Source organism: Mesorhizobium sp. B1-1-6 (genome assembly GCF_006443035.1).
Lineage (GTDB): Bacteria > Pseudomonadota > Alphaproteobacteria > Rhizobiales > Rhizobiaceae > Mesorhizobium.
This window is the reverse complement of record NZ_VFWR01000007.1, coordinates 57,672-168,458: the sequence shown is the minus strand read 5'-3', so window position 1 is coordinate 168,458 and position 110,787 is coordinate 57,672. Positions and strand designations below refer to the sequence as shown.

General features: G+C 63.8%; 113 protein-coding genes, 1 tRNA gene and 3 pseudogenes (1 of these 117 cut by a window edge). 65 read left to right on the top strand and 52 right to left on the bottom strand.

All coding sequences use genetic code 11. From position 1 onward, the window contains the following. Nucleotides 1-738: the 3' portion of a DUF3137 domain-containing protein gene (locus tag FJ979_RS15950; protein ID WP_181168553.1), read on the top strand. The gene continues 213 nt to the left of window position 1, outside the view; only the last 738 of its 951 coding nucleotides appear in the window; its start codon lies off the left edge, out of view; its stop codon occupies nt 736-738. A 16-nt stretch (nt 739-754) separates the two neighbouring features. On the opposite strand, the gene FJ979_RS15945 is transcribed toward FJ979_RS15950, so the two are convergent. The 3 genes from FJ979_RS15945 to FJ979_RS15935 form a co-directional block, all read right to left on the bottom strand. Next, entirely contained in the window at nt 755-1,249 is a 495-nt protein-coding gene (locus FJ979_RS15945) for a DUF2314 domain-containing protein (protein ID WP_140495986.1), read from the bottom strand. A 151-nt stretch (nt 1,250-1,400) separates the two neighbouring features. Continuing rightward, entirely contained in the window at nt 1,401-1,916 is a 516-nt protein-coding gene (locus FJ979_RS15940; RefSeq protein WP_140495985.1) for a hypothetical protein, read from the bottom strand. Nucleotides 1,917-2,124: 208 nt separating this feature from the next. Then, entirely contained in the window at nt 2,125-3,255 is a 1,131-nt protein-coding gene (locus FJ979_RS15935; protein WP_140582113.1) for a hypothetical protein, read from the bottom strand. A 796-nt stretch (nt 3,256-4,051) separates the two neighbouring features. Between FJ979_RS15935 and FJ979_RS15930 the strand changes: the two genes are divergently transcribed. Further along, nucleotides 4,052-4,990, top strand: a complete 939-nt coding sequence (locus FJ979_RS15930) for a diacylglycerol kinase family protein (RefSeq protein WP_140582111.1) — start codon at nt 4,052-4,054, stop codon at nt 4,988-4,990. A 90-nt stretch (nt 4,991-5,080) separates the two neighbouring features. Here the strand turns inward: FJ979_RS15930 and FJ979_RS15925 are convergent, their stop codons facing one another. The 3 genes from FJ979_RS15925 to FJ979_RS15915 are packed head-to-tail and all read right to left on the bottom strand — an operon-like array spanning nt 5,081 to nt 8,822. Then, on the bottom strand, nt 5,081-5,998 hold the full coding sequence (locus tag FJ979_RS15925; protein ID WP_140582108.1) for an NAD(P)-dependent oxidoreductase: 918 nt from the start codon (nt 5,996-5,998) through the stop codon (nt 5,081-5,083). After that, nucleotides 5,995-7,209, bottom strand: coding sequence for a mandelate racemase/muconate lactonizing enzyme family protein (locus FJ979_RS15920; RefSeq protein WP_140495981.1), 1,215 nt, complete (start codon nt 7,207-7,209; stop codon nt 5,995-5,997). Before FJ979_RS15920 ends, FJ979_RS15925 begins: the two co-directional genes overlap by 4 nt. Then, nucleotides 7,206-8,822, bottom strand: coding sequence for a GMC family oxidoreductase N-terminal domain-containing protein (locus tag FJ979_RS15915; protein ID WP_140582106.1), 1,617 nt, complete (start codon nt 8,820-8,822; stop codon nt 7,206-7,208). Before FJ979_RS15915 ends, FJ979_RS15920 begins: the two co-directional genes overlap by 4 nt. 206 nt (nt 8,823-9,028) lie before the next feature. On the opposite strand from FJ979_RS15915, the gene FJ979_RS15910 reads away from it, so the two are divergent. After that, nucleotides 9,029-9,970, top strand: a complete 942-nt coding sequence (locus FJ979_RS15910) for a phosphoribosylaminoimidazolesuccinocarboxamide synthase (protein ID WP_140560631.1) — start codon at nt 9,029-9,031, stop codon at nt 9,968-9,970. A gap of 128 nt (nt 9,971-10,098) precedes the next feature. Further along, nucleotides 10,099-10,494 carry an acyl-CoA thioesterase gene (locus tag FJ979_RS15905; protein ID WP_140560632.1) on the top strand — a complete coding sequence of 132 codons (396 nt, stop codon included), beginning with the start codon at nt 10,099-10,101 and terminating at the stop codon, nt 10,492-10,494. A gap of 94 nt (nt 10,495-10,588) precedes the next feature. Here the strand turns inward: FJ979_RS15905 and FJ979_RS15900 are convergent, their stop codons facing one another. Further along, nucleotides 10,589-10,957 (bottom strand): helix-turn-helix domain-containing protein, encoded by a 369-nt coding sequence (locus tag FJ979_RS15900; protein WP_181165214.1) that lies wholly within the window; start codon nt 10,955-10,957, stop codon nt 10,589-10,591. A 104-nt stretch (nt 10,958-11,061) separates the two neighbouring features. On the opposite strand from FJ979_RS15900, the gene FJ979_RS15895 reads away from it, so the two are divergent. Next, nucleotides 11,062-11,667 carry an NADPH-dependent FMN reductase gene (locus FJ979_RS15895; protein ID WP_140495977.1) on the top strand — a complete coding sequence of 202 codons (606 nt, stop codon included), beginning with the start codon at nt 11,062-11,064 and terminating at the stop codon, nt 11,665-11,667. A 53-nt stretch (nt 11,668-11,720) separates the two neighbouring features. Here the strand turns inward: FJ979_RS15895 and FJ979_RS15890 are convergent, their stop codons facing one another. Continuing rightward, nucleotides 11,721-12,122: a helix-turn-helix domain-containing protein gene (locus tag FJ979_RS15890; RefSeq protein ID WP_140516836.1), complete on the bottom strand. Its 402-nt coding sequence runs from the start codon at nt 12,120-12,122 to the stop codon at nt 11,721-11,723. Between the two features lie 97 nt (nt 12,123-12,219). On the opposite strand from FJ979_RS15890, the gene FJ979_RS15885 reads away from it, so the two are divergent. Continuing rightward, complete coding sequence (locus FJ979_RS15885; protein ID WP_140582104.1) at nt 12,220-13,197, top strand: zinc-binding dehydrogenase; 978 nt, start codon at nt 12,220-12,222, stop codon at nt 13,195-13,197. A gap of 61 nt (nt 13,198-13,258) precedes the next feature. Here the strand turns inward: FJ979_RS15885 and FJ979_RS15880 are convergent, their stop codons facing one another. After that, a complete protein-coding gene (locus FJ979_RS15880; protein ID WP_181169647.1) occupies nt 13,259-13,780 on the bottom strand; it encodes a hypothetical protein in 522 nt (173 codons plus the stop codon). Nucleotides 13,781-13,935: 155 nt separating this feature from the next. After that, on the bottom strand, nt 13,936-14,328 hold the full coding sequence (locus FJ979_RS15875) for a gamma-glutamylcyclotransferase family protein (RefSeq protein WP_246674162.1): 393 nt from the start codon (nt 14,326-14,328) through the stop codon (nt 13,936-13,938). A 295-nt stretch (nt 14,329-14,623) separates the two neighbouring features. On the opposite strand from FJ979_RS15875, the gene FJ979_RS15870 reads away from it, so the two are divergent. The 4 genes from FJ979_RS15870 to FJ979_RS15855 all read left to right on the top strand — a co-directional run bounded on the left by FJ979_RS15870 (nt 14,624) and on the right by FJ979_RS15855 (nt 20,442). After that, the gene (locus FJ979_RS15870; protein WP_140516990.1) at nt 14,624-15,502 is read left to right on the top strand and encodes a DMT family transporter; all 879 of its coding nucleotides are present in this window, start codon (nt 14,624-14,626) and stop codon (nt 15,500-15,502) included. Between the two features lie 407 nt (nt 15,503-15,909). Next, the gene (locus FJ979_RS15865; RefSeq protein WP_140582101.1) at nt 15,910-17,334 is read left to right on the top strand and encodes a family 16 glycosylhydrolase; all 1,425 of its coding nucleotides are present in this window, start codon (nt 15,910-15,912) and stop codon (nt 17,332-17,334) included. A gap of 45 nt (nt 17,335-17,379) precedes the next feature. Then, entirely contained in the window at nt 17,380-19,122 is a 1,743-nt protein-coding gene (locus FJ979_RS15860) for a type I secretion system permease/ATPase (RefSeq protein ID WP_140582099.1), read from the top strand. Between the two features lie 3 nt (nt 19,123-19,125). Continuing rightward, a complete protein-coding gene (locus FJ979_RS15855; protein WP_140582096.1) occupies nt 19,126-20,442 on the top strand; it encodes an HlyD family type I secretion periplasmic adaptor subunit in 1,317 nt (438 codons plus the stop codon). 50 nt (nt 20,443-20,492) lie between these two features. Here FJ979_RS15855 and FJ979_RS15850 read toward each other — a convergent pair whose 3' ends face one another. Together FJ979_RS15850 and FJ979_RS15845 are read right to left on the bottom strand one after the other, a co-directional pair. Next, on the bottom strand, nt 20,493-21,803 hold the full coding sequence (locus tag FJ979_RS15850) for a hemolysin family protein (protein ID WP_140582093.1): 1,311 nt from the start codon (nt 21,801-21,803) through the stop codon (nt 20,493-20,495). An 81-nt stretch (nt 21,804-21,884) separates the two neighbouring features. After that, nucleotides 21,885-22,799, bottom strand: coding sequence for a LysR family transcriptional regulator (locus FJ979_RS15845; protein ID WP_140524884.1), 915 nt, complete (start codon nt 22,797-22,799; stop codon nt 21,885-21,887). Between the two features lie 124 nt (nt 22,800-22,923). Between FJ979_RS15845 and FJ979_RS15840 the strand changes: the two genes are divergently transcribed. Continuing rightward, nucleotides 22,924-24,006, top strand: coding sequence for an NAD(P)-dependent alcohol dehydrogenase (locus tag FJ979_RS15840; RefSeq protein ID WP_246679317.1), 1,083 nt, complete (start codon nt 22,924-22,926; stop codon nt 24,004-24,006). Here the strand turns inward: FJ979_RS15840 and FJ979_RS15835 are convergent. The 4 genes from FJ979_RS15835 to FJ979_RS15820 form a co-directional block, all read right to left on the bottom strand. Continuing rightward, nucleotides 23,955-24,662, bottom strand: a complete 708-nt coding sequence (locus FJ979_RS15835) for an LssY C-terminal domain-containing protein (RefSeq protein ID WP_140582091.1) — start codon at nt 24,660-24,662, stop codon at nt 23,955-23,957. The two genes, FJ979_RS15840 and FJ979_RS15835, sit on opposite strands and share 52 nt — an antisense overlap. Nucleotides 24,663-24,723: 61 nt before the next feature. Beyond that, nucleotides 24,724-25,539 carry an extensin family protein gene (locus FJ979_RS15830; protein ID WP_140495967.1) on the bottom strand — a complete coding sequence of 272 codons (816 nt, stop codon included), beginning with the start codon at nt 25,537-25,539 and terminating at the stop codon, nt 24,724-24,726. Nucleotides 25,540-25,648: 109 nt separating this feature from the next. Continuing rightward, on the bottom strand, nt 25,649-26,629 hold the full coding sequence (locus FJ979_RS15825; protein WP_246672633.1) for an extensin family protein: 981 nt from the start codon (nt 26,627-26,629) through the stop codon (nt 25,649-25,651). A 199-nt stretch (nt 26,630-26,828) separates the two neighbouring features. Continuing rightward, a complete protein-coding gene (locus FJ979_RS15820; protein ID WP_140524880.1) occupies nt 26,829-27,254 on the bottom strand; it encodes a DUF3775 domain-containing protein in 426 nt (141 codons plus the stop codon). 150 nt (nt 27,255-27,404) lie between these two features. Between FJ979_RS15820 and FJ979_RS15815 the strand changes: the two genes are divergently transcribed. Together FJ979_RS15815 and greA are read left to right on the top strand one after the other, a co-directional pair. Then, nucleotides 27,405-27,938 (top strand): tetratricopeptide repeat protein, encoded by a 534-nt coding sequence (locus tag FJ979_RS15815; protein WP_140495965.1) that lies wholly within the window; start codon nt 27,405-27,407, stop codon nt 27,936-27,938. A 267-nt stretch (nt 27,939-28,205) separates the two neighbouring features. Beyond that, nucleotides 28,206-28,679 carry a transcription elongation factor GreA gene (gene greA, locus FJ979_RS15810; protein ID WP_008877613.1) on the top strand — a complete coding sequence of 158 codons (474 nt, stop codon included), beginning with the start codon at nt 28,206-28,208 and terminating at the stop codon, nt 28,677-28,679. Between the two features lie 221 nt (nt 28,680-28,900). Here the strand turns inward: greA and waaC are convergent, their stop codons facing one another. From waaC to rfaD, 3 genes are read right to left on the bottom strand one after another with little or no spacing between them, the layout of a single operon-like run. Continuing rightward, a complete protein-coding gene (gene waaC, locus FJ979_RS15805) occupies nt 28,901-29,890 on the bottom strand; it encodes a lipopolysaccharide heptosyltransferase I (protein ID WP_140582088.1) in 990 nt (329 codons plus the stop codon). Further along, nucleotides 29,887-30,894: a lipopolysaccharide heptosyltransferase II gene (waaF, locus tag FJ979_RS15800; RefSeq protein ID WP_140582085.1), complete on the bottom strand. Its 1,008-nt coding sequence runs from the start codon at nt 30,892-30,894 to the stop codon at nt 29,887-29,889. The genes waaC and waaF overlap by 4 nt, the downstream gene beginning before the upstream one ends. Then, on the bottom strand, nt 30,867-31,817 hold the full coding sequence (rfaD, locus tag FJ979_RS15795) for an ADP-glyceromanno-heptose 6-epimerase (protein ID WP_140582083.1): 951 nt from the start codon (nt 31,815-31,817) through the stop codon (nt 30,867-30,869). The genes waaF and rfaD overlap by 28 nt, the downstream gene beginning before the upstream one ends. A 216-nt stretch (nt 31,818-32,033) precedes the next feature. Here rfaD and FJ979_RS15790 point away from each other — a divergent pair, with 216 nt between their 5' ends. The 4 genes from FJ979_RS15790 to gmhB all read left to right on the top strand — a co-directional run bounded on the left by FJ979_RS15790 (nt 32,034) and on the right by gmhB (nt 35,508). Then, entirely contained in the window at nt 32,034-32,666 is a 633-nt protein-coding gene (locus tag FJ979_RS15790) for a LysE family translocator (protein WP_140524876.1), read from the top strand. 122 nt (nt 32,667-32,788) lie between these two features. Continuing rightward, nucleotides 32,789-34,282, top strand: a complete 1,494-nt coding sequence (rfaE1, locus tag FJ979_RS15785; protein WP_140556030.1) for a D-glycero-beta-D-manno-heptose-7-phosphate kinase — start codon at nt 32,789-32,791, stop codon at nt 34,280-34,282. A 7-nt stretch (nt 34,283-34,289) separates the two neighbouring features. Further along, complete coding sequence (locus FJ979_RS15780; protein ID WP_140556028.1) at nt 34,290-34,862, top strand: SIS domain-containing protein; 573 nt, start codon at nt 34,290-34,292, stop codon at nt 34,860-34,862. Continuing rightward, complete coding sequence (gmhB, locus tag FJ979_RS15775) at nt 34,855-35,508, top strand: D-glycero-beta-D-manno-heptose 1,7-bisphosphate 7-phosphatase (protein WP_140582080.1); 654 nt, start codon at nt 34,855-34,857, stop codon at nt 35,506-35,508. Before FJ979_RS15780 ends, gmhB begins: the two co-directional genes overlap by 8 nt. Nucleotides 35,509-35,523: 15 nt before the next feature. On the opposite strand, the gene FJ979_RS15770 is transcribed toward gmhB, so the two are convergent. Next, a complete protein-coding gene (locus FJ979_RS15770; RefSeq protein WP_140582077.1) occupies nt 35,524-36,318 on the bottom strand; it encodes a glycosyltransferase family 2 protein in 795 nt (264 codons plus the stop codon). 173 nt (nt 36,319-36,491) lie between these two features. Next, nucleotides 36,492-36,971 (bottom strand): Lrp/AsnC family transcriptional regulator, encoded by a 480-nt coding sequence (locus tag FJ979_RS15765; protein WP_140495956.1) that lies wholly within the window; start codon nt 36,969-36,971, stop codon nt 36,492-36,494. A gap of 249 nt (nt 36,972-37,220) precedes the next feature. On the opposite strand from FJ979_RS15765, the gene trxB reads away from it, so the two are divergent. Together trxB and FJ979_RS15755 are read left to right on the top strand one after the other, a co-directional pair. Next, the gene (gene trxB, locus FJ979_RS15760; RefSeq protein ID WP_140516807.1) at nt 37,221-38,195 is read left to right on the top strand and encodes a thioredoxin-disulfide reductase; all 975 of its coding nucleotides are present in this window, start codon (nt 37,221-37,223) and stop codon (nt 38,193-38,195) included. Between the two features lie 89 nt (nt 38,196-38,284). Further along, nucleotides 38,285-39,181 (top strand): LysR family transcriptional regulator, encoded by an 897-nt coding sequence (locus tag FJ979_RS15755; RefSeq protein WP_140495954.1) that lies wholly within the window; start codon nt 38,285-38,287, stop codon nt 39,179-39,181. A gap of 21 nt (nt 39,182-39,202) precedes the next feature. On the opposite strand, the gene FJ979_RS15750 is transcribed toward FJ979_RS15755, so the two are convergent. Then, entirely contained in the window at nt 39,203-39,700 is a 498-nt protein-coding gene (locus FJ979_RS15750; protein WP_140495953.1) for an isoprenylcysteine carboxylmethyltransferase family protein, read from the bottom strand. A gap of 872 nt (nt 39,701-40,572) precedes the next feature. Beyond that, complete coding sequence (locus FJ979_RS15745; RefSeq protein ID WP_140582073.1) at nt 40,573-42,624, bottom strand: elongation factor G; 2,052 nt, start codon at nt 42,622-42,624, stop codon at nt 40,573-40,575. A 325-nt stretch (nt 42,625-42,949) separates the two neighbouring features. Here FJ979_RS15745 and FJ979_RS15740 point away from each other — a divergent pair, with 325 nt between their 5' ends. Beyond that, on the top strand, nt 42,950-43,345 hold the full coding sequence (locus FJ979_RS15740; RefSeq protein WP_140582070.1) for a cupin domain-containing protein: 396 nt from the start codon (nt 42,950-42,952) through the stop codon (nt 43,343-43,345). A gap of 56 nt (nt 43,346-43,401) precedes the next feature. On the opposite strand, the gene FJ979_RS15735 is transcribed toward FJ979_RS15740, so the two are convergent. Next, entirely contained in the window at nt 43,402-44,604 is a 1,203-nt protein-coding gene (locus FJ979_RS15735; RefSeq protein WP_140495950.1) for a pyridoxal phosphate-dependent aminotransferase, read from the bottom strand. Between the two features lie 216 nt (nt 44,605-44,820). Between FJ979_RS15735 and FJ979_RS15730 the strand changes: the two genes are divergently transcribed. The 3 genes from FJ979_RS15730 to FJ979_RS15720 all read left to right on the top strand — a co-directional run bounded on the left by FJ979_RS15730 (nt 44,821) and on the right by FJ979_RS15720 (nt 47,278). Continuing rightward, nucleotides 44,821-45,711 (top strand): EAL domain-containing protein, encoded by an 891-nt coding sequence (locus FJ979_RS15730; protein WP_140582067.1) that lies wholly within the window; start codon nt 44,821-44,823, stop codon nt 45,709-45,711. After that, nucleotides 45,708-46,556, top strand: a complete 849-nt coding sequence (locus FJ979_RS15725) for an EAL domain-containing protein (protein ID WP_140495948.1) — start codon at nt 45,708-45,710, stop codon at nt 46,554-46,556. Before FJ979_RS15730 ends, FJ979_RS15725 begins: the two co-directional genes overlap by 4 nt. Nucleotides 46,557-46,669: 113 nt before the next feature. Continuing rightward, complete coding sequence (locus FJ979_RS15720) at nt 46,670-47,278, top strand: glutathione S-transferase family protein (RefSeq protein WP_140524868.1); 609 nt, start codon at nt 46,670-46,672, stop codon at nt 47,276-47,278. A 354-nt stretch (nt 47,279-47,632) separates the two neighbouring features. Here the strand turns inward: FJ979_RS15720 and FJ979_RS15710 are convergent, their stop codons facing one another. Continuing rightward, nucleotides 47,633-47,833: an iron-containing alcohol dehydrogenase gene (locus FJ979_RS15710; protein ID WP_140556015.1), complete on the bottom strand. Its 201-nt coding sequence runs from the start codon at nt 47,831-47,833 to the stop codon at nt 47,633-47,635. Between the two features lie 267 nt (nt 47,834-48,100). Next, entirely contained in the window at nt 48,101-48,313 is a 213-nt protein-coding gene (locus FJ979_RS15705; protein ID WP_010910991.1) for a cold-shock protein, read from the bottom strand. A 275-nt stretch (nt 48,314-48,588) separates the two neighbouring features. Here FJ979_RS15705 and FJ979_RS15700 point away from each other — a divergent pair, with 275 nt between their 5' ends. Continuing rightward, nucleotides 48,589-48,918 carry a hypothetical protein gene (locus tag FJ979_RS15700; RefSeq protein ID WP_140582065.1) on the top strand — a complete coding sequence of 110 codons (330 nt, stop codon included), beginning with the start codon at nt 48,589-48,591 and terminating at the stop codon, nt 48,916-48,918. Nucleotides 48,919-48,946: 28 nt separating this feature from the next. Here the strand turns inward: FJ979_RS15700 and FJ979_RS15695 are convergent, their stop codons facing one another. After that, on the bottom strand, nt 48,947-49,516 hold the full coding sequence (locus FJ979_RS15695; protein ID WP_140495944.1) for a methylated-DNA--[protein]-cysteine S-methyltransferase: 570 nt from the start codon (nt 49,514-49,516) through the stop codon (nt 48,947-48,949). A gap of 180 nt (nt 49,517-49,696) precedes the next feature. Here FJ979_RS15695 and FJ979_RS15690 point away from each other — a divergent pair, with 180 nt between their 5' ends. The 9 genes from FJ979_RS15690 (at nt 49,697) to FJ979_RS15650 (ending at nt 57,263) form a co-directional block, all read left to right on the top strand. Continuing rightward, complete coding sequence (locus FJ979_RS15690) at nt 49,697-50,608, top strand: lytic transglycosylase domain-containing protein (RefSeq protein ID WP_140516795.1); 912 nt, start codon at nt 49,697-49,699, stop codon at nt 50,606-50,608. Nucleotides 50,609-50,613: 5 nt separating this feature from the next. Further along, a complete protein-coding gene (locus FJ979_RS15685) occupies nt 50,614-51,102 on the top strand; it encodes a GNAT family N-acetyltransferase (RefSeq protein WP_140516793.1) in 489 nt (162 codons plus the stop codon). Nucleotides 51,103-51,249: 147 nt separating this feature from the next. Next, nucleotides 51,250-52,518, top strand: a complete 1,269-nt coding sequence (locus tag FJ979_RS15680; RefSeq protein ID WP_140516791.1) for an ABC transporter substrate-binding protein — start codon at nt 51,250-51,252, stop codon at nt 52,516-52,518. A gap of 56 nt (nt 52,519-52,574) precedes the next feature. Next, the gene (locus FJ979_RS15675) at nt 52,575-53,531 is read left to right on the top strand and encodes a sugar ABC transporter permease (protein ID WP_140516789.1); all 957 of its coding nucleotides are present in this window, start codon (nt 52,575-52,577) and stop codon (nt 53,529-53,531) included. Nucleotide 53,532: 1 nt separating this feature from the next. Next, nucleotides 53,533-54,357 carry a carbohydrate ABC transporter permease gene (locus FJ979_RS15670; RefSeq protein ID WP_140582062.1) on the top strand — a complete coding sequence of 275 codons (825 nt, stop codon included), beginning with the start codon at nt 53,533-53,535 and terminating at the stop codon, nt 54,355-54,357. A gap of 93 nt (nt 54,358-54,450) precedes the next feature. Further along, nucleotides 54,451-55,194 carry a DUF899 family protein gene (locus tag FJ979_RS15665; RefSeq protein WP_140582059.1) on the top strand — a complete coding sequence of 248 codons (744 nt, stop codon included), beginning with the start codon at nt 54,451-54,453 and terminating at the stop codon, nt 55,192-55,194. A gap of 78 nt (nt 55,195-55,272) precedes the next feature. After that, nucleotides 55,273-55,824 carry a DUF4142 domain-containing protein gene (locus tag FJ979_RS15660; protein WP_140516783.1) on the top strand — a complete coding sequence of 184 codons (552 nt, stop codon included), beginning with the start codon at nt 55,273-55,275 and terminating at the stop codon, nt 55,822-55,824. A gap of 287 nt (nt 55,825-56,111) precedes the next feature. Then, on the top strand, nt 56,112-56,576 hold the full coding sequence (locus tag FJ979_RS15655) for a cupin domain-containing protein (protein ID WP_140582057.1): 465 nt from the start codon (nt 56,112-56,114) through the stop codon (nt 56,574-56,576). Nucleotides 56,577-56,870: 294 nt separating this feature from the next. Next, the gene (locus tag FJ979_RS15650) at nt 56,871-57,263 is read left to right on the top strand and encodes a RidA family protein (RefSeq protein WP_013530107.1); all 393 of its coding nucleotides are present in this window, start codon (nt 56,871-56,873) and stop codon (nt 57,261-57,263) included. Between the two features lie 286 nt (nt 57,264-57,549). Here FJ979_RS15650 and carB read toward each other — a convergent pair whose 3' ends face one another. The 4 genes from carB to FJ979_RS15630 form a co-directional block, all read right to left on the bottom strand. Then, a complete protein-coding gene (carB, locus tag FJ979_RS15645) occupies nt 57,550-61,041 on the bottom strand; it encodes a carbamoyl-phosphate synthase large subunit (RefSeq protein WP_140582054.1) in 3,492 nt (1,163 codons plus the stop codon). 216 nt (nt 61,042-61,257) lie between these two features. Then, the gene (locus FJ979_RS15640; protein ID WP_140582051.1) at nt 61,258-62,124 is read right to left on the bottom strand and encodes an SH3 domain-containing protein; all 867 of its coding nucleotides are present in this window, start codon (nt 62,122-62,124) and stop codon (nt 61,258-61,260) included. Nucleotides 62,125-62,470: 346 nt separating this feature from the next. Next, on the bottom strand, nt 62,471-63,229 hold the full coding sequence (locus FJ979_RS15635) for a metallophosphoesterase family protein (protein ID WP_140582048.1): 759 nt from the start codon (nt 63,227-63,229) through the stop codon (nt 62,471-62,473). Between the two features lie 71 nt (nt 63,230-63,300). Beyond that, entirely contained in the window at nt 63,301-63,657 is a 357-nt protein-coding gene (locus FJ979_RS15630; protein ID WP_140495932.1) for a helix-turn-helix transcriptional regulator, read from the bottom strand. A gap of 194 nt (nt 63,658-63,851) precedes the next feature. Here FJ979_RS15630 and FJ979_RS15625 point away from each other — a divergent pair, with 194 nt between their 5' ends. Next, nucleotides 63,852-65,030: an MFS transporter gene (locus FJ979_RS15625; RefSeq protein WP_140582045.1), complete on the top strand. Its 1,179-nt coding sequence runs from the start codon at nt 63,852-63,854 to the stop codon at nt 65,028-65,030. A 41-nt stretch (nt 65,031-65,071) separates the two neighbouring features. On the opposite strand, the gene FJ979_RS15620 is transcribed toward FJ979_RS15625, so the two are convergent. Beyond that, nucleotides 65,072-65,536, bottom strand: coding sequence for a MarR family winged helix-turn-helix transcriptional regulator (locus tag FJ979_RS15620; RefSeq protein ID WP_140495930.1), 465 nt, complete (start codon nt 65,534-65,536; stop codon nt 65,072-65,074). After that, nucleotides 65,533-65,757, bottom strand: a complete 225-nt coding sequence (locus FJ979_RS15615) for a hypothetical protein (RefSeq protein ID WP_140582043.1) — start codon at nt 65,755-65,757, stop codon at nt 65,533-65,535. Before FJ979_RS15615 ends, FJ979_RS15620 begins: the two co-directional genes overlap by 4 nt. On the opposite strand from FJ979_RS15615, the gene FJ979_RS15610 reads away from it, so the two are divergent. Then, the gene (locus tag FJ979_RS15610; RefSeq protein WP_140582040.1) at nt 65,729-66,517 is read left to right on the top strand and encodes an SDR family oxidoreductase; all 789 of its coding nucleotides are present in this window, start codon (nt 65,729-65,731) and stop codon (nt 66,515-66,517) included. The genes FJ979_RS15615 and FJ979_RS15610 overlap by 29 nt on opposite strands. A 62-nt stretch (nt 66,518-66,579) precedes the next feature. Here the strand turns inward: FJ979_RS15610 and FJ979_RS15605 are convergent, their stop codons facing one another. Next, nucleotides 66,580-67,179, bottom strand: coding sequence for a LysE family translocator (locus tag FJ979_RS15605; RefSeq protein WP_140582038.1), 600 nt, complete (start codon nt 67,177-67,179; stop codon nt 66,580-66,582). A 96-nt stretch (nt 67,180-67,275) separates the two neighbouring features. Between FJ979_RS15605 and FJ979_RS15600 the strand changes: the two genes are divergently transcribed. Next, nucleotides 67,276-68,145 (top strand): LysR substrate-binding domain-containing protein, encoded by an 870-nt coding sequence (locus FJ979_RS15600; protein WP_140582270.1) that lies wholly within the window; start codon nt 67,276-67,278, stop codon nt 68,143-68,145. Nucleotides 68,146-68,210: 65 nt separating this feature from the next. On the opposite strand, the gene FJ979_RS15595 is transcribed toward FJ979_RS15600, so the two are convergent. The 3 genes from FJ979_RS15595 to FJ979_RS15585 all read right to left on the bottom strand — a co-directional run bounded on the left by FJ979_RS15595 (nt 68,211) and on the right by FJ979_RS15585 (nt 71,217). Further along, complete coding sequence (locus FJ979_RS15595) at nt 68,211-68,861, bottom strand: dihydrofolate reductase family protein (protein WP_140582035.1); 651 nt, start codon at nt 68,859-68,861, stop codon at nt 68,211-68,213. A gap of 102 nt (nt 68,862-68,963) precedes the next feature. After that, nucleotides 68,964-69,806: a protein-L-isoaspartate O-methyltransferase gene (locus FJ979_RS15590; protein ID WP_181181781.1), complete on the bottom strand. Its 843-nt coding sequence runs from the start codon at nt 69,804-69,806 to the stop codon at nt 68,964-68,966. 46 nt (nt 69,807-69,852) lie between these two features. After that, nucleotides 69,853-71,217: an Nramp family divalent metal transporter gene (locus tag FJ979_RS15585; protein ID WP_140582032.1), complete on the bottom strand. Its 1,365-nt coding sequence runs from the start codon at nt 71,215-71,217 to the stop codon at nt 69,853-69,855. 231 nt (nt 71,218-71,448) lie between these two features. On the opposite strand from FJ979_RS15585, the gene mntR reads away from it, so the two are divergent. The 3 genes from mntR to FJ979_RS15570 all read left to right on the top strand — a co-directional run bounded on the left by mntR (nt 71,449) and on the right by FJ979_RS15570 (nt 74,458). After that, the gene (gene mntR, locus FJ979_RS15580; protein WP_181172257.1) at nt 71,449-71,898 is read left to right on the top strand and encodes a manganese-binding transcriptional regulator MntR; all 450 of its coding nucleotides are present in this window, start codon (nt 71,449-71,451) and stop codon (nt 71,896-71,898) included. Nucleotides 71,899-72,102: 204 nt separating this feature from the next. Continuing rightward, nucleotides 72,103-73,035 (top strand): neutral zinc metallopeptidase, encoded by a 933-nt coding sequence (locus FJ979_RS15575; RefSeq protein WP_140582029.1) that lies wholly within the window; start codon nt 72,103-72,105, stop codon nt 73,033-73,035. Between the two features lie 121 nt (nt 73,036-73,156). Continuing rightward, nucleotides 73,157-74,458 (top strand): TCR/Tet family MFS transporter, encoded by a 1,302-nt coding sequence (locus FJ979_RS15570; RefSeq protein WP_224680421.1) that lies wholly within the window; start codon nt 73,157-73,159, stop codon nt 74,456-74,458. A 13-nt stretch (nt 74,459-74,471) separates the two neighbouring features. On the opposite strand, the gene carA is transcribed toward FJ979_RS15570, so the two are convergent. After that, entirely contained in the window at nt 74,472-75,683 is a 1,212-nt protein-coding gene (gene carA, locus FJ979_RS15565) for a glutamine-hydrolyzing carbamoyl-phosphate synthase small subunit (protein ID WP_140582026.1), read from the bottom strand. 278 nt (nt 75,684-75,961) lie between these two features. Here carA and FJ979_RS15560 point away from each other — a divergent pair, with 278 nt between their 5' ends. Beyond that, nucleotides 75,962-76,411: a GatB/YqeY domain-containing protein gene (locus tag FJ979_RS15560; RefSeq protein ID WP_140524847.1), complete on the top strand. Its 450-nt coding sequence runs from the start codon at nt 75,962-75,964 to the stop codon at nt 76,409-76,411. Between the two features lie 36 nt (nt 76,412-76,447). Here FJ979_RS15560 and FJ979_RS15555 read toward each other — a convergent pair whose 3' ends face one another. Further along, nucleotides 76,448-77,374: a LysR family transcriptional regulator gene (locus FJ979_RS15555; RefSeq protein ID WP_140560658.1), complete on the bottom strand. Its 927-nt coding sequence runs from the start codon at nt 77,372-77,374 to the stop codon at nt 76,448-76,450. Between the two features lie 100 nt (nt 77,375-77,474). Here FJ979_RS15555 and pcaD point away from each other — a divergent pair, with 100 nt between their 5' ends. Beyond that, entirely contained in the window at nt 77,475-78,266 is a 792-nt protein-coding gene (gene pcaD / locus FJ979_RS15550) for a 3-oxoadipate enol-lactonase (protein WP_140582023.1), read from the top strand. A 46-nt stretch (nt 78,267-78,312) separates the two neighbouring features. On the opposite strand, the gene FJ979_RS15545 is transcribed toward pcaD, so the two are convergent. Beyond that, entirely contained in the window at nt 78,313-79,302 is a 990-nt protein-coding gene (locus FJ979_RS15545) for a hypothetical protein (RefSeq protein WP_140582264.1), read from the bottom strand. 290 nt (nt 79,303-79,592) lie between these two features. On the opposite strand from FJ979_RS15545, the gene FJ979_RS15540 reads away from it, so the two are divergent. Continuing rightward, on the top strand, nt 79,593-80,297 hold the full coding sequence (locus FJ979_RS15540; RefSeq protein WP_140582020.1) for a DNA helicase: 705 nt from the start codon (nt 79,593-79,595) through the stop codon (nt 80,295-80,297). A 52-nt stretch (nt 80,298-80,349) separates the two neighbouring features. After that, entirely contained in the window at nt 80,350-80,907 is a 558-nt protein-coding gene (locus FJ979_RS15535) for a GNAT family N-acetyltransferase (protein WP_140582017.1), read from the top strand. Between the two features lie 114 nt (nt 80,908-81,021). Here the strand turns inward: FJ979_RS15535 and FJ979_RS15530 are convergent, their stop codons facing one another. The 3 genes from FJ979_RS15530 to FJ979_RS15520 all read right to left on the bottom strand — a co-directional run bounded on the left by FJ979_RS15530 (nt 81,022) and on the right by FJ979_RS15520 (nt 84,419). Next, nucleotides 81,022-82,206 (bottom strand): MFS transporter, encoded by a 1,185-nt coding sequence (locus FJ979_RS15530; RefSeq protein WP_140582014.1) that lies wholly within the window; start codon nt 82,204-82,206, stop codon nt 81,022-81,024. A gap of 122 nt (nt 82,207-82,328) precedes the next feature. Next, nucleotides 82,329-82,538: a DUF2061 domain-containing protein gene (locus tag FJ979_RS15525; protein WP_140495915.1), complete on the bottom strand. Its 210-nt coding sequence runs from the start codon at nt 82,536-82,538 to the stop codon at nt 82,329-82,331. A 219-nt stretch (nt 82,539-82,757) separates the two neighbouring features. Then, nucleotides 82,758-84,419: a Na/Pi cotransporter family protein gene (locus tag FJ979_RS15520; RefSeq protein WP_140495914.1), complete on the bottom strand. Its 1,662-nt coding sequence runs from the start codon at nt 84,417-84,419 to the stop codon at nt 82,758-82,760. 390 nt (nt 84,420-84,809) lie between these two features. Between FJ979_RS15520 and FJ979_RS15515 the strand changes: the two genes are divergently transcribed. The 8 genes from FJ979_RS15515 (at nt 84,810) to FJ979_RS15480 (ending at nt 92,345) form a co-directional block, all read left to right on the top strand. Then, the gene (locus FJ979_RS15515) at nt 84,810-85,205 is read left to right on the top strand and encodes an RcnB family protein (protein WP_140495913.1); all 396 of its coding nucleotides are present in this window, start codon (nt 84,810-84,812) and stop codon (nt 85,203-85,205) included. A 141-nt stretch (nt 85,206-85,346) separates the two neighbouring features. Next, complete coding sequence (gene dnaG, locus FJ979_RS15510; protein WP_140582011.1) at nt 85,347-87,281, top strand: DNA primase; 1,935 nt, start codon at nt 85,347-85,349, stop codon at nt 87,279-87,281. A 521-nt stretch (nt 87,282-87,802) separates the two neighbouring features. Next, nucleotides 87,803-89,827 carry an RNA polymerase sigma factor RpoD gene (gene rpoD, locus FJ979_RS15505; protein ID WP_140495911.1) on the top strand — a complete coding sequence of 675 codons (2,025 nt, stop codon included), beginning with the start codon at nt 87,803-87,805 and terminating at the stop codon, nt 89,825-89,827. A 209-nt stretch (nt 89,828-90,036) separates the two neighbouring features. Further along, nucleotides 90,037-90,330 (top strand): GYD domain-containing protein, encoded by a 294-nt coding sequence (locus tag FJ979_RS15500; protein ID WP_140495910.1) that lies wholly within the window; start codon nt 90,037-90,039, stop codon nt 90,328-90,330. A 106-nt stretch (nt 90,331-90,436) separates the two neighbouring features. Continuing rightward, nucleotides 90,437-90,706, top strand: a complete 270-nt coding sequence (locus tag FJ979_RS15495; RefSeq protein WP_140495909.1) for a DUF333 domain-containing protein — start codon at nt 90,437-90,439, stop codon at nt 90,704-90,706. Nucleotides 90,707-90,726: 20 nt separating this feature from the next. Then, nucleotides 90,727-91,095, top strand: coding sequence for a DCC1-like thiol-disulfide oxidoreductase family protein (locus FJ979_RS15490; RefSeq protein ID WP_140496404.1), 369 nt, complete (start codon nt 90,727-90,729; stop codon nt 91,093-91,095). A gap of 168 nt (nt 91,096-91,263) precedes the next feature. Further along, nucleotides 91,264-91,938 carry a PadR family transcriptional regulator gene (locus tag FJ979_RS15485; protein WP_140582008.1) on the top strand — a complete coding sequence of 225 codons (675 nt, stop codon included), beginning with the start codon at nt 91,264-91,266 and terminating at the stop codon, nt 91,936-91,938. A 113-nt stretch (nt 91,939-92,051) separates the two neighbouring features. After that, on the top strand, nt 92,052-92,345 hold the full coding sequence (locus tag FJ979_RS15480) for an HlyU family transcriptional regulator (RefSeq protein WP_140495907.1): 294 nt from the start codon (nt 92,052-92,054) through the stop codon (nt 92,343-92,345). A gap of 77 nt (nt 92,346-92,422) precedes the next feature. Here the strand turns inward: FJ979_RS15480 and FJ979_RS15475 are convergent, their stop codons facing one another. After that, nucleotides 92,423-93,625, bottom strand: coding sequence for an MFS transporter (locus FJ979_RS15475; RefSeq protein WP_140582005.1), 1,203 nt, complete (start codon nt 93,623-93,625; stop codon nt 92,423-92,425). Nucleotides 93,626-93,772: 147 nt separating this feature from the next. After that, the gene (locus FJ979_RS15470) at nt 93,773-94,231 is read right to left on the bottom strand and encodes an Lrp/AsnC family transcriptional regulator (protein WP_140524836.1); all 459 of its coding nucleotides are present in this window, start codon (nt 94,229-94,231) and stop codon (nt 93,773-93,775) included. Between the two features lie 171 nt (nt 94,232-94,402). Between FJ979_RS15470 and FJ979_RS15465 the strand changes: the two genes are divergently transcribed. Continuing rightward, nucleotides 94,403-95,140 carry an AzlC family ABC transporter permease gene (locus FJ979_RS15465; protein ID WP_140582002.1) on the top strand — a complete coding sequence of 246 codons (738 nt, stop codon included), beginning with the start codon at nt 94,403-94,405 and terminating at the stop codon, nt 95,138-95,140. Beyond that, entirely contained in the window at nt 95,137-95,436 is a 300-nt protein-coding gene (locus tag FJ979_RS15460; RefSeq protein WP_140495903.1) for an AzlD family protein, read from the top strand. Before FJ979_RS15465 ends, FJ979_RS15460 begins: the two co-directional genes overlap by 4 nt. A 55-nt stretch (nt 95,437-95,491) precedes the next feature. Here FJ979_RS15460 and FJ979_RS15455 read toward each other — a convergent pair whose 3' ends face one another. Next, entirely contained in the window at nt 95,492-96,127 is a 636-nt protein-coding gene (locus FJ979_RS15455; RefSeq protein WP_140495902.1) for an FMN-dependent NADH-azoreductase, read from the bottom strand. A gap of 108 nt (nt 96,128-96,235) precedes the next feature. Between FJ979_RS15455 and FJ979_RS15450 the strand changes: the two genes are divergently transcribed. Beyond that, complete coding sequence (locus tag FJ979_RS15450; RefSeq protein WP_140581999.1) at nt 96,236-97,189, top strand: LysR family transcriptional regulator; 954 nt, start codon at nt 96,236-96,238, stop codon at nt 97,187-97,189. Between the two features lie 42 nt (nt 97,190-97,231). Here the strand turns inward: FJ979_RS15450 and FJ979_RS15445 are convergent, their stop codons facing one another. Further along, nucleotides 97,232-97,825: a TetR/AcrR family transcriptional regulator gene (locus FJ979_RS15445; protein WP_140555972.1), complete on the bottom strand. Its 594-nt coding sequence runs from the start codon at nt 97,823-97,825 to the stop codon at nt 97,232-97,234. Between the two features lie 66 nt (nt 97,826-97,891). On the opposite strand from FJ979_RS15445, the pseudogene FJ979_RS15440 reads away from it, so the two are divergent. After that, nucleotides 97,892-98,318, top strand: a pseudogene (locus FJ979_RS15440) (VOC family protein). Nucleotides 98,319-98,328: 10 nt separating this feature from the next. Here FJ979_RS15440 and FJ979_RS15435 read toward each other — a convergent pair. Continuing rightward, nucleotides 98,329-99,279, bottom strand: coding sequence for a trypsin-like peptidase domain-containing protein (locus FJ979_RS15435; protein WP_140581996.1), 951 nt, complete (start codon nt 99,277-99,279; stop codon nt 98,329-98,331). 168 nt (nt 99,280-99,447) lie between these two features. On the opposite strand from FJ979_RS15435, the gene FJ979_RS15430 reads away from it, so the two are divergent. The 3 genes from FJ979_RS15430 to FJ979_RS15420 all read left to right on the top strand — a co-directional run bounded on the left by FJ979_RS15430 (nt 99,448) and on the right by FJ979_RS15420 (nt 102,062). Then, entirely contained in the window at nt 99,448-100,320 is an 873-nt protein-coding gene (locus FJ979_RS15430) for a S1C family serine protease (protein WP_140555967.1), read from the top strand. Between the two features lie 8 nt (nt 100,321-100,328). Then, on the top strand, nt 100,329-101,009 hold the full coding sequence (locus FJ979_RS15425) for a helix-turn-helix transcriptional regulator (RefSeq protein WP_140581993.1): 681 nt from the start codon (nt 100,329-100,331) through the stop codon (nt 101,007-101,009). Between the two features lie 186 nt (nt 101,010-101,195). Beyond that, nucleotides 101,196-102,062: an NAD(P)-dependent oxidoreductase gene (locus tag FJ979_RS15420; protein WP_140495895.1), complete on the top strand. Its 867-nt coding sequence runs from the start codon at nt 101,196-101,198 to the stop codon at nt 102,060-102,062. Nucleotides 102,063-102,425: 363 nt separating this feature from the next. Here FJ979_RS15420 and FJ979_RS15415 read toward each other — a convergent pair whose 3' ends face one another. Beyond that, on the bottom strand, nt 102,426-104,633 hold the full coding sequence (locus FJ979_RS15415; protein WP_140581990.1) for an OmpA family protein: 2,208 nt from the start codon (nt 104,631-104,633) through the stop codon (nt 102,426-102,428). A gap of 197 nt (nt 104,634-104,830) precedes the next feature. Here FJ979_RS15415 and FJ979_RS15410 point away from each other — a divergent pair, with 197 nt between their 5' ends. Together FJ979_RS15410 and FJ979_RS15405 are read left to right on the top strand one after the other, a co-directional pair. After that, nucleotides 104,831-105,277, top strand: coding sequence for a YcgN family cysteine cluster protein (locus FJ979_RS15410; protein WP_140524949.1), 447 nt, complete (start codon nt 104,831-104,833; stop codon nt 105,275-105,277). Nucleotides 105,278-105,534: 257 nt separating this feature from the next. Further along, entirely contained in the window at nt 105,535-105,891 is a 357-nt protein-coding gene (locus tag FJ979_RS15405; RefSeq protein WP_140495893.1) for a hypothetical protein, read from the top strand. 279 nt (nt 105,892-106,170) lie between these two features. Here FJ979_RS15405 and FJ979_RS15400 read toward each other — a convergent pair whose 3' ends face one another. Further along, entirely contained in the window at nt 106,171-106,881 is a 711-nt protein-coding gene (locus FJ979_RS15400; RefSeq protein WP_140495892.1) for an SIMPL domain-containing protein, read from the bottom strand. A gap of 145 nt (nt 106,882-107,026) precedes the next feature. Between FJ979_RS15400 and FJ979_RS15395 the strand changes: the two genes are divergently transcribed. Beyond that, nucleotides 107,027-107,102: transfer RNA gene (locus tag FJ979_RS15395), tRNA-Ile, on the top strand. Nucleotides 107,103-107,279: 177 nt separating this feature from the next. Here FJ979_RS15395 and FJ979_RS15390 read toward each other — a convergent pair. Continuing rightward, complete coding sequence (locus FJ979_RS15390) at nt 107,280-107,501, bottom strand: DUF2188 domain-containing protein (protein WP_140581987.1); 222 nt, start codon at nt 107,499-107,501, stop codon at nt 107,280-107,282. A 25-nt stretch (nt 107,502-107,526) separates the two neighbouring features. Here FJ979_RS15390 and FJ979_RS33090 point away from each other — a divergent pair. Beyond that, nucleotides 107,527-107,631, top strand: a pseudogene (locus tag FJ979_RS33090) (DUF488 family protein); the annotation flags it as partial. Between the two features lie 332 nt (nt 107,632-107,963). Here FJ979_RS33090 and FJ979_RS15380 read toward each other — a convergent pair. Beyond that, nucleotides 107,964-108,488 (bottom strand): EF-hand domain-containing protein, encoded by a 525-nt coding sequence (locus FJ979_RS15380; protein ID WP_140555960.1) that lies wholly within the window; start codon nt 108,486-108,488, stop codon nt 107,964-107,966. Between the two features lie 221 nt (nt 108,489-108,709). On the opposite strand from FJ979_RS15380, the pseudogene FJ979_RS33085 reads away from it, so the two are divergent. The 3 genes and pseudogenes from FJ979_RS33085 to FJ979_RS15365 form a co-directional block, all read left to right on the top strand. Further along, nucleotides 108,710-108,896: pseudogene (locus FJ979_RS33085) on the top strand (serine/threonine protein kinase); the annotation flags it as partial. 179 nt (nt 108,897-109,075) lie between these two features. After that, nucleotides 109,076-109,402, top strand: a complete 327-nt coding sequence (locus FJ979_RS15370; RefSeq protein WP_140499798.1) for a low affinity iron permease family protein — start codon at nt 109,076-109,078, stop codon at nt 109,400-109,402. A gap of 93 nt (nt 109,403-109,495) precedes the next feature. Next, nucleotides 109,496-110,746, top strand: a complete 1,251-nt coding sequence (locus FJ979_RS15365; RefSeq protein ID WP_224684751.1) for a phospholipase D-like domain-containing protein — start codon at nt 109,496-109,498, stop codon at nt 110,744-110,746. The last annotated feature ends 41 nt before the right edge of the window (nt 110,747-110,787 follow it).

Sequence of the window (110,787 nt, the reverse complement as noted above, 5' to 3'; positions counted from 1 at the left end):
GGTTTCGCAGCTTCGATCCTGCTTTATTTCCAGGCGATGAAGCCGGCGACGCGGCTGCAGCAATCATTTCGCCAAACACTGCTGCCCATCATCTTCGGCTTCATCCGCGACGTGCGCTACGCGCATGGCGGGCGGCCAAATTCCTTCGACCGGCTGCCGCGCGAGGCGGTCGGGCCGTTCAACCGGCAGTCGTTCGACGATGTCGTTTCCGGCCGCTACGAAGAGTTTCCGTTCGAGTTCTACGAAGCGGAACTGCGGGAAGGGACAGGCAAGGGCTCATCGACGGCCTTCAAAGGCGTGATCGTCGCCTTCGAAGCCATCGAACCGTTTCCGGGAATCCTGGTGGCGACGCGGCGGACCAATGCCGTCGTCGGCTTCTTCCGTGGCATGTTCGCCAGCAAGATGCAGGAACTGTCGTCCGGCGTGCCGGAACTGGATGCCGCCTATGAGTTCCGCACCGACAATGCCGAGGCGGCTCAGCCATTGGTGAGCGGCCGGCTCGCGCAGGCGCTGAAATGGCTGGGCGAAACCTGGCCGGAGGAACCGGCGCGCGTGGCCCTCAACGGCAGCGACGGTTTTCTGCTCCTGCCGCAGGCGAAGAATTTCTTCGAGCTGCCCGCCATTTCGGTGCCACTGGACCACCAAGCCCATGTCGCGCCGATGATATCGGATATGGGCGCGATGCTGGCGACGGCAGCGCTGGTGCGCAAGATCGGGGTGAGGGACGAAGCGGCTTGACCAGCCGGCGTTCCCGTCAGCAGTCGAAGCCGTACTTTTCGCGCATATTGTCCGCCTCTTCTTTCGACATTCGCTTGAACATCACGCAGATCGTGAAGCTGCCGACCTGATGGCCGTCCCGCGTATATCCCCAGTCGGAAATGTCGTCCCTGGTGAATTCTATGTTCTGGCCGAGCACGACGTTGTGCACCGCCTCCGGCTCATTGGCCAATATGCCGACAAACCCTGTCCCGGCACGGCGGAACGGTATGACCCAGAAGTGCTCGGTGACATGCCCATCCCGCACCTTGACCTTCAACTTGAACCTACCTGTGCCGGAGGGAGGCATTTCGGACAGTGCCAGGAATTCATCGAGGCCGGCGAGCGCCTGCGCGGTCGCCGCCGCCATGTCGGGATCGCCCGGAGCGAAGATGATCCCCTTGTCGTCACCCGGATCCACGCCTTGCGCGCCGACCGATCCCGGAGCAAGCGCCAGCATCAAGGCTGCCGCAGTTCGAACCGCTGGTTTCATGGAAGGCCCCCCTTCATCGTTGCGGTCGACACAATGCTGCATCCCCATCCGGTTTGCAACCTTTGCGCGAGTCTTGTCTCTTCAGGTCCAAGGTGGCGGCGACCGTTGATGACAGACCGGGATGGTGACGCCGGTGAAGAAAGTTTCGTCCCTACAGCTTGCTCGGCACCAGGCCAGCCAGCCAGTTGGCTGACCGCTTGGCCATGTCGGCGGTCGCCGATACAGCGCGGCCAAGATCGGTCTTGACGACGGCATAGCCGTTTTTCGTACGATAGAGCACGCCGGTGCCGCCATCGACCACCTGTTCATAGGCGACCGGCCGCGCGGCGGCCGCTTCCATCGCCGTCGTCGGCGAGCCGACCGGGACCGTCGGCCTGTGGCTCAGCTCGGGCGGCAGCGTCGGTTCAACGGCGCGGCTGGCGGGCCTCAGCTCCGGGCGCGAAGCGGTCGCGGCCAGTTGCGAGGAGGACGCGGAACCTTTCGCGCGGCAGATGCCAGAGACGAGCGGATAGTTGAAATTGCGCTCGTGCAGCATCTGGCTCTTCATCGCCGCTTCGCACTCGGCGATGGTCGACCACTTGGCCGGTGTCTCGCCGATATATTCGCAAAGCTTGGCGTCGCAGTCGCAGCCGACGATGGTCATGGCGACAAGGGCGGTCTTGATCACGGTCTCGTCCCCTCGATGTGCCCCTCGGCAGCCCATTCAGGTGCATGTCGCTGTCCAAACCGGTCCCTGAGCGGAGCCCGCGGGCACGCTTTGGGCGACATGCGACAGTCCATCGCGCGCGAACAAGGCGGGATTTGGCCGCGATTGTGAAATGAGCGTGGCGTGGCGCTCGACACGGCCGTTCTCCGCGCAGCGTGGCCGAAAGGCCTCAGTAGTCGTAGACGTGCTCCAGCCTGGCGCCTGACTTGATCAGCGCCGGCAATACCAGATGCAGCCTGGGTACGGCTACGACCATGCCGGTGCGGCGTGTCGATGGATCGGCCGGCAGCGGATAGCTGAACAGGATGCGCATGCCTTCGGGGACGGCGATCGAATCCGTGGAGAGCACGGTGATCATGATCTCGTCGTTGCCGCCGATCTCGACGAATGAGACGCCCTTGTCGATCAGGCGCGGAATCATGTCGGTGAACATCTGGTAGCGCTTGGTGACGAAAACGGTGCCGTCGGGGCCGTAGTCGCGTTCGAGCAAGGTGTCGGCTTCGTTGCGCGTCGCTTCGCCGACCGGTCCCTTGGCCCAGACGTGGATGTCGAGCAAGGCCGGATCGGACGTTGCCGCGAGTGCCTGCCTGATCAGGCTGGCATAGAACTGCTTGATCGTGTCGGCGAGGCCGAAGGCAAGCTTTCGTTCGCTGGAGCGCACGGCGCTGTCGCCCGGCGCCGGCTGGACCGCGAAAAGCCCGGCGCGCTTCTCGGCATAGGGAAACTGGTACCACGGCCCCTGGTCGAGGAAGGCGGCGTATTCGGCCGCCACCTTGCCCTGGTAGATGTCAGTCGCCGTGCGCCTGCCCGCAATCGCCTCGGTGATGCGGCCGACCGTGTTTTCATAAGCCCATTGCACGGCATGCTCGATCGTGTGGCTGGTGCCGATGACGACCGGCATCTGGTGGTTGGCGTAGTTGAACTTGTAGGCGGAGCTGGCGCGGATCACCATGGCGTAGTCCTGCCAGAAGCGGCCGACATAGGCGAAATAGGGAAAGCCGCTCGGCTGGTCCTTGGCGACGAAGCCGGCATATTCGCGCGCGGCATAGACGATGGCCCATTCCGGGTAGGTGAGGAAGGTCGATTCCTCAGGTCGCTGGTAGCCGGGGATTTCGGCGCGCACCCTGGCGGCGAGCGCCGGCTGCGGTGCACCTTCGGCGATGCCCGGCAACGGTGTCTTGTCCAGCGACGGCGTCGTCAGGAAACCGTAGGCCAGCCCGGCGATCGGGATCAAGACAATGATGACGATCAGCCAGAGGATCGTCCTGATGATACGCTTCATGAAGCGAAACAGGACCATGGCCGGTCAGGCCATGGCGGCGGCAAGCTTCTGGATCAATGTCATGAAGTATCCCCCTTCAGCGAACCCGCCAGCAAACGCAAACGGACTCTGACAGGGCGATACTAACCGATTTTGGCGCGCGGTGAAGCGGCGCCCGCAACTTCGCCGGGAAGGCGCTTGAGCGGGAAGCAAAAAGACAGTCGGCGCCGGGATTTCTCCCAGCGCCTCCCTGTCAGACCAGGACACGGTCACGGCAGCAACTCCCCTAAAGTCGTCGCACCAAGCCGGCCTTGATTTTGACGGTCCTGCCAGTCGCCGCCCGAAGGCCGCGCCCGTTCCAGACCACGCCGGTCTCCACCCTTGCGGGCTTTGCCCTGCGGCCATCGAAGGTTTTTGCCGTCCTTCATGGCAGCATCGGTCCGCCGTCGGCGTTGGCACGCTTTCCGCGGCCCCGTAGGTCTCGGCTTCCGTCCCTCGAAGCAGGCGAGCCTGCTCTCGCTTCGGGCCGTACGGGCCTCAGGAAATCCGCCTTTCACCTTCGCCTTTCGGCTGGGCGATCGGTAGCCGCCTGAGATGGGTTAAACTTACGCCGGCCAAGGATGTTGGGGAATGCCCGCGGGCCTGTGGATAGCGGGATTATCGGGGACCATTGCCAGAAGTCTCGGAATTTCGCCCTCCAAGGCCTTAGACAGCCTGCCCTGCTTTTTCGGGACGCGAACCGAGAGCGCCTATTGCTCAGCCGACGGGCGCGGGCTTCAATGCCGGCAAAGGATCGGGCAGTGCGTGCCTGGCGCCTTGCGGGGAGGGATGCGCATTGAAGGTCGGGGTGGTGCTCAATCCGATTGCCGGCGGCGGCTGGCTGAAACGGCACTGGTCCGAGGTCGCCGCTTCGCTGAAAAATCACTTCGGCGATTTCGAGCTGCGCGAAACGCAAGCCGAAGGCGATGCCGAAAGGCTGGCGCTCGACCTCGCGGCAAACGGATTCGACCTGGTGATCGCGGCCGGTGGCGACGGCACTGCCAGCGAAGTGGCCGACGGCCTGTTGCAGGCATGCAAGGAAAACGTCCGCGCGCCCGAACTCGGCCTGCTGCCGTGCGGCACGGGTATCGATTTCGCGCGCGGGCTCGGCCTGCCGAAGGAGGTGGACGCGACGCTGAAGCGGATCGCCGGGGCCAAGGGCAGGGCGGTCGATGCAGGGCGCATCTGCTATATCGACGATCATGGCGCGCTGGCCAGCCGGCACTTCGTCAACATTGCGAGCCTGGGGCTCTCGGGCGCTACCGATCGCGCCGTCAACGCCGACAAGCGCAAGGGCAAGGTTGCGGCCAAGACGTTGTTCCTGTGTCGCACGGTGGTCGAATTCGCCCGCTACCGGTTCCAGGATGTAACGATTTCAGTCGATGACGGCGCGCCGGTCGAGGCGCGCATGGCGCTGGTCGCGGTGGCCAATGGCAAATTCTTCGGCGGCGGCATGATGATCGCGCCGGACGCCGAACTGACCGACGGCCAATTCGACATCGTCATCCTGCGCGCGGCCAGCAAGCTGAAGCTGATCTGGGATATCCGCCTGCTCTATGGCGGCAGGCATCGCAACCATCCGGCCATCACCATCCTGCGCGGCAAGAAAGTGGTTGTCGAACCGCTCGGCGACGTGGAAAAGAACGGCGCGCTGGTCGACATCGACGGCGAGTCGCCCGGGCGCATACCAGCGACTTTCGAGATCCTGCCCGGCGCTCTGACGCTCAGATATTGAATCAAGACGTTGCGGCTTTGATTCAGGTCGCTCCGGTCCTGATTCCGGATGAGCGCTCAACCTTTTGAAACCGCTTCAAGTTTCCCGGATTCAGATTTCCAGTTTGGACGGAAAACCGGGCGCGCGCAGGTCGGCGCCGACAGCGTCCTCGAGCAATTTGACGATCTGGGTCGACCAGGCGCCGCCGCCGTAAGCCGCCTTGCCCTGCTCGAAAATCGCATTGACGCGCGATGCCAGTTCCACCGGCACACCGAAATCCCGACCCATGCCCAGCGCGAAGCCGAGGTCCTTCAGCGCCAGGTCCATGGTGAAGCCGATGTCGTAGGAGCCGTTCAGGATGAGTTGGCTTTCGGTTTCGTGGACGAAGCTGTTGCCGGAGGAGGCAACGATGGCGTGATAGGCTTGGGCGAGGTCGAGCCCGCCTTGCCTGGCCAGCATCAGCGCCTCACCGGCGGCGACGAGATGGATGAAGGCCAGCATGTTGGTGATGACCTTGATCACCGCCGCCGAGCCGATCGGGCCCATCAGGAACGACTTCGCGCACATCGCATCGATGGCAGGGCGATGACGCCCGTAAAGATCGGCATCGCCACCGACCAGCGCGGTGATTTTCCCGGCCGCCGCCAGATGCACGCCACCGGTGACCGGGCATTCCAAGGTCTCGATTCCCCTGGCCGAGGCAAGGCCCGCGAGGCGCACGATCTCGTCGCGGCCATTGGTCGACATCTCAATCCAGGTGCCGCCGGCGGGGAGGCCGTTGAGCAGTCCATCAGGACCGGCGAGTACCGCCTCACTGACCCTCGGCGATGGCAGGCAGGTGATGGCATTGCCCGCCCGCTCAGCCGCCTCGGCGGGGCTGCCGGCAGCGATAGCGCCGAGCGCCACGAGGCGCTCGATAGCGGCCGGGTCGCGGTCGAACACGGTGACAGCAAAACCATTTCGGACCAGGCTGGCGGCTAGCTTGCCGCCGAGATGACCAAGGCCGATGAAGGCGTAGCCTTCGCTCACGGCATCAACGGCGTTTGCATCATCTGCAAATGCAGGTCCTTGCCGGTGTACGGATGGGCGTCGCAGACGTCTTCGTTGAGTTCGACGCCGAGGCCAGGTTCCTTCGACGGGATGACGTTGCCGTCCTGCCACTCGATCTTCTTCTTGAGCAACGTGGCGTGGAAACCGTCCCACTGCTTCAGCGATTCCAGGATCAGGAAGTTGGGCAGCGTCACCGCCAGCTGGATGTTGGCGGCGCCGACGATCGGTCCGCAATAGCAATGCGGCGCGATCTGGATGTGGTAGGCCTCGGCCATGGCGGCAATCTTCTTGGTTTCCAGAATCCCGCCGGAGCGGCCAAGATCCGGCTGCAATATGGTCGCGGCACGGTTCTCGATGACGCGGGCGAATTCGAACTTGGTCGTCAGGCGCTCGCCGGTGGCGATCGGGATCGAGGTCGCGCGGGCAACTTGTGCCATCACTTCGGGCATGTCGGGTGGCACCGGCTCCTCGAACCACAAGGGGTCATAGGGCTCGATGGCGCGCGCCAGGCGCAGGGCGCCGGAGGCGGTGAACTGGCCGTGCGTGCCGAACAATATGTCGGCACGCGTGCCGACCGCCTCGCGGATCGCCTTGATCATGCGGGTCGAGACATCAATGTCGAGCAGGCGCGGCTGGTGGCCGTCAAAGGCGGTGTAGGGACCGGCCGGGTCGAGCTTGACGGCATTGAAACCCTGCTCGACATATTCGAGCGCGCAGGCCGCCGCCATTTCGGGGTCGTTGTAGACATTCCTGCCGTCCGGGGCGTCCTCGGAATGGACGCTGCCGGTATGCGGATAGAGGTAAGTGTAGGAGCGCAGCGTCTCGTGCACCTGGCCGCCGAGCAGCTTGTAGACGGGTTTGTCCGCTTCCTTGCCAATAATGTCCCAGCAGGCCATTTCCAGCGCCGAGAAGCAGCCCATGCCGGACACGTCTGGCCGCTGCGTGAAGCCGGAGGAATAGGCGCGGCGAAAGAAATTCTCGATGTCGTGCGGATCGCGGCCGACGAGATAGCGCTCGGCCATGTCCTCGACCATCCTGGCCGTGACATGGGCGGAGAAGGTGGCGTTGTAGGCCTCGCCGTAACCCACCACACCGCCATCGGTGGTAAGCTTGACGAAGATGAAATACTTGCCGCCGATGCCGGGCGGCGGATTGCCGACAACCCAGGTCTTGACGTCGGTGATCTTCATTCTTGGTCCTCCAGAACCAGTTCGGCGCCTTTCCATCCGGTCAGGATCGAGGCGGCGTTGGTGTTGCCGGTTATGTTGTCGGGAAAGATCGAGGCGTCGATCACGCGCAAGCCTTCTAGCCCATGTACCTTGAGCCGCGGATCGACCACGGCGCGCGCGGGATCGGGTCCCATGCGGCAGGTCGAAACCGGATGATAGACGGTGCCGGAGCGTTTCCTGAAATCCGTGATCAGGTCGGCGTCCGAAGTGATTGATGGGCCTGGCAAAACCTCCTCCGCGATGATCTCGGCCATAGCCGGCATCGAGGCGATCTTGCGCACGAATTTCACCGCCGCCAGCATCTCCTCGACATCGGCATTGGTCGAATAGGCGTTGGCGACGATCTTGGGATGGTCCAACGGATTGCTGGAGCGGATCATGATCTCGCCGCGGCTCGACGGGCGGCAGTTGGACAAGCCGATGGAGAAGCCAGGCCAAGGGTCCGGCGTCAGGATCGGGCGCTCGCCACTCTTCGGGATGACGGTCGAAAACGCCTGGAAATAGAGCTGCATGTTGGGGCGCGAAAAGGCCGGGTCGGTGCGGAAGAAGCCACCGCCGTGGTTCATCGACAGCGACAGCGGGCCGGAACGCGTCAGGATGTACTGCATGCCGACCATGAGCTTGCCCCACCAGGGACGCAGGATCTGGTTCAGCGTCGGCAACCTGCCCTTGAAGGTGTAGTTGATGCCGACATGGTCCTGCAGATTGGCGCCGACATTCTCGTTGGCGTGAATGACCGGGATGCCCAGCCCGTGGAGCAGCGCCGCCGGACCGACGCCGGAGAGTTGCAGAAGCTGCGGCGAGTTGATCGAGCCGGCGGACAGGATGATTTCGCGGCCGGCGCGGGCCGTCTTCGTCTGGCCCTTCTGCAGATATTCGATGCCGACCGCACGCTTGCCTTCGAAAAGGATGCGGCTTGCCAGCGCGTTGGTCTCGACACGGACGTTTGCGCGCTTCATCGCCGGGCGCAGGAAGGCGCGCGCGGCCGACATGCGGCGGCCGTTGCGGGTCGAGATCTGGTAGACGCCGACGCCTTCCTGTGCAGCGCCGTTGAAATCGGGATTGAACGGCAGGCCGGCCTGCTGGCCGGCGGCGAGGTAGCGCCTCGTCAGCGGGTGGACGGCATCAGACGTATCGCTGATGTGCAGCGGGCCACCTCTGCCACGCCATCTGTCGGCCCCGGCTTCATTGTCCTCCAGCGCCTTGAAGGCCGGCAGCAGGTCGTCATAGCCCCAGCCGGGATTGCCCGCGTCGCGCCAGTCGTCGAAATCCTCGCGCGCGCCGCGGATCCACACCATGGCGTTGATCGAGCTGGACCCGCCAAGCAACTTGCCGCGCGGCCAGTGGTCGACATCGCCGCCAAGACCGGTATCCGGCTCGGTCTTGTAGTTCCAGTTGACCGTGGGATCGAAGAAGGTCTTGCCGTAGCCGAGCGGCATCTGCACGTAGAAGCGGCGGTCGCTGCCGCCGGCTTCGAGCACAAGCACCGAAAAGCGGCCCGAGGCCGACAATTTATCGGCGAGCACCGAACCGGCCGAGCCGGAGCCGACGATGATGAAGTCGTAGGTCTGCATGATGGGTATGGCCGGCTCCGGAAATCTGGCCGCAGCCTAGACGGGGCGGGCTTGCCGCGTCGCTGGGCCTTCCGGCATGCGTTGTGAAAAAAGCGACCGCGATGCCGGATCCAGTTGCGGGGAACCCTTAACAATCCCGCTTGATACGCATGGGGTCGACAGCTTATGCGAGGACATCGGCCAATCTGCGCAAGGCAGGAGATCCCATGCGCGTCCTGTCGGATGCTTTCATTCCCGAACTGCCGGGTCACTACAAGGGCAAGGTCCGCGAGAATTACGACCTCCCGGACGGGAGGCGCATCATCATCGCCACAGACCGCCTCAGCGCCTTCGACACCATCCTGACCTCGATCCCGTTCAAGGGCGAGGTCCTGACGCAGACGGCGCGGTACTGGTTCGAGGAAACCGCCGATATCTGCCCGAACCATGTTCTCGAATATCCCGACCCGAATGTCGTCGTCGGCACCAGGCTCGACATCCTGCCGGTCGAGATCGTCGTGCGCGGCTATCTGGCGGGCACCACCAGCACCTCGATCCTGACCCGCTATCGTCGCGGCGAACGGGACATGTATGGCATGCGGCTGCCGGACGGCCTGCGCGACAATGAGAAGCTGGCCGAACCGATCATCACGCCGACCAGCAAGGCCGCGCATGGCGGCCATGACGAGCCGCTGTCCAGGACCGAGATCATCGAACAGGGCCTGCTCACCCAGGCGCAGTGGGACACCGTCTCGGATTACGCCTTGAACCTGTTCGCCCGCGGCCAGGCGCGTGCCGCCGAACGCGGCCTGATCCTCGCCGACACGAAATACGAATTCGGCATCGACCAAAACAGGACGATCATCCTGGCCGACGAAATCCACACGCCCGACAGCAGCCGGTACTGGATCGCCGGGAGTTACGAACAGGCCCTGGCGAACGGCACTCGGCCGGAGAGTTTCGACAAGGATTTCATCCGGTCGTGGGTGACGGCGCGCTGCGATCCCTACAGGGAGCCTATTCCGGAAATCCCGGATGAGATCGTCGAACAGGCCTCCAAAGTCTATGCGCAGGCTTACGAGGCCATCACCGGCAAGACGTTCGTCCCCGACGTTTCCGGGCATACTGTTCTCGATCGCATTCGAGCGAACCTCGAGCGCTATTTATAGAAGGCCGCGAGCCCTTGCGGGGGGACTCGAAATGAAGGTCCGAGCCGTGGATCGCGATCGTCTCGCGTTGACGCGTTGGCGCCTTGACGATACGGGATCAGGGCAGTCAATCTCTGGGGATAACTCGCATGGTGCATTACGCGGACGGGCGGCCGATCGGCGATCTGACGCTGCGCACGCTGGCCATGCCTTCGGACGCCAATGCCGCCGGCGACATTTTCGGCGGCTGGGTGATGGCGCAGATGGACCTGGCCTGCGGCATCCGCGCCGCCGAGCGCGCCAAGGGCCGCGTGGTGACGGCGGCGGTCAAGGAGATGTCCTTCGCCAAGCCGATGAAGATCGGCGACACGCTGTGCATCTACACCCATGTCGAGCGCGTCGGACGCACCTCGATCACGCTCAAGGTCGAGGCCTGGGCGCAGCGCTATCTCTCCGACCTGATGGAAAAGGTCACGCACGCCGATTTCGTCATGGTGGCGCTGGACGGCGAGGGCAAGCCGAAGGCCGTTCCAGCCGAAAACTAAAGCCTGGGACCGCTGTGAAACTGTCTTTCAGCCCTGCGGCGGCGGTGCAGGCACGAAGACAATCAGTCAATGATTGCTGAACGACTGTAGAATTTCAGCCATGCAGGCCATCGAATTTCGCACGCGCGGCCCGCACGCGCGTGGTGTTCCTGCGCGCCCATTCGCCGAGCGCGCTGACGGGGACCAGCAGTTCATGGCCGAGTTCGGTCAGCTCGTAGTCGACGCGCGGCGGAATGGTCGGGAACACGGTGCGGGTGACGAAACCGTCGCGTTCCAGCCCTCGCAAGGTGGTGGTCAGCATCTTCTGCGAGATGCCGCCGACAGCCGCGCGCAGCTCATTGAAGCGCAGCGGTCCGTCGCCGAGCTTGCCGACGACGAGCACGGTCCACTTGTCGCCGACGCGCTGCAGGATTTCCGAAACGGCACGGCAGTCTTCGGTGTTGTGCGGGTTCCTCAGTAACAAAAAGGTGCCTCCTTGCGCATGAAGTTGACAGGAACTCATATAGCCCCGGTATCCAAACGATACCAGTCTTACCTGCCCAGGAATTGCTTACCAGGAGAGCCCCTATGTCCAAACCCAAGATCGCCATCATCGTCGGTTCGACACGCGCCGCGCGCTTCGCCGACGTGCCCACCCAATGGATCGCCAAGATCGCCAAATCACATGCCGATATCGAGGTCGATGTCGTTGACCTGCGCGATTTCCCGATGCCCTTCTTCGACGAGGTCGCATCCTCCGCCTGGGTGCCATCGACCAACGAGGTGGCGCAGCGCTGGCAGAAGAAGGTCGCCGAATATGACGGCTTCATCTTCACCGCCGCCGAGTACAATCACGGCCCGACGGCCGTGCTGAAGAACGCCATCGACTACGCCGCCAATGAATGGAACAAGAAGCCGGCCGGCTTCGTCGGCTATGGCAGCGTCGGCGGTGCCCGCGCTGTCGAGCAGCTGCGCCTCCACGCGGTCGAATTGCAGATGGCGCCGGTCAAGTCGGCCGTCCATATCGCCTGGGGCGATTTCCTCGCGGTGCGCCAGGGCGAGAAGAAGCTCGAGGAGATCGAGCACCTGAACCAGGCCGCGACCGCGCTCGTCAACGACGTCGCCTGGTGGGCCAAGGCGCTCAAGACCGCGCGCCAGGCCGACGCCATAGACGAGGAAATCAAGGCGGCCTGACCGCCTCGAAATCATCCTCCCAAGAATGTGGGGCGGCGCTTGCGCCGCCCTTTTCAATTGCGAAAGGCTGCTTGCTCGTCCCGCCCTGGTCGTGGCCGGATGACGCAGTCGGCAAGACGATGCTTTTCGTTCAGTTCGTCGGCGTGGTGCTGGCCCCATTGGCACAGCGCCAGCAGGATGGGCTCGAGGCTGAGGCCGAGCGGGGTGGCCGAATATTCTACCCGCACGGGCACTTCGGCGAAGATTTCGCGGCTGACGAGACCGTGCTCCTCCATTTCGCGGAGCTGCTGGATCAGCACTTTCTGGGTGATGCCCGGCATCAGCGCCTTGAGTGCGGTCAGCCGCCTTGGGCCGTCGAAGAGATGGTAGAGGATGACCGCCTTCCAGCGCCCTGCGATCACTTTCAGGGCACGCTCCGCCGGCAGCAACGGCAGTCTCTTGGTTATTCCGGCCATGGTCACCACCTGGTCAGCAGGGGACAAATGAGTATGTAGTCGAGGCCCCGCAGATAGTGGCAAACCGCGGCCGATGCCATAGCGATCGGAGTTTGCCATGAAAGCCGTACAATTCAGCCGTTTCGGCGGCCCCCAGGTGCTGGAGATTGTCGACCTCCCGACACCGGAGCCGCAGGCCGGCGAGGTGCTGATCCGCGTTCATGCCGCCGGCATCAACTTCTTCGAGGTGCTGATGCGCGCGGATCGTTATGCGGTCACGCCGCAATTGCCGATGGTTCCCGGCGTCGAGGCGGCGGGGGTCGTGGAGGCCGTCGGGCAAGGGGCGGACGATACGCTGATCGGGACCCGGATCGCGGCGCCTTTGTTTGCCTCGACACGCCCCTTTGGCGGCTATGCCGAGTATGTGACGATCGACGCAGGCTTGGCAGTGCCCCTGCCGGATCCGCTTTCGTTCGAGGAGGCGACGGCGTTGATGGTGCAGGGGCTGACCGCCTTTCATCTGTTGCGACAAAGTCCGCCGCCGAACAGGACGGTTTTGGTTCCCGCCGCCGCGGGCGGGGTCGGTTCGCTGCTCGTCCAGTTGGCGAAGCGCCAAGGCGCGCGCCGGGTCATTGGGCTCGCCGGCGGCAAGGCCAAGCTCGACGTCGCCATGTCGCACGGTGCCGACATCGCCATCGATCGTCATTCCGGAGACTGGGTGGCCGAAACCAGAGACGCCGCGCAGGGTGGTCTCGATACGATCTATGACACCGTCGGCGGAGCGATGACCGGGGACTTCCTCGATATCCTGGCGCCCGGTGGCGAGCTCGTGTTTGCAGCACTTGGCCGCTATGCGCTTGGCGTTGCCCGGCTTGAGGCGATGATCGGCAGGAATCAGTCGTTGAAGGGCTTCGCGCTGCTCCCGCTGCTGTCCCCTGGAGTGCTGAGAGCGAGCCTTTCGGAGCTTTTCGATCTGGCTGCCAGCGGCGACATTGTCGTCACGACTGGCGGGCGCTTTCCGCTCGGCCAAGCCGGCGAGGCGCATCGCCTGCTCGAAGAGCACCGCTCGATCGGCAAGGTCGTGCTGATACCCTAGCGTCGGGCTGCCGCGCAATCCGCTGGGGATGGAAATAGCCTTCGGCCCAAAATCGTGCGTGTCAAACGCCGGCGACGGCGAAAAGCCAGGCCAGGATATCGAACAACAAAAGAACCAGCGCGATCTGCAATGCTACCCGAAGCCGCTGGATGATGCGCCAGTTGCTGGCCATGTCGGCCTTGATGCGAAGGGCAAGCGCGCGCTGCATGGCCGATATCTTCAGCGGCCTGTCGCCATCGACATAGTGATGGAGCAGCTCTTCCGGATCGAAGCGGAACGTGTATTTGTGATAGGGCCAAAGCAGGAAGACGATCAGTCCGCCAATGCCGAACAGCAGGGCCACTGCGATCCAATCCCAGAGCCCGAGCCCGTCGGAAAGCGCCCTTGCGCCAAGCAACGAGTTTACAAACGCGGTGGCGAAGATGAGGCTGCCCGCGCGCGTGTTCATGTTCTCGACGAGATTCTGCTGATGATTGAGGCCTCGCACTGCCTCCTGATAGATAAATGCCAGGCGAGGATCGTCGTCGGCAGGATCGCTTGCGACTGCCGTGTTGCTGCCTCCGGCGCCGGTACGTTCAGTCATGAGAATGCTCTATGCCGTATCGGTGATGCGTCACCTTAGCTCAAAATCCCTTGGCGCTAAAACGTGCCGGAGCATCAGTGGCGAGGTGAAACCACTTGGCGTCGCAGAAAAGCCGAACCAGGCGGGAAACGCCATGCACGTTTCCTGGAGTTGTTCTAGCCACCCCATGAAAGCGCGAAGCGCCGATCATTGTAGTCTTTGAGATATCGGGAGTGGATCGGCGCGGCGAGATGCCGGGATTTCATGTAGACATACGCCGAGACAGGCGGCCCGCCATCGACAGGCTCTGCTTCGATCAGCACGCGCAAATTTCCGGGCTTGCCAACGGATTCGATCCTGTCGAGGTTTGCCAAGGCGCGATCGTCCACGGCGTAGAGTTCGCCGCCGACCTGGAAGCCGACGCCTGGTTCATTGAACATCATCGGAGCGAAGCGAGGTCCAGCGATCAGCATCGGGAAGCGCTCTCGCGTCCTGTAGGCGCCCAGAAATGCGGCTTCGGACAAACCCTCGCCGTGAAGGGGAAAGCCTTTCTTCAAGGTACCAAACACGAAGAGTTTCCGCATCATGCGCGGGGAACGCCGGCCAAGCTTGGAAGTTCATCTGTTTTCATCGGCGTTCGGGGCAGCGGAAGTGAGCAAGACAGCGGATTCAGCATCGTATCTGGGCTGAGGCGTGGAGCTGTGAAGGTTGCTTTCGCGCGATGCCGGACCGATACGGGTTGGCCCTCCATATGGGCGGAGCTGCCATCTGGCTCGGCCGTTCTGCCCTGATATATCCGGCCGCGATCCATCACATGAGCAAAGCCCCGTGAAGTCATCCAGCCTGGCAGGCGTCGTTTCCCCCATGATCCCGGTGCTGGTGTGCGCGCTCGGCATCTTCCTTCTGTCGGGGATGGATGCGGCGATGAAGGTTCTGGTCATTGCCGTGGGCGTCTACAACACGGTGCTATGGCGCAGCATGCTGGCGACCGTGGTCGCGGGCGCCGGCTGGTCGGCAGGGTCGCGTTCATTTCCCGCCCTTTCCGTGTTGAGGCTGCATGCGCTGCGTGCCGTTGTTGTCGGCATTGTCTTGCTGTCGTTCTTCTGGGGGCTTGCCAGGCTGCCGCTGGCGGAGGCGATCGGCCTCAGTTTCGTGGCGCCGCTGTTTGCGCTCCTGCTGGCCGCGCTGTTGTTGGGCGAACGGATACAACGGCAGGCGATCTGGGCATCGCTGGCCGGCATTGCCGGTGTCGCAATCATAATAGCCGGGCAGTTCGGGCATGCGACCTATGCCGAGGATGCCCTGCTCGGCACGGCCGCCGTGCTGGTATCGACGGTGTTCTACGCCTACAACCTGATCCTTGCGCGGCAACAGGCGCTGCTGGCCAAGCCGATCGAAATCATGCTGTTCCAAAACCTTTGCGTTGCCGTCATCCTCGGTCTCGCGGCACCCTGGCTTGCCATTGCGCTGCCAAGCGAGCTCTGGCTTCCTCTCGCCGGGGTGACGGCGCTTTCGCTCGCCGGCCAATTCCTGATGAGCTGGGCCTACGCGCGCGCCGAAGCGCAATATCTGATCCCGACCGAATACTCCGCCTTCATCTGGGCGATTGCGCTTGGGTGGTTCTTCTTCGACGAGGCGGTGACCTGGACCACGCTGGCGGGAGCGGGCCTCATCGTGGCCAGTTGCCTGATCGCCTCGCGCTCGAACCCGAAGCTTTCCGAACCGATCGAAGCCGCGGTTTGACGGTGTTCCCCTGCGACAAATAGCAGGCACTGCGCCGCCGGCCCGAGGCCTGTTCCCTCGCTCGATGCGCCAGCCCTCGAATTCGCCCATCGCTCCAGAGCGGCAATGTTACGGCCCGCCAGAAAGCCGGAATCGCTTTTTTGTGACCTACGCCAAGCGTGGCAGCAAGTATATCGCCGTTTTCTCGGTATAAGCGAAAATTTTATTAAAAGTTTTACTGACCTCATTACGATTTATAGACCATTTCTTGGCCTCTAGTGCTTTCGTTTCGAAAAATGTCACCCAACAGTCGATGTAATGCTGAACTGTGTGGCAAGCTCCTGGAACGACATCGTGCATGGCAACGTTGCTCCGTAAGCGGTTGCCGTTTCGAATGACCTGAACAGGCGCGAGGAAAGGATTTCCTGATGAGCACCGTCGTGAACGCCAAAGGCATCCCTCTCCCCTACACGGGCACGTCCACCCATTGGTTCTCGGCGACCGGATCCGGGCCGGAATTGCACGGCACCTCCGGCAACGACTCCTTCTGGGGGGACGCCAGCGTCAACGTCACCATCTATGGCGGCGCGGGCGACGACTACTATCACCTCTATTCCACCAACAACAAGGTGGTTGAGGATCCCGGGACTGGCATCGACACGATCGACACATGGATGAGCTACAAGCTCCCCGACAATTTCGAGAATCTCGTCGTCACCGGCAACAATCGCTATGCGTTCGGAAATGCGTTGGACAACATCATCAAGGGTGGCTCGGGCCATCAGACGCTGGATGGCGGTCAGGGCAACGACGTGCTGATCGGCGGCAGCGGCGCCGACACTTTCATCATCACCAAGGGCAATGGAAGCGACCTGATCACCGATCTCGGCGCGGACGACACGGTCCGCCTCAATGGCTACGACTTCATGTCTTTCGACGACGTCAAGGCACATATGACCCAGGCAGGATCGAACCTTCTGCTGAACCTCGGATCCGACGAGGTGCTGGTCTTCAACAACACGACGGTGGACAAGCTGGCGCCCAGCCAGTTCGAACTGCCGATCGACAAGTCCGGAATGACGCTGTCCTTTTCCGACGACTTCAACACGCTCAGCCTTTGGAACGGCCATGATGGCACCTGGAATTCCAACTTCTGGTGGGGAGCGCCGAACGGAAGCACGTTGAGCAGCAATGGGGAGCTGCAATGGTACATCGACGCCAATTACGGCCCGACCAGCTCAGTCCACCCGTTCAGCGTGGAAAACGGGGTGCTCACCATCACTGCGGCGCAAGCGCCCGAAGACATCAAGCCACTGATCAACAATTACGAATACACCTCGGGCATCCTGACGACCCACGAAAGCTTCTCGCAGACCTACGGCTATTTCGAAATGCGGGCGGACCTGCCCGAAACGGCCGGAGCCTGGCCGGCCTTCTGGCTGCTGCCGGAAGACGGCTCGTGGCCGCCGGAACTGGACGTCCTGGAAGCGCGCGGGCAGGATCCGAACACGCTCATCATGACGGCGCACACGAACGAGACGGGACAGCACACCAAGGTCTCTTCCTCGGTGAATGTTTCGGACACCGACGGCTTCCATACCTATGGCCTGCTGTGGACACCGGATACGCTCGTCTGGACCTATGACGGCGTAAAGGTCGCCGAAGCCGCGACGCCGTCCGACATGCACACGCCCATGTACATGCTGGCCGATCTAGCCGTCGGCGGTTTTGCCGGCGCGCCTCCCGACCATCTCGCCACGCCGGCGGAGATGAAGATCGACTATATCCGCGCCTATACGCTGGATGACCTGCAGCACCACCCCCTGGACGTTGCGGGCGACCACTCGGTCTGAGCGCCGATGTCTCGGGACATGAGCCGCCAAGGGAGCGCGGGAACGATGGGACAGTCAGGTCTGCGGGCGGTCTTGTGGCGCGCCATCGCCGATGTCGGCGTTTTCTCGTTGCTGATCAACGTCCTGCTGCTGGTGATCCCGCTCTATCTGTTGCAGGTGTATGATCGGGTCCTGCCTTCCTCCAATGTCGAGACGCTTGTCTACCTGTCGGTCATCGCGGTTCTCGCGCTGGTCTTTCTGGGCTTTCTGGACGCGGTGCGCTCCATTTACACGCAGCGCGTCGCGGCCAGCATCGACAGCAAGCTCGGGGCGGAGACGTTCGCCGCTTCGCTTGGCGCCGACCACGCCTCCGCAGGCCTGTCGCCATTGCGTGATCTCGCCTCGGTATGCGCCTTCATCAGGTCGCGCGGCGTGGCGGTCCTGTTCGACCTGCCGTTTGCTCCGTTCTTCCTCGGACTGCTCTACCTGATCCATCCCGTCCTGTTCTGGTTCACCCTGGCTGGCGTGGCGATGCTGCTTGCACTGGTCCTGGCAACCCAGCTTGCCATCGGCAGGAACGACGCTTTGTTTTCACGACGTTCGGCGGTCGCCAGCCAGTCGGAGCAGGCCTTTGCCCGCGACGCCGAGACGCTGCGCGCCATGGGCATGGTCCAGAACGCCGCGCGGGCTTGGGGAAAGCACGTCGCCGAAGCGCTGATCGTTCACGACCGCGCGTCGACGGCTAATGCGATCTTCAGCGGAACGTCGCGGGCGGTGCGGATGATGCTGCAGCTGGCGATACTGGGCGTGGGTGCGTGGCTGGTCCTGCAAGGCAAGATGACGGCCGGGATGATATTCGCGTCTTCCCTGGTATCGTCGCGCGCGCTGCAGCCGCTCGACCAACTGATCGGCTCGTGGCGGCAGATCGTCGACGCCAGACGATCGTGGAAACGGCTGGAGGCAACCCTTTCGGCACGTCCGTCCGCGGTGCAAAAACTGGCCTTGCCTGATCCGTCAGGCGCGATTTCGGCGCAGGATCTGATCTACGTCGCGCCGAATACGCCCGGCGGTCCGCCCATCGTCAAGAGGCTGAATTTCCACATCGGGGCCGGCGAGGCGGTGGCGATCGTCGGCCCGAGCGGAGCCGGCAAATCGACGCTCGCCAGATTGCTTGTCGGTGCGCTCCAACCGGTCAGCGGCTCGGTCAGGATCGACGGTGCCGATCTCAGGACCTGGGACGAAAAGCAGCTTGGAAGGCATATCGGCTATCTCGCGCAGGAGGTGGAACTGTTCCCGGGATCGATCGCGGAGAACGTCGGCCGCTTCGACCCCGACGCGGATGACGCCTCGATCGTCGAGGCGGCAAAGCGTGCCCAGGCCCATGAACTGATTTTGACGCAGCGCGACGGCTACCAGACGATGATCGGTCTCTCTGACAGGGCGCTGTCGGGCGGCGAGCGCCAAAGGATCGGGCTGGCGCGCGCCCTGTACGGCAACCCCAGAATTCTCGTCCTGGACGAGCCCAACGCTCATCTCGACGGCGCCGGCGAAGCGGCGCTCGAAGCGGTGCTCTCGGATGCGCGGTCGGCGGGGATTACCTTGATCGTGATCACGCACCGCCCTTCGATCGCAGCGGCCTGCGACCGCGTGATGCTGCTGCGCGACGGCGCGATCGAAGCCTTCGGCCCGAGCAGCGATTTGCTGCGGCAGCCGCTCGCCGGCAATTCTTCCCGGCAGAATACGGTGGTGACGGGGTCGTTCGCCACGACCCTCCGCAGCGCCCCGCAAAAAACCCGCTTTGGATCGTAGATGATGGCAGTGCACAGCCTCGCCGGGGAACGCAATCCACGCACCGACACAGGGCGCGTGGCATTCGGCAGCTATGCGGCGATAGCGATATTTGCAGGTTGCTTCGGCTATTGGGCGGCCTATGCCCCCTTGTCCGGCGCGGTGATCACGCAAGGCACGATCTCGGCGATGGGCGGGAACATCCTCATCCAGCACCCCGAGGGCGGCATCGTCCAAGAGTTGCTGGTCCACGAAGGCGATCGCGTGCAGCAGGCGCAGGATCTGATAGTGCTGGATCCAACCGCCGCGCAGGCCGAGCTCAACCGGCTGACGAGGCAGTCGATCGCGCTCAGGGCAAGCGCGGCGCGGCTGGAGGCGGAGCGGGACGGGCTGGACAGGCTGGCGCCGATCACAACAGCGGCGCCGGCGCCGCTTCAGCACGATTTCGAAATGCTGGTTCGGGAACAGCAGAAGGAGTTCGACGCCAGGCTCGCCCGGTTCCGGTCGGAACGATCGATCCTCCAGCAGCGGGTCGTCATGCATCGGCAGTCCGTCGTGGGATTGGACGCCCAGAAACAAGCCATCCAGCAGCAGGTCGAGGTGGTGAAGAAGGAGCTCGGCATCAAGACCAGCCTTTTGGACAAAGGCCTGACCAACCGCACCGAATACTCCCAGCTTCTGCGCAGCGAAGCCGACCTCGTCGGCCAGGCGGGAGCGCTGGAGGCCAGTCTTGCATCGGCCAGCACCCAGATCGTCGAGGCGCAGGAGCAGACCGAGCGCTTGACCACGCAACGGGTGGAGGAGGCGCTGACGAAGCTGGACGAGGTTCGCTCCAACCTGGCCGACGTCGAGGAACAGATCAGGGCGGCCGCGGCGGTGCTGCGGCGCACGACAATCAAGGCGCCGGCAGCGGGCATCGTGGTGTCGTCGACCTACAATTCCAAGGGCAGCGTAGTTGCCCCGGGCGAAAAGATCATGGAGATCCTGCCGACGGCATCGGGATTGGTCGTCGACGCGAAGCTGCGGCCGAAGGACATCGATCAGGTGCGCGTCGGCCAGCCGGCGAAACTGCGATTGTCCGCCTTGAACACGCGGCTCACGCCCGAGGTTCCAGCCACCGTGACACAGATTTCCGCGGATCGGCTGATCGACGAGGCTACGCGTGAACCCTATTTCCGGGCGAAGCTGAAGATCGACGACCTGCCATCCCGCGTGAAGCCCGAACAGCTCTATCCCGGGACGCCGGTCGAGGCGTTCATCAGCACTGGCGACCGGACTTTCCTGGAATATCTCGCGCGGCCGATGCTCGATTCGTTCGCCCGCGCCTTCAGGGAGCAGTAGGCGCGGACGGACGGCCAATGACCGCTTGGCCCGAGGCAAAGTTGGAACAATCAGCGCACCACTTCGCGGTGGCCGCTGGGCAGGCGCGTGGCGATCAGCTTATCGATGCGGCGGCCGTCGAGATCGACCACCTCGAAACGCCAGCCTTGCGCGTCGACGCATTCGCCGGTCGCCGGCAGATGGTGCATGTGTGACAGCACATAGCCGGCGACGGTCTCGTAGTCGCGGTTTTCCGGCAGGTCGATGCCCAGCACCTCGGCCATCTCGTCGGCCTGCATATAGCCGGCAAGCAGCCATGAGCCGTCGTCGCGCTTGACGGCATTCTCCTCCTCGCCGGCTTCGAGGTCGGAACGGAAGACACCGGTGATGGCCTCCAGGATGTCGGCGGGGGTGACGATGCCTTCGAAATGGCCGTATTCGTCGTGCACCAGCGCCATCGGCACGTCGGATTCCTTCAGCGTCTGCAGCACGTCGAGCGCGTCGGCCTGATCGTGCACGATGGGCGCGGTGCGCACGTGCCGACGCGGGTCGAGCGCGCGGCCGCCCAGCAATGCCGCGAGCACGTCGCGCGTCTGGACGACACCGATCATGGCGTCGACGCCGCCGTCGCCGGCGGGCAAGCGCGAATGCTGCGTATCCATCAGGAGCTTGCGGGTGGTCGCATCGTCGGACTGGAGGTTGATCCAGTCGACCTCGGTGCGCGGCGTCATGACGGCGCGCACGGCGCGGTCGCCAAGCCGCATGACGCCGGCGATCATGCGGCGCTCGTCGGACTCGATGGTGCCGTGATGCTCGGCCTCGGCGACCAGCATCTTGATCTCCTCATCGGTAACCTTCTCCTCGCTCTCGCCGCGCTGGCCGAGCAGCCAAAGCACGGCGCGGCCCGAGATATCGAGCAGGAAGACCAGCGGCGCCGAGACGGTGGCGAGGACGGTCATGGCCGGGGCGGCGCGCACGGCGACCCGCTCGGGGTCGCGCAGCGCGATCTGCTTGGGCACGAGCTCACCGATGATCAGCGAGGCATAGGTGATGATGGCCACGACGATGCCGACGCCGAGCGGATCGGCGATGTTTTCGCGGATGCCGTTCGAGGCCAGGAACTGCGCCAGCCTTTCGCCGAGCGTGGCGCCGGAAAAGGCGCCGGACAGCACGCCGACCAGGGTGATGCCGATCTGTACCGAGGACAGGAACTTGCCGGGGTTGGAGCCAAGCGCAAGCGCCCGGCCGGCGCCCTTAACCTCGCGATCGATCATTGCCTTGAGGCGGGCCGGCCGCGACGAGACGATGGCAAGCTCGGACATTGCCAGAAGGCCGTTCACGCAGATGAGGACGACCGCGGTGGCGATTTCAACATATAGCATCAGGGGTCAATAGCATTGCCGTGCTGGATTGGAAAATAGTCAGCAGCCGTTTTCAGGAAGATGACAGCGCATGCGGCCCCGTCAGGCGGCATCCCAGGGCGGCGCCGAAAAATGCTCGACCAGCGCATCGACGACGACGCGGACCTTCGGCGTCACTGCTCGCGTCACCGGCCAAACGGCGTGGACGGCAATGTTTTCGACGAGGCGGTCCGACAGCACCATTTCGAGCGCACCGCTCCTGAGGCTGTCCGCCGCCAACCATGTCGGCAGGAAGGTGATGCCGCAGCCGGCAAGGGCGGCGTCGAGCATCGGCTCGCCATTGTCGAGGACCAGCCTTGCCCGCGGTGTGAACTTTCCGATTTGGCCGTCGGCGTGCCTTATGGTCCAGGGATGGGCGACGCCGTTACGGGTGTAGCCGATCAGCTTATGAGCGGCGAGCTCCTCGATCGTTCGCGGCCTGCCGTGCTCCTCGAGGTAGGCGGGGGCGGCCAATACGCACGAGCGTTGGACATAGAGCCGCCGCGCCGCGAGCGACAGGCTGTCGTCGAGCTCGCCCATGCGAACTGCCAGGTCGATGCTTTCTTCGATGAGATCGACGCGACGGTCGTTGAAGGAGATCTCCATCGCCAGATCGGGGAAGCGCTTGGAAATGTCGAACAAAACTGGGGCAACGCAGCGCTGGCCGAAGGCCGACGGCAAATCGACCCGAAGCCGGCCCGAGGGCACTTGCCGGTGCGAGGCAAGCAGCGACTGGGCGGCTTCGATTTCGGACAGCGCCCTGACGCAGGCTTCGTAATAGCTGAGGCCTTCGCTTGTCGGGCTCAGGCTGCGGGTGGTGCGATTGAGCAGACGCACGCCAAGCCGATGCTCCAGCTGTGCGATCGATTTGCCGACCGCCGATTTCGTCACGCGCAGCCGTTCTCCCGCACTGGTGAAGCTGCCGGCTTCGATCGTTTGAACGAAGGCGACAATGCCCTGCAGATCGGCGGATTCCATGGCTGTGCCCCTATTGTAGAATAATGATCTTCAATTCGTTTCCAATTATGCCACATAGAAGCACTTTTTTCTATAGTGGAATGACGTAAAGATCTCGCCAGCAACTCAATCCGGAGCAGACGAGATGAACAGGGACATCAACAGATCCTGGCAAATGACCGGTTTTGGCCTGTCCAAGCTGCAACCGGCGCAGGGAAAGGTACCCGCACCCGGGCCTCGTGAGCTGCTGGTGCGGATCAACGCCATATCGCTGAATTACAAGGATCGAATGGTCCTAGACGGGGTGCTGATCCCGGACCTCGTCTTTCCCTTCGTGCCGACATCGGATGCGGTGGGCGAGGTCGTGGCGGTCGGCGGCGGCGTCAGCCGCTTCCAGGCCGGGCAACGCGTGCTGGGCCAAGTGATCGCCGACTGGCCTGACGGCGATGCGCCGCCGGTGCTTCACCAGCACACGTTGGGATTGTCACTGCCCGGCACCTTGTCCGACTACGTGCTGCTTCACGAGGATGCCATCGTGCTGGCGCCGCCTTCGCTCAGCGACGCCGAGGCCTCGACGCTGCCGATCGCGGCGCTGACGGCGTGGTTTGCCTTGGCGGAGGCGACGAAGCCGGTGCCCGGCCAGACCATTCTTATCCAGGGTACCGGCGGCGTGTCGCTGTTTGCACTGCAATTCGCGGCCGCTTTCGGCCTGCGCGCCATCGTCACCTCGAGCAGCGACGACAAGCTCGAACGGGCCAGGAAACTCGGCGCCTGGCAAGTGATCAACTACCGCACCCAGCCGGCATGGGACGAAGCCGCGCGTGACCTGACGGGTGGAACCGGCGTCAACCATATCCTGGAGATGGTCGGCGGCGACAATGCGCGGCGATCGCTCGATGCCCTGGCCGCCGACGGCCGCCTGTCGGTCATCGGCCTGCTGGGCTCGATGGAACTCAGCTTTCCGATCGTGCCGTTCCTGCGCAATCGCATCGTCGTGCAAGGGATATCGATCGGTCATCGCCGCGCCTTCGAGCGGATGAACCAGGCGATCGAGGTGCTCGGTATCCGGCCGGTGGTCGACAAGGTCTCGGCTTCGAGGAGGTGGAGCAGGCCTTCCAGCATCTGGAGAAGGGACCGTTCGGCAAGGTCGTGGTCGCCACGAGCTGACTTCAGGCATCACGGCAGTTGCTTCAGCACGCCGAGCACGGCCTTGCCGTCGGTGAAATAGGGGTCGCCGCCGCCATTGCGCCCGTGCGTGGTGGCGCCGATGCCTTCCAGGTCGCTGGTTGAGATCAGCATTCCGGCGGCGGTCAAATCCTGCATAAGAAAGTCGCGTTCGGCGTCGATGTCGGGGCCGATATGATGGGTGATGGCGCCGGTGTCGTGGCTCAGGCCCACGCCACGGTCGAAACTGGCCGAGCCCAGCCACAGCGGACGGCCATCGTCGCCGGTGGCATCAGTCTGCCAGAAGCGCACATGGTGACGGCGGTCGGCGCTGCCACCTACCGGCTTCTCGAAGGCAAGATCCTGGGCGCGACCTTCGAACAGCAGCCGGCTCACCGGCGCGTCCGGATAGGGGCGCGAAAACAAGACGCTTTCGCCGATGTCGATCGCTGTCCTCAATGTGATGGCGTCGGCCGTGTCCCAGCCAGCGACGGCGAAGGCATGGACAACCTCCTTTTGCGTGCCGATCAGGCCGATATTGATGGGGTCGCCCGGAATGCCTTGCGGCGTGTGCGTCACCATCTCGAAGCTTTGGCTGCGAAAGCCGCGATCGTGAAACGTCCAGAATTCCGGCGCGGCGACATAGGCCAGCACCAGATAGGTCGCCATGAGCAACACCAGCCAGGTCGCAGCGCGTCGTCGGAAGCTTCGTTGGCTCATCGATGCCGCTCGAGTTCTACGACGTCACTGTACGCGGCGAAGCCGCCGCCAGGCAAAGGGATCAGCGGCAGGCGCGATAGCCGCTCTTGCGGTTCTTGATGTCGAAGTGGAAATGGTTGCGGTGGTCGTAATTGTAGCCGGGGCCGAGCACGGTGGTGAAATACTGGCAGCCGTCGGCGCGCACATTGTTGAGGAAGCCGCGGGTGCGGAAGGCGAACAGGCCGGGCTTGCGCACGTCGATGTCGTCGCCATTGTTGAGTTCGATGCTCATCACGTCGAGCGCGTTGCCCTTGCCGTGTTCCGACAGCACGCCTTCGCCGGCGATGTTGCGACAGGAATAGCTGGAACCCTGGTGGATGGTCCTGACGCCGGAGAAGTAGCGCCAGCGGGCGGAAGGAACGAGCTCGTTCTTCGTCCACGCGGCGAAGCTGGCGGCCATGTCGCAGGTCAGCGTCGCGGCGGGCTTCATCTCGACGCTGCCGATGGCCGAAACCTTCACCGGATAGTCGATGCCGCACTGGCCTTCATGGATCGGCGCCAGGTCGGTGAAGGTGACGCCGAGGCGCCTCAGCTGCTGACGGCAGTCGGTCTCGCTGGCCGGCATCTGCTCGACCGGCGACATCGGCTCGTCCATGCGTGGATAGGCGGCCTGCGTCATGTAGGGATTGGAAGGAACCAGCCGCTGCATGCCTGAATATTGCGGCACGGCCGCGGTCTGCGCGCCGACATCGACGGCTGGCTCCAGTGCCAGCACGTTGCCGGTGTTGCAGGCCGACACCGCGGCCAGCGCAAGCAGGGCGGCCAGCCCGCCGGCAGCGGCGCGCGCGCGTTTCGATTGCCGCGCAAGCGCCAGCGCGGCACGAAATATCCCGTCCATCGGCAGTCCCTTTCCCGATAGGCGGGATTTTAACGATCAACGGTAAAGGAAAAATCAGCGCCGGCGTTCATGCCTGCGGCCGAATTGCGGCATCGCTTCTGAGCCGGCCCTACTGGCAGAAGGTACCGCCGTGGCGGCGCGGCTCGAGGTCGAGGTGCAAATGCAGCGAATGATCGGCATCGCTGCCCGGGCCCAGCACGGTCTTGAACGGCCCGCAGGCGGCCTTGCGCACCGCGTCGAGGAATTTGGCGTCCTTGTCCGGTGGCGCCGGGCCGACCTCGATCGTCCTGCCGTCCGCAAGTGTGAAGCTGGCAATATCGAGCGCATTGCCGAAGGCATGTTCGGACAGTTTGCGCGTGCCGTTGCGTGGCCGGCACACAAAGGCCGATGCCTGGCCGATCGATTTCAGGTCGGCGCCGAATTCGGCTTTCGCCGCCGGCTGGATGACGTTGCCGGCAAAGCGTGCCGCCGCCTCGGCCATTGCGCAATTGAGCTCGGCGCCCGGGGCAATGGCGATCGACTTGCCAAGGCTCTTCAGCACCAGGGGATAGGGGATCGAACAGCCGATATCGCGATCGCTTTCAGCCTTGTGCTCCTCGAATTCGACACCGAGACCCCTCAGCCGCTCGCGGCAGGCGACTTCCTCGGCAGGCATTTTCGCGTCTGGCAGGTCAGCCGAACGCGGATCGGGAAGCATCTCCTTTTTGTCCGCGTCCGCCGGCTTTGGCGGCGGTGGCGGGGCGAGGGCCGGCGGCTCAACCTCCGGTTCCGCAGTCTCAGGCCTTTGTGTCGGCGTCGGCGCCACGGCTGGCGGCTCCGGTTCGCCTTTCGCATCGGCTGGCGGCTCGGGCCGGGCTTGTTGCTTCCGAGGGGATCCTTCCTCCTGAAACCGGTCGGATGTTGCGGCTGGATTTTGCGTGTTCGGTTCTGTCGCCTCTGGCGCGTCAGCGGGGCGCGGTTCAGGCACTGGGACATCCGCACGTACCGGCTTCGGATTTTGCGTCCTCTGCCGTGCCGGCTTCGGCTTGCGATGCCTTTCGCCGCGCGGTTTCAGCGGCCGGTCAACCCGCGGCGTCAGCGGCTGTTCCACCCGTGGTGAAAGCGGCTCGTGATGCCTGTGACGATGCCTGGCATCGGCCGGCGTCACCAGCAGTGCTGTCACGACCATGACCAATGCAATCCTGTATTTTCGGGAAAAGCTCAGTGTTGCCATCGCCTCGAAACGGTGCCGGGATGCTCGAAGTTGCCTGGAAGGCGCTTAGGCCCGATCACAATCGATTACCGGCGCGTTACGCACCGATCGCTTCCAGCCCTTCCTCCAGCCAATCGGCGAGCAACGGCAAGCCGAGCAGGTATTTGGCCGTGTGCTTGTTGGCGCGCTCGCGCGCGGCGGCGACGGCGTCGGCCCATTCCGAGGCATCGTAGTCGCCACGGCCGACCCAAGCGAGCGCGACGAGCTCGGCCGCCTCGTCGACATTGAGGTCGTTGATCAGCTCGCGCAGTTCCTCTTCGGTCAGGTTTTCCGAGCTTTCCTCGGCGAGTCCGTCATGATGATGATTGTCACGGGTGTTTCCATCGAACTCGATTTCGTGTTCGGCGCCGTCGGCATAGTCTTCATTGATCGCGGCGCTCAACGCCTTGCATTTGAGGATGAACAGCCGCACGGTGTCGGGCCCGATCGTCAAATCCCAGTTCTTTTCAAGCCGTCGCTGCACTGGCGGTCTCCGCTGGCTCAGCTTTCATCGCCGCCGATGATAGCGGATTTCGAGCATCCGTCACCTCATGTTAGCCCCTTGCTTTTTTCCGGGATGAAACCGCCGACACGCTGCGTTAGTGTTGCATTCTCACCCCTCCAGGAGGCTCCGATGCATAAAAGAGTGCTGATCCAGGCGGCGAGCGCGCTTCTCGCTCTGCAGTTCCTTGCCGTTCCGGTGTTTGCCGCAGGCAGCGGTGACGACACCAGTACGACCACCAAATGCAAGAAAGGCATGGTCTGGGACAAGAAGAAGAACAAGTGCGTCGCACCCCAGGAAGGCATGCTGGACGACGACAGCATCTATGATGCCGGGCATGACCTGGCGATGGCCGGCCGCTATGACGAGGCGATCGCCGTGCTCAGCCTCGCCGCCAACAAGCAGGACCCGCGCATCCTCAACTATCTCGGCTATTCGCACCGCCATTCCGGCCGCGTCGCCGTTGGCCTCGGCTATTACGAGGAAGCGCTGCGCATCGATCCCAACTACACGCTGGTGCGCGAATATCTCGGCGAAGCCCATCTCCAGATCGGCGACCTGGCCGGCGCCCAGCAACAGCTGATGGAGATCGAAAAGCGAACCGGCAAGGGTTCACGCGAATACGGCATGCTGGCCGAACAGATCGACCATTTCATGAGGAGCTGACCCCCTCAATGCCTTTTCGAACCGGCCGCGAGCAATCACGGCCGGTTTTTTGTTGCCATGCCGGCTCCTGCGACGGCGCGCGCGAAAACGGTGATGATTTCTTCAGAAACCGATTTTTGGGCGTGAAAAGCCCGCAAAGATTGCTATATTCAGGGAAATTGCGGTGAACGGTTCCGTTAGCCCGAGGCTGCCGGACCGTTTTCTTTTTGCACCATCGATAAGGCTTTCCCCGAAATGCGGGGGTGGCGGCAGGAAAGGTCAGGTATCATGAACAAGGTCCCGATGACAGGCGAGGGGTTCGCGTCATTGAAGGAAGAACTGCGCTGGCGCCAGCAGGAGGAGCGGCCGCGCATCATCGAGGCGATCTCCGAAGCGCGCTCGCACGGCGACCTATCCGAAAATGCCGAATACCATGCCGCCAAAGAGGCGCAGAGCCTCAATGAGGGCCGTGTCAACGAGCTCGAGGATCTCATCGCCCGGGCCGAAGTCATCGATGTCACCAAGCTCAGCGGCGACAAGGTCAAGTTCGGCGCCACCGTGGTGCTGGTCGACGAGGACACCGAGGAGAAGAAGACCTACCAGATCGTCGGCGATCAGGAGGCGGACGTGAAGTCCGGCCGCATCTCGATCTCCTCGCCGATCGCGCGGGCGCTCATCGGCAAGGAAGTCGGCGACGCCATCGAGGTCAACGCGCCGGGTGGTGCAAGGGGATACGAGATCGTCCAGGTGCAGTTTATCTAAGGGGTTCGAGGGGCGCTGATCTGCGCGTTTTTAGCCAACGTTGGCGCTGCCCCTCATCCGCCTGCCGGCACCTTCTCCCCGTATAGTGACGGGGAGAAGACGGCTGAACGCGAAGTCGGCGTCTATTCTGCAAACGCTTAAAATTGGCGCAGTCATCGGTGAAGGTGTCCTTCTCCCCGGCAGGGCGATGAGGGGCAGCGCCAGCTTTCCGATTGAATAGATCAGTTCTTGCCAGCGCCGGCCTGACCATGCGTCTGGTGCTCCAGCAGCCTCTCAGCCTCAGCCACCACCCTCGCGGGCGACACTCGCTCACCGGGCGCGGCCTGCAGCGTCAATGCATAGGGGCCGCGCGGACCGGTCAAACCCGGCTCCGTGGCCAAAAACACCGCGACCGTCGGCAGGCCGAAGGCGCTGGCGAGATGCGTGAGCCCCGTGTCGGCGCCGATTACCAGCCTCGAGCTGCCCAGGATCGCCGCGATGTCGGCTAATGGTGATTTTGGCACGATGCTCGTCGATGGAACTGCCCGGGCGATCGCTTCGGCCACCGCCTGTTCGCGCTCGTCCGACCAGGTCGTGACCGGCGTCATGCCGCGCTCAACCAGCAGGCGGCCGGTTTCGATCCAGTTTTCAACAGGCCACTTCTTGTCCTCACGGCTGGTGCCGTGCAGCAGGAAGGCCGTGTTGCCGGCTATGCCGGTCAGATTGCCGGGCGGCGGCACAATGCCCGAATCCAGTATCGAAAGATCGGGCCGGTAACCCAACGCCTGCCCGAAAAGCCGTCGCGTCCGCTCGATGGCGTGGAGGTTGCGGGGGACGGCGTGGCCGACGTCGTAAAGCAGCGTTGCCGAAGGCTCGCGCGCGCTTGAGCGGTCGAAGCCGGCGATCGGCGCCTTCGCCTGCCTGGCCACCAGCGCCGACTTCAACAGGCCTTGCGCATCGATGACCAGATCATAGCGGCACGCACGCAAGGCGCGTCGCAAGGCGGTCGCCTCGCGCCAGGTGGCCTTGTCAAAGAGATGTTTTCGCCAACGCCGGATGGCGACCGTGTGGATGGTTCCGACTGCGGGGTGCAGCGCGACGATGCCGGCGAAAGCCTCCTCGACGCACCAGTCGAAAGCAATATCGGGCCGTGCGCGGCGCGCATCCTGGAGCGCCGGAAAGGTGTGGACGACGTCGCCCATCGACGAGGTCTTGACGATCAGCACCCTCATGCGGCGGCCGGGATGTCCAGCAGCCGGTCCGCCGCCGCCATGACCCGTGCGACCTCGAGCGTCTTCAGGCAATTGAGGTGGCCGAGCGGACAGATCTTGCGGTGGCAGGGCGAGCAGGACAGGCCGAGCCAGACCAGTTCGCGCCGTTCGGCCAGCGGCGGCGTGTTCTGTGGCGAGGTCGAACCATAGACGGCGACAACCGGCGTGCCGACCGCCGCCGCAACATGCATCAGCCCGCTGTCGTTGGAGACCGCCAGCCGCGCGGCCGCGATCAGGTCGATGGCGTCCTCCAGCCGCGTCTGGCCGGCCAGGTCGACCACGCCAGGAGCGAGGGCTGCGATCTCCGCTGTCACCTCGCGGTCGTTCTTCGACCCGAACAGCGCGACCTTGAACCTTCTGGCCATGAACTCCCGGGCAAGGCCGGCATAGTGTTCGCTCGGCCAGCGCTTGGCCGGGCCGAACTCAGCACCTGGCATCAGCGCCACGAATTTCTGCGGCCCCAGGCCGAAACGGTCGAGCAGGGTGGCCTGGTTTTTGGCGTCCACCGTCAGATGAGGCGCCCGAAAATCGCCACCCCGTGCAAGGCCGAAATAGGCCTGCGCGGTGCGCCGTTTCACGGCCTCCGGCAGCGGAACAATATCGGTCAACAGGCCGTAGCGCATTTCCCTGAGATGGCCGAAACGGCGTGGAATGCGGGCAAAGAACGGGATCAGCGCCGACTTCCAACTGCCCGGCAGGATATAGGCGCTGTCGTAACGGCCGCGCAGCAGGCGGCCGAAGCGGCGGCGGTGTGCGAATTCGAGCGCGCCGGGTTTCAGCGGGAAATCGATCTGCTGGCGGACCTCAGGCATGCGCTTGACCAAAGGGGCCGCCCAGGCTGGCGCCAGCACGTCGATCGCCGCATTTGGATGAAGCTCCTTCAGCGCCGAGAACAGGCACTGCGCCATCACCATATCGCCCACCCAGCGTGGGCCGATCACGAGGATCGCTGGGCTTTCAGCCATTCGACATAGTCTCTGACGCCGGTTTCGACGCTGCGGAATTGCCCGTTGTAACCGGCCGCGCGCAGACGCGACATATCAGCTTGCGTGAAGCTCTGGTAGCTGCCCTTGAGGTGGTCGGGAAAGGGGATGTACTCGATCTCGCCCTTGCCCAGCGTGTCGATGACGGTTTCGGCAATGGCGCGGAAGGGTTGCGCCCGGCCGGTGCCGCAGTTGAAGATGCCGCTCGCGCCGCGCTTCCACAGCCACAGATTGACATCGGCGACATCGCCGACATGAATGAAGTCGCGGCTTTGCTCGCCGGGGCCAAAGCCGTCATGGGCGCCGAACAGCTTTGGATTCTCGCCACGCCCGACCTGGTTGAACAGATGAAAGGCGACCGAGGCCATGGCGTCCTTGTGCGCCTCGCGCGGCCCATAGACGTTGAAGTAGCGCAGGCCCGCGACCTGCGAATGATCGGTATCGAAGACATTACGCCTGACATAGTCATCGAACAGCTTTTTTGAATAGGCGTAGACGTTGAGCGGCCGCTCAAGCTCCGCGTCCTCGCGGAACTCGGAGCCGCCGCCATAGACCGATGCCGAGGAGGCGTAGAGGAAGGGCACGCGCAGCGCCAGGCAGGCATGCAGCAGCCGCTTCGAATAGGCGTAGTTCACCTCCATCATGAACTTGCCGTTCCATTCGGTGGTGGTCGAGCAGGCGCCCTGATGGAAGACGGCCTTGATGCGGCCGAGCCCGCCGTCCTCGAGGCGGGCCAGGAAATCGTCCTTGTCGAGATAGTCGGCGATCCGCAAGTCAGCAAGGTTGGCGATCTTGTGGCCATCGCTCAGGTCGTCGACGACCAAAATGTCGTCGTGGCCCTCCGAATTGAGCGCGGCGACGATGTTGGAGCCGATCATGCCGGCGCCGCCCGTGACGATGATCATGAACGCCTCTGGTTGCTTGCGATTCCGGTCCTTATAAGGGAGGCTTGCGAAGCTGTCGACAAAGCAGCGTTGCCGGGCGGCACTGGGATCCGCAAGAACAATCGAGGGGTGGACCCGTCCGCGATTGCCCTGCGCGGGGCAGCGCGCCACAGTGGCGCCGCAAAGCTGCCGCTTCAGTCGGCTCGCGCCGCCGGGCGCGATCATGAGGGACCAGGAATGCCGTCGACAGAGCTGCTCGTCGCGTTTTTCGCCACCACGGCGATCTTCGCCTATATTCCAGGCCCGGCCATGCTCTATGCCGCCGCGCAGACGATGGCGCGCGGCCGCTGGTCCGGCCTGACTGCGGCGCTCGGCATTCATCTGGGCGGCTATGTTCACGTCTTTGCCGCTGCCGCCGGCCTGTCCGTGCTTTTCCACGCCGTGCCGCCGCTCTACATGGCGGTCAAGCTCGTCGGCGCGCTCTACCTAATCTGGCTCGGTGTGGCGCTGTTCCGCAAACGCGCGGAAGGCGACATGGCACTGCCGGCGATCGAGCGGAAATCGGCTTGCCGCGCCTTTTTCGAGAGCATCGCCGTCGAGGTGCTCAATCCGAAGACCGCGATCTTCTTCATGGCCTTCCTGCCCCAGTTCATCGATGCCTCTGCCGCATTCCCGGTCTGGCTGCAATTCGTCGTGCTGGGCACGACAGTCAACCTGATGTTCTCCTCGGCCGATATCGTCTGCGTGTTCCTGGCTGGTGCCGTGATCGGCAGGCTGCGCCGCTCCAGCAGCGCCCAGCGCATGATGCAGCGAGCCGGCGGCGCGGTGCTGGTCGGGCTTGGCGTCCATGTCGCCTTGCAGAAGAGTTGACGAGGCCAGCCGGCGTTGCGCTGGCTCGAATTGCGGTATATCGGCATCGCCATGAACGACCGATCCCGGCCAATTTGTCCTCCATGCATCTTCAAAACCGGTTTTTGCGCGTTGCCAGTGACATGACCAAGCACGACCCACTTTCCCCCGAGCCCTTGCACCGCGCCATCGCGCACTTCGGCCAGGCCACCGTGCTGGTGGTCGGCGATCTCATCCTTGACCGGTTCGTCAACGGCATCATCGAGCGGATTTCGCCTGAAGCGCCGATCCCGGTGCTCCATGGGCGCGGCGAGAGCCTGGCGATGGGCGGCGCCGGCAATGTCGTGGCCAACATCATCTCGCTCGGCGCCGCCGCCATTCCGGTCTCGGTGATCGGCTCTGATACGGCAGGCGACAGCCTGGTGCGCATGCTCGGCGAGCTTGGCGCCGACACGACAGGCCTGGCGCGGGAGCGCGGCCGCATGACGTCGTCCAAGAGCCGCTTCAGCGCGCTCAACCAGCAGGTGCTGCGCTTCGACGAGGAAGAGATCAAGCCGCTCGGCGCGGCGGAGCGCGCGGCGCTGGTCCGGCATTTCCGCGCCGCGCTGGCGCACGCCGACATCGTCATCCTGTCGGATTACGGCAAGGGCATCCTGCTCGACGGCGTCGCCGGCGAATTGATCGCGATCTGCCGCGAGGCGGGAAAGCCGGTGCTGGTCGATCCGAAGGGCCGGGATTATGCACGCTATGCCGGCGCGACCGCTATCACGCCCAACCGCAAGGAACTCGGCGAAGCGGTCGAACGGCCGGTGTTCAGCGATGACGAGATCGTGGCCGCGGCGCGCGAGCTGCTTGCGGCGCATGGCTTCGACTTCGTCGTCGCCACGCGCAGCGAAAAGGGCATGAGCGTCGTCGGTCCGACGGAGGCGCGCCACATCGCCACGCAGGCGCGCGAAGTGTTCGATGTGTCGGGCGCCGGCGATACGGTGATCGCGACCTTCGCGCTGGCGCTTGCCGCCGGCGCCGATCCGGCCGCGGCCGCCTCGATCGCCAATGCAGCCGGCGGCGTTGTGGTGGGCAAGCGAGGCACGGCGCGGCTGACGGTCGAGGAACTCAACGGCGCGCTGTTTCGATCGCACGGTCCGAGCGTCCACAGGGATGCCATCCTCGACGCCAAATCGGCCGCACGGCTGGTGTCGGCGTGGAAGGAGGAGGGCCTCAGCGTCGGCTTCACCAATGGCTGTTTCGACATCCTGCATGCCGGCCATGTCAGCCTGCTGCACGCGGCGCGCAGCCAGTGCGACCGGCTGGTGCTCGGCCTCAACAGCGACGCTTCGGTGCGCCGGCTGAAGGGGCCGGAACGGCCTGTCAACGACCAGCATGACCGCGCCTGCGTGTTGGCGGCACTCGCGTCTGTCGACGCGGTGGTGGTCTTCGACGAGGACACGCCGCTGGCGCTGATCGAGGCGCTTCTGCCCGACATACTCGTCAAGGGCGCCGACTACACTGTCGACACCGTGGTCGGCGCGGACGTGGTGCAGAAAGCCGGCGGGCGCGTGGTCCTGGTCGATCTCGTCGCCGGCAAGAGCACGACCGGCACCATCGGCAGGCTGCGCTCGGCCGGTAATAAGAATTGAGGGTTTCATGTCCGAACTGAACGATTACCTGGTCCGCTCGGCGGCCGCGATCACGGCGCTGGTCGAGCGCGATCTCACAGGCGCGATGGAACGTGCGGCGAGCGCGATCGTCGCCGCCCTTTCGTCGGGCAAGGCGCTGCTGATCTGCGGCAATGGGGGTTCGGCCAGCGACGCCATTCACATCGCCGGCGAACTGGTCGGCCGCTTTCTCAAGGAGCGCAAGGGCTACAATGTCATCGCGCTGCCGGCCAATGCCGCGGTGCTGACCGCCTGGGGTAATGATTACGGCTTCGACACCGTTTTTTCGCGCCAGGTCGAGGCGCATGGCGCGGCCGGCGGCGTGCTTCTGGCGATCTCGACCAGCGGCAATTCGCCGAGCATCCTGGCGGCCGCCGAACAGGCACGGACCATGGGCATGACGGTGATCAGCCTGACAGGCGACACAGGCGGCAAGCTCGCGCCGCTCACCGACATCCTGCTCAACGTGCCCTCGACCTCGACGCCGATCATCCAGCAAGGGCATCTGTGCCTCTACCATCACCTGTGCGAGGTGGTGGAAGCGCGCCTCAGCAATGGCTGACAAGGCGCCGCACCCGTTGGCCGAGCCGGGCCTGTGGGTGGAGCGGATAGGCGGCAGGGTTTTTCCCGCCGGCCAGCCGGCGCTGTTCCTCGATCGCGACGGCACCATCAATGTCGATACCGACTATCCCAGCGATCCGGCCGAGATCGAGCTCCGGCCGCAGATGCTGCCGGCGATCGCCGCCGCCAACAATGCCGGCATCCCGGTCGTGGTGGTGACCAACCAGTCCGGCATCGCGCGCGGCTATTTCGGCTGGAGTGCCTTCGCCGATGTGAACCGCCGCGTGCTCGAGCTGTTGCGCGATCAGGGCGTTGTCGTGGACATGGTGCTGGCCTGCGCCTACCACGAGGCTGGCGTGGGGCCGCTGGGCATATCGGATCACCCGATGCGCAAACCCAATCCCGGCATGCTCTTCGAGGCGGCGAAACGCCTCGATCTCGATCTCCGGCGGTCGGTGATCGTCGGCGACAAGCTGGCCGACATGGAGGCAGGCCTGGGCGCCGGCCTGCCGCAGGGCTGGCTCGTCGACGGCGAGGCGCAGCTTCGCTCCGGCTTCTTCGTCATCAGGCCCTTGCGGGACAGCAGCGACCTCGACGGCCTGCTCGCCGCCATAGGGCGGCTCGATGGCCGGGATAAGCGGTCTTGATCCGGACCTGACCGCTCACGCCGGTTCGCTGCCTTGCGAGGCCTCATACAGTTTGGCCTCGGTGGCGAAGGAATAGATCATCACCGACATCGAATAGACGAAGCCGTGCCGGCCGCACAGGAAGTAGCGCTTGGCCAGATAGAATTTCAGGAAGTTGCCGAGCGGCGAAAGCACCAGCCGCACCAGGCCCGGCTTCTTGCCTTTCTCGACCAGGGTGGCCGCCTTGAGGCTGGAATAGGCATTTGCCCGGGCCAGATCCTCCTCGACCGATATTTCGCGGCGATGCAGCAGCACGCCGCTTTCGATCGTGCTGGTCTCGCCGGAAACGCCGAAGGATTCATGGACCCGCGCGGTCACGTCCATGGTCGCACCTTCCCGGCGGAAAAGCCGCAACAGCCTGTTGTGCAGCACCCAGCGATGGGCATAGCCGTAGCCCTTCAGCCAGTCGCGGCGGCGGATGTACCATCCGCTGATGCCGGCATTCGCCGTCTCGATCGCCACCACGATCGACTGCCGCAGCCGGTCGTCGACGCGTTCGTCCGGGTCGATCGAAAGACACCAGGGCTGCGTGGCGTGGTCGAGCGCGAATTGCCGCTGATGCGGAAAACCCGGCCAGCCATTGTGCAGCAGCTTTATCGGATAGCCCTCAGCGACAAACTGCCGAACGATGTCCAACGTGGCGTCGGTGGAGCCTGAATCGACGATGACGATCTCGGCGCAAAAATCGATGCTTTCGAGGCACGGGCCGATCATATCGGCCTCGTTCATGCAGATGATGAGCGCCGAAATCGGGCTTGCAAACCTGGTCATGGTCCCTTCCACGGCGGATTGTCCTTGGAACTTACGCTGCTTGGGCAAGGAAACCAATCAGGCGCCAAATCGCACAAGACGATCCGGCTGCCTGCGCCTGTCCGTTATCAACGCGGCGGCGATGTGGCGAAATTCCGGAATTCGCTTTGGCCGGGCGCCGCAATCGATCGGCGTCACGGCCGCTCGAACGAGACCAACCCTTCATCCTTGACCCGGCGGATGGTGAGGGCTGTGCGCACCGTGTCGACGTTCGGCGTGGAGGTCAGTTCCTCGATGACAAAGGTCTGGAAGGCGCCGAGGTCGCTTGCCACGCAGTGCAGGAGGAAATCGGATTCGCCCGACACCATCCAGGCATCGCGTACGACCGGCCAGCCGCGCGTGCGCTCAGCGAAGATGCGAAGCTCGGCATCGGCCTGATGGTGCAGGCCGACCAGGCAGAAGGCGACCACGTCGAGACCGAGCGCCGGCGCGTTGAGCAGCGCCCGATAGCCGCGAATGATGCCGGCTTCCTCCAGTCGCTTGACGCGGCGCAGGCAAGGTGGTGCCGAAATGCCGACGCGGTTCGACAGTTCGACATTGGTCATGCGTCCATCTGCCTGCAATTCGCGCAGGATCTTCCAGTCGATTGCGTCGAGGTCGGCCTTGAGCGGCATTTCGGGGCTTTCGATGATTGCGGGTGGCGAAAGAATCTTGCGGGATTTTGTAATTAAACGACTTTGCTGTCCACGCCATCCCCACGGGGAAATCCGCGCCGCACCAGAGCGGTTCGCCCGGTGCGACAAAGCTTTCCGGGGACGAGCGCCAACTTGCCTTGCTGGTGTCGTGGGCAACACTTACATTACGCGCGACATCGACGAGTTTTCCATGCCGCAAACGCCGGCAGCCCTCCGCAGAGGCTTTTCATGACCACCAAGCACGCGCCTGTCCTCATCATCGGTTCCGGCCCGGCCGGTTATACCGCGGCGATCTATGCCGCCCGCGCCATGCTGAAGCCGATGCTGGTCGCCGGCCTGCAGCAGGGGGGCCAGCTGATGATCACCACCGACGTCGAGAACTATCCCGGTTTCGGCGAACCCATCCAGGGTCCGTGGCTGATGAGCGAGATGCTCAGGCAGGCCGAGCATGTCGGCACCGACATCATCGCCGACATCATCACCGAGGTCGATCTCAACGTGCGGCCGTTCCGCGCAACGGGCGATTCCGGTACCGTCTACACAGCCGATGCCCTGATCATCGCCACCGGCGCGCAGGCCAAATGGCTTGGCATTCCGACCGAACAGGCGTTCATGGGCTTCGGCGTATCGGCTTGCGCCACATGCGACGGCTTCTTCTACCGCGGCAAGGATGTCGCGGTGGTCGGCGGCGGCAATTCGGCGGTGGAAGAAGCACTCTATCTGTCGAACCTCGCCAAGAGCGTGACGGTCATCCACAGGCGCTCGGACTTCCGCGCCGAACGCATCCTGCGCGAGCGGCTCTTGAAGAAGGACAATGTCCGCGTCATCTGGGACACGGTTGTCGACGAGATCACCGGCCGTCCGGGCAAGACGCCACTGCCGCCTTCGGTCGAAGGGTTGAAGCTGCGCAACGTGGTGACGGGTGTCGAGACGCAGCTCGAGGTCGACGGCGTGTTCGTCGCGATCGGCCATGCGCCGGCGGTCGAGCTGTTCGTCGGCAAGCTGAAGCAGAAGCCTAACGGCTATCTGTGGACGGCGCCGGATTCGACCCGCACCGACGTGCCCGGCGTGTTCGCCGCCGGCGACGTGACCGACGATATCTACCGCCAGGCGGTGACTGCGGCGGGGCTGGGCTGCATGGCGGCGCTCGAGGCCGAGAAATACCTGGCCGGTATCGAGGTGCATCGCGAGGCGGCCGAATAGCGGTTCGCAAACTGTTGAAAGAACGGCTTAGAAACGCCGTGTAAAAGCCTGATTTTTCATTCAGACGCCAAACAGGAACGAGGGGAATCATGGCGTTGGACTGGGACAAGCTACGCGTGTTTCACGCTGCGGCGGAAGCAGGGTCGTTTACACATGCGGCCGAGACGCTGCACCTGTCGCAATCGGCGATTTCGCGCCAGGTCAGCGCGCTCGAGCATGATGTCGGCGTGCCGCTGTTCAACCGCCACGCCCGCGGCCTGGTGCTGACCGAACAGGGCGAGATGCTGTTTCGCACGGCGCATGACGTGCTGATGAAGCTCGAGACCATCAAATCGCGGCTGACCGAGACCAAGGACCGCCCCTCCGGCGTGCTCAGGGTCACGACCACGGTCGGGCTCGGCGCCGGCTGGCTGACCGAACGCGTGCAGGAGTTCATCGAGCTCTATCCTGAAATCAGCCTGCAGCTGATCCTCGCCAACGAGGAGCTTGACCTGACCATGCGCCAGGCCGATTGCGCCATCCGGCTGCGCCAGCCGCAGCAGCCGGACCTTATCCAGCGCCGCCTGTTCACGGTGCATTTCCACCTCTATGCTTCGCCAGGCTATATCGCCAAGCATGGCAGGCCGGCTTCGGTGGCCGAGCTCAAGGCGCATCGCATCGTCACTTTCGGCGTGCCGGTGCCCGCGCATCTGTCGGAGCTGAACTGGCTGGAAACGGTCGGCGATTTCGAGGGCGGCCAGCGCGTGCCGACGCTGCAGATCAATGACATATTGTCGATCAAGCGCGCGGTGCAGGGCGGCGCCGGCATCGCCATGCTGCCCGACTATGTCATCTCCAAGGATTCCGGCCTGGTGCAGCTCCTGCCGGAAACGGAGGTGCCTTCCTTCGACACCTATTTCGCCTACCCGGACGCGATGAAGAACCAGGCGAAGCTGCACGTGTTTCGCGACTTCATCATCGCCAAGGCGCGGAGCTGGTCGTATTGACCCCGGAGATCGCGCAGACCCTCACCCCCGCCAGCGCGTCAGGCGGGGCAGCCAGCCGGGCACGTTGCGGCGGTAGGCTTCGTATTCGTCGCCATAGCGGCGTGTGAGCGTCGGCTCCTCGTACAGCTTGACGAAGGTGGCCATGGCCGCGGCTGCCATGGCCGCGTAGGCGACGAGCGTCCAGCTTGAAAACAGCAGTGCCTGGCCGATGATGATCGACAGCACCGCCACATACATCGGATTGCGGACATGGCGGTAGAGCCCGCCGACCACCAGTCTCTCGGTCGGAGCGACCGGAGCAGGCGTGCCGAGGCCTTCAAGCGCAAAGCAGGCGAATGCATGCAGCAGCGCCGCCACGGCGACCGCGATGAGGATCCAGCCGAGCGGGGCAAGACCCGGCAGGCTCGACCATGGCCGGTCCCAGCGATCCGTCAGCAGCCACGGCACGAGGCCGGCGACGATACAGGGTGCCGCGATGAAGAACGCAGCACTGCCGGCGATCGCCGAAATGGTCCGCATTGCTTGTCTCCCGCCTGAAGCATGTCACGCCCAAACCGATTCCCGCGACGCTCAAGTCTTTGTTGTTCACGTCGCTGCCGAACCGAGGACACTTTGCGCGACATGCATTAGTTGCCTCGGAAATAAACGCCTGCTGCCTCATTCCACGCCATTGCGCGTTTTTGACATTTCGGGATGAAAACCGAGCGTGATTCGCGATTCCGCCGTGACAATTGTCTCATTGCGGGTTCCGCTTCGGTGATTCTGCTGGTCCTATTGGGTCCAGAAATGGCTTAGACCACAGCCTGCGTCTTTTTGCATGCGTGTGTTGCAAAATAGATGCTTGTTTCTTGGGCATGATGAGCACATATATAGTTCATCTCCTGGGCGCGTTCTCCTCCCATTAGCGCCCTCGAGTGTTCCCCTCTGGAGGTTAGCCTTAACAGGCACTTCCAATCAAACTCAGCCGGATCTTCATTGATCCGGCTTTTTTGTTGCCCGGACGCTGCCGGAAGGGCGGGAAAATCCACCGAAATAGCCACGTAACAGTGACATGTAACCTCTGGTAACATGTCAAAGGCGCTCGGCTCCTGCTAAGCAGATCATAGGACGCGGTGTGGTCGGACGGGAGATGGGGGCATCACTCGGACGATCCGGGCTCAGGCGGCTACCGCGTCCGAACCTTCTTCCGCCGAAGCGGCGACTTCAAGATGCGGCGGACCTGCCGTTTCTCCTCCCAAGAAAACGGTCCGCAAACAAAACGGCGTCCGGCCCCCCCGGGCGTCGTTTTTTGTTTGCGCCCTCTCGAACAAGGTTCGAGAGGGCACTCACCCAAATCTTTGTGGATGTCGATGTCCCAAAGCCGAGATCACTTTAGACGACATGCATCAGTATCAGGCTGCCTTGCCGTTGGCATTCATCGCTTCGTCGGCGAGCCGGCCGGTGAGTTCGGCCATGTGGTCGAAGACGGCGCGGTAGCTGGCGACGCCCGAGGTGGCCGAGCGCAGCTCGATGATCAGATCGCCGATCTCGGATTGCGGCATGGTCGCCTCGACGACATCCCATCCTGGCCAGCCGGGCCGCGCGTCGTAGCCGAGGATCTGGCCGCGCCGCTGCGGGATCAGCGCGATGATCTTCGAGGTCGCATCGGAGGGCGTCACGATCTCGACCTTCATCACTGGCTCCAGGAGCACGGGCGAACAGCCCGCCATGCCTTCCTTCATGGCAAGCTTGGCCGCCATCTGGAAGGCCATGTCGGAGGAATCGACCGCGTGGTAGGAGCCGTCCGACAGGTTGACGGCGACGTCGACGACGGGAAAGCCGAGCGGGCCCGACTTCAGGTAATCGCGTATGCCGCTTTCGACCGACTGGATGTAGGTCTTGGGCACCACGCCGCCGGTGATGGTATCGGTGAACTGGAAACCTGCGCCGCGCGGCAGCGGCTTTATCTCGATCACCACATCGCCGAACTGGCCGTGGCCGCCGGACTGCTTCTTGTGGCGGCCGCGCTGCTGCGCCGATTTGCGGATAGTCTCGCGGTAGGGCACCGCCGGCGGATGGCCTTCGACCGGAATCTGGTTCTTGCCCTCGAGCCGTTCGCGTACGACGCGCAGGTGCATTTCTCCATGGCCCGACAGCACGGTCTCGGCCGAGTCCTGGTTATGATGCAGGCTGAGCGAGGGATCTTCTTCGGCCAGCCGTTGGATGGCGGCCGACATCTTCACCTCGTCCTTGCGCTCCTTCGGCCGCAAGGCGAAAGCGAAGACAGGCTGCGGCGGCTCAAACTGGAGCAGCGGCTTCATGCCGCCCTTGGCCGAGGTCAGCGTCTGGCCGGTCTTGACCGCGTCCAGCTTGCCGAGCGCGACCGTGTCGCCGGTCTTCGCCGCGGTGAGCTTCGACTGGTCCTTGCCAAGCATCCTGTAGATGCCGGACACCTTTGCCATGTCGCCGCCGGGCAGCCAGAGCTCGGAGCCATCGGCAACCTGTCCCGAAAGGATGCGCGACACCGACAATTTGCCTCCATGCGGCGTATGGATGGTCTTCATCACCTGAACCACGGTCGCGTTGCCTTCGGGGGCGCCGAGCCGTTTGCGGGTCGCGTCGATGTCGGGCGCATCATGGCGGATCGCCTTCAGGAGACGCAGCACGCCATTGCCTTTCTCTGCGGTGCCGATCAGCACCGGCGTGACGGCGCCGTCGCGCAGGTCGGCGGCAACATCGTCGAAGACCGCGTCCTTGGGCGGCTCGATCTCCTCGAGCAGCTGTTCCATCAACTGGTCGTCATGGTCGGCCAGCCGTTCCAGCATCGAAAAACGGGCTTCCAGCTCACGCGCCTTTTCGTCGCCGGGTATCTGGGCCACCTCGCTCTCGGCATATTCGCGGTAGATGTAGGCGCGTTCCAGCGCCAGGTCGATCGAGCCGATGACGACGCCGTCCTTGCGCAGCGGTATCTGGCGCAGAAGCAACGGCACCGCACTTGCAGGCTGCAGCATCTTCAACGTGTCGCGCACGCCGGCAATCGCCTTGTCGACCTTGTTGAGAAACAGGATGCGCGGCACGCCGAGATCGTCGAGCTTGCGCATGATGAGCTGGAGGGCGGGGATCTTCTTCTCGTCGGCCTCGGCGACGACCACCGCGAGGTCGCAGGCGGCCAGGACCGGTTCGGCCTCGAAGGAGAATTCGATCGATCCGGGACAGTCGACGAAGGTGAACTGCTCGCCCATGAATTCCGTGGTGGCGAAGGTCGCCTCGACGCTCATGGCGTGCGCGCGCGCCTCGGGCGAATGATCTGAAACGGTGTTTCCCGAGGAAACCGGGTTCTGGCGGGGAATGGCGCCCGTGCGGGCCAATATGGCTTCGAGAAGTGTCGTCTTACCGCTTGCGAAGGGACCGACTATGGCAATGCATTTCGGTCCCGTGCGTCGTCCTCCGGCGCGATTACCCATGACTGACCTCCACTCAGGCGTTTCCCTGGAGACCGACTGGCATTCATGGTTCAGGCCAAGGTCAGTCGGTCCTGAGCGGCGGCCGGCCTGTTCGACCGTCGCGGGCGGGCTTGTCTTCAACCGGCCCAAAGGTATCGTCCCACTTGTTTGCCGGCAGGGCAAGGAAAATAGGTAGCCTCAAGGGCCGAGCGCGCGGTGCGGTTGCCGCTGACTTGCAAGCCGAACAGACCGGTTGCGTCGACGGCCATATCGGCCGAAACTAGGGTCTCGAAAGAAGAGCGGCGGCGCCGCCGCCCGCATCGCCACCAGTTCCAGGGATCGAACGATGAAGATCATTGCTTGCGGCAGCACGCCGACCGTCATCGCGCCGGAAAAGTACTTCACCGGCCGGGTGCTGCAGACGCCGATCATCGAGAAGGAGGCTCCGGCACGGCTGCGGGCGACATTGGTCAGCTTCGAGCCGGGCGCGCGGACCCACTGGCACACGCATCCGCTTGGCCAGACGCTGTACGTCACGTCGGGCGCCGGCCTCGCCCAGACCTGGGGCGGCCTCATCCAGGAGATCAGGGCAGGGGACGTCATCTCGTTCGCGCCAGGCGAAAAGCACTGGCATGGCGCCGGGCCGAAAACGGCCATGACGCATATAGCCATGCAGGAAGCGCTCCAGGGCGTGCATGCCGACTGGCTGGAAGCGGTGACGCCGGCCCAATATGGCGGCTGAGTACCGTGTCGAGCCGATCTAAAAACCCGGCGTTTGGCCGGGTTTTGTTTTCACGATCAGGTCAGTGATGCCGTAAAGCGCTGGATGCGCGTGCACGCTTCCTCCAGCAGCGTCTCCGACGTGGCGTAGGAGATGCGGAAGTTCGGACCGAGGCCGAAGGCCGAACCGAATACCACCGCCACGCCCTCGGCCTCGAGCAGCTCCGAGCAGAAGGCCTCGTCGGTGTCGATCACCTTGCCGGCCTTGGTCTTCTTGCCGATCAGCTGGGCACAGGATGGATAGACGTAGAAGGCGCCTTCCGGCGACGGACAAGAGATGCCGCGCGCCTGGTTGAGCATCGAGACGACGAGGTCGCGACGCCCCTGGAAGATAGCCTTGTTCTTGGCGATGAAGTCCTGCGGGCCGTTCAGCGCTTCGACCGAAGCCCACTGCGCGATGGTGCAGGCGCCCGATGTCTGCTGGCCCTGGATCATGTCCATCGCCTTGATCAACTGGACGGGACCCGCGGCGTAGCCAATGCGCCAGCCGGTCATGGCATAGGCTTTCGACACGCCGTTCATGGTCAGCGTGCGCTCATAGAGCTTCGGCTCGACCTCGGCGATGGTCTTGAAGACGAAGTCGCCATAGGTCAGATGCTCGTACATGTCGTCGGTCAGCGTCCAGACATGCGGATGCCTGAGCAGCACGTCGGCGAGCGACCGAAGCTCGGCCTCGGTGTAGGCGGCGCCCGACGGGTTCGACGGCGAGTTCATCAGCAGCCACTTTGTGCGCGGCGTGATGGCCTTTTCCAGCACTTCTGCCGTCAGCTTGAAGCCGTTGTCGATCGAAGTGTCGGCGAACACCGAGGTGCCGCCGCAGATCGCCACCATCTCGGGATAGCTGACCCAATAGGGCCGGGGGATGATGACCTCGTCGCCGGGATTCAGCGTCGCCATGAAGGCGTTGAACAGGATCTGCTTGCCGCCAGTGCCGACGATGGTCTGCTCCGGCTTGTAGTCGAGATTGTTCTCACGCTTGAATTTCTTCGCGATCGCTTCGCGCAGCGGCGCGATGCCCGACACCGGCGGATATTTGGTCTCACCACGGCGGATGGCCTCGATCGCCGCATTCTTGATGTTGTCGGGCGTATCGAAATCCGGTTCGCCGGCACCCAAGCCGATGACGTCGCGGCCGGCATTTTTCAGCTCGCGGGCTTTCTGCGTCACCGCGATGGTGGCGGAAGGCTTCACGCGGGAAAGGGTGTCGGCAAGGAAGGCCATGACCTTTTTTCTCTCCAGAAAGGATCAGCGCGGCCAGGAGCGGCCGCGGCGCTTCTCATGTCGCATCATTCCCGTGAGTGCAAGCATTGTCGGCTGGGCCAGTGCCGCAAGGAGGTCAATGAGCCGTGATCGGCAACAGAAAGTTCATTAACGGGCGGTAGAGGCTTGCGTGGCAGGATCGTAACCCAATTGCGCCAGTTCGCGGAGCGAGGAACCTTGTCGCGCAGCATCGGGCTTGCCCATATCATCCGTCATGATGACGGCACCTCGTCAGGTGTCTGGGGCATTTATACGTTGCAAAGCGCCTTCCAGCCGATCTTCGCCTTCAGGGAAGGCAAGCTGTCGGTTGCCGCCTTCGAGGGCTTGATCCGGCCGTTCCGCGACGGCGAGCCGCAATCGCCAATGAGCTTCTTCAGCACCTGCCCGGCCGCCGACCGGCTTCATGTCGAGGCGCTGACCAGGACGCTGCATCTGCTGAATGCCGGCGCCTGCCTGCCGGAGGAAGCGTCGATCTTCGTCAATTTCGATCCGTCGGTGTTCACCGAGCGCGCCGTTGCCGACAATGCCTTGCGCGAAATGCGCCTGGTGCTGCACGAGGCCGGCATCGATCCGGGCCGTGTCGTGTGCGAGGTGACCGAGCAGCGTCCAGCCTCGCAGGAGACCCTGCACGGTTTCGTCGCGGCGTTGAAGGGCAACGGCTTTCGCATTGCCGTCGATGACTATGGCGCCGACGATTCCGACATCAACCGCATCAAGGAGTTGAAACCCGACATCGTCAAGTTCGATGCCCACTGGATCACGCAGTTGATGGAGTCCGGCGCCGGCTTCGCGCTGCTGACGTCCATGGTGAAAAGCTTCGAGGCACAAGGCATCCGCACCGTGTTCGAGGGCATCGAGGAAGGCTGGCAGCTGGAGCTGGCCGAGAAATCCGGGGCTTCGATGGTCCAGGGTTTCGTGCTGGCACGGCCGGAACTGGCGCCGACCAGCTTCCGCGTCTTCGGCAAGGACGGGCCGTCGCCTGTCGCCGACAGGGCATCTTCGGCCCCGGCCGCCGCGCCGCATACCGCGCGGGCGGCCAAAGCCTTTGGGCGCAGGGGCACACGATGAGGCCCGAGCGGCGGCGCGATGTCGGCGATGCGATCTTCATGGACGAGGTCGGTATCGAGTATGGCGTTTATGGCGACTTCCGCCTGCGCAGCGCCTACCAGCCGATCTTCGCGCCGCGCGGCCGCTTCCTGCACGCAATCGCGGTCGAGGGCCTGATCGAGCCGCATCGCGCCGGCCGGCCGGGCGCCGCACGGGCGTTCTTCGAAGGCGTCGCGGCCGAGGACCGGCTGTTCGTCGAAACCATGTGCCGCGTGCTGCATCTCAGGAACTTCCGCAACATCGGCGTCGACGGGCTCGATCTGTTCTTCAACTACAATCCATTGGTCAACGCCCATCGGGGCCGGGCCTTGGCCGAAATCCGGCTGATGAGCAGGCATCTCGGCGAGCTCGGCCTGGCCCCCGGCATGCTGGTCTGCGAAATCACCGAACAGGCGGCCGACGACACGCTGCTGGCCAGGCTGGTGCGCGAGATGCGCCGCGACGGCATCCGCATCGCCATCGACGATTTCGGCACCGGCCACTCGACCGAGGAGCGGGTCAGCCTGCTCAAGCCCGATATCGTCAAGATCGACGGTGGCTGGTTCGCGCAATTCTGCCGCCACGCCGCCGCCGAGCGGTTCTTCCGCCCGCTGGTCTCCAGCCTGCACGACCGCGGCGCCAAGGTCCTGGTCGAGGGCATCGAACAGCCCACCCATCTGCGCGTCGCGCTCGATGGCGGCGTCGACCTGCTGCAAGGTTTTCTACTCGCCCGGCCGGCGCTGGCCGGGGTGATCTTCGACGAGCGACCGCTCGCCATCGACGCGCTGCTGGGCAGGGACAGCAAGGTGGTGCCGCTGTTCGGGTAGCGCCGTGTGCTACACATCAGCGGCGCTGATCGTCGCGCCAAAACTAATCATTGGTGAGGACGGCGCGGCTACGATAATCGCGTCTGCACATGGCAGCGCTCGGGGGACCAGCGATGATACTTTACAGCATGATCGACAGCGGCAACTGCTACAAGCCGCGCCTGCTGATGGCCAAGCTCGGCCTCCCTTTCACCACTGTCGAGGTGAGTTCGCACACGGGCGATACGCGAAAAGCGGATTTCGTCGCCAAGAATCCGAATGCCATGGTGCCGCTGCTGGAACTCGACGACGGAAAGCGGATCGCTGAATCCAACGCCATCCTGCTCTACCTCGCGGAGGGCACGCGCTTCCTGCCCGCGGACAAGTATGAGCGCGGGCTCGCCTATCAATGGCTGTTCTTCGAACAGTACAGCCACGAGCCCTATATCGCCGTGCGCAAGGCGCTGCTGACCTTTCCCGAAAGGGCCAAGGACGCGACGCCGGAGCGGCTGGCGGTGACACTGGAGCGCGGCAACAAGGCGCTCGGTGTCATGAATAAATACCTGGAGAACAACGCGTTCTTCGCCGGAAGCGCCTACAGCGTCGCCGACATCGCGCTCTACGCTTATACGCATACGGCGGAGCAGGGCGGCTTCCAGCTCGACGCCTACCCGGCGGTGGCTGCGTGGCTGAAACGAGTGGAAGCGGATCCGGGGCATGTGCCGATGGAGTGGGTGGGGTAGCTTTATCCTCAACCTCGTCGCCGCCTCGCGGCTCTTTGGGGGCGGGGCACGCGTCAACAGGCGCGAGGCCCGGCCGCCCATCGTCCGGGAAGCTGCGCGGGAGCTATTTCAACAGATGGTCGTAGTCGGCATAGGGTGCCGATCCAGAACCAGATCACATCTTCATTGTTGCGTATGGCAACAGCCGGTAGTTTCGTCGACCCGCGCCGACCAATAGCAACCGACCTGCTTGAAATGTAAGGAGGGATGAAAGGGATCGGAACGCAGTCTGAGAAAACTCCCTGTCCGCCTTTGCTTTGATCGACGATGACAGTTTTTCATAAGCCTTCCAGAATGATGGAGAGGCGCCGTGATTCACAGAGGGCGAGTCCGGCCGGCGCGATGGTCAGCCAATGCCTGTTCGGCAAGCTTGTCCAATCGCCCCGCCCTCACGTCGGTCTCGATCTGCCGATCCCACAGGTCCGCCTGGAGCGCCTCGAACCATGCGGCAAACGCCTTCAGCTCCTCGGGGCTCAGTTCGGTGATGGACTTTTCGATTTGCTCAAGCTTGGTCATGGCCGGATAATACCACTCTAGTGGTACCACAGGTGGGACTCCAGGTTCGGCTTTACATGCCTGGAATCCAGGCAAATAAAAAGGCGGGACAATGCCCGCCTTCCCATTTCGGTAGCCTGATCGGGAGCGTCCGGTCCGGGCTGGCAGCTATCTGCTGATCCGGCTTGTCGGGTCTTTCCGCTCCGGCGCGCTTCTCGCGCGACCGTCAGTACATCCGTGACTTGCCGCGCGCCCCGGGCTGTCGCCCGGCGCGCGCCATTTTCAAAATCAGGCTGCCTTGCTCAGAGATCCAGCGGACGACTTGCCAGTGCGGCGGTCCTGCTCGATCTCGAAGTTGATCTTCTGGCCTTCGACCAGGGTCGACAGCCCAGCGCGCTCGACAGCGGAGATGTGGACGAAAACGTCCGCGCCGCCCGCGTCAGGCTGGATGAAGCCGAAGCCCTTGGTGGCGTTGAACCACTTGACCGTTCCAGTTGCCATAAAAATAGTCCTTCACATTTGCTTTGGTTTGACCGAACCGAGGTCCAGCCGGTGTGCATCGAGATTTTGGAGATAGACGTCAGCAAACGCGAAGATCGCGAGGCCCGGATCGATCGGCCGAAATATCAATGGGGCTGATATAGGCTGCTTTCGCACGAAATACAAGACTGCGTGAGAAAGCCGTGATCGAGGGACCGCCCAACGGCCGCCCCAATCCGGTGAAACCGTTGCGTCAGATGGCGCTGTCCGTGGGCCGCGCATCAGGGGAGAGGACCATGAAGACCATTCTGCTGGCAGCATGCCTGACGCTGATTGCCGCCGAGGCGCAGGCGATCTCGCGCTACGATCCGACGCGGATGGGGTGTGGCCGCGTGCAGGCGACGATCGCGCGGCAGGGCGCCGTCATCCTGCGTTACCAGTCGAGGCGGGTACCGGGACTGCCACTCTACGAACGCTATGTGCAGAGCCAGCAATTCTGCACCATGGGCGAGGTGAGGACACGCGCCTATGTGCCGAGCGCCGATACGAAATCCTGCCCGGTCTACAATTGCAAGCGACCGGACAACGACCGGCGTTTCCGCCGGCGTTTCTTTCACAGCGACTAGGTAGTCGCTCGGCGCGGCCGCTATCGCTTCAAAATCCGAATGAGACCTGCGCGGGCGGCGGCGGGCCGACGCGCACGCCTTCCATGGCCAGCATCTTTTCCTTGGTGGTCGAACCGCCGGGCGCCGAAAAGCCGCCGATCTTGCCGCCGGCCGCGAGGATACGGTGGCAGGGAATGACCAGCGGCACCGGATTGGCGCCAAGCGCGGCACCGGTTTCGCGCGGCAGGCCGGCATGGCCGGCGCGCTTGGCCAGTTCTCCATAGGTGGTGGTTTCGCCATAGGCTAGCTTTCGCGCCGCGCCATAGATGGCGAGGCGGAAATCGTCGATGCCGTCGAGATCGACCGGCACGCCGGAGAAATCGATATCCTCGCCCGCCGCATAGGCCTTGATCGAGGCGATCAGCTCGACCACCCACGGCGGCTGCACGGTAGCGGCCGAAACGCCGGCGTGGCGCATCAGCCGCCGCTCGACCGCCTCGCGGCTGCGTTCGGGCAGGCAGAGCCGGATCAGGCCCTTTTCGCTCCAGGCAATCCCCATGAAGCCGATCACTGTTTCTAACACTGCGTGGCCGGCTGTGATCTGCGACGGCGTTTGCATGGCGTGCTCCTTTCGCAAAATGGCCAGAAACCGGCATTCATGCCGGTACATATCAGGAACAATATGGCATTTCGGCCCGAGTCTCGCCACCCGAAAACCACCTGAGCGCCCCGATTGCTCGCCAGGAATCGCTGGTGTAAGGGATTTCTTAACATCCGACGAACCGGACCCGAACGCGGCTTGCCAGCAAAACAAACCCTTATCGCGCTCGGCGTGATCGCGGCCATGGCCTGCGTCAGCGGTTGCACGTCGACATCGCAGATGAAATCCGCGTCTTCCCTCACCGAAACAGCGACCGTCGCCGGCACCGATGCCGGCTTCACCATGCCGTTGCCGGAGACGGTTTCGGTGCTGCCGGAATCGTCGGGGATTACGCCCGTTCAAACCGCTGAGTTGTCCGCCGGCCCGACCACACAGGCGGCCGCGGCAACCGCGGCCTTTGCCGGAGCGACCCCAACCGCACCGGCCGTGCCGGCGGTGATGACCGCCAATGCCTGGCAGGCGCCGCCGCCGGCTGGCGCCGGCGCACCAATCAAGGCGGCAGCCACCTACGCCACCGCCGGGCTCATCGTGCCGGCGATCGCCAGGAACGATCAGAAAGCCATGCCCGGCGTGCAGCAGGCGGCCTATGTTGTGCCGCAGAATCCGGCTGCCCTCGTCCAGTTTCCTGCCGCTCCGGTGCAGGAAGAGCATGCGACCGGCGTGCGCGGCGATATCGACCGGCTGATCGTAAAATACGCCGCGTTTTATCAGGTGCCGGTCGACCTTGTGCGCCATGTCGTCAACCGCGAAAGCACCTTCAATCCCAAAGCCTACAACAACGGCCATTGGGGGCTGATGCAGATCAAGCACGCGACGGCGCGCGGCATGGGCTATGACGGACCGGCCAGGGGCCTGTTCGATGCCGAAACCAACCTGAAATACGCCGTCAAATACCTGCGTGGCGCCTGGCTGGTGTCGGACGGCAACGCCAAGCGCGCCGACTGGCTCTACCAGACCGGCTACTATTTCGACGCCAAGCGCAAGGGCCTGCTCGAGGCGACCGGCCTCGGCGTCGACCGCAAGCGGCGCCGCCTGCTGCCCGACGCCTGAGCGAAATGCCCGAACCGCGCCCGCCGGCTCCGAACGACATCCGGCTGCGCAAGATCCTCGACGAGACGCTGGTTCCCGCGCACTGGTCGGATGGCTTTGTCATGCGCACCCTCGAGCCCGGCGATGCGCCGGCCTTGCATGCGCTGCTGACCGAAGTGTTCGACGATGGCGCCGACGGCCCGTTCGACGAATGGTGGCCACGCATCTCAGGCGACCCCGAATTCGATTCTGCGCTCTGTTTCCTCGTCATCGACGCCAAGGGCCTGCTGGTGGCGGCGGCGCTGTGCTGGACGAGCGCCTTCGTCAGGGATCTCGCCGTGCATCCGCAGGCGCGCGGCAGGGGCATCGGCGAGGCGCTGATGTGGCACGCCTTCGCCGTCTTTCGCGAACGCGGCGCAGACCATGTCGACCTCAAGACCAACACGGTGGAAAACGCCGCCGCTGTCAGGCTCTATCAGCGGCTTGGGATGAGCCCTGTCGCCTGGGAAGGCTGAAGCCGCGGCCCGGCCCACCGCCGCTCGCGGGCATCGCTCGGGAACCCAGAGCGCCGCTCCGCATTCAAAGAATGGTGGAGGGGTCCGACGAGCTTCCGGAGCCTCGAAGGCTTGCGTCGCCGTTCCGAAAGGAGATCCTCCGCCGCCATGAGGCTCTTTCACGCATTTGCCACGTTGGTCGCTGCCGCGATGATTGCGGCTGTGCCTGCGCGAGCCGTCGAATTGTCGATCGTATCGGGCGACACAGGCATCGGCATCAAGGTGCTGCGTGAAATCCTCGACCGCTATGAGAAGGACAGCGGCAACAAGGTCAGCATCGCCGTCATGCCGGCGTCCGGGACCGACCAGTTCGGCCAGTACCGGCTGTGGCTTGCCGCCGGCAATAGCGATATCGACGTCTACCAGACCGATGTGATCTGGGCGCCGCAGCTCGCCAGCCAGCTCGTCGACCTGACCGCGGCGACCAAGGATGTCGTCGGCGCCCATTTCCCCTCGATCATCCAGTCGCAGACCGTCAACGGCAGGCTGGTGGCGCTGCCGATCTTCACCGATGCGCCGGCGCTCTACTACCGCAAGGACCTGCTCGACAAATACGACGCCAAGGTGCCTGCCACCTGGAAGGAGCTGGCCGACACCGCCAGGCTGGTCATGGACAAGGAGCGGGCTGCCGGCAACAAGGACATCTGGGGCTTCGTCTTCCAGGGCAATGCCTATGAGGGGCTGACCTGCGACGCGCTCGAATGGGTGATGTCGAATGGCGGCGGCCAGATCATCGAGCCGGACGGCACCATCTCGATCAACAATCCAAAAGCGGCGGCAGCGCTCGACATGGCCAAGGGCTGGGTCGGAAGCATCGCGCCACCCGGTGTGCTCGCCTATCAGGAAGAGGAATCGCGCGGCGTGTGGCAGACCGGCAATGCGGTCTTCATGCGCAACTGGCCCTACGCCTATGCACTAGGCAATTCCGAAGGCTCGCCGATCAAGGGCAAGTTCGACGTAGCGCCGCTGCCGGCCGGCACCGGCGAAGGCGCGCGTCCGGCGGCGGTGCTGGGTGGCTGGAATCTTGCCGTGTCCAAATATTCCAAGCACCCGGACGCGGCGATCGGGCTCGTCAAATTCATCGCCTCGCCCGCGATGCAGAAATACCGCGCGCTGAGGAACTCCAGCCTGCCGACCATCCAGGCGCTCTATGACGATGCCGACATCGCCAGGCAACAGCCGATCGTCCCGCGCTGGAAGCAGATATTCCTCAATGCGGTGCCGCGTCCCTCGGCCGCGGCCAAGATCAAGTACAACGAGGCGTCGAGCCAGTTCTGGAACGCCGTCCACAAGACGCTGTCGGGCGATGGCACCGCCGGCGACAATCTGGCCGACCTCGAAGCCATGCTGACAAGGCTGAAGGGGCGTGGCTGGTGACGCCACAACGCGCCTCCATATCCCGCCCAGCAGGAGGGATGAAAGAAGCGGAGCCGATGCCTGAAGCCGTGGCGACCCACCGCCCGCGTTCGCGGCTGATGCGCCAGCGCGTGCGCTCGGCCTGGCTGTTCTTGGCGCCGATGCTCCTGGTGCTTGCCGCCGCCGCCGGCTGGCCGCTCGCCCGCACCATCTATTTCAGCTTTACCGACGCTTCGCTGGCCGACCTCGACGCCCGCCAGTGGGCAGGCTTCGCCAATTACTTCTCGGTGCTGCGCATGCCGAGCGGCCGGGTGCTCTACGATGGCGTGCTGGCCGACCCGGTGTGGTGGAGCGCCGTCTGGAACACGGTGCGTTTCGCGGTGATTTCGGTCACCTGCGAGACGATCCTCGGCACGATCGTCGCGCTGGTGCTCAATGCCGAATTCCCGGGCCGCGGCATCGTCAGGGCGGCGATCCTCATCCCCTGGGCGATCCCGACCATCGTCTCGGCCAAGATGTGGCAGTGGATGCTCAACGACCAGTTCGGCATCATCAATGTGGTTCTGCTCAATCTCGGCCTGATCGACACCAAGATCGCCTGGACGGCCAACGCCGACACGGCGATGGCGGCCGTGCTGGTCGTCGACATCTGGAAGACGACGCCGTTCATGGCGCTGCTCATCCTTGCCGCGCTGCAGATGCTGCCGCGCGAGATCATCGAGGTCGCGAGGCTCGACGGCGCCAATCCGTGGCAGATATTCTGGCGGGTGACCTTGCCGCTGATCCGCCCTGCGGTGATGGTGGCGGTGATCTTCCGCGCGCTCGATGCGCTGCGCATCTTCGACCTGATCTATGTGCTGACGCCCAACAACGTGCACACCAAGTCGATGTCGGTGTTCGCGCGCGAGAACCTGTTCGAGTTCGACAAATTCGCCTACGGCTCGGCCGCTTCGACGCTGCTGTTCCTCATTCTTGCGCTTCTCACCATGGCCTATATCCGGATCGGCGGGGTCAGCCTCGAGGGCGGGCGCTGAGATGTGGATCCTGAAGCGGACGGCTTTCTACCTGCTGGTCGCGGCCATCGTGCTGGTCGCGGTATTCCCCTTCTATTACGCCATCGTCACCAGCCTGAAATCGGGCACCGAACTGTTCCAGGCCGACCTCTGGCCGAAGACGTTCAGCCTCGGCAATTATCGCAACGTGCTGACCGAAGGCGCCTTCGCACGCAACCTGATCAACTCACTGGTGGTCTCCGGCGCGGTCGTCGCGCTCTCGCTGTTCCTCGGCGTCACCGCGGCCTACGCGCTGGCGCGCATCCGTTTTCGCGGCCGCTCAGCGCTACTATTCGCCATCCTGTCGGTATCGATGTTCCCGCAGGTGGCGGTGCTGGCCGGACTGTTCGAACTGGTGCGGATGTTCGGCCTCTACAATTCGCTTCTCGCGCTGATCTTCTCCTACATGATCTTCACCTTGCCGTTCACCGTCTGGGTGCTCACCGCCTTCGTGCGCGACCTGCCGGTCGAGGTCGAGGAGGCGGCGATCCTTGACGGCGCGACGCCGTGGATCATCATCACGCGCATCTTCCTGCCGCTGATGTGGCCGGCGCTGGCGACCACCGGGCTTTTGGCGTTCATCGGCGCGTGGAACGAGTTCCTGTTTGCGCTCACCTTCACCTCCAACAACGCCCAGCGCACCGTGCCGGTGGCGATCGCGCTGCTGTCGGGCAATTCGCAGTTCGAGATCCCGTGGGGCAACATCATGGCCGCATCGGTGATCGTCACCGTGCCGCTGGTGCTGCTGGTGCTGATTTTCCAGCGCAAGATCGTCTCAGGCCTGACCGCCGGCGGCGTGAAGGGGTGAGGGGAAAATTGTCGGAACCGGCCGCAGCGGCGCGTCCTTAGGTCTTAGAGCAACCGCGCCGGGACGCCGGCGCTGTGACCCAAGGAGCCGATCATGATCACCTTCCCCAACGAATCCGCCAGATACCGCGCCGCCCGCGAAAAGCTGCTGAAGAAGGAAATCGCGCTGCGCCGCGCCATGGAGGATGTGGCCGTGGCACGCCGCGCGTTGCCGCCGGGCGGGCTGGTGCCACAGGATTACGTGTTCGATGGGCTGGATGCCGAGGGCAGGGCGGCCGAGATAAAGCTGTCGGAACTCTTCGCGCCCGGCAAGGACACGCTGATCCTCTACCAGATGATGTTTCCGCGCCATCCGCAGGAGACGCGCGACGTGGCAATGACGGGCGGCACGGCGAAGCTGGCGCGGCCGGACCAGCCATGCCCATCCTGCACGGCGCTGCTCGACCAGTTCGACGGCGCGGTCGGCCATCTTCAGGCGGCCGGCTTCAACTTTGCCGTGGTGGCGAAAACCGTTCTCGAAAATCTCGTTACGCTCGGCCGCGACCGTGGCTGGCAGAACATGCGGCTGGTGTCGTCGGCCTCCAACAGCTTCAAGCGCGACTACAACGCCGAGGATGCCGACGGTGCGCAGATCCCGCTGCTCTCGGTGTTCCACCGCGACGCTGACGGCATCAGGCATTTCTGGTCGTCCGAACTCGGCTTCGCGCCGCCCGAACCCGGCCAGGACCCGCGCGCCATCGGCACCTGCGAGATCCTGTGGAACCTGATGGATTTCACCCCGGAGGGCCGGCCGAACTGGCACGAGCAGCTGCAATATGGCGAGGCATGCTGCCATTGACGGCAAGGTGCTTTGCGCAACTTCCGTGCATCTGCGGCGTTGGAATCCCGAGGGAACCATTCCGATCGGAGATTGCAGATGAAAACGCTTCTGACCATGACCGCCGCGGCCTTGCTCGCCGCCGCGCCCGCCGCGCTTGCCCAATCCACCGCCCAAACGACGCCGCTGGCGGCCGACAGCAAGGTCGACACGCAGACCTTCATCAAGACGGTGCCCGGCGCCAACGAGTTCGAGATCCAGTCGAGCAAGCTCGCCGAGCAGAAATCGGCGTCGGCCGACGTCAAGGCCTTCGCCAAACAGATGATCGAGGACCACACGAAGGCCGGCGAGGACTTCAAGGCGGCACTCGCGCAGGGCCAGACCACCGCCTCGACCAAGCCGGCCGGCCCGGCGCTTCAGCCGAAAGAACAGGGCCAGCTCGACGAACTCAAGGCCGCCAGCGGCAAGGACTTCGACACCAAATACATCATGATGCAGACAGCAGCTCACAAGGACGCCGTCGCGCTCTTCAGCACCTACGCCCAATCGGGCGACGATCCGGCGATGAAGGAATTCGCCAAGAAGACGCTGCCGACGCTGAAGATGCACGAGAAGCACGTGAAGGAACTGGGGGCCGCGCATCAGGGGTGAGGGCGGTCGAGAGGGAGCTGAACCGCAGACGATAGCACTCTACGGCGCCCCCCTCTGTCCTGCCGGACATCTCCCCCTCTTGGGGGGAGATCGGCAGCTTGGGCGTCGGCGCTCTTTCTGCCCACGCTGAAAATTTGGCGAAAGCATTCGCGACAGCCAATCTCCCCCCCTGAGGGGGAGATGTCCGGCAGGACAGAGGGGGGCGCCGTAGGGCGGCGCGACGGCCAGGGTTCTTCCCATGCCTGCGTGGGACTACACTGCCGCACCACCCACCCGGGGAAGTACCCATGCCCAAACTCGACCTCGCATCCCTGCCCCTCCGCAAGGGCTCGGGCTATCCCGCGCCCTTCGATGGCCCTTGCGCCGGCCGCAGGCGCCGCAGGCTTGGCGATGCCGGCGGGCTCACCGATTTCGGCGTCAACCTGATGACATTGCCGCCCGGCGGCTGGTCCAGCCAGCGCCACTGGCACAGCCATGAGGACGAGTTCGTCTATGTGCTGGAAGGCGAACTGACGCTGGTCGAGGATGGCGGCGAGACGCTGCTCAGCGCCGGCGACTGCGCCACCTTCGCCAAGAACAGCGGCAATGGCCACCATTTGATCAACCGCTCGTCCATGCCGGCGCTCTACCTCGAGGTCGGCTCGCGCAACCCTGACGATGTCATCACCTGCTCCGACATCGACATGATGAGCCCGAGTTCGGACGGACGCTTCCTGCACAAGGACGGCACGCCTTATCCGGGGCAAGGGTGAAGGCTGGACAACGCGTCGGCGCCAGCCCCCTCTCCGTCCCGGCTTCGCCGGGCCACCTCTCCCCCACCTTGTGGGGGCGAGGAACCCAAGCGTTCCGGTGTCGCGACCTCAGTGATTGGCTTTTCCTCGCCCCCATGAAATGGGGGAGAGGTGGCCCGGCGAAGCCGGGACGGAGAGGGGGAGCGCCCTACGAGATTTCGCAGGCGAGGGACGAGTTCCGGCTCTGGACTGCGGGTCGGCGCTGGCGTTCCCCGGCCGGCACTATAAGCTCCCCCAAACCCAGGGAGCATCACCATGAAAAAAGAAATCATCGAAGTGCCCGTCATGTCGGACAAGGTGCGGGCGCTCGGCCTGCCCTGTTCGACGGCGGTGAAGGCCAACGGATTCGTGTTCATCTCGGCGACGCCGCCGGTGGACATGGTGACCGGCGAGATGGTGCGCGGCGACATCGAGGTGCAGACCGAGGCGTCGCTCAAGGCGCTGAAACACTGCCTGGAAGCGGCCGGCACCTCGCTGGACAATGTCGTGATGGTGCGCATCTACGCCGTCAATTCCGGCTTCTACAACGCGATTAACCGGGTTTATGCCAGGTACTTCTCGACCAACCCGCCGGCGCGGAGTTTCGTGCCGGTGGCTTCGTGGCCGATGGAGTTTGACATCGAGATTGAGTGTGTGGCGGTGGCGTGAGTGGGCTCCAATGGCCTGCATCCAAGTGAAGAGTAACCCCACTCCTCTACCTCGCCAAGGGGGAGAGGTTTTCTCTGTCACAGATACAGCAGATTCTAGATACGCTCGGTCAATGGTCGAAGCAAATTGAAGGTGTTTCTAAAACGAACCGGAATAAACGTTTGCAAAGAACAGTGTCGATTCGTCTGCCGACTATTTGATAGCGCTTAAGAATCCGAGGAGAAAGTGACCTTTGATTTCTCGTGGGTGTCATCGTCTCGGAATTTTTCACTGATTGGCTGTCGCCTTAAGCAAAATACTCCTGCAGCGGCCTCACTTCCAGGCTCCCCGCCTTCAGCGCCGCGATCGCCTCCGCCACAGCCGCCGCGCCTGACAGCGTCGTATAATACGGCACCTTCTGCATCAGGGTCGCGCGGCGCAGCGACTTGGAGTCCGACACCGCCTTCTGGCCATCCGTCGTGTTGAAGACGATCTGCACCTGGCGGTTGCGGATGGCGTCCTCGATGTGGGGGCGGCCTTCCAGCACCTTGTTGATCTTTTCGGCGACGACGCCGTTTTCGGCGAGGAAGCGGGCGGTGCCTGAGGTGGCCATCACCTTGAAGCCGAGGCCGGCAAGGCGCTTGACCGCGGGCAATATGCCTTTCTTGTCCTCGTCGCGTACCGAGACAAACAGCGTGCCGGAGCGGGGCAGGTCGACGCCGGCCCCTAACTGGCTCTTGGCGAAGGCGAGGGCAAAATCGCGGTCGAGGCCCATGACCTCGCCGGTCGAGCGCATTTCCGGCCCGAGCAGGATGTCGACGCCGGGGAAGCGGGCGAAGGGGAAGACGGCTTCCTTGACCGCGATGTGGCCAGGATTGCGTGGGTCGGGCATGGCGCCGTAATGGACGAAGGCGTCTTCCAGGCTCTCACCGGCCATGATACGGGCGGCGATCTTGGCGATGGGGCGGCCGATGGTCTTGGCGACGAAAGGCACGGTGCGCGACGCGCGCGGATTGACCTCCAGCACGTACACTGTGCCGTCCTTGATCGCGTATTGCACGTTCATCAGGCCGCCGACATTGAGCGCGCGGGCAAGCGCTGCCGTCTGGCGCTCCAGCTCGTCAACCAGCTCGGAAGGCAGCGAGTGAACGGGGAGCGAGCAGGCCGAGTCGCCCGAATGGATGCCGGCCTCCTCGATGTGCTCGAGAATGCCCGAGACGAAGGTCGCCTTGCCGTCGCAGAGGCAGTCGACATCGACCTCGATGGCGCCACTGAGATAGGTGTCGAACAGCAACGGGTTCTTGCCCAGCAGCGTGTTGATCTGGCCGGTCTTGTCGTTGGGGTATTTCTGCTTGATGTCCTCCGGCACCAGGCCGGGCACGGTGTCGAGCAGATAGGATTGCAGCATGCCCTCGTCATGGATGATCTGCATGGCGCGGCCGCCCAGCACATAGGAGGGGCGCACCACCAGGGGGAAGCCGAGCTCGCCGGCGACGAGGCGGGCCTGCTCGACCGAATAGGCAATGCCGTTCTTCGGCTGGCTGAGATTGAGCTTGTGCAAGAGCTTCTGGAAGCGGTCGCGGTCCTCCGCCAGATCGATCATGTCGGGCGAGGTGCCGAGGATCGGGATGCCGGCCTTCTCCAGCGCATCGGCGAGCTTCAGCGGCGTCTGGCCGCCGAATTGGACGATGACGCCGACCAGCTCGCCCGAGGCCTGCTCGGCGCGCAGGATCTCCAGCACGTCCTCCGCCGTCAGGGGATCGAAATAGAGCCGGTCCGACGTGTCGTAGTCGGTCGACACGGTCTCCGGGTTGCAGTTGATCATGATCGCTTCATAGCCGGCGTCGCGCAGCGCAAACGCCGCGTGGCAGCAGCAATAGTCGAATTCGATGCCCTGGCCGATGCGGTTCGGACCGCCGCCGAGGATAACCACCTTCTTGCGCGACGACACCTGCGCCTCGTTGGCGAGCGCGCCGGCGAAGGGCACTTCATAAGTGGAGTACATGTAGGCGGTGGGCGACGCGAACTCGGCCGCACAGGTGTCGATGCGTTTATAAACCGGATGAACGTCGAGCTTTTCGCGAATCTTCTGAACGACTTCCACGTCGCTCTTCGTCAGCGACGCGAGGCGGGCATCCGAAAAACCCATGGCCTTCAGCATGCGCAGATTGGCGGCGTCCTCAGGCAGACCGTGCTCGCGGATGCGGGCTTCCATGGCCAGGATGCCGGCGATCTGCTCGAGGAACCACGGATCGATCTTGCACATTGCGTGCACGTCTTCGAGCGAGGTGCCCATGCGGATCGCCTGCGCCACCATGCGCAGCCGGTCGGGCGTCGGCGTGCCCAAGGCGGCGCGGATCGCGTTGCGGTCGTCGGCGCTGTTGGCGGAGCCAAGGCCGGGGATCTCGATCTCGTCGAGGCCGGTGAGGCCGGTCTCCAGGCCACGCAAAGCCTTCTGCAGGGATTCCTGGAAGGTGCGGCCGATAGCCATGACTTCGCCGACCGACTTCATGGCGGTGGTCAGCACCGGCTCCGCGCCGGGGAATTTTTCGAACGCAAAGCGCGGGATTTTCGTGACGACGTAATCGATGCTCGGTTCGAACGAGGCGGGCGTGGCGCCGCCGGTAATGTCATTCTCGAGCTCGTCCAGCGTGTAGCCGACGGCAAGCTTGGCGGCGATCTTGGCGATGGGGAAGCCGGTCGCCTTGGAGGCCAGCGCGGAGGAGCGGGAGACGCGCGGGTTCATCTCGATGACCACGAGCCGGCCATCGGCCGGGTTGACGGCGAACTGCACGTTGGAGCCGCCGGTCTCGACGCCGATCTCGCGCAGCACCGCGATCGAGGCGTTGCGCATCATCTGGTATTCCTTGTCGGTCAGGGTCAGCGCCGGGGCGACGGTGATCGAATCGCCCGTGTGCACGCCCATCGGATCGATGTTCTCGATGGAGCAGACGATGATGCAATTGTCCGCTCTGTCGCGGACGACCTCCATCTCGTACTCCTTCCAGCCGAGCACGCTCTCCTCGATCAGCACTTCGGTGGTCGGCGAGGCGTCGAGGCCGGACTGGACGATGTCGAAGAATTCGGCCCTGTTGTAGGCGATGCCGCCGCCGGTCCCGCCCATGGTGAAGGAGGGGCGGATGATGGCGGGCAGGCCGACATGGTCGAGCGCCTGGGCGGCGATCGCCATGGCGTGGCTGATGTAGCGCTGCTTGCGGTCGCCTTCGCCGAGGTTCCAGCTTGTCTCCAGCGCGTCGAGCGCGGCGTCGAGATTGTCGGGCTTTTCGGCCTTCAGCGCCGCGCGCTCGGCCTCATGCGTCTTGCGGTCGGCATTCTTGACGTCGGTGGCGTTGGCCAGCATCGACTTCGGCGTTTCCAGGCCGATCTTCTTCATCGCCTCGCGGAACAGCGCCCGGTCCTCGGCCTTGTCGATGGCCGTGGCGTCGGCGCCGATCATCTCGACATTGTAGCGCTCCAGCACGCCCATGCGGCGCAGCGACAGCGCGGTGTTGAGCGCGGTCTGGCCGCCCATGGTCGGCAGCAGCGCATCCGGGCGCTCCTTGGCGATGATCTTGGCCACGACCTCGGGGGTGATCGGCTCGATATAGGTGGCGTCGGCCAGTTCCGGGTCGGTCATGATGGTGGCCGGGTTGGAATTGACCAGGATGACGCGGAAACCCTCTTCCTTCAGCGCCTTGCAGGCCTGGGTGCCGGAATAGTCGAATTCGCAGGCCTGGCCGATGACGATGGGGCCGGCCCCGATGATCAGGATCGACTTGATGTCGGTGCGTCTTGGCATCTTTATGAATTCCGTTCGGCGAGCGGCTTGCACGAAAAACCGGGACGGGAGACCCGGCCGGTTGTGCTTGCGATTCTGGTATCAGGCTAGGAGGGCCTTATAGGGAAGAGTTTTGCGGGATGTAACCCCGAAAATGAGGGCAGTAGGGCAGTAGGGCAGTAGGGCAGTCACTCCAGGCACTTCACATATTGCCTTACTGCCCTACTGCCTTCCAAACTAATCCCCAAACGCCACCGCGTCCGTAATCTCGAATCGTTCCGAGATGCCGACGCGGATCATGCTTAGGCCGCCTTCGCGGGTGAAGCGGAAATCGCTGTCGCCGTCGGAGCCGGCGGGCAGGCCGCCGTAGAAGGAGATGACGCGGCTGCCGCCGTCGGGCCAGGTCACGGTGACGTCGGCCTTGTCGCTGCCCTTGTGCTCGACACTTGCCGCGCAAAGGGTCATCGGCTGGCCGACATTGCGCGCACAGGGAATTTCAATGGCTGCACCTCCGGCGGTGGCCTCCGCCTGAGCCGGATTCTCCCCAGTGGGCGGCCGTTCATTCGCCACCAGCGCCAGGCCGTAGGCATCCTGCATGGCGATCACCGCGGCGGATTTCGGCGTGGTTGCGGGGGCAGCCGCATCATCGGCTCCGCCCAGCCTCGCCGTCAGGTCGGGCGGCAAGGCGGGCGGCTGAGCGGCCGCGGGGCTGGCCGTCGCGGCGTCGAGCGCCTGGCCTGCATTGTTGGTCGCGGCAGCGGACGCATCCGCCTGATCCGGATCGGGCGGCGAAGCCGGATTGACGGGGTTCAGGTAGCGGGCAGGGGTCCAGCCGCTGATTTTCGGGTTCTCGGCCTCGACCTTGCACCATTGCCGGCCGTCTACGTCGATGCAGCCGAGATTGTTCACGCTGGCGCCATTGGCCAGCCGCGCCTCGGTCTTGCCGATCGGCGATGGCTGGGCGCGGACGTTGAGGAGATCGTCGGGGGCGAGGCCGGTGATGATGGAGATGAACGGCCCATCCTCGGCATGGGCCACCGTCAGAAGCACAGGAGCGGCGATCAGCGCGAAGAGCGTCGTTCGGAGCGTAGACCGGCGCTTCATCGCTTCGCCGTGGCCGATAGATTGCATTACCAAAGGCACCGCCAGATACGAAAACGCCGCCACACGCGAAGCCGATTTTATAGGCGACGACGCTGCGCCATGTCCAGAAGCGAGATTTTCTTCCGACAGGGACGGATCTGCGTGAAGGCGATGATCGGAGGAGCGGGGAGAGAGCAGCCTGGCGGCATGAATGCGAAGAGCATTCAGCCGGGAATGCAAAGAGCATTCAGCCTGGCGGCATGAATGCAAAAAGCATTCAGCCTGGCGGCATGAACGCAAAAAGCATTCAGCCGGGCGGCATGAATGCGAAGAGCATTCAGCCGGGCGGCATGAATGCGAAGAGCATTCAGCCGGGCATGAAGCCGGTTCGCAGCGCATGGGCCCATTCGGGCCGTCCCGCCTGTTCGGCCTGGCTAGCGGCCGCCTCGTGATCGTAATCGACGGCGATGGCCTCGAAACGGTCGGGCCGGCCGGGCTCGCCTGAAGTGACGATGCCATAGCGCGCATGCGGCGCGCCCTGCTCGGAGGAATGCGCCGGCGGCGTCGAGTCTTCATAGGCGGGACAGCCGACGCTGCCCGGGTTGAAGATCACCGGACCGCCGGGCAAGCGGATCAGTTCGGCCCGGTGGCTATGGCCGCACAGGGCCAGGCGGCAGGCCGGATCGAGCGCCTTCAACCGCCGCCGGATCGCCGCCAGCGGCGCACGCACCAGCCGGCCATCGGTGATCGCATCGAGCAGGTATTTCTCGTCATGATCGGGCCTGGCATGGAAAGCGATCACGCCGGGCGCGATCTCCAGCGTCAGAGGCTGGGCGAACAGCACCTCGCGCTGCGCCCCGGTCAGCCGTTCCCGCGCGTAGATGTCGGAGGCCCACATGGTCTCATCGGCCGGATCGGCGGCGACGCGGCGGTCATGATTGCCGCGCACGGTCCGCAGGTCCAGCGCTTCCAGCCGCGCAAACGTCTCGCGCGGCCAGAGCGGACCCGAAACGCTGTCGCCGAGATTGACCGTGATATCCGCGCCGCCGCGCCGCTCGAGGTCGGCGAGCACGGCGTCAAGCGCCAGCACATTGCCATGGATATCGGCGAGGACAGCGATGCGCATGGGGAGCTCCGGTTGTGAGGCAGCGTTTCCTCTCCCCACTTCCGTGGGGGCGAGAACCCAGATCCCGCGAGTCAGGCCGTCACTTCGATATCATGGCCGCCGACCGCCGGCAGCGCCGGATCGTCGCCTGCGGCGGCAATAATGCTGTCGAGCAGGCCGGGGAAGCGGGCATCGAGATCGGCGCGGCGCAGCGTGATCATGCGGTTGGTGCCGGCCACTTCTGCGCGAGTCACGCCGGCCTCGCGCAGCTTTGCCAGGTGGTAGCTCAGATTGGTCTTCGAGGCGAGATCGAGGAATTTGCTGCAGTTCAGCGGCACGCCTTCCTTGCTGGCGAGATAACGCACGATCGCCAGCCGCGTCGGGTCGCCGAGCACGGCGAGCACGATCGGCAGGCTGATCTGGTCCGTATTGGGATGTGGCAGGCTCATGGCTGCAACCTAAGCACAGTTCCGGCCGATTTCAACGCACCCGCTCCACGTCTGCCGTGCACACCGCTCTCCCTTTCACGACCGTGCTGACACAGGGCTGTCAGGATGGTTGTGCTATTTTTCCCTGGCTTCATTGACATCCTGCCGAGTTATGTCCAATTGTTCAATAACTTTTGAACTAAGGACACATCGCCATGGACAAGCGGATCTTCTGGCTTGCGCTCGGATCGTTTGCGATCTCGACCGAAGGCTTCGTCATCTCCAGCCTTCTGCCCGACATCGCCTGGGATGCCGGCATCTCCGTTCCGCTCGCCGGCACGCTGATCACCGCCTTCGCGCTCGCTTATGCGGTCGGCACGCCGATCCTGGCGACGCTGACCGGCGAATGGGACCGGCGCCGCGTCATCCTGTGGACGCTGGTGTTCTTCGTCATCGGCAACGTTGCCGCGGCCTTGAGCTCCTCCTTCGAAGTGCTGCTCGCCGCGCGCATCATCATGGCGCTGTCGTCGGGCCTGTTCGCGGCGACCGCGCAAGGCACGGCGGTGGCGCTGGTCGATGACCATCACCGGGCCCGCGCCATTGCCGTCGTCGTCGGCGGTACCACGGTGGCGGTGGCGGTGGGCGCCCCGCTCGGTGCGCTGGTCGCGGCGATCGCCGGCTGGCGCGGAACGTTCTATGCCATCGCAGGCCTCGGCGCGCTCGCCGGCGCCATCCTCTGGTACCGGCTGCCGCGCGGCATCATCGGCACCAAGCTGCCGCTGAAGCGCCGGCTGGCGGCGGCAATGCGTCCCGGCGTGATGCCGATCCTGGTCACGACCACGCTTGCCCTCATCGGCGCCTTCACCGTCTTCAGCTTTATCGCGCCGCTGGCCATCGAAGCCAGCGGGCTCTCCCCGATAGCGCTGCCCGGCATGCTGCTCGCCTTCGGTGTCGGCGCCGTCATCGGCAACATCGCCGGCGGCCAGGCCGCGGACCGGTTTGGCGCGACGCGCACCGTCGGCTGGTCGCTGGCGCTGAGCGCTGCCATGCTTGTCACCTTCTCGCTGATCCCGGCCTTCCTGCCACATCATCTCGCCGGGCCGGCGCTGATGGGCATGATGGTGCCATGGGGCATCGTCGGTTGGGCCTTCCCGCCGGCGCAGGCGAGCCGCATCATCAAGCTCGCCCCGGACGCTGCCCCGATCGTGCTGTCGCTCAACGCCTCCGCGCTCTATCTCGGCGTGGCGCTCGGCGCGGTGGTTGGCGGCGCCGTGCTGCGCTATGGCGGGCCGGCCGATCTCGGCCTCATCGCGGCCGTCTTCCCGGTCATCGGGCTCGGCATCGTGCTGGCCGGCCGGATGCTGGCGCGGCCGGTCGCCATGCCGGCGGAGTAGAGGGCGCCGAGCTTTTCGTCACTGGTTCTTACGCGGCCGCTTCAACTGGAGGGAGCGGCCGCCGGCGTTTCGAGGTCCAGAGAGGCCACATCATCCAGCGTCGCACGCAGCTTCGCGGCTTGCTCCGCGCCGATCATCTCCTCGAAGCGCTGCTGGGCGACACTCCACAGCCTGATCGCCTCTTCGAGCTTGGCCTGGCCGTGCGGCGTCAGCCGGACGCGCTTGACGCGGCGATCGTCCTTGTCGGGGAAGGTTTCGACATAGCCGTCGCGGACCAGCGGCTTCAGCGTATGGCCGAGCGCCGAGAGATCCATGATCAGCGCCTCGGCAACGGTCCCCATCGCCGGTTCGCTGCTGGCACTGATCTGAAAGAGCAGGCCAAATTGCGTGCCTTTCAACCCAGAAGGCGCAAGCGCGTCGTCGTAGAAGCGGCCGAGCCTGCGCGCGGTGCGCCGCAAGGTGGCATTGTTGCATCGGCTGAATCCCGGCTGCTGAAGGTCGGTCATGTCAACTCCTCGCCGGCAAAGCCTGTGCCAGCCTGCCGCCAGAAATAGTTTTCGCGACCGCCGTTGACAAGATAGTGGCATATACCTACTTCACCAAAGGTGGCATATGCCACCAATTGACGATCGAGAAGCTCGGCAGCCGGCGCATCCGTCGAAGCCGAACCAGAGCGAAAAGCGAAAAGGAACAGGACAATGAGCGAGAACAAGGGCACGGCCGTCATCACCGGCGCCTCCTCCGGCATCGGCGCTGTCTATGCCGACCGGCTGGCGGGGCAGGGCTATGACCTGGTGCTGGTGGCGCGCCGCGCCGACCGGCTCGAGGAATTGGCTGAAAGGCTGCGCTATGCCTACAGCCGCAAGGTCAGCGTGATCAGTGCCGATCTGGCCAACGACGATGATGTGCGGCGGGTGGAGCGGACGGTGTCGACGGATGACAGCGTCACGCTGTTGGTCAACAATGCCGGGCTTGGTGGTGCGCAGGTGGTTGCGACGGCGGACGCCGATGCGGCTGAACGCATGATCAAGGTCAATGTGATCGCCCTGACGCGGTTGACGCGTGCTGTGCTGCCGGGATTTCTCGCGCGCAACCGCGGCGCTATCGTCAACATCGCCTCGGTGCTGGCCTTTGACACCTCGTTCGGCGGCATCTACAGCGGCACCAAGGCCTATGTCGTCAACTTCACCGAAGCCCTGCAGCGCGAGGTTGCCGGCACCCATGTCCAGGCGCAGGTGGTGCTGCCGGGGGCGACCCGGACCGATTTCTGGGAAGCCGCGGGAAGTAATATCGACCAGCTTCCGAAGGAAATCATCATGACTGCCGACGATATGGTCGATGCTGCCCTTGTCGGCCTGGCCAGGGGCGAAGCCGTCACCGTGCCCGCGCTTGCCGATACGGCCAAGCTGGACGCCTTCCTCGGCGCCCGGCAGACCTTCTACGGCAGCCTGCACGCCGACAAGCCAGCCGCGCGCTACGCGGCTTGACAATATTTGGGTTCCTCGCCTCGCCTTGCGGGGGAGAGGAACCCAGGTTCTGCAGGCCCATCTTACGCCTGCCGCCACATCGGAATGATCGATGCCGCCAGCACCAGGCCGAGCAGGATGTTGAGCGTGCGCCATTGCTGCTCGGTCTTCAGCAGCCGGGCGAGCAGCATGCCGGCCACACACCATAGCGACAGCGAGAAGGCGGCGGTGAGGCCGAAGGTGGAGCCGAGCAGCAGGGCCAGCCGCGCCGGCCCGTCGGCGAGTGCGGCGAAGGATGCCGCGGCTCCAAGCCCCATCGCCCAGCCCTTGGGGTTCAGCCACTGAATGCCGGCACCGCCGAGAAAACTGTTCGGTTTGATCATCGTCACATCGAGCTTGGGGGCCCCCGCACGGCCGATCTTGAGCGCCAGCCAGACGAGGTAGAGCGAGCCGGCGATCTTCATGGCAAGCTGCAAGGACGGCATGGCGAGAAGCAGGCCGGCCAGCCCGGCGGCCGCCGCCCCGGTGACGGTGGCCAAGCCGGCCGCGCTGCCGACCACCAGCGGGATGGAGCGGCGAAAGCCGAACTGCGCGCCCGACGCCGTCGACAAGGTGGTGGCGATGCCGGGCGTGCTGGTCGCCACCAGGGCGAACAGGATCAGCGGGATGACGGGTTGGAGCATGCGGCGTCCTCAGTCGGAGGCCCCATGGTAGATGCAGCCGAATATCAGTAAATGCAATATTTGCGATGACTGGCATTAGCATCTATAATGCAGGACATGATCCGCAACCTCGATACGACGCTCATGCGCACCTTCGTCACCGTCGCCGACAAGGCCAGCATGACGGCGGCGGCCAATGCGCTGCACCTGACGCAAGGCGCCGTCAGCCAGCAAGTCCGGCGGCTGGAGGAGGCGCTCGGCCGCAGCCTGTTCGAGCGCGACCGGCGCGGCTTGCGGCTGACCTCTTCCGGCGAGCGGCTGTTCGGCAAGGCAAAGCGGCTGCTCAGCCTTAATGACGAGATCTGGGCCGAAATGGCTGCCAATGTCGTGGCCGGCCAGGTGCGGTTCGGCGTGCCTTACGACCTTGTCGGCACGACGCTGGCGCCGGTGCTGAAAGCCTATGCGCAAACCCATCCGCAGGTCGAGATATCGCTGGTCTGCGCCTCCTCACCGGAATTGGCCGCGGCGCTCGCGGCCGGCACTATCGACCTGGCGGTCATCGAGGAGCGGGTGGGGGCATCGGATGGCGAGTGCCTCGCCATCGATCGGCTGGTGTGGGTCGGCGCCAAGGGCGGTGTCGCGCGCGCCAAGCGCCCCCTGCCGGTCTCGATGGTCGCCGACAGCTGCGCCTTCCGGCCGGTGGTGCTTTCGGCGCTCCACGAGCATGGGCTGGAATGGCGCACCGTGTTCGAGAACGGCAATATCGACGCGACGACCGCGACGGTGCGCTCCGACCTGGCCGTCACCACCTGGCTGGCCTCCACGGTGCCGGCCGACTTGGAGATCCTATCGTCTGACGGCGCGCTGCCGCCGCTGCCGAATTTTGCCATCAGTTTGCATTTGCCAAGGCATGGTGTCGGCCCCGCGGCCCAGGAGTTTGCGCGGTATGTACGCGACGGTCTGGCGCGGCGGCTGATGGCGGCTTGAGACCAAGTAGACCTTGGGTTCCTCTCTCCCCTCCGGAGGGAGAGGAAGGTGCCAAGGCCGACACACTACTTCCAGGTCCTGCGCCGCTCGAGCTCGGCGTCGGATGGCTCCCCCGTGACAAAGGAACCGGTCTTGATTTCGCCGGCGCGCTCGTAGGTCGCCATGATGACGCCGGTGCTGGAAGTCTGCGAGCGGGTCAGCTTGAAGGCGGCCGGCATCGCGTCATCGCCGAACAGCCGCTTGCCCTTGCCCAGCAACAGCGGGAAGATCATCAGCCGAATCTCGTCGATCAGCCCGTTGGCGAGCAAGGTCTGGATCAGATTGGCCGATCCCTGGATGAGCAGGTCAGGTCCATCTTCCTGTTTGAGGCGGCGCAACGCCGGGACGATATCAGGCCCAAGCGATTGCGTGTTCTGCCAGGTGAGCGAATCCGGACGATGCGTCGCCACATATTTGGTCGCAGGGTTGAAGGCATCCGCGATCGGATCTTTCTGATACGGCCAGTACGCGGCGAAGATGTCGTAGGTTCTGCGGCCGAGCAAGAGGGCGAAGGGCTCGGAGAATAGTTCATCCATCGCCGCGCCCGCCATTTCGTCAAAATAGTGGAACGTCCAGCCGCCGAACTTGAAGCCGCCGACGGGATCCTCCTCCGGGCCGCCCGGCGCTTGCATCACGCCGTCGAGGCTGACGAATGTCGCCGCTATGATCTTTCTCATGGGATGCTCCTCCTGTTTCGATCCATGCCGTCAGGGCCGGACTTCAGTCCAAGGACGGATGACTGGCTGGCCGTCCGACAGGCCCTGCCGAATTTCGGTTCGTCAGCCCCGAGGCCGCGCGTCGAGGCTGCGTGACGAAAACCAGACATGCTCAAAGATCGCGGTGGCGGTGCGGTCCGGCAACTTGTCCGCTGTCAGCCAGATCGAGCGGCTGCGCGCGGCCTGGTCGCGCGTCGGGATTTTTGCCGCGAGACTTGCAACCGACGCGCCGGAGCAAGGGATGAACCAGGAGCGCATGAAAGGGTCGCAGGCAAAACCGTTTTCGGTGCGGGTCACCAGAACGGCCAGGGGAACGCGCTCGGCCGGGCGCCACGGGAAGATCATGCGGCCGTCCGGCTTCAGCGCCTTGAGCCAGCCGGGTGGAGGTGCCGCGACGCCGGCATTGACATAGATGACGTCCGACGGCGGCAAATCCGATGTGACGGCATCGCCAGGAATGACAGTGACGTTCTCGTAGCCCGCAAGGTTTGCCTTTGCCCGCGAGGCAAGATCGGCGTCCAGTTCGAAGGCGGCAACGGTGCCGCCAGGTGAAACCAACCTGGCCAGCAAAGCCGTGTAGTAGCCGGTGCCGGCGCCGATGTGAGTGACAGCCTCGCCGGGCCTGGGCGCGAGTTTCCCGATCCACATGGCGTGCAGGAACGGCTCGCCATTGTTGATGCCCTTGTCGGCATCGAGCACCACCAGCACGTTCTGATAGATGAAGCGCGGGTCGGCGCTCGGGGTCTCGACCGCGCCTTGGCCGGCGACGATCGTCCATGGGCCAGGACCGAGAAACGCCTCGCGCGGCACGGCCGCGAACACCTCTTCAAGACGCGGATCGGCGGAACGCGCCTGGGCAGCCATCAGCTTGGCATAGAAGCTTCGGGATTGGGCTATCGTGGTCATGATCGACCGAGAAATAGCGCGGGCCGCGTCTTTGTCGCGGCCGATCTCAGCCGATCCCGAACAGCGTGTCGTAGAGCAGCTTGAAGTTGAGCACCAGGATGATGGCGGCGACCACCCAGGCGAGCGCCGCAACGCCGCGCGGGATGGCAAGGCTGCCCATCTTCTTCCTGTCAGAGACGAACTGGACCAGCGGGATTACCGCGAAGGGCAGTTGCATCGACAGGATCACCTGGCTGAACACCAGCAACTGGCCGGTGCCCTTTTCGCCGTAGAGCGCGGTGACGACCACCACGGGGATGATGGCGAGGCCGCGCGTCAGCAGGCGCCGCGCCCATTGCGGAATGCGCAGGCGCAGGAAGCCTTCCATGACGATCTGGCCGGCAAGCGTGGCGGTCACCGTCGAGTTCAGGCCGGAGGCGAGCAGCGCCACGGCAAACAGGATCGAGGCGATGCTCAGGCCGAGCAGCGGCGACAGCAGTTCGAAAGCCTGGCCAATCTCGGCGACGTCCTGGTGGCCGGTGTTGTGGAAGGCGACCGCCGACACGATCAGGATCGAGGCGTTGACGAACAGGGCCAGCATCAGGGCGATGGTCGAGTCCGTCGTTGCCCATTTGATGGCGTCGCGCTTGCCCTTGTCGGTGCGTTCATAGGCGCGGGTCTGCACGATCGAGGAGTGCAGATAGAGATTGTGCGGCATGACGGTTGCGCCGATGATGCCGATGGCGATGTAGAGCATCGCCGGATTGGTGACGATTTCGGATGACGGCACGAACATCGAATGCAGGATCGTGCCGGCCGGCGGCGCGGCGACGAAGATCTGGATGGCAAAGCAGCTGAAGATGATGATCAGAAGCGCGACGACGAAGGCTTCGAGATAGCGGAAGCCCTTGTTCATCAACAAAAGCACCAGGAAGGCGTCGAGTGCGGTGAGCATGGCGCCGCCGATCAGCGGAATGCCGAACAGGAGCTGCAGCGCGATCGCGGTGCCGATCACTTCGGCGAGGTCGCAGGCGATGATGGCGAGCTCGCAGGCGATCCACAGCACGAAGTTGACCGGACGCGGGTAGTAGGCGCGGCAGGCCTGGGCGAGGTCGCGGCCGGTGGCGATGCCGAGACGCGCGGCCAGCGCCTGCAGCAGGATCGCCATCAGGTTGGACAGCATGATGATGAACAGCAGCGTGTAGCCGAACTGGGCGCCGCCGGCGAGGTCGGTCGCCCAGTTGCCCGGGTCCATATAGCCGACCGAGACCATGTAGCCCGGCCCCATGAAGGCAAACAGGCGACGGAACCAGACGCCCGAATTCGGCACGGCGATCGAGGAATTGACCTCGCGCAGACTCGGCTGCTCGTCGCCTGGCCTGTCGAACCGCCACGCGGGTCTGGCTATGGCGGTGGCGTCGGTCTCGGACATGGCGAATTCCGCTTGATGCAATGGATGATATCTCCTATCTATGTCGCGGCTCAACATTATGCAATATGCTATATTTCATTGATCATGCTTTTGTGATGTGATCGATCGTGCTCCGACGCGGCGGCGATGCGGTTGCGCCTGGGCCCGAATGCAAATAAACGCCAGGATTGTGGGGCCCGTGCTATGAATGCGGGCCGATTCAATCTTCGGGCAGCCAAGGAGGAGCGCATATTGGCGCTGAAGAACAGACCGGTCCCGCGTGAGCCGCTGCCCGATGCCGATGTCCATTCGGAAGGGTTCCGGCAGACGCGCGAAGCGCGCCGCAGCGCGCTGGTCGAGGACTATGTCGAGTTGATCGCCGACCTGATCGAGGACGGCAACGAGGCTCGCCAGGTCGACATCGCGGCCAGGCTGGGGGTCGCCCAACCGACAGTGGCCAAGATGCTGACCAGGCTGTGTGCCGACGGGCTGGTCTCCAGAAAGCCTTATCGCGGCGTGTTCTTGACCGAAGCAGGTCGCAAGGTCGCGGAAGAGAGCCGCATTCGCCACCAGACGGTGGAGGCTTTTTTGCGTTCGCTCGGCGTCAGCGCCGAGACGGCGCGCATCGATGCCGAGGGCATAGAGCACCATGTCAGCGCCGAGACGCTGGAAGCGTTCCGCAGGGCGATGACGGCGGGCTAGGGACTTTGCCAAGCCCGCAGGGCCCCGTTTCGGCGATGCCATAGACATTCCACAGTCGCGGCCAGAGCAGCGGAGCCATCATGCCAGCACGGCCACGGCTGCGAAAAATGCTGTGACTTGGCGCAACCATTGAGATAATTGTTCATGAGGTGGAGCCGGCCTCACGCCGGATCGATCAATAAATTCGCAGCGCGGGGAGTTGCCATGCTCTGGAGAGGCCGTCGTCAGAGTGACAATGTCGAGGACCAGCGCAGCAGCGGCGGCGGCGGATTTGGTGGCGGCGGACCCGGCCAGTTCCGCATTCCGATCGGCGGCAGCAGCGGCCGCGGCATGTCGCTCTCAACCATCATCATCCTCGTCGTGCTCTATTTCGGCCTGAAAGCCTTCGGCATCGATCCGATCCAGGTGCTGAGCGGCGGCGGTGGAGGCCTGCTGCCTGGCGGCGGCGAGATAACCGACAACAGCGGCAGCCAGGACGGCGGCGCCGGCGCGCCGGCTTCCGACGAGATGAAGCAGTTCGTGGCAACCGTGCTGGCCGAGACCGAGGACACATGGACCGGCATTTTCAAGGCCAATGGACTGACCTATGAGGACCCCAAGCTGGTGCTGTTCAGCGGGCAGATCCGCTCGGCCTGCGGCTTCGCCTCGTCGGCGGCCGGACCGTTCTATTGTCCCGGCGACCACAAGGTCTATCTCGACATGACATTCTTCCAGCAGCTGGACCAGCAGTTCGGCGCCTCGGGCGAGTTCGCGCGGGCCTATGTGATCGCGCATGAGGTCGGCCATCACGTGCAGAATCTGACCGGCATCATGTCCAAATTCAACCAGATGCGGCAAAGCATGGGCGAGGCCGAAGCCAATCAAATGTCGGTGCGCGTCGAGCTTCAGGCCGACTGCTTCGCCGGCGTCTGGGCGCATTACACGGCGCAGAAGGGCATATTGGAGCAAGGCGATATGGAAAGCGCGCTCAATGCCGCCAGGCAGATCGGCGACGATACGCTGCAGAAGAAGATGCAGGGCTACGTAGTGCCGGAAAGCTTCAACCACGGCACGTCGGCGCAGCGGCAGACCTGGCTGGCGCGCGGCTACAAGAGCGGCAAGCTTTCCGACTGCGATACGTTCAACAACCCGATCTGAGCATCCGGTTCTTTCACGGGTGACCTGACGGCAAGGATGTCGTCAGGGGGTGTCAGGATGCGAACGTCCTGCTTGTTCCCTCATTGTTCCTGACGGCCTGCTCGCCTATAAGTGCCTCCGCCTGCGCGCCAGGCGCCGGGAAGGAGCAGACGAAACCATGATCGATCCCAAAACCGCCAAGCGGGGGCTTGCGCTCGTCTTCACGACGCTGCTCCTCGACATCATCGGATTCGGCATCATCATGCCGGTGCTGCCGGCCTACCTGCAAGAATTGACCGGCGTCGGCGTCTCGGAGGCGGCGATCGAGGGCGGATGGCTGTTCTTCGTCTATGCGGCCATGCAGTTCTTCTTCGCGCCCGTCATGGGCGGGTTGAGCGACCGGTTCGGCCGGCGGCCGATCCTTCTCGCCTCCGTGCTGACGTTTTCCATCGACAATCTGATCTGCGCCATAGCCTGGTCCTACCCGATGCTGTTCATCGGGCGCGTGCTGGCCGGCATTTCGGGCGCCAGCTATTCGACCACATCAGCCTTCATCGCCGACATCTCGAACGATGAGAACCGGGCCAAGAATTTCGGCCTGCTCGGCATCGCCTTCGGCGTCGGCTTCGTCATCGGGCCCGTCCTTGGCGGACTGCTCGGCACCTTCGGGCCGCGCGTGCCGTTCTATTTCGCCGCCGGACTTGCCTTGGTGAACTTCCTGATCGCGCTGTTCCTGCTGCCCGAAACGCTCGATGAAAAGCACCGCCGCCGCTTCGAGTGGAAGCGCGCCAACCCAGTCGGCACGCTTCTGCAGATGCGCCAATATCAAGGCATTGGCTGGATCGGGCTCGTCTTCTTCCTGATGACGCTCGGCCACATGATGTATCCGGCGGTCTGGTCGTTCGTCTCCAACTATCGCTATGGCTGGAACGAGCAGCAGATCGGTTTTTCGCTCGGCGCTTTCGGCCTGTGCGGAGCCATCGTCATGGCAACGGTGCTGCCACGCATCATTCCCAGGCTTGGCGAGTGGAGGACGGCGGTGATCGGTCTGGCGTTCACGGCGCTCAGTGCTTTCGGCTACGCCTTCGCGACGCAGGGTTGGATGATTTATGCGGTGATCGTCGTCGGCTGCCTGGAAGCGCTGGCCGACCCGCCGCTCAGGAGCCTCGCCGCCGCCAAGGTGCCGCCTTCGGCGCAGGGTGAACTACAAGGCGCGATGACGTCGATCTTCTCGATCACATCGATCGTCACGCCGCTGCTCTATACCGCGATCTTTTCCTGGTTCACCGGGCCAAGCGCGCCAGTGACCTTCGGCGGTGCGCCTTACCTGGTTGGCGCGGTTTTCCTAGTGCTGGCGCTCGTTGTCTTCGTTACGAAAGTGGCGAGGCCTGCGGCACTCGGAACCGTCACCAAAGGCGTCGCGGAAGATGGGGCACGAATATGAGGATCTGTCGGAACTAAGCCCGTTCGGCCAGCAGTTCCTCGCCGCGCTTTTCGCGGATCAGGTTGACGAAGCGGCGGAACAGATAATGCGAATCCTGCGGGCCGGGCGAGGCCTCGGGGTGGTGCTGGACCGAGAATACCGGCCGGCCTGTCAGCGCGATGCCGCAATTCGAGCCGTCGAACAGCGAGACATGGGTTTCCTCGACGCCTGACGGCAGCGAGTCGGCGTCGACGGCAAAGCCGTGGTTCATCGAGACGATCTCGACCTTGCCTGTAGTGTGGTCCTTGACCGGATGGTTGGCGCCGTGATGGCCCTGATGCATCTTGGCGGTCTTGCCGCCCAGCGCCAGCGCCAGCATCTGGTGGCCGAGGCAGATACCGAACACCGGAATCTCGGTCCTGAGCAGGTCCTGGATGACCGGCACGGCGTAGGCGCCGGTGGCTTCAGGGTCGCCGGGGCCGTTGGACAGGAAGATGCCGTCCGGCTGCATGGCGAGGATTTCCTCGGCGCCGGTCTTGGCCGGAACCACGGTCACCTTGGCACCAAGCCCCGCAAGCAGGCGCAGGATGTTGCGCTTGACGCCATAGTCGATGGCGACGACATGCATGGAGGGCTCGTCCTGTTCGCCAAAGCCCTCGTCCCACACCCAAGGCGTCTCGCGCCACACCGAGGACTGGCCTGACGTGACCTCCTTGGCGAGGTCGAGGCCGATCAGGCCGGACCACGCGGCGGCGCGGCGTTTCAGGTCGTCAAGATCGAAGACGCCGTCGGGCGCATGCGCGATAACGGCGTTGGGCATGCCCTTTTCGCGGATCAACGCGGTCAACGCGCGGGTGTCGATGCCCGAGAGGGCGACGATGCCGCGCTTCTTCAGCCATTGATCGAGATGGCCGGCAGCGCGGTAGTTGGAGGGATTGGTGACATCGGCCTTGAACACGGCGCCGACGGCACCGGCGCGAGCAGCCGGATTGAGGTCCTCGATGTCTTCGCCGTTGGTGCCGATATTACCGACATGCGGGAAGGTGAAGGTGACGATCTGGCCGGCATAGGACGGATCGGTCAGGATCTCCTGATAGCCGGTAAGCGCGGTGTTGAAGCAGACCTCGGCGACCGCCGAACCCGTTGCGCCGAGACCGCGACCCTCAATGATGGTGCCGTCGGCCAGCACCAGCAATGCCGTCGGTTTCTCGGTGGCCCAAGCGGGGGTGGACGCGGTGTCGGCCATGGCGGCACTCCTATCAGGCCGCGCGCTTCAAACAGGCCCGGCGGGCTATTTGCGCGGCAAACGGCGCGGAGCGGCGAATTCGCTGCCTCCACGCACTCAAGCTTCAGTTCATGCAAGGCCCAGTACATAGGGGAAGGGGGCAGGTCGGTCAATGATGATGGGAAATGCCGCTACGATTTATTTCATTGAGCAATATCATAGGCTTGCCTCGACATATCAGGGTTTGCGTTGGTCCGCACCGGGCGCTATTGTCCGCGCCGACCGAAGGAGAGAGCACGATGCGCGCAAAAATCGCCGAATCCCTGAAGAGCGCGATGAAGGCGCAGGACAAGCACCGGCTGCCGACATTGCGGCTGATCCAAGCCGCCATCCACGATCGCGATATCGCCAATCGCGGTGCCGGCAAGGAACCGGCCAGCGACGAGGCGATCCTGCAGATCCTGGCCAAGATGGTGAAGCAGCGCGAAGAATCGGCCAAGGCCTTCGAAGACGGCAAGCGTCCGGAACTGGCCGCGCAGGAGCGCAGCGAGATGGAGATCATCCGCGATTTCCTGCCGACGCAGCTCGACGATGCCGCCATCACCGCCGCGGCGCGCGAGGCGATCGCGGCGACCGGTGCCGCCAGCCAGAAGGACATGGGCAAGGTGATCGCGGCACTGAAGCAGAAATATGCCGGCCAGATGGATTTCGGCAAGGCAAGCGGCATCATCAAGGGGCTTTTGCAATAGTCGGCGCGTCGAGCGCGAGCGCCAGCGCTCGCCTGCCTATAAAACAACCTTCTGGGGCTCCAACGCGTGGCGCAATGCTGGCGCCTCCTGCTGGATATGATCCCACAAACGGTTGGCGACCGGCCCGTGGGGACGGTCGCGGCGACGCGCAACCACCAGTTCGTCGGTGCGGCCCGGCATATGAGGGCCGGCGATGGACCGCAGGCGTCCATCACGCAGCTCCTCCTCGATCAGGAAGCGTGGCAGGTGGCCCCAGCCGAGGCCCTGCAGGATGATCTCCTTCTTCATGCCCTGGTCGGCGACCAGGCATTGCGGCGCGCCTTCGACCATGAAGTAGTCTTGTTGCGGTGAATGGCGGGCAGTGTCGCGCATCACGCATTGGGTGAGCGCCTGCATCTGGTCGGGTGTGATCGGCGGCTCGATGCGCTCCGGCAGAAAGCCCGGTGCCACCACGGGAATGAACGGCACCTTGCACAAATCGATCCATTCCACCCGCGCATCGCCCTTGTCGATCCAGTGCAGGACCAGATCGGCCTCGTCGTCGAAAAGGCGTTCCCAAGGGCCGCCGACGGCCTCGAAGTGCAGGTGCAGACGCGTGCCGGGACATTGCGCGAAGAACCGCCCGAGCAGGCCCAGCACCTGCGGTCGTGGGCATAGGTCGCCGATCACCACATGGATTTCGCTTTCTTCGCCCATCGAGAGCTGGGCGGCATGCACGCGCAGGCCTTCCAGTTCGCGCAGCAGCGATTGCGCCCGGCGGTGGAACGACAGCCCGGCCTCGGTCGGGCGCACGCGATAGCCGCTGCGGTCCAGGAGAACGAGGTCGAGCTGCCGTTCCAGCTTGGCGACAGCGGCGAATACAGCCGGGTGTGAACGATGCAACAGGGCCGCCGCCGGCTGAAAGCCGCCGGTGCGGATCACGGCGTCGAAGCACTGCAGGTCGTGCAAGGTGAATTCAGCCATGTCAGCTTTGATTACAGAGATTGTCCTGACTTTGTAATATCAACAAACCAACGATCTGACTACGCTCTGTCATTCAACCCTTCCAGAAGGATCTTTCATCATGAGTGAGCTGAATTTTGTGACTGTTGGCGACGGCACGCGCATCGCCTACCGTTTCGACGGCGATGCGCGAAAGCCGGTTCTGATGCTGTCGAACTCCATCGGCACCACGCTGCATATGTGGGATGGACAGGTCGGCGAGTTGTCCAGGCATTTCCATCTTCTGCGCTATGATTTTCGCGGCCATGGCGGATCGAGCGTGCCGGCCGGCGCCTATTCGCTCGATCGGCTCGGCGGCGACGTGATCGAACTGCTCGACGCGCTCGGCCTTGGCCGCGTGCATTTCCTCGGCCTGTCGCTGGGCGGCTTCGTCGGGCAATGGCTCGGCATCCACGCGCCGGAGCGGATCGACCGGCTGATCCTGAGCAACACCTCGTCGCATCTCGGACCGGCAAGCTATTTCGACGAGCGCATTGCCGCCGTCCGGCAGGCGCCCGACATGGCCGAAACCGCCGAAACGTTCCTCAACAATTGGTTCCCGGCAAAAATGGTGGCGGCCAACGAGCCCGTCATCGAGGAATTTCGCGCCATGCTGCTCGCCATCGACCGGCAAGGCCTGGCGGGCCTCTTTGCGGCGGTGCGCGACGCCGACCTTCGCCGCACCGTGGCGCTGATCTCGCGGCCGACGCTGGTGATCGCCGGCGAGCACGACACGGTGACGGCGGCCAGCCACAGCGAACTGATCGCCGCGGCGGTGCCCGGCGCGAAACTGGTCGTCCTGCCGGCGGTTCACCTGTCGAATGTCGAATATCCATCCGGTTTCATGCAGGCGGTGTTCGATTTTCTGCGCTGAGGGATGCGATCCCGTAGACCCCGCATCCCCGGAGCCGGGACGGACCTCACGGCTCCTTGCAGATCGGCACCGGCTGCGGCGGCGGTGCCGGGTGGTCCTTCCTGTATTGGGCAATGATCGGCTCGAGCGTCTTTCGCGGCCAGAATTTCGGCGTGCCGATTTCCTTCAGGCAGGATGCGTTCCAATAGGGGCCAGCGTCCGACAGCGAACGGCCCGCCGCCACGATTTGCGCAACGGCGGCGATGTCGCGCGATTCAGGGTAGATGTAGAGCGTCGTCGGATTGTCCTTCACCATCGGGATGATCTGCTGCGCATCCGCCGCCGACCAACTGGTGCAGCCATTGCTGCGGCCGCCGGCATAATCCACCAGCTTGCCGAACGGCACGTAGCCGTCATGGTCGGCATGCGAACTGGCCGGATCTTTGCGAAGACACATTCCCTTCAGCACTTCCGCCGGATGCCCGCCGATCACGCGCTGCCTGGCGTTCGCGGCCTCGCCCTCGCCATCGAACTGCACGAAGGTACGCATGAAAGCCACGTCTTGCTTCGCTGCGGTGCGATGATAGCCCTTGAACGAGGTTATCGCCTCGCCGGTCATATAGGCGCCGCCGGCGGTTAGTGACGAATCCAGCGCATTGCCGAAGTTCTTCGCGCAGCGCTTGCCATTGGCGAAATCTGCGACGCCCTTCAGATTCCGGCCGCTGCCGTGGCCCGCCGAAACGGCGCGAAACGCCTGGCTGGCCTCGCAGATGATGTAATAACGGTGACCCAGTTTGTTGTTGCCCAGATCGCTAGGGCGCGTCGCATCCATGGCGAAGTAGCAGGGATTGTTAACGGCTCCTGCGCCGACTTTCTTCAGGTAAAGCGCTCGGGCCCGCTCCAGGACCACAGCTGAGATCTGGCCATCACCTTCGCCGACATGGGCCTGCAGCCAGGCCGGAATGGCCGAGGGCGCGGCAAAGGACCGTGCCGTCAAAGCGACGACAACGAGGAAGAGGCTGGCGACGACACCCAGCGGGATAGATCTCAACCGCACCAGACCCGTTCTCCTGTCGAAGCGTTTGTGTTTTGGCGGTGAATCACCCCCGGCACGATCATAAATCGGCTTATGCCGGCCGGCGAAACACATCTTGTTCAGCATTCCCGGCACGTATGCGCGTTTTCGACCGGTCAGCATTGGGGTATTGTCTGATTCCGGCGCGCCCACGCCTCCTCCCTCCGTCGGGAAAGCATCATTCATGCGGGGCAATCCGATCATCGAACCGACTGTTCGAGCACCAAGCATAAGGAGGGGTTGCGAAGACTGCTCGCACCAGGAGGTTTGCGATGATTGCGCCCATTTACCATCTGAAGCGTCAAGCCAGGCTGTTGTCCCGCAAGGAGAAGATTCCGCTCCATCAGGCGCTTGACCGTGTTGCAGCCCGCGAAGGTTCTGCGAGTTGGAGTCTGCTTGCGGCCAAGGCAGCCGAGACGACGGCCGCCGGCAGGCTGTTCTCGCGGCTGATGCCCGGCGACCTGGTTCTGGTCGGTGCGCGACCAGGCCACGGCAAGACGCTGATGAGCCTCGAGCTCGCGGTCGAAGCCATGGAGCGTGGCCATCGCAGCGTGTTCTTCTCGTTGGAATACACGCATCGCGATGTGCTGGACCGGTTTCGCGCCATCGGGGCGGACCCCGCCCAGTTCGACCGATTGTTCGCGTCCGACACTTCCGAAGCCATCAGCGCCGACTACATCGTCGAGGTGTTGGGATCGGTGGCGCGCGGGACGCTCGCGGTCATCGACTATCTGCAACTGCTCGACCAGAAGCGGGAAAATCCGGAGCTGATGGACCAGGTCCGGACATTGAAGGCTTTTGCGCGTGACAGGGGCGTGATCCTGGTCTTCATCTCGCAGATCGACCGCTCCTACGATCCGTCAACGAAGCCGTTTCCCGATATCAGCGACGTTCGGCTACCGAACCCGCTGGATCTGTCGCTGTTCAGCAAAGCGTGTTTCCTCAACAAGGGCGCGATCCGCTTCCAGCCCGCTTGAGCGTTCCAGTGGCCATCGCTATGCCTGCTTGGCCTGCGAGGGAGCATGGATCATGATCGAAATCGTCAAGCCCGGGCTCAAGCATCTGGCGTCCTACAAGGCTGCGCTCGAGCGCGGCTGGTCGCCCGACAATGTACGGCTCATGGAGGCAGCTCGCGAGCAGCTTGCCGCAATCGAGGAGGATCCGGCGGCGTTCCTGGCCAGCCTCGATGATCCCGAGGCCAAGGGGCCGCCGATCACCTTGCCTGACGGCAGACAGGTCCCGCGCCTGCCGGGCTTCAGGCGCTGGATGTGGGACGGCGAGACGTCAGGCTCGATCGGCCTGCGCTGGCAGAAGGGCACGTCGGCGCTGCCGCCGCACGTGCTTGGCCATATCGGCTACGCCGTGGTGCCGTGGAAACAGCGACGCGGCTACGCGACGGAAGCGCTGCGGCTTATGCTGGATGAGGCGAGGGCGGTCGGCCTGGCTCATGTCGACATCACCGCAAAACCTGGCAATCCGGCCTCGCACAAAGTGATCCTGGCCAACGGCGGCAGACTGGTCGAACGTTTCCTCGAAGATGCCGCCTATGGCGGAGCGGAGAGCCTGCGGTTCCGCATCGATCTGTAATGCGTTGGAGCTGCGCAGCTGCCGGGCGAGACATGACTGTTCATCGCGTCGTGCTTGCGCCGGTGCACGCCCGGATCAGGCATGATCGGTGGTGGATGTCCTGACGCGGATAATCTACTCAGCCGCTGCCGTCAGCGGTGGCGTGGCGTTGCTGCGCCACTCCCAGATGTGCGAGGCGAGCGCCACCGCGACTGCGACGAGCATCGCCACAGCGCCAAGCAGCGGCAGGCTGCGATAACCGTAACCGCCATTGAGCATGGCGGCACCGAGCGATGCCGCGAGCGCTATACCGACATTGAAGCCGGATGGGATCAGCGAGGAGGCCAGGTTCGAGGCATCCGCAGTCCAGGACAGGATGCGGGTCTGGATCGGCGTACCGATGGCAAAGTTGAGGCCGCCCCAGATGACGATCGCCACGACCATCGGCACGGGATAGGGGCTGACGGCATAGATCACCGCAAGCGTCACCGCCTGCAGGGCCAGCATGGTGATCAGCGAGGGCATCAGCTTCCAGTCGGCTAGCCTGCCGCCGAGGAAGACGCCAAGCGTGGCGCCGACGCCGTTGAGCAAGAGCACCCAGGGCACCAGGTTCTCGTCGAGGCCGGTGATCTCGATCAATGTCGGGGTGATGTAGGTGAACAGGCCGAACTGGCCGATCATCAGCATCAGCATCAGGATCAGCGAGGTCCAGACCTGCTGGCGGGCAAGCACGCGGACCTCGCGGGCGAGGCCGGCGGGTTTGGCCTGATAACCTGTGGTGCGCGGCAAAAGGGCTGCCATGGCAAGCGTGGCCGCCACGCCCAATGCGCACATAACCCAGAAGGTCGCGCGCCAGCCCCAGATGTTGCCGATGGCAGTGCCCGCCGGCACGCCGATCACGTTGGAGACGGTGAGGCCCGACAGGATGACGGCCACCGCCATGCCGCGCTGGTCCTCGCGCACCAGCCCGACCGCCACCACCATGGCGACGCCGAAATAAGCGCCATGCGCGACTGCGACGGCAATGCGCAGAAGCAGCATCGAGGTGAAGTCGGGCGCCAGCGCGCAGGCCGCCTGACCGATGGTGAAGGCGACCGCGAGGCCGAGCAGCAAGGTTTTGCGCGGCAAGGACTTGGTGGCAAGTGCCAGAAGCGGACCGCCGATGGCAATGCCGCAGGCATAGCCGGAGACGAGATAGCCCGATGTCGGAACCGAAACGCCAAGCCCTTGCGCCACCTGCGGCAGCACGCCGGCGATGACGAATTCGGTGGTGCCGAAAGCGAAGGCAGCGATGAACAGGGCGATGAGCGGAAGCGACATGGCGGGAATTAAATCCTCGAATGCAGGCCTCAAACCACGGATGCGCGCTGCCGGCAATCCAGAAATTTTTGTCGCCGCTTTAGCTTTTCTTGATCTCCGGGTTCAAAATCTTGACCCCGGGTTCAGAACGGGGTCTTGCGTCCATAAGGAACCTTCAGCCATGCCCGCTCATGAAAATAGTAGAGCAGCGACTTGGTGAAGACTTCTGTCACGCCGATGGCGGCCGCCAGCTTGACGCTTCCGGTCACCACCAGCGAGATGATCATCGTATCGATGGTGCCGGTCACGCGCCACGAAAGCGCCTTGGCGAAACTGCGCGAATGGGTGTCCATCGATCTCCTCCGAAAGCTTTGGCTGATATGCCTAGCCCGAGCGATGGAAACGCGGCAATGGCAATTTTGCCGCCGAAGGACCGACGCCATGCAATTCTGCCGCAATACAATTTTTTCGGCAGAGTGCGGCGCTCTTCCTTCTGCCCTTGTTTGTTGGGAGGTGGCGTCGCAAAGCGAGGTGGGGATGAGGTGTCTCAAAGAAGGGAGAGATGTCGTTGATCAGCTCGCCTTCAACCTGGATCCGCCGAGGAGGCCGCGTTCTTCCAGCACGGGATAGGCCATCGATGCCAGCAGCGAGTTGATCTGTTTGAGATCGCGGATGGTGTCGAGGTGGATCGAACTGGTCTCGACGCTTTTGGCAGTGCCTTCGCGCAGCCGCAGGAAATGACTGGCGCTGGTCTCTTTTTCGGCGTCGCGCAGCCGTTCCTTCTCCAGCACCAATTGGCGAGCCGTCTCGGCATCGCGCGACACCAGCACGTTGAAGGCAAGCCGCGCATTGGCGAGCACCGAAGCGTGGAAGGCGCACAGCTCGCTCCAACCCTCGTCGGTGAATTCCAGTCCACGGTCGAACTTCTTCTTCACATGTACCAGCATGTTGCGCACGATGATGTCGCCGACCTGCTCCAGCTTGACGCAGGCGCCGATCAGTTCCTGGCAGCGCAACGCCTCGTCCTCGGTCAGCGGGTTCTTGGTGACCTTGGCGAGGTAGAGCTTGATCGCCGCGTGCTTGCGGTCGACGCGGTCGTCAAGGGCGGCCAGCGCCTTGATCTTGTCGGCATCGGCGCTCTCGTAGAGCTCGATGATGCGCTTGAGCATGATCTCGACCGTCTCGCAGACCCGCACCACCTCGCGGGTGGCATTGGCCAGCGCCTGGCTCGGCACGTCGAGCGCGCTTTCGTTGAGCGCCGAGAGTTCGACGACGTCGAGCGTGGCGGCTGGCGTCTTGGTGCCGAGCGCCACGATCTTCTCCGAGGCTCGGTAGACGAGACCCGCCAGCGGCAGGCCGGCGAGCAGGATCAGCACATTGAACAGGATGTGGGCATTGACGATCTGGTCCGCTGCCGTCGCGCCAAGGAACGCGAAATGCGGCCTGAAGATCATGACCAGGATCAGCATGACCAGCGAGCCAAGCCCGCGCATCAAGAGGTTGCCGATCGGCACGACGCGCACTTCGGGGCCGGAGGAGCGGGTCAGCATGGGCGCGATGATCGACGAACCGAGATTGACGCCCAGGATGAGGACGACGCCGAGTTCGGGCGTGATCAGGCCGCGGCCCGCCAGCGTCGCCATCAACAGGACCGCGGCGATGCTCGATTGGAACAGCCAGGTGATCAGCGCCGCCAGCAGATAGGCGGTGATGGAATCGCCGGAGAAGTAATTGATGATGACCGGCATCAACTGGCTGTTGCGCAGCGGCTCGGATGCCTGACCGATCATTTCCAGCGACAGGATCAAAAGGCCGATGCCGACCAGGATGCGACCGGTCTGGCGCCAGTCGCGCCGCTCGGTGGCCATGAACATGACCGTGCCGGTGATCAGGCAAAGCGGCACCAGCAGCGTGAGATCGAAGGTGAGCAGCTTGACCACCAGAGCCGAACCGATCTCGGCGCCGCGCACGGCCAGTTGCCCGGCCGCGCCCGAGACGATGCCGGAGCCCGCGAAGGAGCCGACCAGCAGCGTGACGGCGGTGGAGCTCTGCAGCGCTATAGCGAGGCCGGTGCCGGCCAGCACCGCCATGACAGGATTGCGCATGGTGGCGCGCAGCTTGTGGCGCAGCACGTCGCCATAGGCGCGCTCGACGCCGGTCTTCACCATGCGCGTGGCAAACAGCATCAGCGCCACGGCGCCGGCCAGATGCAGGAGAACCACGGAGCCGCTCATTGCGGCGCACCGATACGGGCAAGGCCGGCGACACGGGCAGCGCGGCGGTCGGGAGAAAGAGGAGGGGTGCGAATCATGATCATGACGTTGGCCGATAATAGCTCGAATATTTTAGCCGGATAATAAAAATTTGTCGATTTCAAGGGCTGCCGGCGCGCGACGGGGCGTGTCGGAGAATGGACGGATGCCGAAATGGTTGCATGAGCCTCGCCGCCTTGACGCGGCGGATCGGCCGGTGTTGCCGCCCGCCCTTCGCCCGGAATTTGCGAAGATGTTCAACCAATCGATCTAAAGCTTCGGATTTATTACGGAATTGTAATGCTCATGTTCAGTTTCGGTTCATTCTTCGACGGCTATTTCTGCGGCATCGACAACCAAGGAGATTCCTTCATGAAACGCATCGTTCTTTCCGGTCTTGCTTTCTCGATGCTGGCCGCCACGTCCCTGACGGGCCAGGCCGCGCCGCTCAATGCGCCGGTCGCGCCGCAGTCGAACTATACCAATGTCGACTGGCAGAAGCCCACCAACCGGGATGTCAGGAAGCGCGTCATCCAGAAGCGGGTCATCCAGAAGCGCATCATTCAAAAGAAGGTCGTCGTGAAGCGGAACAACTGGCGCAATGGCCAGAAATATTCCGGCTGGCGGCAGCATCAGCCGGTCCGCGATTATGGGCGCTACGGCCTGCATCGTCCGGGCCGTGGCCAGGAATGGATCCGCGTCGGCAATGACTATGTGCTGGTCGGCGCCCTCTCCGGCATCATCTTTGGCGCCATCGCCGCGCAGTAAAGTCCCGATAGTGCCAGACTGGAGGAAGGGCGGCCCGCAACGGCCGCCTTTCCTTTTGCCCTGTGGAAACCGGGCATCGTCAGCATTAGGGGTCGCCGGACTTCGCGGGCATGATTATATGGGGGATAAACGAGTTCCCCGATGCGCTTTCCGCCCGCCTTCCTCGACGAGATACGCGACCGCGTGCCGATTTCGCAGGTCATCGGCCAGCGCGTCGCCTGGGATCGCAAGAAGACCAATGCGTCACGCGGCGATTATTGGGCCTGCTGCCCGTTTCATGGCGAGAAGAGCCCATCCTTCCATTGCGAGGACAAGAAGGGCCGCTACCATTGTTTCGGCTGCTCGGTCTCGGGCGATCACTTCAAGTTCCTGACCGAACTTGACGGACTGAGCTTTCCCGAGGCGGTCGAGAAGATCGCAGACATGGCCGGCGTGCCGATGCCGGTTCGCGACGTGCAGGAGGAGCGGCGCGAGAAGGAACGCGCCAGCCTTACCGACGTCATGGAAATGGCGACTGCCTTTTTCCAGGAGCGGCTACAGGGCGCGGAGGGCGCCAAAGCCCGTGCGTATCTGCGCGACCGCGGACTGACGCCTGCGACGCAGCATGCGTTCCGGCTGGGCTATGCGCCCGACAGCCGCAATGCGCTGAAGGAGCATCTGGCCGCAAAGGGCGTGCCGAAGGCCGATATCGAGGCCTGTGGGCTGGTGCGCCATGGCGACGACATTCCGGTTTCCTATGACTGGTTCCGCGACCGCATCATGTTCCCGATTCCGGATTCGCGCGGCAAGATCATCGCTTTCGGCGGGCGAGCGCTGGCGCCGGATGCGCTCGCCAAATATATGAACTCGCCCGATACCGAGCTCTTCCACAAGGGCAACGTACTCTACAATTTCGCCCGCGCGCGAAAAGCGCTGGCCAAGGGCGGCACGGTCATCGCCGTCGAAGGCTATATGGATGTCATCGCATTGGCGCAGGCCGGCTTCGAGAATGTCGTGGCGCCACTCGGCACGGCGCTTACCGAAAACCAACTCGAACTGTTGTGGCGTATGGCCGCCGAGCCGGTGCTGTGCTTCGACGGCGACAAGGCCGGGCTGAAGGCGGCATGGCGGGCCGCCGACATGGTGCTGCCCGTAGTCCAGGCGGGGCGCACCGCACGCTTCGCGCTGCTGCCGGAAGGCAAGGATCCCGACGACCTGGTCAAGGCGGAGGGGCCGGATGCCTTCCGCGCCGTGCTGGCGGAAGCGCGTCCTCTTGCCGATCTGTTATGGATGCGCGAGACGGCGGGCGGCGTCTTCGACACGCCGGAGCGCCGGGCCGAACTGGAGAAGCGGCTGCGCGAACTGACCAGCCGCATCCGTGATGAAAGCCTGCGATATCACTACCAGCAGGAGATGCGCGAGCGCGTGCTGAGCTTCTTCGGTTCTCAGCGCGGAACGCGGCAAGGTCGTCCGGACTGGAAACCGGGGCAGGGCAAGGCGCCCGCTCCCGGCGGACAATTCGCCAAGGCCGGCGGTGGTCGCATCGCCATCACGGAAAGCCTCGGCCAGTCGGCACTGGTCAAGCGCGGCAGCGAAGGCATGTCGGTGCGCGAGGCGACGATCATCGTCGCACTGGTCAACCACCCGGCGCTGATCGACGAGAATTTCGCCCATGTCGAGTTCCTCGATCTCGCCAATTCCGAGCTGAAGCGGCTGCACGGCGCCATCCTCGACGCGATGGCACATGACATGGCCAATGACCGCCACGCCGTGGTGGCGACGATCGAACGCGCCGGCTGCGCCGAGATCTGGGAGCGTGCCGTCGGCCTGATCAGGCGAGCGCGGCAGTGGCCGGCGCTGGAGACGGCAGCGCTCGAGGACGCCCGCGACGCTCTGAACCAGGCGCTGCACTTGCAGCGTAGCGCGCGCACCTTACATAAGGAGCTGAAACAGGCGGAAGCGGCGATGGATGCGGATCCGTCGGACGAGAATTTCCGCCATCTGATCGAAATTCAAGCGCAATTTCGGGATGTACAAGCGACGGAAGCGCTGATCGAAGGTTTCGGTGTTTCGTCGGGCAGGGCTGGTCGGGCCTGAAGCATGGTTCCGAAAAGCGGGACCCGGTTTTCGGGAACGATCATACTCCAGCAGAAGAAAGGCGGAGCTCATTTCGGCCCGAGGGTTGGGACGGGCTCATGCCAGCAAGTGCAGGAATGACGGCGTTGTCATGGATCTTCTAGAGCCGGACCGCGCTAAGTCGGGTAATTGATTCGCTTTTTTCATGCGAATCATGCGAGAGGCGCTTGACCTTCCGGCAGAATGGCGGAATCAGGACGATTCGAAACGTTAACCCGCACCCGCGTCGACGGGAAAAGCAGCGATGTGAGGTCTTGGTCACTGGACAGGCAGCCAGCCTGCCACAGATATCAGGGTTAATCTGGACTTAATGCATGTCGCCCAAAAATGGAAACCGGTTTTGGGCGACGACAGGGCACCAACAAAGAGATGATGCAGTTATTGGCCCGGTGAAGCGCGTTGCAAAAGCGAGCCCAGCCGATTTGACCGGTCCGACAGCTTGCGCGGCCTCGATGTCGGGCCGCTAGGAGAAGATAAAGACTATGGCGACAAAGGAAAAGGAAGAGGTCGAGACCGAACGCGAAGGCGCCACCGATGGCCCTCTGCTCGACCTTTCCGATGATGCTGTCAAGAAGATGATCAAGGCCGCCAAGAAGCGCGGCTATGTCACCATGGACGAGCTGAATTCGGTGCTGCCCTCCGAGGAAGTGACCTCCGAGCAGATCGAGGACACGATGGCGATGCTGTCCGACATGGGCATCAACGTCGTCGAGGACGACGAGCAGGGCGAAGAGGCCGAGGCCGGCGACACCGCGGCGGATGCCGAGGAAGACGCCAACGAGCTGGCCGAGCAGACCGGCACCGCCGTCGCCGCCACAACCACGAAGAAAGAGCCGACCGACCGCACCGACGATCCGGTGCGCATGTACCTGCGCGAAATGGGTTCGGTCGAGTTGTTGTCGCGCGAGGGCGAAATCGCCATCGCCAAGCGCATCGAGGCCGGCCGCGAGACGATGATCGCGGGCCTGTGCGAAAGCCCGCTGACCTTCCAGGCCATCATCATCTGGCGCGACGAGCTCAACGAATCCAAGATCCTGCTGCGTGAGATCATCGACCTCGAAGCCACCTATGCCGGCCCCGAGGCCAAGCAGGCGCCGGTGGTGGAGCGCGTCGAGGAAGCGCCCAAGGTCGAGGAAAAGCCGCGCCGCGGACGCGACGATGAAGACGACATCACCAATGTCGGCGCCGACACGCGCGGCATCGGAGATGACGACGAGGAGGACGAGGACGAGGCCAGCCTGTCGCTGGCGGCAATGGAAGCCGAGCTGCGCCCGCAGGTCATGGAAACGCTCGACGTCATCGCCGACACCTACAAGAAGCTGCGCAAGCTGCAGGATCAGCAGGTCGAGAACCGGCTGGCCGCGGCCGGCACGCTGTCGCCCAGCCAGGACCGCCGCTTGAAGGAGCTGAAGGATCAGCTCATCAAGGCGGTGAAGTCGCTGTCGCTCAACACGGCGCGCATCGAGGCGCTGGTCGAGCAGCTCTACGACATCAACAAGCGCCTGGTGCAGAACGAGGGCAAGCTTCTGCGTCTCGCCGAAAGCTATGGCGTGCGCCGCGAGGAGTTCCTGAAGGAATATCAGGGCTCCGAACTCGACCCGAACTGGACGCGCTCAATTGCCAATCTGACCTCGCGCGGCTGGAAGGAGTTCACCAAGAACGAGAAGGACGCGATCAGGGACCTGCGCGCCGAGATCCAGAATCTGGCCACGGAAACGGCCATCTCGATCCTGGAATTCCGCAAGATCGTCAACCAGGTGCAGAAGGGCGAGCGCGAAGCGGCTATCGCCAAGAAGGAAATGGTCGAGGCCAATCTGCGCCTCGTAATCTCCATCGCCAAGAAATACACCAATCGCGGCCTGCAGTTCCTTGACCTGATCCAGGAAGGCAATATCGGCCTTATGAAGGCCGTCGACAAATTCGAGTATCGCCGCGGCTACAAGTTCTCGACCTACGCGACATGGTGGATCAGGCAGGCGATCACGCGTTCGATCGCCGACCAGGCGCGCACCATCCGCATTCCGGTGCACATGATCGAGACGATCAACAAGATCGTGCGCACCTCGCGCCAGATGCTGCACGAGATCGGCCGCGAGCCGACGCCGGAGGAACTGGCCGAGAAGCTCGCAATGCCGCTCGAAAAAGTGCGCAAGGTGCTGAAGATCGCCAAGGAGCCGATCTCGCTCGAAACGCCGGTCGGCGACGAGGAGGATTCGCATCTGGGCGACTTCATCGAGGACAAGATGGCGATCCTGCCGATCGACGCGGCGATCCAGGCCAATCTGCGCGAGACCACCACGCGCGTGCTCGCCTCGCTGACGCCGCGCGAGGAGCGTGTGCTGCGCATGCGCTTCGGCATCGGCATGAACACCGACCATACGCTCGAGGAAGTCGGCCAGCAGTTCTCGGTCACCCGCGAGCGTATCCGCCAGATCGAAGCCAAGGCGTTGCGCAAGCTCAAGCACCCGAGCCGCTCGCGCAAGCTTAGAAGCTTCCTGGATAGCTGAGGCCTACCGATTGTGAAGAGATCAAGGGCGCCCATCGTGGCGCCCTTTTTCTTTGGCGCTCGCCATTGCGGCACGCGCCCTTAGGGAGGATAATTTCGTGTCGGATGCATTTTTCTGGGCGACAGCCCGGGAAGCCCGCCCCGGTCGAGGCCGTGTCGACATCGCCATGGCCTGAGCACCGTGCTCCGTGGCCCCGGAGGAGGCGTGCCATGACGACTTACATCATGCTGATGAACTGGACCGAGCAGGGCGCGAAGAACGTGCGCGAATCCCCCAAGCGCCTCGATGCCGCCAAGACGCAGCTGGGCGAGATGGGGGGATCGTTCAAGTCGTTCTACCTGACCATGGGCGAATTCGACATGGTGGCGGTGGTCGAAGCGCCCGACGATGCGGTGCTGGCGCGTTTCGCGCTGATGCTGGCCGCGGGCGGCAACGTCAAGTCACGGACCCTGAAGGCTTTCCCGGAGCTTGCTTACCGCGAGATCATCTCGTCGCTTGGATGATGCAAATCGGGACGTTCCGGAGCCGATGAGCAGGTGCCGGCTCGACGGCGCCTTGCGGCAAGACGGTGCGCTCCATCGTGATAGAGTGCAGCCAGCGGAGATCGCGATGAAGAAAGTTTCGATATTGGCTATCAGCCTTGCCGCGTGGTCGTCGATGCCGATCGATGCCCACACTGCCCCGCAAAAACCGGTCGGCATGTCCAATCCCGCATCGGTCCATTGCGGAGAGATCGGCGGGCGCCTGGTGATCAAGAAGGACAAGGCTGGCAATGAATATGGATTTTGCCGCTTGCCCAATCGGCGGCTGTGCGAAGAGTGGGAGCTGTTTCGCGACAACAAATGCGTCGGGCCGAAGACGGTGATGGGCCTGAAGTGATCGACAGCAGAACCAGGCCCTTGCTGACCGTCTGGTACAACACGCGCTGCCCGGTCTGTGATGCCGGAATTGCCAGGCAGAAGCGGCGGCTGATCGAGGCGATCAAGGCCGGGCGGATCGAATTTCGCGACATCAATCATGAACCGGAAGCCTTGGCCGGATTTGGCGCTTCGCTGGAAGACATCCGCCGCCGGCTGCACGCGACCGATGCTCAGGGCAGGCTGCTGGTCGGCGCCGATGTCGCCATCGCCGTGTGGGCGCTGACGCCGGGCGAGGGCTGGCTGGCAAAGCTGCTCGGCAACGCCCTTACGCTACCGCTCGCTCGCTTCGGCTACGACCGCTTCGCCGACCTGCTCTATGCCTGGAACCGGCGCAACGGCCGCTGGTAGCGCCGGCTACTCCAATCATGATGAACGCATGTTCGCGCGCGACCGACGGGTCGGCGTCCGACAGATGCTGTTCGCTTCCGGCCCGATACATCGTAAGATATATCTTGACTCCATGCTGGCGTGCGCCTAGTTGAGATATATCGTAAGATAGAACTCAAGGAGCAATCAATGCACAGCCACAATCATTTTGGCGATCGCGCCGAGCGCGTCTTCATGCACATGGCCGGCAAATTTGGCGGCAGAGGCGGGGGCGGCGGCTTTGGCCCGTTCGGCCATGGCAGGGGCGGCGGACGCGGCGGCCCGGGCGACATGTTCCGCGCCGGGCGCATGCTGGCCGACGGCGACCTCAAGCTGATCACGCTGTCGCTGCTGGCCGAGGCGCCACGCCATGGCTATGACATCATCAAGGCCTTGGAGGAGCGCACCAGCGGCATCTACAGCCCGAGCCCGGGCGTGGTCTACCCGACGCTGACCTTCCTGGAAGAGGCAGGCTATGCCGTGTCCTCGAGCGAAGGCAACAAGAAGGTGTTTTCGATCACCGAGGCCGGGCAGGCGCATCTTGCCGACAACCGTGAGATGATCGACGGCGTGCTAGACCATCTCGAGCGCTTCGGCCGCAAGATGGCCAAGGCGCGCGACTGGTTCGGCTGGAACGACGATAGCGAGGATCGGCGCGACGGCCGAGGCGGCCGTTCGGAAAAGCGCGACGAATTCCGTGCGCTGCGCCACCGGCTGCGCGCCGCGCTGAGCGACATCGTCGATGCGCCGGCGGACAAGCAGGCTGAGGCGATGAGCATCCTCGAAGACGCCGCCGCGGCGCTCGAAGCGCTGTCGCGCAAATAACCCGGCTTCGGTCCAACCGGCACGGCCCTTGCCCGTTCAGGCAAGGAGCGATAGTGAAATTCATCCCGCGCCACATTATGTGGTGCGGGATGAATGCTGTTGGAGGAAGTCCGATGTCTTTTCTGAAGCGTCTTTTCGGCGGTGGCGGTGATGAAGCGGCCGAGCCAAAGAGCGCCGCACCGGCCAAGCAGGTCGAGCACAAGGGTTTCACGATCAGCGCCACGCCCTACAAGGCCGATGGCCAGTACCAGACCTGCGGCGTCGTCTCCAAGGACGTCGACGGCGTCCTGAAGGAACACAGATTCATCCGCGCCGATCGCTTCGCCGGGTTGGACGACGCCGTCGACATCTCGATCAAGAAGGGCATCCAACTCGTCGACGAGCAGGGCGAGCGGATGTTCGGGTAGACCGCCGACGAACGGCTCAAGAATTCCAGAGATCCGAGGGCCGGTCCAGATATGGGCCGGCCCTTTCGTTTGCTCCGCTATGCCGGCTGCAACGCTCTGCGCGGCAGTGGCGGGAAGGCAATGGCGATGCCCGCCGCACCCAGCCCGATGAGGGCCGAACCGATGAACAGCCAATGGTAGTTGGCGTAGGCGTCGAACACCATGCCGCCGGCGAGCGGGCCAAGCGCCATGCCGAGGCTGGACAGCATGGTGGCGGCGCCGAACACGGTGCCCAGGATGCGCTGGCCGAAATATTCGCGCGCCAGCACTGCGTAGAGCGGCATGACGCCGCCATAGGTAGCGCCGAAGATGACGGCCAGCATGTAGAACTGGTCGAGCTGGCTGATCGAGAGATAGGCGGCGATCACCACGGCCTGGATCAACAAGCCGGCGATCAGCACCGGCTTGACGCCAAGCCTGTCGGCGAGCACGCCATAGAGCAGACGCCCGCCAAGCCCGGCAAGGCCCTCGACGCTGTAGATCGAGACGGCGGCCATGGGCGCCACGCCGCACAGCATGGCATAGCTGACCATGTGGAAAATCGGCCCCGAATGCGCCGCGCAGCAGGCGAAGAAGGTCAGCCCCAGCACGATGAATTGCGGCGAGCGCAGCGCTTGGCCGACGCTCAGGCCGGCGCCCTCGGCAACCGGCGAGGAGCCAGTGTCGGTCACGACAGGCTTCGGTGGCTGGCGCACCAGAAGCACCGCCGGCAGGAGCAGCACCCAAGCCATGATGCCGATGTCGAACATGGCGGTGCGCCATTCATAGGCCGAGATCAGCCAGCGGGCGAAGGGCGAGATCGTCATCGGCGCGACGCCCATGCCGGCCGAGACCAGCGACACGGCAAGGCCGCGATTGGTGTCGAACCAGCCTGTTGTAAGCGCGATCATCGGCGCGAAGAAGGCGCTGGCCGTGAGCCCGACGAGCACGCCAAAGGTGATCTGGAAGGTGACAAGCGAGCCCGCGCGGCTGGCCAGCACCAACGCCAGGCCGAGAAGCACCGCGCCGATCGTGACGACGATGCGGGCGCCGAAGCGGTCCGACAGCGCGCCCCAGGCGAAGCCGCCAAGGCCCATGACCAGGAAATTGAGGGTCATCGCGCTCGATATGCCGGCGCGTGACCAACCGGTATCGAGCGCCATCGGTTCGAGGAAGATTGCCAGCGAAAACATCGTGCCGATGGCGACACAGGACATCAGCGCGCCGGCCGCGACAATGACCCAACGATAGGAAAGGTTCATGGTTTTCTCCCATGCCGTAAGGCATTTGTTGTGCGGCACGGCCTGACTTGGCCTGCCGCTTGCGTCCGAAGGACGCCGGCGCCGGCACCAATCCTACAATCCGGTTGCATTTTTTATCCAGTCCGGGATGGGGCCATTTCCCGGCGCCTAGATCGGCAGTTCCGATGTGTATTTGATGGTCTGGCTGGGAACGTCGGTCTTGACGTTCTGCACGCCCCTGATGCGGCTGAGATGTTCCGACTGGAAGCGGCGGTAGTCGTCGATGCCGGCCGCCACCACGCGCACCATGGCGTCGCAGTCGCCGAGCATCAGATAACATTCCATCACCTGCGGCAGCTTGGCCACTTCGGTGGCGAAATGCTCGATCGTGTCTTCGTCCTGCGCTTTCAGCCAGATGCGGGTGAAGAAGGTCAGGCCCTTGCCGATGCGGGCCGGATTGAGCACTGCGACGTAGCGGTCGATGACGCCGGCCTCCTCCAGGAGCTTGACGCGGCGCAGGCACGGCGACGGCGACAGGCCGACTTCAGCGGCGAGCTCATTGTTGGCCATGCGCCCATCGCGCTGCAGCGCCCGCAGGATGCGCCTGTCGATCTCGTCAAGTTTCATGGCTCTAAATTCCGTTTATCTGTTGATTCATGGCATAAGATGCCAAAATCTGGTAAAAGACAACAATCTTCGCAACCAAATTGCGAGGCCTGGCGGCTATGGTTGCCCTGACATCAGCGGCATCCAACGGAACCGGCAGAGGCGGCCGCGCGGCGCGGCCGGAGGAAGATCATGAGCATTGCAGAGACGAGATCGGCGGCGGGCGGCGGACTGAACTCCGAGTTCCGGCGCGGCGTGGCCTCCTGCGCGCCCGTGCTGTTCGGCACCATCCCTTATGCGCTGGTGCTTGGTGCACAGGCCACACAGAGAGGGCTCAGCACCGCAGAACTGTCGCTGCTAACGGGACTGAACTTCGCCGGCGGCTCGGAATTCGCGGCGATCCAGCTGTGGACGTCGCCGCCGCATGTCCTGCTCATCATCGCCATCACCTTCCTGGTCAACAGCCGCCATCTCCTGATGGGGGCGGCACTGGCGCCGTTCCTGCGCGACCTGCCGCGGCGCAAGGTGTTTTCCGCGCTGTTCTTCATGTGCGACGAAAGCTGGGCGCTCGGCCTGGCCGACGCCAGACGGCGCGCCGCCGACGGCCTCGCGCCAGCCTTCAGCCCGCGCTACTATATGGGCGCGGCAGTGGCGATGTACCTGACCTGGGTGGCCTTCACCACAATTGGCGCCTTGCTCGGGCCGGTGCTGGGCGAAGCCGAGACCTACGGCTTCGACATGGCGTTCGCGGCCGTCTTCCTGGTACTGCTGCGCGGCATGTGGAAGGATGTTGCCGCTGCGCGGCCGTGGCTGGTCAGTCTGATCATCGCGGCGCTGACCTACCTTTTCGTTCCCGGCGCCTGGTATGTAGCGGCGGGCGCGCTGGCGGGGCTGGTCTCGGCCTGGCTGTTGTGGAGGGATGAGGCATGATCGACGCGCAGACGCTTCTCACCATCGTGCTGATGGCCGGTGTCACGTACCTCAGCCGCGTCGGCGGCTATGTCGTGCTGCGCAATCGGGTGCTCAGCGCGCGGGCAACGGCCGTGATGGAGGCGGCGCCCGGCTGCGTGCTGATCTCGGTGATCGCGCCTGCCTTCGTCTCGAAAAACCCGGCCGATCTTCTGGCTCTGGCCGTCACGCTGATTGCCGCCACGCGATTTTCGATGCTGCCGACCGTGCTGATCGGGGTCGCTTCGGCGGGACTGCTGCGGCACATCATTGGATAGGCCAAAAAAGGCAGGCGCGGGCGCCTGCCTTCGATCTGGTTGGCAATCAGAGCTTTTACGCGGCTGCCGCGACATCCCGGCTGGCAGCCACCACGGCGTCGACCTTGGCGGTTGCCTTGGCGAGCGCTTCGCTGACTGCGTCAGGACCCTTGGCGACGCCTTCGATGCGGATGACGTCGACGTCGGTCATGCCGATGAAGCCGAGCACCGAGCGCAAATAAGGAACGGCGTGATCGAACTGCACAGCCGCGCCTTCCGAGTAGATGCCGCCGGATGCCAGCACGATATAGACCTTCTTGCCGGTGACGAGGCCTTTGGGGCCATTTTCGCCGTAAGCAAAGGTTTTGCCGGATCGGGCGACATGGTCGACCCAGGACTTCAGCGTCGAGGAGATGTTGAAGTTGATGAAGCCGGTGGCCAGGATCACCGTGTCGGCGGCAAACAGTTCGTCGAGCACGGCATCCGAGACCCCGACCACTTCGGCCTGACGCGGCGTGCGGGCTTCGGCAGGGGTGTATATGCCGGTCGCATAGTCGGTATCGATATGCGGCAGCGGGTTGGCGACGAGGTCGCGCACGACAAGCGTGTTCGACGGGTCGGCGGCGAGCAGCTTCTGAGCGAATTCGGTGGCGATACGGGTCGAGTGCGAGGCCGCGCCGCGCGGGCTCGACGTGACGAGAAGAATGGACATGGTGGGTCTCTCCAGTGGAATTGGATTGTCCCGCTACATATGGGCTTTCGATCCATCAGATAAACTGGTATATTTTCTATATGATCCATCCATTAATTAGATACAATAATGCAACCCAACCCGACACTCGACCAGCTTCAGATCCTCGTGGCCGTTGCCGACACCGGAAGTTTTTCCGCTGCCGGCCGCAAGCTTAACCGGGCGCAATCCGTCATCAGCTACGGCATCGCCAATCTCGAGGCGCAGCTTGGGCTGAAGCTGTTCGAGCGCGAGGGCACGCGAGAGCCGCAGCTGACGGAGATCGGTCGGGCGATGCTGGAAGACGCGCGGCGGATGATCGGCGTGCTGCACCGCATACGCTCACGCGTCGATGGTCACCATCGGGGGCTGGAGGCGGAAGTCGCGCTGTCGGTAGATGCGGCGCTGCCTTCGCCAGTGCTGGTGCGGGTGCTCAAGGCGTTTGAGGCGCAATTTCCGACCGTGATGCTGCGCCTGCACATCGGCACACTCGGCCTAATCCCCGACCACGTTGTCGGTGGCCAGGCCGATCTCGGTATTGGCGGCCTGCTGGGCGATGTCGACGTCCACCTGGTGGGTATAGGCTTCATGTCGATAGTGCTGGCAGCCGCGCCCAGCCACCCGCTGGCGCTGCTGCCCAAACCGGTAGCGATCGAGGACGCGCGCGAACACACACAACTCGTCGTCACCGACCAGTCCGAGCGTACCAAGGGGCGCGATTTTGGCGTCTTCGCCTACCGAACCTGGCGACTGACGGACCTGCGCACCAAACATATGTTGATGCGTGAGGGGCTGGGCTGGGGCGGGCTGCCGCGTTGGCTGATCGCTGACGATCTGGCTACCGGCCGTCTCGTGGAACTCGACCTCGAGCCTTTCAGGGAGGTGCGTTCGCCGCTCTATGCCATGCACCGCGCCGACCGCAGCCCGAAGCCGGCGGCGGCCTGGCTGATCGACCAGTTCAAGCGCCAACTTGGCTGCTTCAACGAGTTCGAGCCGGGCGAGGTGCCCGACGAAGAGCCGGAAATTTCCAGCGCACAGATTTGATTCCAACCTTTGCCCTGGATCTCATCGGCGGGAAGCCTCGGATCACGCGCGGGACAACCCATCGATCAGTGCCGTGAGAACGGTGCGGTAGTCTTCGGCCGAACCGCCCGCCTCAATGGCAAGTGCCGCGCGGTCGAAGGCGGCGGCGAGCAGGGCGGTCGTCGCTTCGGCCGGAAGCTTCTTTATGGTCCGCGCCCGCATCGCCGCGACCAGCCCTTCGCGCAGCGAGCGATTGCCATGGCGGTTGTCGATGGCGTCCATTTCGGCGCGGCCGAGCACGGCCGGGCCGTCGAGCAGCAGGAGCCGCGTGCGGCCGGGCGCGCGCATGGCGGCAAGATAGGCGTCGGAGCCGGCAATGAGCGCGTCGCGGGCATTGAGCGAAGGCGGCGCTGCGCCCTCGATCTCCCGCGCCACGGCCTCTGCCTCCTGCTCGACGACGGCGCCGAACAGCGCCTGCTTGTCGGAGAAGTGGTGGTAGAGCGCGCCGCGCGTCACGCCGGCCGCGGCGACGATCTCTGGTGTGCCGGTCTCGGCGTAGGATTTTTCGATGAACAGTTTTCGCGCCGCGGCGATCAGATCGGCGCGTGTCGCCTCGGTGCGGTCACGGTTGGAACGGCGCGCTGATCTCTGTTGCATACATGCAGCCTGTATGTTAATTCAATTTACATGCAGACTGTATGTTGCTTGACGGGAGAAGGAAAGTTGAAGACGACCAGCTATTATCCGGTGCTGATGACCGGGGACGTTGCCGGCACAGCGGCGTTCTATGTCGAACATTTCGCCTTCCGGCCGCTGTTTACGAGCGACTGGTACGTGCATCTGCAATCGGTGGAGAGCAAGCGCGTCAATCTCGGTATCGTGCAAGGCGACCATGAGACGATCCCGGAAGAGGGACGGGGTCGGAGCTCGGGCCTGCTGATCAACTTCGAAGTCCGTGATCCCGATGCGGTCTATGAGCGGATCACAGCCGCCGGCCTGCCCATCCTTCGGTCCCTGCGCGACGAGCCTTTTGGCCAGCGCCATTTCATCACCAGGGATCCCAACGGCGTCCTGATCGATGTCATCAAAGCCGATCCCGCCAAGCGAGGAATTCCTGGCACAGTATGCGCAGGGTGCAGTGAGCGCCTGAGTGGAAACCCTCAACCAGCCCTTGCCACTGGCGTCACTGTCACCTGGCTGACACCGGTGCGGCGCACCACCGTGCACCGCGTCTCGCGGCCGATCCGCTCGGCGTCGAGCAAACGCACCAGGTCGTCGACGCCGGTGACCGGTCGGCCGTCTATCGCGGCGACGATATCGCCTTCCCTGAGGCCGGCCTTGGCCGCAGGGCCCTCCTTCTCGACGCCGCGCAGCCGAACCGCGGTCTTGCTCGATACTTGTGACAGAAGGGCTGCGCGACGGGGCAGGTTGACGGTGTCGGCCGACACCCCGATGAAGGCGCGACGGACGCGGCCGAAACGGATGATCTCCGAAATGACGAAATTGGCGGTGTTGGAGGCGACGGCAAAGGCAATGCCTTGCGCACCATGGATCATGGCGGTGTTGACGCCGATCACCTCGCCCGCCGAGGATACCAACGGTCCGCCGGAATTGCCGGGGTTGAGCGCGGCGTCGGTCTGGATGACGTCGTCGATCAGCCGCCCGGTGGAAGCGCGCATCGAGCGGCCGAGCGCCGAGACGACGCCCGAGGTGACGGTCCATTCGAAGCCGAGCGGGTTGCCGATGGCTATGGCGATCTGGCCGCGCCGCAGGCGCTTGGAATCGCCCAGCGGCGCGACATCGGCAAAGCTGCCGTCGGCGCGCACCAGCGCGATGTCGGTGTCGGCGTCGCGGCCGAGCACGCGGCCTTCGCTGGAGGCGCCGTCGGGCATCGACACGCGCACCGTTCTGGCATCGCCGACGACGTGGAAGTTGGTGACGACGAGCCCATCATGCGCAATGACGAAGCCCGACCCATGCCCGCCCTGGCCACCGATGCGCTCGATGCGGCAGACAGCCGGGCCGATGCGGTCGACAGCATCGGCCACCGTCGTCGAGTAGGCGTCGAGCAGCGCGTCGTCGGATTGGAATTTGGCGGCAGCAACGGCCATTGGCAGGCTCCATGTTTTCAGGCGCAACGATGACTATATGTGCGGAGCGGCTTCATCCGCCGCGACCTGACCAGATGGCCAGTCGCCCGGCCGACTAGCCGTCAGGCGAGTATCTCCAAGCGCGCTGCCGCGCGATATCTGGGGCATGGATGAACCCAGGAGACTGCTATGAGCGAATTCAATCTAAGTGCCTTTTCGGAAGCCATTGCCGATCTGGCAGCCAAGGCGGCGCCGGCGACCGCGAGCTTCACCACCCACAATCATCGCACAGCGAGCGCTTTCCATTGGCGCGACGGCTACTTCGTTGCCGCCGAGGAAGCCGTCGAGGCCGGCGAGGAGATCGAGCTGACGCTGGCTTCGGGCGAGACGGTGAAGGCCGATCTTGTCGGCCGCGATCCCTCGACCGGCGTCGCCCTGCTCAAGCCGGCCGGTGCTACCAATGCCGAGCCGTTGGCCAGGGCGGATGCGGTGCGGCCCGGCAACATTGCCGTCGCCATCGGCAACAGCCGGGGTTCGGCGTTGGCAGTTTCAGGCTCGGTCGGCGAAGTCGGCCCGGCCTGGCGCTCAATGCGCGGCGGCACCATCGACCGGCGCATCAACCTGGCGGTGGGCGCCGGCGGCCGTTTCGAGGGCGGCCCGGTGCTCGATGCCAAGGGCGCGCTGATCGGCATGCTGTTGTTCGGGCCGCGCGGCCGCGCGCTGGTCATGCCTTACGAGACGATCGAGCGGGCGGTCGCGACGCTGCGAGAGAAAGGCCATGTCGCCCGCGGCTATCTCGGCGCCGGCTTGCATCCGATCCGCGACGGCGAGGCCCGCGGCGCCATCGTCATGAGCCTTGATGACAACGGTCCGGCCAAGGCCGCCGGCCTTTCCCTCGGCGACATCATCGTCGCCTGGAACGGCGAGGCGGTGAGCGGCCCGCGCGAGCTGATCCGCAGGCTCGGGCCCGACAGCGCCGGAGCTTCGGTTACGCTCGGTGTCGTGCGCGGCGGAGAACAGCGAGACGTGGCGCTGACGATCGGCGAAAAGCCGCTTAACTGAGAGGATTGATGGACGCGATCGCGACAGGCGAGATGACGCAAAGCGGCACCGGCGAGCGGCAGCTGGTCGTGCTGGTGGCGCTCGGTGATGCCGCGCGCGCCGAGCGGCTGTCCGTGTCGCTTGCCGCGACCGACGATCTGCTGCCGGTGACGCCGGGCAGCAGCGAAGCGGTTGATGTCGCCATCGTCGACGAGACCGCCGGCCCCACGGGTGCGGGAACAGGGAAGGGCGACGCCGTTCCCGCCGCGACCGCGCGGGTGCTGTTGTCTTCGCAGGCCGGCCTGGCACGGCCGCAGGGGCAGGTGTTCGCCGTGCTGCCGACGGCGGCGGATGCAATGCTGATTGCGGCCGCCGCCAGGCTGGCGGCGGCCGGCTACCGCGTCTTTGGCGACAGCGGATCCGTTCCTGGCCGCCGCGATGATTTCCAAGGCGGCGATATTGGCGGCGACGGCCTTTTCGACGAGGAGCATCCCGACGAGCATGCCGCCCGCCCGACGCTGTCGCCGCGAGAAGCGGAAGTGCTGGCGCTGCTGGCCGAAGGCGCGCCCAACAAGGTGATCGCGCGGCGGCTCGACATTTCCGTTCATACGGCGAAGTTCCATGTCGCCGCGATTCTGATCAAATTGGGCGCTGCCAACCGCACGGATGCCATCGCCATTGCGATGCGGCAGGGGCTGGTGCTGGTCTAGGGTGCCGTCTCAGCCAGGATTTGACGATCATCGTCAAAGTCAGCGCTGCCCCTATAGCTTCAGATCATTTACAGCGGCAAGGAACGGACCCTCCGCAGCGTCACCGTCAGCCGCTGCCGCAAGCTCTTGTATCCGGGGACCGCCACAGGCAAGGATCGCGCTACGAGACAAGCAAGCGGAGGAAAAATGTCGCTCAAGGGAAAGACGCTGTTCATCTCCGGCGGGTCGCGCGGCATCGGGCTGGCGATCGCTTTGCGCGCCGCGCGCGACGGCGCCAATGTGACGATCGCGGCCAAGACCGCTGAGCCACATCCGAAGCTGCCGGGCACGATCTACACCGCCGCTGAAGAGATCGAGCAAGCCGGCGGCAAGGCGCTGCCGGTCCTGTGCGACATTCGCGAGGAGGCGCAAGTGGCCGAAGCGGTGTCGAAGACGGTCGAAAAATTCGGCGGCATCGATATCTGTGTCAACAATGCCAGCGCTATCCAGCTCACCGGGACCCTGGAAACCGACATGAAGCGTTACGACCTGATGCACCAGATCAACACGCGCGGCACGTTTCTCGTTTCCAAAATGTGCATTCCGCACCTGAAGTTGGCCGGGAATCCTCATATCTTGAATCTGGCGCCGCCGCTCGACATGAAGGCCAAGTGGTTCAAGAACCATGTCGCCTACACCATGGCCAAGTTCGGCATGTCCATGTGCACGCTGGGCATGAGCGCGGAGTTCGCCAAGGACGGCATCGCGGTCAATTCGCTGTGGCCGATCTCGACCATCGATACCGCGGCGGTGCGCAATCTTCTGGGCGGCGCGACGGTGGCCGCGATGAGCCGTTCGCCCGAAATCATGGCCGATGCCGCGCATGCCATCTTCATGCGGCCATCACGCGAAGCGACCGGCAATTTCTACATCGACGAGGAAGTGCTGCGCGCCGAGGGGATCAGCGATTTTTCGGTGTATGCGCCGGGTGCGGCCGGGCCGCTGGCCGGCGACTTTTTTGTCCCGGACGAGGTGTTTGCCAATTCCGACACGAAGATCAGGACGGCTTTCTAAAGATGTATCGAGGCGCAAATTCCGGATGGAACTCGGTTTCAGACATTCCTGGAGTTGCTCTGAGCAAAAAGCCCCGCCGGAGAGGGCCGGCGGGGCTCAGTGCGTCCCGCTGGAGTCGGGACGGGGCAGGGAACGCCCGATCCTGAATCTGGGGTAGGCCATCTCGCGATTCAATGAGCGGGACCCGACGCCAGGACAATTCTTGTTGAACTTGGGCCGTTGCCGCGATCTCGCCCATCCCGGCGAAACCGGGATGGGCTTTTTACCGATCCGATTCCAGAAGCCTGCTCAAGCGCCTGGAAATGCAGACATTTGTGGACCATGATCTTTTCCGAAAGCCGGTTTCCGGCTCCCGGATCGTGGTCAGTTGTTGCTCGCCACCGGCGCCACCAGCGAGGTGATGCGGCGGATGGCGACACGCCGGTTCTCGCGATTGGGGCCTGAGGTGTCGACCTTCAGATATTCCTCGCCATAGCCCTGCGTGGTCAGGTTTTCAGGCGGTATGCCGAAGGCGTTGGTCAGCGCTTCGGCCACCGCTTCGGCGCGGCGGTCCGACAGAGCGAGGTTCGCCTCCGGTGTGCCGACAGCGTCCGTGTGGCCTTCGATAAGGAAGGTCTCGGCCGGGTTCTTCTTCAACAGCTTCTCCATGGCCGTGGCGACACCCTCGAGCTTCTGCACCTCGGCATCGGAGATCGAGGAAGAGCCGAATTCGAAGTTCAGCGTGTCAAGATCGATGCGTCGGGCAATGTCGCGCACCCGTGCGGAACGCTTGACCTCGTTGATCGAATAGAGGCGCTGCACCTTCTCCACCGGCGGTTGCTCGAGGAAGGTGTAGTAGTCGTCCGGGCTTTCGACCTCTTCGGAGTCAAGGATGTAGTCCCGGCGCGGAATGGTCAGCCGCATCGGTGGTAGGTCGTCGCCCGGATCGCGCCAATCATTATCGTCGTCGTAGCTTCGTTCGTCGACATAGCTCAACACATACTCATGACCGTCGGGCATGATGCGCGACCGCTGGATGATGTCGCCGTAGCGGTTGCGGATGGTGACGATCTGCACGCCGTTGTCGCGCTCGACTGTCTCGCGCGTGCGGCCTTGCGACAGATCCTCATAGTAGACATCCTTGGCGCCGCGGGTCAGGCGCGGGCGGTCACTGCTCTGAACGTATGTCTGATCGTTGAGCTGGATGATGACGCGATCGCCGATCTCCTTGAGCACGTCGACACCCTTGGGGCGGCGGCGGTCGCGGATGTTCTCGTCCGGTGCGCGCTCGAGGCGTTTGCCCTTCTCCTCGGTAACCGGGACGATTTTTTCCGGTTTGATCTCCTGCTGAGCAGCTCTATCGTCGGTCGGAGGCGGACCCTGGTCGACGGGAGCGACCGCGGGCTGGCGGCCCTGAGCACCGCCCTGCCGGGCGTTTTGCCCACCATTCTGCTGCTCGCCATTTTGCTGCTCGCCATTCTGGTTGGCGGGGTTCCTGCTGGCCTGGCCGTTCTCGCCGCGGCCGCGGCGTCGGGCATCCTTCTGGCTGTCGAGAATGGGGGCAGCGTTCTTGTCGGCGGGCGTCTCGGCCTGCTCGGGGTTTTGCCCCTGGACAGGCGCGGCCTTGCCGGCACTGGGCTGTTCACCCGTGGCCGGCTGCTCGCCCGTTGCAGGCTGCCTGCCGGTTTGCTGTTGTTCGCCATTGGCCGGCTGCTGTTCGCCATTGGCCGGCTGCTCGCTAGCCGGTTGTCTGGCGTTCTTTTTCCTCTTGTCCTGGGGTTGTTCGCCCTGGGCTGCCGGCCTCTCGCCTGAGGGTGCCGGTTCTGCCTTGGGTGCTTCTGCGGCAGGTGCTTCCTTCGGTGTCGGCACGGCGCTGGGCTCGGCCTGCTGCTCCTGTTTGCGCTTCTTGCGCTGGTTGTCGTTGGCAGGTTCCGTTTGGCCCGCCGGTGCCTGTTCGGTCTGCTGTTGTTGGTCGCGCTTCTTCCTGCGCGGCTGCTGTTCCTCGGTGGCGGGTGCTGCCTCACTGGCTGGCGCCTGCTCGGTCTGCTGCTGCTGGTCGCGCTTCTTCCTGCGCGGCTGCTGTTCCTCGACAGCGGGCGCGGCTTCACCGGCGGGCGCCTGCTCGACCTGCTGCTGGTCGCGCTTCTTCCTGCGTGGCTGTTGTTCCTCGGCAGCTGGTGCGGCCTGCTGCGCGGGGGCCTGTTCGGTCTGCTGTTGCTGATCGCGCTTCTTCCTGCGCGGTTGTTGTTCCTCGACGGCGGGCGCGGCTTCACCAGCGGGCGCCTGCTCGACCTGCTGCTGATCGCGCTTCTTCCTGCGTGGCTGTTGTTCCTCGGCGGCTGGCGCGGGCTGCTGTGCGGGTGCCTGTTCGGTCTGCTGTTGTTGCTGATCGCGCTTCTTCTTGCGTAGCAGTTCCTGGTCGCTCTGCTGTGCATCGTCAGTCTGGGTGTCCTGGGCCAGGACCAGCGGCATTGCGCTGTCTCGCATGGGGCCGAACGCGGCACTTCCCTGAAGCGGGGATGCGCCCAACGGCGCGGATGCCATCAGCAGGCCGAGTGCGGTGCCTGCCAGAATCCGTGGTTGGCGTTTCATCGAAATTCTCCTTGTGGGGTCCCATCCTTGCCGAAACCGATTTTAACGAAATTGGTTCCGGCGGCTCATGGTTAGGGACCGTACGGGGCGATTGGCCGGCCTTTTGAAGGCAACTTCATGTCTTTCGACGGGGGTGCCGCCCCATTCCAGCCTTTGCCCTGCTTGACCTTCGCGGCGGCTGGGGCCACATGCCGGAGATGGAAACGCCGTTCTGGAAAACAAAGACGCTGGAAGCAATGAGCCCGGCCGAGTGGGAATCGCTCTGCGACGGCTGCGGCAAATGCTGCCTGTCGAAGCTCGAGGACGAGGATACTGGCGACATCTACTGGACCAGCGTCGGCTGCCGCCTGTTCGACGCGCAGACATGCCGCTGTTCGGACTATCACAACCGGCTGGCGCGCGTTCCCGATTGCGTCGGGCTGACGCCGCAAAATGTACGCACCATCAGTTGGCTGCCCAGCACCTGCGCCTACCGGCTGGTCGCGGAGGGGCACGATCTCTACTGGTGGCACCGTCTGGTGTCGGGCAGTGCCGAGACGGTGCATGAGGCCGGCATGTCGATGCGCGGCCGGGTCAAGGCCAACGAGACGGATCTGGCCGAGCCGGAGGATTATTTCGACTATATGCTTGACGACGAGCCATAAGCTCGCATCGGGACGAGGAACCATAGCTCGCATCGGGATGACGAGCCCTGAGGCCGGTGTCCGCAAGGGCGCGCAGGAACCAGGAACCATGCGAGACGTTTGGGGCACATTGTTGGAAAACCGGCAGAAGCTTCCTTTTTCCGCCACATGAACCGCGGATGAACGGCGGGTTCGTAAATAGTTCAGACAGGCGGGTGCATTCTCCCATCATCGATTTCAAGAGGACGGGCGAGAGCCCGCAACAAGGAGAGAAGACCATGTTCAACACGGTGAAAACGGCAGCCCTTTCGGCCCTCGTCGGCCTCGGTACGCTGGCGGCCGTTCCCGCCCATGCCGACAGCCTTTACCTGGGCTTCGGCAACAACAACGATCCGCGCTTCGGCGTCTATGCCGGGGATGACGGCTATCGCCACCGCCGTGATGAACGCCGCGACGACTGGCGCCGCGGCTGTTCGCCCGACTGGGCCCTGAACAAGGCCGAACGCATGGGGCTGCACCGTGCCCGCATCGTCGACGTCAGCCGCCGCACGGTCAAGGTGATGGGCCGCCAGTATGGCGACCGCGTCGTCATCGTGTTCGCCAACGAGCGTGGTTGCCCTATCATCAACCGCTGAGCCTCTTAAGGCGCGACCTTCTGCGAGGGTTGGTAGCGACATGATCCTCTGCGGGATCAGTCGCAGACACCACCCTCTGCGAAGATCCGTCTGGAGACATGATCCTTTCAGGATCAGTCTGGAGACACGACCTTCTGCGAAGGTCGGTCTGGAGTAGTGGAGCCGCTTTCCTTCGGGAAGAATGCGGCTCAAAAAACCCGCGGGAGCGATCCCGCGGGTTTTTCATGCACCACGGCGGACGGTTCAGGGTCGGGCTCGGCCATGGACCATCGAAGACGCTTATTTCAGTTCGAAGGTAACGGTGACCTGGACATTGTAGGCGTTCTCGCCGGCCTGCACCGGAGCAGCACCGACGGCCGCGTCGAAGGCCTTGGCGTTGATCGGCATCGGTGGCGGCGCGATGTTCTGGTCAGTGATTTCGATCACCCGGCCTATACTGACGCCGGCTGCTTCCGCCAGCGTCTTGGCCTTGGCCATGGCATCGGCCACCGCCTTTTTGCGCGCTTCGGTGACGGTGGCAGCCGGATTGTCGTTGGTGAAGACGATGCCGCCGCCCTGGTTGACGCCCAGCGACACCGCCTTGTCGAGGATCTCACCGGTCTTGTCGACGTCGCGCACGCGCACCGACAGTGTGTTGGTTACCTGGTAAGCAATCAATTCGGCCTCCTGGCCGCCGTCGGGCTTGTTTGTGTAGTTATAGCGCGGATTGATCTGGATGCCCGCGGTCTGGAGGTCGCGGTCCTTGATGCCGGCCGACTTCATCGCGGCGATCACGGCCGCCATGGCGTCGTTGTTGGCATCCAGTGCGGCGCGCGCCGTCTTGGCTTCGCGCATGACGCTGAGCGTCAGGACCGCCAGGTCGGGCGCTACAGTCGCCGCCCCTTCGCCCGAAACCACGATACGGGGCGGTGTCGGCGACTCAGCGGCCGCGGCCAGCGTCGGAAAGGCGATGGCGGCGGCGAGTGCGAGGGGCAAAAGAGGTCTGGTCATGAAATCTCCTCGGGTAAGCATATCCGCGCCCAGCGGGCGCACGCGGCTCCTTATGGCGCGATTATGGGCTGATTTGGACGATTGTGACCAGCGGTCCCGGAAAGCCTTGTGCCGCGATGCGAAAAACATTAATCCAGCCCGCGTGGGGCCTGTAGCTCAATGGTTAGAGCCGGCGGCTCATAACCGCTTGGTTGGGGGTTCGAGTCCCTCCGGGCCCACCATCGTCCTCTAGACCCCTTGTAAATCCTACAAACTGCTGTTTCCAAGCGCTTTCCGCCCTGTATGGTTCCAACATTGGCTCCAACATTTGGGTGGTTTTGGGTGGCAAAAGTCGCTGGTCTGATAAGAAAGAAGAGCGCCTATTTTTACGTGCGCAGGATATCCTTGTGTTGAAGCCGCTAACCGCGCGGCGGGAAGGGATCGTTGCCGTAAGAGTTCGAGTCGCGGATCTGCCCGTTGGGGCGATGGAACACCACCTCGCTGTGCTGGTTGATGGCGATGTCTCTTGCCGAGGCGAACGCACCGGCTTGGGTCGGATGAAGCGAAGTGGCGCGGTTATTGCCGGCGCCGAGCACCGCCCACTGACCGTCGCGAGGTACGACATGCTGATTTTTGCCCATGAAAGTCTCCGTTAAGGTTCGTTTGTCCGTCGGCAGGCAGCAGCGGTGCGCCATCATGTGCTCGGAAACGCTTTGGTGGCGCTGCCACAGGAGAATCGTCGCGAATTATCTGATCAGTCGTGGCGAGTCCGCGCCGCCGCGGCATCGGAGACGCGCAAGGTCGGGTGTGTGAGGCGGATGTTCGGCTTGCGCCGGGTTTTGTGCAGTCCTGCATTTGAATAGACGTGCTTTGCCTGCACCAGCCGCCCATCAGGGTGCGGAACTGAGCCAATTCATGAAACCTTGCTGGAAGCGCCGAGGCACTTCGGCCTCTGGCACGTTCCACGAATTGAAGAGACGCTTGCCTGCTTCGGGTCACTGCACGAGCATGCTCGCATCGGTGTGGAGGTCCGATCGACCAGCCGGGCATACTACCAACCGATGCTAGGGATAGCGTCCAAAAAAGCGCCTAAGTTCGAAGTGCTACTGCATCTCTCCACTTCCGCGACTATGTGAGAAGGATTCAATCTCCTCCAAGTCAATCCTGCCATCGCCGTTCTCGTCGACGACGTCAAATATCCTCCCGATCACATCCTGGATCTCGCTCTGCGAAAGTGCTCCATCGCCGTCGGCGTCCATTATCGCAAACATTATTTTCATCCTGGCCGCGTGCATCATGCGAGGCCCCATGCGATCAGGCTTTCGAGCTATCCTGTCCCCATCGTGCGGCCCTTGCCCTATGTCCCGGTGCCAATCTTGCCGATGCGGAGGCCTTTCTTCGGGGCCGCGATCTCCCTGCAGCTTGTCCTGTAACATCTCGTCCATCATCTGCCGCATCATCTCACGCGTCTGGTCTTCTGTCTGTTTGTTAGGGCCTGGCAGTGGTGTGGATCCAGACTGCTGCGGCGGCGGCTTAAGCTCCGGTGTCCCACTCGTCTGGGCCAGCGCCGGCAAGCTTAACATGACCAAAGCAGCGGCAGCTGCCGTCGTCCCACATTGTACTTTCATCGGATTCTCCTTCCTTGAATGGCCATGCCAAACTTCGGCATTCACGGCCAAACTTGCTCCTCAGACTTTGGTTCCGGATGCAAGCTGCACAATAGAAGCTCAAATCGTGAGGTTCGGCAGCTGAAGTACGATGCAGCGATGTCGAGCGACAACATCTTCGGTCATTTGATGGCCGCCTCGCTCACGGCTGCGGGGTACTCACCGTTTGGCGGGCGCCGACGACGCAAACCGCCGCCGAACTGGAAGCGATTGCATCTTCACACGGCTGGACGCCCGAACCCGTGTTGAGGAACTGTCGGCTTCGGAGACTGTCAGTGGCGCGGCCATCAGACGATTTCCAGACTGCCGACCTTCGCTTGGGTGAGACGCGTAAAGGCTATCGAACGCGCAATCGAGGAACACAAACCACGGTGATCGTTGCTGCCGAAATGGTGAGATAGAGAATGCTCGCAGGCTGCTCCTAAAAAGATGATCGAACGCCGCTTGGAATGGAACATGCGCTCCCACCACTGCTTGGCGCTCCGCCGGCATGCATTGTAAGAGCTTGGCACAACGGGAACCTGCGTTGCAGTCGAAAGTTCTTGATGATGGCAAATCGCCCGATCACGAGCGTGCTCACCTCAATTGGCACGTTGACCTCTCGGCCGGCAGCATTCCTGGTGCTGCTGGCTTACGCGGCCCTTTGGCTATTTCTCGACAGGGCGAGTTTGAACTGGCACGGCGCGGCGACCCTGTTCACCTGGGCCATGACACTGTTCATTCAACGCGCAGAACATCGCGACACGCAGGCGATCCATGCCAAGCTGGATGAGATGTTGCGAACGAATAGCTCGGCATCGAACATCACCAGAATCGATGATGAGGAACCAGAGGAAATCGAAAAGCATCGCACTCGTAAACAGCAGGGCGATTGAGATGTGCCATGCGGACTCGCGGCGCTACGGGCGGGTGCGGACCCAGTGAGGTTTGGCGTAAACCGGGGAAGGCTGCTTAAGAGCCTCAAATACGTGGCCCTTGCCGTCATCGCCAGCCTGATCACTTTGCTGAGCATAAACTTGGCACCAGAGCCACGCATTTTGCGAACGCTTGTCCCGCACCGATTCGACGCGTCGGATCCCGAATTTGCAAGGAGCATGAGCAGTTATTCGCAAGGACAGCTGTTCGATTCAAACTCGGTACAAACCCTTGTCAACGGAGATGAGATCTTTCCTTCAATGCTGCGGGCAATCCATGCGGCTCGGTCTACAATTGATTTCGAGACCTATATCTATTGGTCGGGGGTCGTCGGTTATGAGTTCGCGACCGCGTTGGCAACCAAAGCCCGGGAGGGTGTCGAGGTCCGTGTGCTCGTTGACTGGGTCGGCAGCCTGCCGTTCGATGAAGACCTGATCGAGATCATGACAAGCGCCGGCGTGCGGTTCCAGCGCTATAGACCTATTCATTGGTATACGTTGGATCGTGTAAACAACCGGACCCATCGCAAGCTGCTCATCGTCGACGGGCTGGTCGCGTTCACCGGCGGCGTCGGTATTGCCGACAACTGGCTCGGAAACGCCCGCAACCCAGATGAGTGGCGCGACACGCACTATCAAGTCAAAGGACCCGCAGTGTCTGCCTTCCAGGCGGCATTCGCGGAAAACTGGTTGGAGACGGCCGGCGAGACATTGCAAGGTGAGAAGTTCTACCCACCCTCCGAACCTGCGGGGTCGCTTAGCGCTCAGCTGATCCTGTCATCGCAGCCAAATGGCTCGGAGAACATGGAACTGATGATGCTGGCGGCGATCGCTGCCGCCAGGGATCATCTTCGCATCGGAATGGCCTATTTCGTGCCTGACGATATTGCCCTGCAGCAGATCTTGGACGCCAGGAAACGAGGGGTAGCAGTCGACGTGATCGTGCCCAACTGGCTCACAGACGTGCCCCTGGTCCGAAAGGGCTCGCGGTACTTCTGGGGCGACTTGCTCAAAGCTGGGGTCCGGATCTTCGAGTTCCAGCCAACGATGTATCATCCCAAACTCCTGATCGTCGACGATGTCTGGACGAGCTTTGGCTCTGCCAACCTGGACGAGCGCTCTTTGCGACTGAACGACGAAGCCACGCTGAATGTCTACGGCCGGGATTTTGCCAAAACGCAGATCGACCTGTTCAGCCAGGATCTTGCGCGATCAAGGCAGATCAGTTTGGGCGAATGGGAAGCGCGCCCCCTGACCGAAAAAATATCGGACTGGCTGGCCAGCAGACTACACTCGCAACTCTAGAGCCTCTTGGTGGGCGAGTCCCCGCAAACCGGCATCTGCGC

Coding starts and splice junctions, on each gene's coding strand:
- FJ979_RS15710 (WP_140556015.1), bottom strand. CDS start 47,833: ATGACCAAGCTTGAGCAAATCGAAAAGTCCATCACCGAACTGAGCCCC.
- FJ979_RS15735 (WP_140495950.1), bottom strand. CDS start 44,604: ATGGCCTTCCTTGCCGACACCCTTTCCCGCGTGAAGCCTTCCGCCACC.
- FJ979_RS15830 (WP_140495967.1), bottom strand. CDS start 25,539: ATGGACGGGATATTTCGTGCCGCGCTGGCGCTTGCGCGGCAATCGAAA.
- FJ979_RS15475 (WP_140582005.1), bottom strand. CDS start 93,625: ATGAACCTTTCCTATCGTTGGGTCATTGTCGCGGCCGGCGCGCTGATG.
- rfaD (WP_140582083.1), bottom strand. CDS start 31,817: ATGATCATCGTCACGGGCGGCGCCGGCATGATCGGCTCCAACATCGTC.
- FJ979_RS15435 (WP_140581996.1), bottom strand. CDS start 99,279: ATGGCCGTTGCTGCCGCCAAATTCCAATCCGACGACGCGCTGCTCGAC.
- dnaG (WP_140582011.1), top strand. CDS start 85,347: ATGCGCTTTCCGCCCGCCTTCCTCGACGAGATACGCGACCGCGTGCCG.
- FJ979_RS15890 (WP_140516836.1), bottom strand. CDS start 12,122: ATGGCCGGAATAACCAAGAGACTGCCGTTGCTGCCGGCGGAGCGTGCC.
- carB (WP_140582054.1), bottom strand. CDS start 61,041: ATGCCAAGACGCACCGACATCAAGTCGATCCTGATCATCGGGGCCGGC.
- gmhB (WP_140582080.1), top strand. CDS start 34,855: ATGGCTGACAAGGCGCCGCACCCGTTGGCCGAGCCGGGCCTGTGGGTG.
- FJ979_RS15615 (WP_140582043.1), bottom strand. CDS start 65,757: ATGACGGCCGTGCCCTTGTTCTCGCTCATTGTCCTGTTCCTTTTCGCT.
- rfaE1 (WP_140556030.1), top strand. CDS start 32,789: ATGACCAAGCACGACCCACTTTCCCCCGAGCCCTTGCACCGCGCCATC.
- FJ979_RS15460 (WP_140495903.1), top strand. CDS start 95,137: ATGATCGACGCGCAGACGCTTCTCACCATCGTGCTGATGGCCGGTGTC.
- FJ979_RS15410 (WP_140524949.1), top strand. CDS start 104,831: ATGGAAACGCCGTTCTGGAAAACAAAGACGCTGGAAGCAATGAGCCCG.
- waaF (WP_140582085.1), bottom strand. CDS start 30,894: ATGGCTGAAAGCCCAGCGATCCTCGTGATCGGCCCACGCTGGGTGGGC.
- FJ979_RS15705 (WP_010910991.1), bottom strand. CDS start 48,313: ATGGCAACTGGAACGGTCAAGTGGTTCAACGCCACCAAGGGCTTCGGC.
- FJ979_RS15850 (WP_140582093.1), bottom strand. CDS start 21,803: ATGCTATATGTTGAAATCGCCACCGCGGTCGTCCTCATCTGCGTGAAC.
- FJ979_RS15585 (WP_140582032.1), bottom strand. CDS start 71,217: ATGTCCGAGACCGACGCCACCGCCATAGCCAGACCCGCGTGGCGGTTC.
- FJ979_RS15590 (WP_181181781.1), bottom strand. CDS start 69,806: ATGACCACGATAGCCCAATCCCGAAGCTTCTATGCCAAGCTGATGGCT.
- FJ979_RS15640 (WP_140582051.1), bottom strand. CDS start 62,124: ATGAAGCGCCGGTCTACGCTCCGAACGACGCTCTTCGCGCTGATCGCC.
- FJ979_RS15870 (WP_140516990.1), top strand. CDS start 14,624: ATGATCCCGGTGCTGGTGTGCGCGCTCGGCATCTTCCTTCTGTCGGGG.
- FJ979_RS15555 (WP_140560658.1), bottom strand. CDS start 77,374: ATGGCTGAATTCACCTTGCACGACCTGCAGTGCTTCGACGCCGTGATC.
- FJ979_RS15425 (WP_140581993.1), top strand. CDS start 100,329: ATGGACGCGATCGCGACAGGCGAGATGACGCAAAGCGGCACCGGCGAG.
- FJ979_RS15620 (WP_140495930.1), bottom strand. CDS start 65,536: ATGACCGACCTTCAGCAGCCGGGATTCAGCCGATGCAACAATGCCACC.
- FJ979_RS15480 (WP_140495907.1), top strand. CDS start 92,052: ATGTCTTTTCTGAAGCGTCTTTTCGGCGGTGGCGGTGATGAAGCGGCC.
- FJ979_RS15895 (WP_140495977.1), top strand. CDS start 11,062: ATGTCCAAACCCAAGATCGCCATCATCGTCGGTTCGACACGCGCCGCG.
- FJ979_RS15380 (WP_140555960.1), bottom strand. CDS start 108,488: ATGAAAGTACAATGTGGGACGACGGCAGCTGCCGCTGCTTTGGTCATG.
- FJ979_RS15755 (WP_140495954.1), top strand. CDS start 38,285: ATGGCGTTGGACTGGGACAAGCTACGCGTGTTTCACGCTGCGGCGGAA.
- FJ979_RS15535 (WP_140582017.1), top strand. CDS start 80,350: ATGATCGAAATCGTCAAGCCCGGGCTCAAGCATCTGGCGTCCTACAAG.
- trxB (WP_140516807.1), top strand. CDS start 37,221: ATGACCACCAAGCACGCGCCTGTCCTCATCATCGGTTCCGGCCCGGCC.
- FJ979_RS15665 (WP_140582059.1), top strand. CDS start 54,451: ATGATCACCTTCCCCAACGAATCCGCCAGATACCGCGCCGCCCGCGAA.
- FJ979_RS15635 (WP_140582048.1), bottom strand. CDS start 63,229: ATGCGCATCGCTGTCCTCGCCGATATCCATGGCAATGTGCTGGCGCTT.
- FJ979_RS15455 (WP_140495902.1), bottom strand. CDS start 96,127: ATGTCCATTCTTCTCGTCACGTCGAGCCCGCGCGGCGCGGCCTCGCAC.
- FJ979_RS15520 (WP_140495914.1), bottom strand. CDS start 84,419: ATGAGCGGCTCCGTGGTTCTCCTGCATCTGGCCGGCGCCGTGGCGCTG.
- FJ979_RS15560 (WP_140524847.1), top strand. CDS start 75,962: ATGCGCGCAAAAATCGCCGAATCCCTGAAGAGCGCGATGAAGGCGCAG.
- FJ979_RS15745 (WP_140582073.1), bottom strand. CDS start 42,624: ATGGGTAATCGCGCCGGAGGACGACGCACGGGACCGAAATGCATTGCC.
- rpoD (WP_140495911.1), top strand. CDS start 87,803: ATGGCGACAAAGGAAAAGGAAGAGGTCGAGACCGAACGCGAAGGCGCC.
- FJ979_RS15670 (WP_140582062.1), top strand. CDS start 53,533: ATGTGGATCCTGAAGCGGACGGCTTTCTACCTGCTGGTCGCGGCCATC.
- FJ979_RS15845 (WP_140524884.1), bottom strand. CDS start 22,799: ATGGAATCCGCCGATCTGCAGGGCATTGTCGCCTTCGTTCAAACGATC.
- FJ979_RS15495 (WP_140495909.1), top strand. CDS start 90,437: ATGAAGAAAGTTTCGATATTGGCTATCAGCCTTGCCGCGTGGTCGTCG.
- FJ979_RS15600 (WP_140582270.1), top strand. CDS start 67,276: ATGATCCGCAACCTCGATACGACGCTCATGCGCACCTTCGTCACCGTC.
- FJ979_RS15405 (WP_140495893.1), top strand. CDS start 105,535: ATGTTCAACACGGTGAAAACGGCAGCCCTTTCGGCCCTCGTCGGCCTC.
- FJ979_RS15700 (WP_140582065.1), top strand. CDS start 48,589: ATGAAGACCATTCTGCTGGCAGCATGCCTGACGCTGATTGCCGCCGAG.
- FJ979_RS15920 (WP_140495981.1), bottom strand. CDS start 7,209: ATGAAGATCACCGACGTCAAGACCTGGGTTGTCGGCAATCCGCCGCCC.
- carA (WP_140582026.1), bottom strand. CDS start 75,683: ATGGCCGACACCGCGTCCACCCCCGCTTGGGCCACCGAGAAACCGACG.
- FJ979_RS15770 (WP_140582077.1), bottom strand. CDS start 36,318: ATGACCAGGTTTGCAAGCCCGATTTCGGCGCTCATCATCTGCATGAAC.
- FJ979_RS15500 (WP_140495910.1), top strand. CDS start 90,037: ATGACGACTTACATCATGCTGATGAACTGGACCGAGCAGGGCGCGAAG.
- FJ979_RS15525 (WP_140495915.1), bottom strand. CDS start 82,538: ATGGACACCCATTCGCGCAGTTTCGCCAAGGCGCTTTCGTGGCGCGTG.
- FJ979_RS15685 (WP_140516793.1), top strand. CDS start 50,614: ATGCCCGAACCGCGCCCGCCGGCTCCGAACGACATCCGGCTGCGCAAG.
- FJ979_RS15945 (WP_140495986.1), bottom strand. CDS start 1,249: ATGAAACCAGCGGTTCGAACTGCGGCAGCCTTGATGCTGGCGCTTGCT.
- FJ979_RS15630 (WP_140495932.1), bottom strand. CDS start 63,657: ATGAGCCTGCCACATCCCAATACGGACCAGATCAGCCTGCCGATCGTG.
- FJ979_RS15390 (WP_140581987.1), bottom strand. CDS start 107,501: ATGGGCAAAAATCAGCATGTCGTACCTCGCGACGGTCAGTGGGCGGTG.
- FJ979_RS15595 (WP_140582035.1), bottom strand. CDS start 68,861: ATGAGAAAGATCATAGCGGCGACATTCGTCAGCCTCGACGGCGTGATG.
- FJ979_RS15625 (WP_140582045.1), top strand. CDS start 63,852: ATGGACAAGCGGATCTTCTGGCTTGCGCTCGGATCGTTTGCGATCTCG.
- FJ979_RS15515 (WP_140495913.1), top strand. CDS start 84,810: ATGAAACGCATCGTTCTTTCCGGTCTTGCTTTCTCGATGCTGGCCGCC.
- FJ979_RS15420 (WP_140495895.1), top strand. CDS start 101,196: ATGTCGCTCAAGGGAAAGACGCTGTTCATCTCCGGCGGGTCGCGCGGC.
- pcaD (WP_140582023.1), top strand. CDS start 77,475: ATGAGTGAGCTGAATTTTGTGACTGTTGGCGACGGCACGCGCATCGCC.
- FJ979_RS15835 (WP_140582091.1), bottom strand. CDS start 24,662: ATGAGCCAACGAAGCTTCCGACGACGCGCTGCGACCTGGCTGGTGTTG.
- FJ979_RS15720 (WP_140524868.1), top strand. CDS start 46,670: ATGATACTTTACAGCATGATCGACAGCGGCAACTGCTACAAGCCGCGC.
- FJ979_RS15400 (WP_140495892.1), bottom strand. CDS start 106,881: ATGACCAGACCTCTTTTGCCCCTCGCACTCGCCGCCGCCATCGCCTTT.
- FJ979_RS15470 (WP_140524836.1), bottom strand. CDS start 94,231: ATGAAACTTGACGAGATCGACAGGCGCATCCTGCGGGCGCTGCAGCGC.
- FJ979_RS15935 (WP_140582113.1), bottom strand. CDS start 3,255: ATGGTCCTGTTTCGCTTCATGAAGCGTATCATCAGGACGATCCTCTGG.
- FJ979_RS15865 (WP_140582101.1), top strand. CDS start 15,910: ATGAGCACCGTCGTGAACGCCAAAGGCATCCCTCTCCCCTACACGGGC.
- FJ979_RS15415 (WP_140581990.1), bottom strand. CDS start 104,633: ATGAAACGCCAACCACGGATTCTGGCAGGCACCGCACTCGGCCTGCTG.
- FJ979_RS15740 (WP_140582070.1), top strand. CDS start 42,950: ATGAAGATCATTGCTTGCGGCAGCACGCCGACCGTCATCGCGCCGGAA.
- FJ979_RS15860 (WP_140582099.1), top strand. CDS start 17,380: ATGGGACAGTCAGGTCTGCGGGCGGTCTTGTGGCGCGCCATCGCCGAT.
- FJ979_RS15880 (WP_181169647.1), bottom strand. CDS start 13,780: ATGACTGAACGTACCGGCGCCGGAGGCAGCAACACGGCAGTCGCAAGC.
- waaC (WP_140582088.1), bottom strand. CDS start 29,890: ATGAGGGTGCTGATCGTCAAGACCTCGTCGATGGGCGACGTCGTCCAC.
- FJ979_RS15790 (WP_140524876.1), top strand. CDS start 32,034: ATGCCGTCGACAGAGCTGCTCGTCGCGTTTTTCGCCACCACGGCGATC.
- FJ979_RS15465 (WP_140582002.1), top strand. CDS start 94,403: ATGAGCATTGCAGAGACGAGATCGGCGGCGGGCGGCGGACTGAACTCC.
- FJ979_RS15840 (WP_246679317.1), top strand. CDS start 22,924: ATGAACAGGGACATCAACAGATCCTGGCAAATGACCGGTTTTGGCCTG.
- FJ979_RS15915 (WP_140582106.1), bottom strand. CDS start 8,822: ATGCAGACCTACGACTTCATCATCGTCGGCTCCGGCTCGGCCGGTTCG.
- FJ979_RS15485 (WP_140582008.1), top strand. CDS start 91,264: ATGCACAGCCACAATCATTTTGGCGATCGCGCCGAGCGCGTCTTCATG.
- FJ979_RS15780 (WP_140556028.1), top strand. CDS start 34,290: ATGTCCGAACTGAACGATTACCTGGTCCGCTCGGCGGCCGCGATCACG.
- FJ979_RS15695 (WP_140495944.1), bottom strand. CDS start 49,516: ATGCAAACGCCGTCGCAGATCACAGCCGGCCACGCAGTGTTAGAAACA.
- greA (WP_008877613.1), top strand. CDS start 28,206: ATGAACAAGGTCCCGATGACAGGCGAGGGGTTCGCGTCATTGAAGGAA.
- FJ979_RS15445 (WP_140555972.1), bottom strand. CDS start 97,825: ATGCAACAGAGATCAGCGCGCCGTTCCAACCGTGACCGCACCGAGGCG.
- FJ979_RS15725 (WP_140495948.1), top strand. CDS start 45,708: ATGAGGCCCGAGCGGCGGCGCGATGTCGGCGATGCGATCTTCATGGAC.
- FJ979_RS15575 (WP_140582029.1), top strand. CDS start 72,103: ATGCTCTGGAGAGGCCGTCGTCAGAGTGACAATGTCGAGGACCAGCGC.
- FJ979_RS15855 (WP_140582096.1), top strand. CDS start 19,126: ATGGCAGTGCACAGCCTCGCCGGGGAACGCAATCCACGCACCGACACA.
- FJ979_RS15655 (WP_140582057.1), top strand. CDS start 56,112: ATGCCCAAACTCGACCTCGCATCCCTGCCCCTCCGCAAGGGCTCGGGC.
- FJ979_RS15660 (WP_140516783.1), top strand. CDS start 55,273: ATGAAAACGCTTCTGACCATGACCGCCGCGGCCTTGCTCGCCGCCGCG.
- FJ979_RS15885 (WP_140582104.1), top strand. CDS start 12,220: ATGAAAGCCGTACAATTCAGCCGTTTCGGCGGCCCCCAGGTGCTGGAG.
- FJ979_RS15370 (WP_140499798.1), top strand. CDS start 109,076: ATGGCAAATCGCCCGATCACGAGCGTGCTCACCTCAATTGGCACGTTG.
- FJ979_RS15540 (WP_140582020.1), top strand. CDS start 79,593: ATGATTGCGCCCATTTACCATCTGAAGCGTCAAGCCAGGCTGTTGTCC.
- FJ979_RS15815 (WP_140495965.1), top strand. CDS start 27,405: ATGCATAAAAGAGTGCTGATCCAGGCGGCGAGCGCGCTTCTCGCTCTG.
- FJ979_RS15675 (WP_140516789.1), top strand. CDS start 52,575: ATGCCTGAAGCCGTGGCGACCCACCGCCCGCGTTCGCGGCTGATGCGC.
- FJ979_RS15905 (WP_140560632.1), top strand. CDS start 10,099: ATGGTGCATTACGCGGACGGGCGGCCGATCGGCGATCTGACGCTGCGC.
- FJ979_RS15910 (WP_140560631.1), top strand. CDS start 9,029: ATGCGCGTCCTGTCGGATGCTTTCATTCCCGAACTGCCGGGTCACTAC.
- FJ979_RS15530 (WP_140582014.1), bottom strand. CDS start 82,206: ATGTCGCTTCCGCTCATCGCCCTGTTCATCGCTGCCTTCGCTTTCGGC.
- FJ979_RS15750 (WP_140495953.1), bottom strand. CDS start 39,700: ATGCGGACCATTTCGGCGATCGCCGGCAGTGCTGCGTTCTTCATCGCG.
- FJ979_RS15680 (WP_140516791.1), top strand. CDS start 51,250: ATGAGGCTCTTTCACGCATTTGCCACGTTGGTCGCTGCCGCGATGATT.
- FJ979_RS15430 (WP_140555967.1), top strand. CDS start 99,448: ATGAGCGAATTCAATCTAAGTGCCTTTTCGGAAGCCATTGCCGATCTG.
- FJ979_RS15765 (WP_140495956.1), bottom strand. CDS start 36,971: ATGCCGCTCAAGGCCGACCTCGACGCAATCGACTGGAAGATCCTGCGC.
- FJ979_RS15605 (WP_140582038.1), bottom strand. CDS start 67,179: ATGCTCCAACCCGTCATCCCGCTGATCCTGTTCGCCCTGGTGGCGACC.
- FJ979_RS15610 (WP_140582040.1), top strand. CDS start 65,729: ATGAGCGAGAACAAGGGCACGGCCGTCATCACCGGCGCCTCCTCCGGC.
- FJ979_RS15450 (WP_140581999.1), top strand. CDS start 96,236: ATGCAACCCAACCCGACACTCGACCAGCTTCAGATCCTCGTGGCCGTT.
- FJ979_RS15650 (WP_013530107.1), top strand. CDS start 56,871: ATGAAAAAAGAAATCATCGAAGTGCCCGTCATGTCGGACAAGGTGCGG.